The organism is Pseudoxanthomonas sp. CCNWLY206-1 (genome assembly GCF_039710385.1).
GTDB lineage: Bacteria > Pseudomonadota > Gammaproteobacteria > Xanthomonadales > Xanthomonadaceae > Pseudoxanthomonas_A.
Genome location: NZ_JBDKXI010000007.1, coordinates 1 through 115,343, shown reverse-complemented (window position 1 = coordinate 115,343; position 115,343 = coordinate 1). Strand labels below are relative to the sequence as shown.

89 protein-coding genes, 1 other RNA gene, 2 pseudogenes and 1 riboswitch are annotated in these 115,343 nt (G+C 62.2%); of the genes and pseudogenes, 69 read left to right on the top strand and 23 right to left on the bottom strand.

What is annotated here, in order from left to right:
* Positions 1–57 precede the first annotated feature (57 nt).
* Genes AADW18_RS15905 through AADW18_RS15860 form a run of 10 tightly spaced genes read left to right on the top strand, consistent with a single transcriptional unit; the run spans position 58 to position 8,899 of the window.
* Positions 58–483 carry a GspH/FimT family pseudopilin gene (locus AADW18_RS15905; protein ID WP_337344551.1) on the top strand — a complete coding sequence of 142 codons (426 nt, stop codon included), beginning with the start codon at positions 58–60 and terminating at the stop codon, positions 481–483.
* An 8-nt stretch (positions 484–491) separates the two neighbouring features.
* On the top strand, positions 492–920 hold the full coding sequence (locus AADW18_RS15900; protein ID WP_337344377.1) for a prepilin-type N-terminal cleavage/methylation domain-containing protein: 429 nt from the start codon (positions 492–494) through the stop codon (positions 918–920).
* Positions 917–1,564, top strand: coding sequence for a prepilin-type N-terminal cleavage/methylation domain-containing protein (locus AADW18_RS15895; RefSeq protein ID WP_337344376.1), 648 nt, complete (start codon positions 917–919; stop codon positions 1,562–1,564). Before AADW18_RS15900 ends, AADW18_RS15895 begins: the two co-directional genes overlap by 4 nt.
* The gene (locus AADW18_RS15890; protein ID WP_337344375.1) at positions 1,561–2,421 is read left to right on the top strand and encodes a type II secretion system minor pseudopilin GspK; all 861 of its coding nucleotides are present in this window, start codon (positions 1,561–1,563) and stop codon (positions 2,419–2,421) included. The genes AADW18_RS15895 and AADW18_RS15890 overlap by 4 nt, the downstream gene beginning before the upstream one ends.
* On the top strand, positions 2,418–3,569 hold the full coding sequence (locus AADW18_RS15885; RefSeq protein ID WP_337344374.1) for a PilN domain-containing protein: 1,152 nt from the start codon (positions 2,418–2,420) through the stop codon (positions 3,567–3,569). The genes AADW18_RS15890 and AADW18_RS15885 overlap by 4 nt, the downstream gene beginning before the upstream one ends.
* Entirely contained in the window at positions 3,550–4,221 is a 672-nt protein-coding gene (gspM, locus tag AADW18_RS15880; RefSeq protein ID WP_337344373.1) for a type II secretion system protein GspM, read from the top strand. Before AADW18_RS15885 ends, gspM begins: the two co-directional genes overlap by 20 nt.
* Entirely contained in the window at positions 4,211–5,011 is an 801-nt protein-coding gene (locus AADW18_RS15875; RefSeq protein ID WP_337344372.1) for a hypothetical protein, read from the top strand. The genes gspM and AADW18_RS15875 overlap by 11 nt, the downstream gene beginning before the upstream one ends.
* A 9-nt stretch (positions 5,012–5,020) precedes the next feature.
* Positions 5,021–7,219: a type II secretion system secretin GspD gene (gene gspD / locus AADW18_RS15870; protein ID WP_337344371.1), complete on the top strand. Its 2,199-nt coding sequence runs from the start codon at positions 5,021–5,023 to the stop codon at positions 7,217–7,219.
* Positions 7,216–8,064 carry a glycosyltransferase gene (locus tag AADW18_RS15865; RefSeq protein WP_337344370.1) on the top strand — a complete coding sequence of 283 codons (849 nt, stop codon included), beginning with the start codon at positions 7,216–7,218 and terminating at the stop codon, positions 8,062–8,064. Before gspD ends, AADW18_RS15865 begins: the two co-directional genes overlap by 4 nt.
* The gene (locus AADW18_RS15860) at positions 8,048–8,899 is read left to right on the top strand and encodes a glycosyltransferase family 2 protein (protein WP_337344369.1); all 852 of its coding nucleotides are present in this window, start codon (positions 8,048–8,050) and stop codon (positions 8,897–8,899) included. Before AADW18_RS15865 ends, AADW18_RS15860 begins: the two co-directional genes overlap by 17 nt.
* A 752-nt stretch (positions 8,900–9,651) precedes the next feature.
* Here AADW18_RS15860 and ettA read toward each other — a convergent pair.
* Positions 9,652–11,316 carry an energy-dependent translational throttle protein EttA gene (gene ettA, locus AADW18_RS15855; protein WP_337344368.1) on the bottom strand — a complete coding sequence of 555 codons (1,665 nt, stop codon included), beginning with the start codon at positions 11,314–11,316 and terminating at the stop codon, positions 9,652–9,654.
* 276 nt (positions 11,317–11,592) lie between these two features.
* Between ettA and glyA the strand changes: the two genes are divergently transcribed.
* The 10 genes from glyA to thiL all read left to right on the top strand — a co-directional run bounded on the left by glyA (position 11,593) and on the right by thiL (position 20,581).
* Positions 11,593–12,861, top strand: a complete 1,269-nt coding sequence (gene glyA / locus AADW18_RS15850; RefSeq protein WP_337344367.1) for a serine hydroxymethyltransferase — start codon at positions 11,593–11,595, stop codon at positions 12,859–12,861.
* 102 nt (positions 12,862–12,963) lie between these two features.
* Positions 12,964–13,488, top strand: a complete 525-nt coding sequence (gene nrdR, locus AADW18_RS15845) for a transcriptional regulator NrdR (RefSeq protein ID WP_337344366.1) — start codon at positions 12,964–12,966, stop codon at positions 13,486–13,488.
* Between the two features lie 6 nt (positions 13,489–13,494).
* Positions 13,495–13,998, top strand: coding sequence for a GNAT family N-acetyltransferase (locus tag AADW18_RS15840; RefSeq protein WP_337344365.1), 504 nt, complete (start codon positions 13,495–13,497; stop codon positions 13,996–13,998).
* 31 nt (positions 13,999–14,029) lie between these two features.
* Entirely contained in the window at positions 14,030–15,094 is a 1,065-nt protein-coding gene (gene ribD / locus AADW18_RS15835) for a bifunctional diaminohydroxyphosphoribosylaminopyrimidine deaminase/5-amino-6-(5-phosphoribosylamino)uracil reductase RibD (RefSeq protein ID WP_337344550.1), read from the top strand.
* Between the two features lie 17 nt (positions 15,095–15,111).
* Positions 15,112–15,885, top strand: a complete 774-nt coding sequence (locus AADW18_RS15830) for a class I SAM-dependent methyltransferase (protein ID WP_337344364.1) — start codon at positions 15,112–15,114, stop codon at positions 15,883–15,885.
* Between the two features lie 125 nt (positions 15,886–16,010).
* A riboswitch (FMN riboswitch) is annotated at positions 16,011–16,195 on the top strand.
* A gap of 267 nt (positions 16,196–16,462) precedes the next feature.
* Positions 16,463–17,065, top strand: a complete 603-nt coding sequence (locus AADW18_RS15825) for a riboflavin synthase (protein ID WP_337344363.1) — start codon at positions 16,463–16,465, stop codon at positions 17,063–17,065.
* A gap of 64 nt (positions 17,066–17,129) precedes the next feature.
* Entirely contained in the window at positions 17,130–18,227 is a 1,098-nt protein-coding gene (ribB, locus tag AADW18_RS15820) for a 3,4-dihydroxy-2-butanone-4-phosphate synthase (RefSeq protein WP_337344362.1), read from the top strand.
* Positions 18,228–18,482: 255 nt separating this feature from the next.
* Positions 18,483–18,950, top strand: a complete 468-nt coding sequence (gene ribH, locus AADW18_RS15815; protein WP_337344361.1) for a 6,7-dimethyl-8-ribityllumazine synthase — start codon at positions 18,483–18,485, stop codon at positions 18,948–18,950.
* 22 nt (positions 18,951–18,972) lie between these two features.
* The gene (gene nusB, locus AADW18_RS15810; protein WP_337344360.1) at positions 18,973–19,440 is read left to right on the top strand and encodes a transcription antitermination factor NusB; all 468 of its coding nucleotides are present in this window, start codon (positions 18,973–18,975) and stop codon (positions 19,438–19,440) included.
* A gap of 190 nt (positions 19,441–19,630) precedes the next feature.
* Entirely contained in the window at positions 19,631–20,581 is a 951-nt protein-coding gene (gene thiL / locus AADW18_RS15805) for a thiamine-phosphate kinase (protein WP_337344359.1), read from the top strand.
* A 154-nt stretch (positions 20,582–20,735) separates the two neighbouring features.
* Here the strand turns inward: thiL and AADW18_RS15800 are convergent, their stop codons facing one another.
* The 3 genes and pseudogenes from AADW18_RS15800 to AADW18_RS15790 all read right to left on the bottom strand — a co-directional run.
* Positions 20,736–22,118 carry an FAD-linked oxidase C-terminal domain-containing protein gene (locus AADW18_RS15800; RefSeq protein ID WP_337344358.1) on the bottom strand — a complete coding sequence of 461 codons (1,383 nt, stop codon included), beginning with the start codon at positions 22,116–22,118 and terminating at the stop codon, positions 20,736–20,738.
* Positions 22,119–22,311: 193 nt separating this feature from the next.
* Positions 22,312–22,686 (bottom strand): YraN family protein, encoded by a 375-nt coding sequence (locus AADW18_RS15795; protein ID WP_337344357.1) that lies wholly within the window; start codon positions 22,684–22,686, stop codon positions 22,312–22,314.
* Positions 22,676–23,938 (bottom strand): annotated as a pseudogene (locus AADW18_RS15790) (penicillin-binding protein activator); the annotation flags it as partial. The pseudogene AADW18_RS15790 and the gene AADW18_RS15795, both read right to left, overlap by 11 nt.
* A 184-nt stretch (positions 23,939–24,122) precedes the next feature.
* Here AADW18_RS15790 and rsmI point away from each other — a divergent pair.
* The 3 genes from rsmI to rnpB all read left to right on the top strand — a co-directional run bounded on the left by rsmI (position 24,123) and on the right by rnpB (position 26,666).
* The gene (gene rsmI, locus AADW18_RS15785) at positions 24,123–24,953 is read left to right on the top strand and encodes a 16S rRNA (cytidine(1402)-2'-O)-methyltransferase (protein ID WP_337344356.1); all 831 of its coding nucleotides are present in this window, start codon (positions 24,123–24,125) and stop codon (positions 24,951–24,953) included.
* Between the two features lie 42 nt (positions 24,954–24,995).
* Positions 24,996–26,219: a chromate efflux transporter gene (chrA, locus tag AADW18_RS15780; protein WP_337344355.1), complete on the top strand. Its 1,224-nt coding sequence runs from the start codon at positions 24,996–24,998 to the stop codon at positions 26,217–26,219.
* An 87-nt stretch (positions 26,220–26,306) separates the two neighbouring features.
* Positions 26,307–26,666: RNase P RNA component class A (rnpB, locus tag AADW18_RS15775), an RNA gene on the top strand.
* Positions 26,667–26,776: 110 nt separating this feature from the next.
* On the opposite strand, the gene AADW18_RS15770 is transcribed toward rnpB, so the two are convergent.
* Positions 26,777–27,541: an NRDE family protein gene (locus tag AADW18_RS15770; protein WP_337344354.1), complete on the bottom strand. Its 765-nt coding sequence runs from the start codon at positions 27,539–27,541 to the stop codon at positions 26,777–26,779.
* A 318-nt stretch (positions 27,542–27,859) separates the two neighbouring features.
* Here AADW18_RS15770 and mraZ point away from each other — a divergent pair, with 318 nt between their 5' ends.
* The 15 genes and pseudogenes from mraZ (at position 27,860) to lpxC (ending at position 45,308) form a co-directional block, all read left to right on the top strand.
* Positions 27,860–28,306, top strand: a complete 447-nt coding sequence (gene mraZ, locus AADW18_RS15765) for a division/cell wall cluster transcriptional repressor MraZ (protein WP_337344353.1) — start codon at positions 27,860–27,862, stop codon at positions 28,304–28,306.
* A gap of 50 nt (positions 28,307–28,356) precedes the next feature.
* Positions 28,357–29,304: pseudogene (gene rsmH, locus AADW18_RS15760) on the top strand (16S rRNA (cytosine(1402)-N(4))-methyltransferase RsmH); the annotation flags it as partial.
* Between the two features lie 104 nt (positions 29,305–29,408).
* Entirely contained in the window at positions 29,409–29,672 is a 264-nt protein-coding gene (ftsL, locus tag AADW18_RS15755; RefSeq protein WP_337344352.1) for a cell division protein FtsL, read from the top strand.
* Complete coding sequence (locus AADW18_RS15750; protein WP_337344351.1) at positions 29,669–31,555, top strand: penicillin-binding protein 2; 1,887 nt, start codon at positions 29,669–29,671, stop codon at positions 31,553–31,555. Before ftsL ends, AADW18_RS15750 begins: the two co-directional genes overlap by 4 nt.
* Positions 31,552–33,036 (top strand): UDP-N-acetylmuramoyl-L-alanyl-D-glutamate--2,6-diaminopimelate ligase, encoded by a 1,485-nt coding sequence (locus AADW18_RS15745; RefSeq protein WP_337344350.1) that lies wholly within the window; start codon positions 31,552–31,554, stop codon positions 33,034–33,036. Before AADW18_RS15750 ends, AADW18_RS15745 begins: the two co-directional genes overlap by 4 nt.
* Positions 33,033–34,433 (top strand): UDP-N-acetylmuramoyl-tripeptide--D-alanyl-D-alanine ligase, encoded by a 1,401-nt coding sequence (gene murF, locus AADW18_RS15740; protein WP_337344349.1) that lies wholly within the window; start codon positions 33,033–33,035, stop codon positions 34,431–34,433. The genes AADW18_RS15745 and murF overlap by 4 nt, the downstream gene beginning before the upstream one ends.
* The gene (mraY, locus tag AADW18_RS15735; RefSeq protein WP_337344348.1) at positions 34,423–35,508 is read left to right on the top strand and encodes a phospho-N-acetylmuramoyl-pentapeptide-transferase; all 1,086 of its coding nucleotides are present in this window, start codon (positions 34,423–34,425) and stop codon (positions 35,506–35,508) included. The genes murF and mraY overlap by 11 nt, the downstream gene beginning before the upstream one ends.
* Positions 35,508–36,818: a putative lipid II flippase FtsW gene (ftsW, locus tag AADW18_RS15730; protein WP_337344347.1), complete on the top strand. Its 1,311-nt coding sequence runs from the start codon at positions 35,508–35,510 to the stop codon at positions 36,816–36,818. Before mraY ends, ftsW begins: the two co-directional genes overlap by 1 nt.
* The gene (gene murG, locus AADW18_RS15725; protein ID WP_337344346.1) at positions 36,815–37,939 is read left to right on the top strand and encodes an undecaprenyldiphospho-muramoylpentapeptide beta-N-acetylglucosaminyltransferase; all 1,125 of its coding nucleotides are present in this window, start codon (positions 36,815–36,817) and stop codon (positions 37,937–37,939) included. The genes ftsW and murG overlap by 4 nt, the downstream gene beginning before the upstream one ends.
* Before the next feature lie 133 nt (positions 37,940–38,072).
* Positions 38,073–39,521: a UDP-N-acetylmuramate--L-alanine ligase gene (gene murC, locus AADW18_RS15720; RefSeq protein ID WP_337344345.1), complete on the top strand. Its 1,449-nt coding sequence runs from the start codon at positions 38,073–38,075 to the stop codon at positions 39,519–39,521.
* Positions 39,518–40,501 (top strand): D-alanine--D-alanine ligase, encoded by a 984-nt coding sequence (locus AADW18_RS15715; protein ID WP_337344344.1) that lies wholly within the window; start codon positions 39,518–39,520, stop codon positions 40,499–40,501. The genes murC and AADW18_RS15715 overlap by 4 nt, the downstream gene beginning before the upstream one ends.
* Complete coding sequence (locus tag AADW18_RS15710) at positions 40,501–41,349, top strand: cell division protein FtsQ/DivIB (protein WP_337344343.1); 849 nt, start codon at positions 40,501–40,503, stop codon at positions 41,347–41,349. The genes AADW18_RS15715 and AADW18_RS15710 overlap by 1 nt, the downstream gene beginning before the upstream one ends.
* The gene (gene ftsA / locus AADW18_RS15705; RefSeq protein WP_337344342.1) at positions 41,346–42,581 is read left to right on the top strand and encodes a cell division protein FtsA; all 1,236 of its coding nucleotides are present in this window, start codon (positions 41,346–41,348) and stop codon (positions 42,579–42,581) included. The genes AADW18_RS15710 and ftsA overlap by 4 nt, the downstream gene beginning before the upstream one ends.
* A 237-nt stretch (positions 42,582–42,818) precedes the next feature.
* Positions 42,819–44,054 (top strand): cell division protein FtsZ, encoded by a 1,236-nt coding sequence (gene ftsZ, locus AADW18_RS15700; protein ID WP_337344341.1) that lies wholly within the window; start codon positions 42,819–42,821, stop codon positions 44,052–44,054.
* Positions 44,055–44,393: 339 nt separating this feature from the next.
* Positions 44,394–45,308, top strand: a complete 915-nt coding sequence (lpxC, locus tag AADW18_RS15695; RefSeq protein ID WP_337344340.1) for a UDP-3-O-acyl-N-acetylglucosamine deacetylase — start codon at positions 44,394–44,396, stop codon at positions 45,306–45,308.
* Between the two features lie 222 nt (positions 45,309–45,530).
* Here lpxC and AADW18_RS15690 read toward each other — a convergent pair whose 3' ends face one another.
* Entirely contained in the window at positions 45,531–46,004 is a 474-nt protein-coding gene (locus AADW18_RS15690; RefSeq protein WP_337344339.1) for a DUF721 domain-containing protein, read from the bottom strand.
* A gap of 8 nt (positions 46,005–46,012) precedes the next feature.
* Between AADW18_RS15690 and AADW18_RS15685 the strand changes: the two genes are divergently transcribed.
* The 3 genes from AADW18_RS15685 (at position 46,013) to AADW18_RS15675 (ending at position 51,098) form a co-directional block, all read left to right on the top strand.
* Positions 46,013–46,963, top strand: coding sequence for a M23 family metallopeptidase (locus AADW18_RS15685; protein WP_337344338.1), 951 nt, complete (start codon positions 46,013–46,015; stop codon positions 46,961–46,963).
* Between the two features lie 211 nt (positions 46,964–47,174).
* On the top strand, positions 47,175–49,925 hold the full coding sequence (gene secA / locus AADW18_RS15680; protein ID WP_337344337.1) for a preprotein translocase subunit SecA: 2,751 nt from the start codon (positions 47,175–47,177) through the stop codon (positions 49,923–49,925).
* 222 nt (positions 49,926–50,147) lie between these two features.
* A complete protein-coding gene (locus AADW18_RS15675) occupies positions 50,148–51,098 on the top strand; it encodes a Nudix family hydrolase (RefSeq protein ID WP_337344336.1) in 951 nt (316 codons plus the stop codon).
* Positions 51,099–51,356: 258 nt separating this feature from the next.
* On the opposite strand, the gene coaE is transcribed toward AADW18_RS15675, so the two are convergent.
* The 4 genes from coaE to pilB form a co-directional block, all read right to left on the bottom strand.
* Positions 51,357–51,989 carry a dephospho-CoA kinase gene (gene coaE / locus AADW18_RS15670; protein ID WP_337344335.1) on the bottom strand — a complete coding sequence of 211 codons (633 nt, stop codon included), beginning with the start codon at positions 51,987–51,989 and terminating at the stop codon, positions 51,357–51,359.
* A 175-nt stretch (positions 51,990–52,164) separates the two neighbouring features.
* Entirely contained in the window at positions 52,165–53,028 is an 864-nt protein-coding gene (locus AADW18_RS15665) for an A24 family peptidase (protein ID WP_337344334.1), read from the bottom strand.
* Positions 53,029–53,037: 9 nt separating this feature from the next.
* A complete protein-coding gene (locus AADW18_RS15660) occupies positions 53,038–54,294 on the bottom strand; it encodes a type II secretion system F family protein (RefSeq protein ID WP_337344333.1) in 1,257 nt (418 codons plus the stop codon).
* 290 nt (positions 54,295–54,584) lie between these two features.
* Complete coding sequence (gene pilB, locus AADW18_RS15655) at positions 54,585–56,324, bottom strand: type IV-A pilus assembly ATPase PilB (RefSeq protein ID WP_337344332.1); 1,740 nt, start codon at positions 56,322–56,324, stop codon at positions 54,585–54,587.
* 224 nt (positions 56,325–56,548) lie between these two features.
* Here pilB and AADW18_RS15650 point away from each other — a divergent pair, with 224 nt between their 5' ends.
* Genes AADW18_RS15650 through AADW18_RS15640 form a run of 3 tightly spaced genes read left to right on the top strand, consistent with a single transcriptional unit; the run spans position 56,549 to position 59,928 of the window.
* The gene (locus AADW18_RS15650; RefSeq protein ID WP_337344331.1) at positions 56,549–57,400 is read left to right on the top strand and encodes a glycosyltransferase family 2 protein; all 852 of its coding nucleotides are present in this window, start codon (positions 56,549–56,551) and stop codon (positions 57,398–57,400) included.
* Positions 57,397–58,617 (top strand): glycosyltransferase, encoded by a 1,221-nt coding sequence (locus AADW18_RS15645; protein ID WP_337344330.1) that lies wholly within the window; start codon positions 57,397–57,399, stop codon positions 58,615–58,617. Before AADW18_RS15650 ends, AADW18_RS15645 begins: the two co-directional genes overlap by 4 nt.
* 9 nt (positions 58,618–58,626) lie before the next feature.
* Positions 58,627–59,928, top strand: a complete 1,302-nt coding sequence (locus tag AADW18_RS15640) for a lipopolysaccharide biosynthesis protein (protein ID WP_346842732.1) — start codon at positions 58,627–58,629, stop codon at positions 59,926–59,928.
* A 5-nt stretch (positions 59,929–59,933) separates the two neighbouring features.
* Here the strand turns inward: AADW18_RS15640 and AADW18_RS15635 are convergent, their stop codons facing one another.
* Genes AADW18_RS15635 through AADW18_RS15625 form a run of 3 tightly spaced genes read right to left on the bottom strand, consistent with a single transcriptional unit; the run spans position 59,934 to position 62,812 of the window.
* A complete protein-coding gene (locus AADW18_RS15635) occupies positions 59,934–61,049 on the bottom strand; it encodes a glycosyltransferase (protein ID WP_337344328.1) in 1,116 nt (371 codons plus the stop codon).
* A gap of 20 nt (positions 61,050–61,069) precedes the next feature.
* Complete coding sequence (locus AADW18_RS15630; protein WP_337344327.1) at positions 61,070–61,945, bottom strand: FkbM family methyltransferase; 876 nt, start codon at positions 61,943–61,945, stop codon at positions 61,070–61,072.
* Positions 61,946–61,981: 36 nt separating this feature from the next.
* Complete coding sequence (locus AADW18_RS15625; protein ID WP_337344326.1) at positions 61,982–62,812, bottom strand: class I SAM-dependent methyltransferase; 831 nt, start codon at positions 62,810–62,812, stop codon at positions 61,982–61,984.
* A 186-nt stretch (positions 62,813–62,998) separates the two neighbouring features.
* On the opposite strand from AADW18_RS15625, the gene AADW18_RS15620 reads away from it, so the two are divergent.
* Positions 62,999–64,129: a glycosyltransferase family 4 protein gene (locus tag AADW18_RS15620; protein WP_337344325.1), complete on the top strand. Its 1,131-nt coding sequence runs from the start codon at positions 62,999–63,001 to the stop codon at positions 64,127–64,129.
* Between the two features lie 26 nt (positions 64,130–64,155).
* On the opposite strand, the gene AADW18_RS15615 is transcribed toward AADW18_RS15620, so the two are convergent.
* The 4 genes from AADW18_RS15615 to AADW18_RS15600 all read right to left on the bottom strand — a co-directional run bounded on the left by AADW18_RS15615 (position 64,156) and on the right by AADW18_RS15600 (position 70,468).
* On the bottom strand, positions 64,156–66,081 hold the full coding sequence (locus tag AADW18_RS15615) for a hypothetical protein (protein WP_337344324.1): 1,926 nt from the start codon (positions 66,079–66,081) through the stop codon (positions 64,156–64,158).
* 64 nt (positions 66,082–66,145) lie between these two features.
* Positions 66,146–66,559, bottom strand: a complete 414-nt coding sequence (locus AADW18_RS15610) for a pilin (protein WP_337344323.1) — start codon at positions 66,557–66,559, stop codon at positions 66,146–66,148.
* A 658-nt stretch (positions 66,560–67,217) separates the two neighbouring features.
* A complete protein-coding gene (locus AADW18_RS15605) occupies positions 67,218–68,621 on the bottom strand; it encodes a sigma-54 dependent transcriptional regulator (RefSeq protein ID WP_337344322.1) in 1,404 nt (467 codons plus the stop codon).
* A gap of 218 nt (positions 68,622–68,839) precedes the next feature.
* Positions 68,840–70,468, bottom strand: a complete 1,629-nt coding sequence (locus AADW18_RS15600; RefSeq protein WP_337344321.1) for an ATP-binding protein — start codon at positions 70,466–70,468, stop codon at positions 68,840–68,842.
* Positions 70,469–70,666: 198 nt separating this feature from the next.
* Here AADW18_RS15600 and sucC point away from each other — a divergent pair, with 198 nt between their 5' ends.
* The 4 genes from sucC to AADW18_RS15580 all read left to right on the top strand — a co-directional run bounded on the left by sucC (position 70,667) and on the right by AADW18_RS15580 (position 75,673).
* The gene (sucC, locus tag AADW18_RS15595) at positions 70,667–71,830 is read left to right on the top strand and encodes an ADP-forming succinate--CoA ligase subunit beta (protein ID WP_337344320.1); all 1,164 of its coding nucleotides are present in this window, start codon (positions 70,667–70,669) and stop codon (positions 71,828–71,830) included.
* Positions 71,831–71,952: 122 nt separating this feature from the next.
* Positions 71,953–72,825 carry a succinate--CoA ligase subunit alpha gene (gene sucD, locus AADW18_RS15590; RefSeq protein WP_337344319.1) on the top strand — a complete coding sequence of 291 codons (873 nt, stop codon included), beginning with the start codon at positions 71,953–71,955 and terminating at the stop codon, positions 72,823–72,825.
* 96 nt (positions 72,826–72,921) lie between these two features.
* Positions 72,922–73,659, top strand: a complete 738-nt coding sequence (locus AADW18_RS15585; RefSeq protein ID WP_337344318.1) for a hypothetical protein — start codon at positions 72,922–72,924, stop codon at positions 73,657–73,659.
* A gap of 376 nt (positions 73,660–74,035) precedes the next feature.
* On the top strand, positions 74,036–75,673 hold the full coding sequence (locus AADW18_RS15580) for an NAD+ synthase (protein ID WP_337344317.1): 1,638 nt from the start codon (positions 74,036–74,038) through the stop codon (positions 75,671–75,673).
* Positions 75,674–75,783: 110 nt separating this feature from the next.
* On the opposite strand, the gene AADW18_RS15575 is transcribed toward AADW18_RS15580, so the two are convergent.
* A complete protein-coding gene (locus AADW18_RS15575; RefSeq protein WP_337344316.1) occupies positions 75,784–76,662 on the bottom strand; it encodes an outer membrane protein assembly factor BamD in 879 nt (292 codons plus the stop codon).
* 98 nt (positions 76,663–76,760) lie between these two features.
* Between AADW18_RS15575 and rluD the strand changes: the two genes are divergently transcribed.
* Genes rluD through AADW18_RS15555 form a run of 4 tightly spaced genes read left to right on the top strand, consistent with a single transcriptional unit; the run spans position 76,761 to position 79,507 of the window.
* Positions 76,761–77,744 (top strand): 23S rRNA pseudouridine(1911/1915/1917) synthase RluD, encoded by a 984-nt coding sequence (rluD, locus tag AADW18_RS15570; RefSeq protein ID WP_337344315.1) that lies wholly within the window; start codon positions 76,761–76,763, stop codon positions 77,742–77,744.
* Positions 77,741–78,577 carry a peptidoglycan editing factor PgeF gene (gene pgeF / locus AADW18_RS15565; RefSeq protein WP_337344314.1) on the top strand — a complete coding sequence of 279 codons (837 nt, stop codon included), beginning with the start codon at positions 77,741–77,743 and terminating at the stop codon, positions 78,575–78,577. The genes rluD and pgeF overlap by 4 nt, the downstream gene beginning before the upstream one ends.
* Positions 78,562–79,101 (top strand): DUF4166 domain-containing protein, encoded by a 540-nt coding sequence (locus tag AADW18_RS15560; protein WP_337344313.1) that lies wholly within the window; start codon positions 78,562–78,564, stop codon positions 79,099–79,101. Before pgeF ends, AADW18_RS15560 begins: the two co-directional genes overlap by 16 nt.
* Positions 79,091–79,507, top strand: coding sequence for a thiol-disulfide oxidoreductase DCC family protein (locus AADW18_RS15555; RefSeq protein WP_337344312.1), 417 nt, complete (start codon positions 79,091–79,093; stop codon positions 79,505–79,507). The genes AADW18_RS15560 and AADW18_RS15555 overlap by 11 nt, the downstream gene beginning before the upstream one ends.
* Before the next feature lie 105 nt (positions 79,508–79,612).
* Here AADW18_RS15555 and AADW18_RS15550 read toward each other — a convergent pair whose 3' ends face one another.
* Positions 79,613–82,060 carry a TonB-dependent receptor gene (locus tag AADW18_RS15550; protein WP_337344311.1) on the bottom strand — a complete coding sequence of 816 codons (2,448 nt, stop codon included), beginning with the start codon at positions 82,058–82,060 and terminating at the stop codon, positions 79,613–79,615.
* A 456-nt stretch (positions 82,061–82,516) separates the two neighbouring features.
* Here AADW18_RS15550 and AADW18_RS15545 point away from each other — a divergent pair, with 456 nt between their 5' ends.
* The 4 genes from AADW18_RS15545 (at position 82,517) to AADW18_RS15530 (ending at position 90,317) form a co-directional block, all read left to right on the top strand.
* Positions 82,517–82,996 carry a DUF3574 domain-containing protein gene (locus tag AADW18_RS15545; protein ID WP_337344310.1) on the top strand — a complete coding sequence of 160 codons (480 nt, stop codon included), beginning with the start codon at positions 82,517–82,519 and terminating at the stop codon, positions 82,994–82,996.
* Positions 82,997–83,176: 180 nt separating this feature from the next.
* Positions 83,177–84,775, top strand: coding sequence for a hypothetical protein (locus tag AADW18_RS15540; RefSeq protein ID WP_337344309.1), 1,599 nt, complete (start codon positions 83,177–83,179; stop codon positions 84,773–84,775).
* A gap of 365 nt (positions 84,776–85,140) precedes the next feature.
* Positions 85,141–87,726, top strand: a complete 2,586-nt coding sequence (clpB, locus tag AADW18_RS15535; protein ID WP_337344308.1) for an ATP-dependent chaperone ClpB — start codon at positions 85,141–85,143, stop codon at positions 87,724–87,726.
* A 302-nt stretch (positions 87,727–88,028) separates the two neighbouring features.
* Positions 88,029–90,317, top strand: coding sequence for an EAL domain-containing protein (locus AADW18_RS15530; RefSeq protein WP_337344307.1), 2,289 nt, complete (start codon positions 88,029–88,031; stop codon positions 90,315–90,317).
* A 301-nt stretch (positions 90,318–90,618) separates the two neighbouring features.
* Here AADW18_RS15530 and ybaL read toward each other — a convergent pair whose 3' ends face one another.
* Together ybaL and AADW18_RS15520 are read right to left on the bottom strand one after the other, a co-directional pair.
* On the bottom strand, positions 90,619–92,316 hold the full coding sequence (ybaL, locus tag AADW18_RS15525; protein ID WP_337344306.1) for a YbaL family putative K(+) efflux transporter: 1,698 nt from the start codon (positions 92,314–92,316) through the stop codon (positions 90,619–90,621).
* A gap of 207 nt (positions 92,317–92,523) precedes the next feature.
* A complete protein-coding gene (locus tag AADW18_RS15520) occupies positions 92,524–94,914 on the bottom strand; it encodes a TonB-dependent receptor (RefSeq protein WP_337344305.1) in 2,391 nt (796 codons plus the stop codon).
* A 189-nt stretch (positions 94,915–95,103) separates the two neighbouring features.
* Here AADW18_RS15520 and AADW18_RS15515 point away from each other — a divergent pair, with 189 nt between their 5' ends.
* From AADW18_RS15515 to AADW18_RS15490, 6 genes are all read left to right on the top strand, one after another.
* A complete protein-coding gene (locus AADW18_RS15515) occupies positions 95,104–96,957 on the top strand; it encodes an ABC-F family ATP-binding cassette domain-containing protein (protein WP_337344304.1) in 1,854 nt (617 codons plus the stop codon).
* A 523-nt stretch (positions 96,958–97,480) separates the two neighbouring features.
* Positions 97,481–97,903, top strand: coding sequence for a hypothetical protein (locus AADW18_RS15510; protein WP_337344303.1), 423 nt, complete (start codon positions 97,481–97,483; stop codon positions 97,901–97,903).
* Between the two features lie 181 nt (positions 97,904–98,084).
* On the top strand, positions 98,085–98,774 hold the full coding sequence (locus AADW18_RS15505) for a carbonic anhydrase (protein WP_337344302.1): 690 nt from the start codon (positions 98,085–98,087) through the stop codon (positions 98,772–98,774).
* Between the two features lie 14 nt (positions 98,775–98,788).
* Entirely contained in the window at positions 98,789–100,303 is a 1,515-nt protein-coding gene (locus AADW18_RS15500) for a SulP family inorganic anion transporter (protein WP_337344301.1), read from the top strand.
* 2,451 nt (positions 100,304–102,754) lie between these two features.
* Positions 102,755–103,087 carry a zinc ribbon domain-containing protein gene (locus AADW18_RS15495; protein ID WP_337344549.1) on the top strand — a complete coding sequence of 111 codons (333 nt, stop codon included), beginning with the start codon at positions 102,755–102,757 and terminating at the stop codon, positions 103,085–103,087.
* Positions 103,088–103,164: 77 nt separating this feature from the next.
* Positions 103,165–103,788 carry a hypothetical protein gene (locus tag AADW18_RS15490; protein WP_337344548.1) on the top strand — a complete coding sequence of 208 codons (624 nt, stop codon included), beginning with the start codon at positions 103,165–103,167 and terminating at the stop codon, positions 103,786–103,788.
* A gap of 243 nt (positions 103,789–104,031) precedes the next feature.
* Here AADW18_RS15490 and AADW18_RS15485 read toward each other — a convergent pair whose 3' ends face one another.
* Positions 104,032–104,763, bottom strand: coding sequence for a DUF3011 domain-containing protein (locus AADW18_RS15485; protein ID WP_337344300.1), 732 nt, complete (start codon positions 104,761–104,763; stop codon positions 104,032–104,034).
* Positions 104,764–104,929: 166 nt separating this feature from the next.
* On the opposite strand from AADW18_RS15485, the gene aspS reads away from it, so the two are divergent.
* The 3 genes from aspS (at position 104,930) to AADW18_RS15470 (ending at position 107,872) form a co-directional block, all read left to right on the top strand.
* A complete protein-coding gene (gene aspS / locus AADW18_RS15480; RefSeq protein ID WP_337344299.1) occupies positions 104,930–106,678 on the top strand; it encodes an aspartate--tRNA ligase in 1,749 nt (582 codons plus the stop codon).
* Positions 106,679–106,863: 185 nt separating this feature from the next.
* Positions 106,864–107,151, top strand: coding sequence for a DNA primase (locus AADW18_RS15475; RefSeq protein WP_337344298.1), 288 nt, complete (start codon positions 106,864–106,866; stop codon positions 107,149–107,151).
* A gap of 208 nt (positions 107,152–107,359) precedes the next feature.
* A complete protein-coding gene (locus AADW18_RS15470; protein WP_337344297.1) occupies positions 107,360–107,872 on the top strand; it encodes a GNAT family N-acetyltransferase in 513 nt (170 codons plus the stop codon).
* A 672-nt stretch (positions 107,873–108,544) separates the two neighbouring features.
* Here AADW18_RS15470 and AADW18_RS15465 read toward each other — a convergent pair.
* Positions 108,545–109,486, bottom strand: a complete 942-nt coding sequence (locus AADW18_RS15465) for an AraC family transcriptional regulator (protein WP_337344296.1) — start codon at positions 109,484–109,486, stop codon at positions 108,545–108,547.
* A gap of 192 nt (positions 109,487–109,678) precedes the next feature.
* On the opposite strand from AADW18_RS15465, the gene AADW18_RS15460 reads away from it, so the two are divergent.
* From AADW18_RS15460 to AADW18_RS15450, 3 genes are all read left to right on the top strand, one after another.
* Positions 109,679–110,668: an aldo/keto reductase gene (locus AADW18_RS15460; protein ID WP_337344547.1), complete on the top strand. Its 990-nt coding sequence runs from the start codon at positions 109,679–109,681 to the stop codon at positions 110,666–110,668.
* Between the two features lie 142 nt (positions 110,669–110,810).
* Positions 110,811–114,029, top strand: a complete 3,219-nt coding sequence (locus tag AADW18_RS15455; RefSeq protein WP_337344295.1) for an efflux RND transporter permease subunit — start codon at positions 110,811–110,813, stop codon at positions 114,027–114,029.
* Positions 114,026–115,150 carry an efflux RND transporter periplasmic adaptor subunit gene (locus AADW18_RS15450; RefSeq protein ID WP_337344294.1) on the top strand — a complete coding sequence of 375 codons (1,125 nt, stop codon included), beginning with the start codon at positions 114,026–114,028 and terminating at the stop codon, positions 115,148–115,150. Before AADW18_RS15455 ends, AADW18_RS15450 begins: the two co-directional genes overlap by 4 nt.
* Positions 115,151–115,343: the final 193 nt, after the last annotated feature.

Here is a 115,343-nt window from a genome sequence, read left to right as displayed (position 1 = left end):
CGCTCGCCGAGCGCGCGTTTCCTCCCGAGACGCGTGCATGGTGTCTCGCTGCTGGAGATGCTGCTGGTGGTCGCATTGATCGCTATCGCCAGCACCTTGGCGGCGATGGTTTTGACCGGCGGACTGAACGGCATGCGGCTGCGAACGGAAGCGAAGGAAATCGCCGCGGAGCTCCGCTATACCCGCGCGCAGGCGCTCGCCACCGGCCGGCCGCAGCGTTTCACCATCGATCCACAGGCGCGCCGCTGGCAGGCACCGAACGACCACCGCGGCACCATTTCCGAATCGCTGGACATACAGTTCACCGGTGCACGGCAGGCGCAGGCGCGGGCCGGCGAAGGCGGCATTCTTTTCTTCCACGACGGCGGCTCCACCGGCGGCCGCGTACGCCTGAGCGCGAAGACGGCATCGTGGGTGGTGGATGTGGGCTGGTTGACCGGTGAAGTGCGAGTGATGCGAGATTCCGCGGTGGCTGCGCCATGAGCTCCACCATGCACGGTCTTCCCCGCCGGCAGCGCGGTTTCACTTTGATTGAAGTCATCGTGGCGTTCGCGCTGCTGGCTTTGGCGCTGACGCTGCTGTTGGGCACCTTGTCCGGCGCCGCGCGGCAGGTACGCGCGGCGGATGATGTCAGCCGTGCCAGTTTGCACGCGCAGTCGCTGTTCTCGCAGCTGGGTGTCGTCGAAGTCTTGCAGCCGGGTCACAGCGAAGGCGAGTTCGAAGAAGGTCGCTATCGCTGGTCCTTGGATATCGCACCGTACACCGATCCTCTGGCGCCCGGCGCCATCATCGATCCGTCCGCGTCGCGATTGCTGGAATTGCAACTGGTCGTACGCTGGGGTGAGGCCGCCGGTCAGGCGCAGCGCTGGCAGACCCTGCGGCTGGCGCCGCCTGATCCGAATCAATCGGCGCTGCCATGAGCCGGCACGCGCGCGGTTTCACCTTGATCGAAGTCCTGCTGGCCACGGTGTTGCTGGCGGCGGGACTGGCGCTGGCATTCGCCACGCTTCGTGCGTCCACGACGATGGTCGGCCGCGGCGAGGCCATCGCGCAACGCAACGAACGTATGCGGGCGGTAGAAGGGTTCTTGCGCCAGCGGCTGGCCACGGCACAACCCATCGTGTTCGCCACCGATCCCAGTAACTTGCGGCAATCGCGCTTTGTCGGCGCGCCGCAACGCATGCGCTTCGTCTCCGATCTTCCCGACTATCTCGGCCGCGGCGGTCCCTATCTGCACGATCTCTCCGTCGATGCCGATGGCCGGTTGTCGATCGCATTCTCCATCGTGCAACCGGGCAACACGCGCACCTTGGACGAAGTGACGGGCGCGGATCCGGAGCGATTGGCCGATCGTATGAAGGCGGTGCGTTTCCGGTATCGAGGACTGGACCAGGAGAACCGGCTCGGCGAATGGCAGGACAGTTGGAACAATGTCGAGGTATTGCCGCTGCAGGTGGCGGTGGAACTGCAATCCGATGACGGCAGGCATTGGCCGCCCGTCATCGTCACTCTGGCTCGCAGCGAAGGCGGCGCGGGCAGTGGGCTTCCTCCGGAGGCGCTATGAGAGCCGGTTCGCGATCCCATGGCGCGGCGCTGTTGCTGGTGCTTTGGTTGGTGGCCTTGCTGACCGCACTGATCGGTGCATTCGCGCTGACCGCGCGAGTAGAGGCCATGCAGGGCCGCGTCGTCAGCCGTGGCGCGGTGGCGCAGGAAGTGGCGCGCGCCGGCGTCGAATACGCCCTGGTGCGCTTGGCGGACAGCCGCCCAGAAACCCGCTGGTTGCCTGACGGCCGTTCTTATCGCTGGCCGTACGCGGGCAGCACAGTGGAGATAAACATTGTCGACGAGACCGGCAAGGTCGATCTCAACCAGGCGGACCAACCATTGCTTTCGCAGTTGATGCAGGCGGTAGGAGTGCCGCGCGAACAGGCCGAACCGCTGTCGGCGGCGATCGTCGATTGGCGCGATCCCGATCCGTTGACACAGCCTGCAGGAGGCGCGGAAGACCCCGACTATGAGTCGGCGGGGCTGGAATACGGCGCCAAGGACGCCGCTTTCGAAACCGTGGCTGAAGTGGAACAAGTGCTGGGAATGACGCCGGAAATCTATGCGCTGGTGGCGCCCTACCTCACCCTTTATTCGGGCCGTGTAATGCCCGATACCACCTATGCGCCTGCCGCGGTGTTGACCGCGATGGGCCAGGATCCCGCCCAATGGCTGGAGCAGCGGCAGGCGGCCGGCGTCGCCGGACAAAACCAGCTCGTAGGCTCCGGCAGCGGCACGTATAGTATCGAGAGCCGCGCAACGCTGGCGGAAGGACGAGAAGCGGTATTACGGACAGTGGTACGGGCAGGTGGCAATCCCACGTTGGGGTCTGCCTACACGGTACTGCGTTGGGAGGAGGGGGCAGCACCACAATGAGCACTCTGCGCGACAGCATCGATTGGTTCCGTTCCCGCGTGGGACCGGGGCCGCGCAGTTTTCTGGCGTGGTGGTCGGATGCGTTGGCGTCCTGGTTGCCGCTCCGCTGGCGGGTGCTGCTCGGACTCACGCAGGATCGCTTGCTGATCCTGCGGTTGGATAACGAACTCCACTTGCGCTGGCAGGAAGCTCATCAATTGCGCGACGTCGCGCAGATCCCCGCTCCTATAACCAGCGAAGAACTACGGGGCCTGTTGAGCCGCCGTTTGGCGGAATTGCCGCGCTGGTTGCTGTTGCCAGCGGAAAGCGTGTTGCACCGGCGATTGCTGCTGCCCGCCGCGGCTGCCGAACGCCTGCGCGATGTAGTGCGATTCGAACTGGATCGGCAGACGCCGTTCACCGCGGATCAGGTGTGCTTCGACGCGCGCATCCTCGAGCGCCGGGAAGATGGCCAGCTGGAAACGGAACTGGTGGTGGTGCCGCGCGCTCGTTTCGATGTCGCGCTGCAGGCGCTGGAGCCGCTCTCCGCCGATCTGGTGGGTGTCGATGTCGCCGGTTTCGACGGCCAGCCGATGGGTGTCAACCTGCTGCCTGCCGAATCGCGCCACGCCGGCCGTGCCCCGCATCGCGGGTTGCATTGGGTATTGGCATCCGTCGCTGTGGTGGCATTGGTGTTCGCAGGTTGGCTGATGCTGGACAACCGCCGTGCGGCGGCCGAAGCGTTCGAAGCACAGATGGAAAGCCGCTCGGCGGAAGCGCGGCGGGTATCGGCCAAGCGTCAACAGCTGGTCGAGTTGACCCAGGGCGCGATCACCTTGGATCAGGCGCGTGCCAGCCGTCCCACCACGGTGGAAGTGCTGGAGGAGGTCACGCGCCGGTTACCCGACAACACTTATCTGGAGAAGCTCTCCATCGAAGGCCAGCGCCTGCTGCTGATTGGTCTGAGTCCTGAGGCCTCTGGACTGGTCGCTCGCCTGCAAGATTCCGCACTTTGGCGCAATCCGGCGCTTAGCGGCGCCCTGCAACCGGATTCCCGCAGCCGCCTGGACCGATTCACCATGACGGCCGAACTGATCGGCACGACCGCGGCCGCAGCGCCGGCTCCCACCGCGCCTGCAGGAGACGCCAGTGGCGCAGGCGATCGCTAAGCGGGACCGCTGGTTGGCGCTGGGGCTGTTGCTGGCAGTGCTGGCATTGGCCTATCTGGTATTGGTGCATCCCTGGTGGACGGCGCCAATGCTGGAAACCAATGAACGCATCGCCGCATTGCGGGAACGCGATCTGCGCATGCGCACCCAGTTGCGGCAAGCGCCGCAGATCGAGCGCTTGCTGGCCGAAGCAGTGGCGCAACAGGCGCAACGCCCCGGGTTCCTGCCCGAACCCACGGTGGAGCTGGCAACCGCCGGTTTGGTGCAACGATTGGAAGCGGTGGTCAAAGAGGCCAGCCCGGGTAATCGTAGTTGCGCCATCAGCAACCAATCCCCTTTGTCGCTGCCGGGCCGTGATGCGCTTACGCGGGTGACCGTGCAGGTACGCCTGCGCTGCGGCACACCGGAACTGGCCTCGGTGCTGCATCAACTGGAATCCGAAAGCCCACGGCTGTTTGTCGATAACTTCAACGTGCTGGCCCAGCGGTACGCGTACATGGCCGCGGTGGAAGGTGGCGCGGGCGGGCTGGATGTCAGCTTCGATCTGTATGGTTTTCTGAAGCCTACCGGCGTTGCCGCACCTGGCGACGGCGCGGGAGCTTCCACTTCAGGGCCCGCTCTGCCGGCACCGGGAGTTGAACGTGCGCCCTGACGCCTTCGGTCCGCGAACCTGGCTGTTGGCCGCGGTTGCCGGTTGGGCGGTGCTGCTCGCGCTATTGGCGCTGTTTGGTCTGGCCGGCCGTATTACGCCCATGGCTGACGATCCGGCGCTGGTACAGGCGCTGCCCAAGCTACCGGCGCCTGCGCCGGAACGGCTGGGCCCGTTGAACCAATACGCGGATATCGCCGCTCGCCCGCTGTTTTCGGAAAACCGGCAGCCGCAACCGTTCTATATCGGAGGCAAGGAAGAGGCCGTCGCCGCTGCCCCCGCGAGTTTCGATTGGGTGCTGACCAGTGTGCTGATCACGCCGAAGTTGAAGCTGGCCATTCTGCAAACGCCGCAGGGAGGCGAGGGCGTTCGCGTGAAGATAGGCGAAGAACTTACCGGACAATCCGGATGGCGGCTGGCGGAGCTGCAGCCGCGAAGCGCGGTGTTCGAAGGGCCGGGAGGTCGCCGTGCCCTGGAGCTGCGGGTATTCGACGGCAAGGGTGGGGTTCCGCCCACGCAGGTGAGAGCCGCGGCGCCGCCAGCGGCGATACCGCCTGGCGCGGCGCGGGTGACCGGAGGGCCATCGGCACCGGTACCGGTAGCACCCAACGTTCCGGTAACCGCCCAGAACCAGCCGCCATCGGAGGCGGCGGCGCCGGCACCTCCGCAAAGTACAGAAGAACAGATGGAAGCCATCCGCAAACGCATCGAAGCCCGCCGTGCCCAAATGCGCCAGCAGCAAGGCCAACCCACTCCACCGCCGCCGCCGGCAGCGCCGGACACCACCCAGTAGAGAGCAGGCATGAAGTTACGTGTGATTCTGGTTTCCCTTTGCATCGGCTTGCTGGCCGCCTGCGCCAGTGCGCCCACGCCGGACATACGGCGTGGCAGCCAGCAGCCCGGCGGCGAGGCGGTCCAACCAGGCGCGGCGCAGACATCGCCGCTGGCTACGCCCGAAGAACCGCAAAGCGGACCTCAGGCGGTGATACGCCGCGGTAGCGGACAGATGATCAACCGCGGCGCCGCCGCCGCGCCGCTGCCTTCGCTGGCGAACGCGCGAACGGGCACGGCCACCTTCAATTTCGAAGGCGAGTCGCTGCACGCGGTGGTCAAAGCCATCCTGGGCGACATGCTGGGACAGAACTACGTCATCGCCCCGGGCGTGCAAGGCACGGTCACCTACACGACTTCCAAGCCGGTATCGCCCGCCGAAGCGCTGAGCGTGCTGGAGCAAGTGCTGAGCTGGAACAATGCGCGCATGGTGTATAGCGACGGCCGCTACAGCATCGTTCCCAACGAGCAGAACCTGAGCGGCTCGGTGGCTCCCCGCACCGGCGCACCCGCCAATGCGCGCGGCTACGAAGTTCGTGTGGTGCCGCTGCGCTTCATTTCCGCCAGCGAAATGAAAAAGGTGCTGGAGCCGTACGCTCGCACTAACGCCATCGTCAACATCGATCCCGCCCGCAATGTGATCACGCTGGGCGGTACGCGCTCGGAACTGGAAAACTACCTGCGCACGGTCGAGATTTTCGATGTGGACTGGCTGGCTGGCATGTCGGTGGGCGTGTTCCCGCTGCAGAGCAGCCGCGCCACCAAGGTCGTCGCCGATCTGGAAAAGGTCTTTGGCGAGAACAGCAAGACGCCCAGTGCCGGCATGTTCCGTTTCATGCCGTTGGAAGGCGCCAATGCGGTGCTGGTGATTACGCCGCAAGCTGCGTACCTGGACGATATCCAGGAATGGATGGAACGCATCGATGGCTCGGGCGAAGGCGCGCGCCTGTTCTCCTACGAGCTGAAGTACGTCAAGGCCAAGGAGTTGGCGCAGCGGTTGGCGGAAGTATTTGGTGGCGGCAGCGGTAATTCCGGGCGTGACACGGGGGGTCCCGGCAATACGTCGCTGATGCCAGGCACAGACCCGGTGCAGATCAACGATAGCGGCATGGATGGCCGCAACAGCAGCGTCGATTTCGGCAATGCGGGCGGCGGTTCAAGTGGCGGTGGTGGTGGCGGTCTGAGCGGTGGCGGAATGTCGCTGAGTCCACGCGATGGCGGCAGCAGCAGCGTCACTCTGGAAGTCGACGGTGACCGTGTAGGGGTATCGGCGGTCGATGAAACCAACACCCTGCTGGTGCGCTCCACTGCTTCGGCTTGGCGGTCGATCCAGGACGTAGTGGAGAAACTCGATGTGATGCCGATGCAGGTACACATCGAGGCGCAGATCGCGGAGGTGACGTTGACCGGTGCGCTGTCTTATGGCGTCAGCTGGTACATCGAACGAGCGGCGACCGATGCCGGCTTGCCTAGCCTCGATCTGAACGTCAATCCGCTGCTTCCGCGCAAATGGAGCACGCTGGCCGGCAGCATTACGGGTACGGGCGCCTCCTGGACGCTATTCAAGAACGATGCGGCGGCGATAATCAACGCACTGGACGATGTTTCCGACGTGCGCCTGCTGCAGACACCGTCCATATTCGTGCGCAACAACGCCGAAGCCACGTTGAACGTCGGCAGCCGGATTCCGATCAATTCGGTCAACGTCAATCCCGGCAGCAACACGGACACCACCTACAGCCAGGTGCAGTATCTGGATACGGGTGTCATCCTGAAGGTGCGCCCGCGTGTGACCAAGGATGGCATGGTCTTCCTGGATATCGTGCAGGAAGTGAGCTCACCTGGCACGACTCCTGATCGGAACGGCAATGTGACCATCAACACGCGTCGCATGAAGACCGAAGCCGCGGTGCAGGCCGGTGATACCGTGATGCTGGCAGGCCTGATCAACGACAGTGCGAGTCAAGGTTCCAGGGGTATCCCTGGCTTGAGCAGACTGCCAATTATTGGTGGGCTGTTCGGACAAAAGACGACCAGGAACGACCGTAGCGAAGTGATCGTCCTGCTGACGCCGACCATCGTCCGCAACCCGCAGGAAGCACGCAATCTGACCGACGAATACGGCCAGCGCTTCCGTGCCTTGGAACCCTTGCGCGCGCCGAAGAAGTGAGCGAGCGACCAGCCTTCACGCTGCCTGTCGTGCTCTTGCCGGTAGGTGTCGACGATGACGCGCTGGATGCCTGCCTGGGCGCATTGGAAGCCGGGACTCCCGCTGGCACTCGGGTGTGGCTGGCCGATGATGCGCAGGCCGGTCCACGCGGACTGGCCATCATCGAACGTTGGTTGAAACGCACTCACTTGCAAGCCAACTACACTCGCCGGCCACGCATGGCCGGCGAGGTCGCGCATCTGGATGAAATGCTGTCGGCCTGCGCTGATGCCGACGTCGTGGTGCTGGCGCCAGACGCTCAACCATTGCCAGGTTGGTTGCAGCAACTCGGTGCTTGTCTGGCACGCGATGCCGCTATCGCGACTGCCACCCCATGGTGCAACGCGGGTGAATCGGCAGCATGGCCTCGTCTGGGTGAAGTTTCCTCACCTCCCATGGATTTTCAGCGCACCGCGCAAGCCTGCGCCGCCATGCCGCCATTGCACCCGGAACTGCCGGCGGCTGTCGCGCACGCGGTCGCATTGCGCGGCAGTGCACGCCAGAAGGTGGGCGGCCTGGATGCCAGTAGCTACGGCTCCTGGTACGCCGCGCTGATCGATCTTTCGTTGCGTTTGGCAGGACTGGGCTGGCGCAACGTGCTGTGTGAGACGGCGTTTGTCGCACGGGGCGGGGAAGGCCGGCCAGCCGATGGCGACATGGATGCGATCAATGCGCGTTGGCCGGCCTGGCATCCGCGCCTCGCGGGCTTCCTGATGAACGATCCGCTGCGTGAGCCGCGTGAACGTCTGGGTACGCTGTATGCCGAAATAGGATCGCCGGAGCCGCAGCGTGAACTCTTCCACTGACCGCGGGGCGGTGGCGGCCATCGTGGTGACTCACGAAAGCGCGTCCACCATCGATGAATGCCTGATGCGCCTGCGCGTGGCGCATGACGTCGCCGAGATCCGTGTCATCGACAACGCATCCCAGGACGACACGCTGGATATGGTGCAGCGTCACGCGCTGTCCGATTCGCGCGTACGCTTCGTCGCCAATCCCGACAACCCGGGATTTGCGGTGGGCTGCAATCAGGGCGCGAAAGATACCCAATCCCCCTGGCTTGCCTTCATCAATCCTGACCTGCTGGTCGAACCCGATACGCTGTCGCGTTTGCGCGCGCATGCCGAAACGACAGGCGATGCATTGCTGGGTGTTGATCTGGTCGACGAGGCAGGCGTACGTGACGCGGCCGCGCGCCGGCGCGATCCGAACTTCGCGGCGATGCTGACCTCGCCTGCCACGGCGTCGAGACTGGGCGTGCCGGTGGACGACAGCGTGCGCTTGCAGCCGGTCGATGCGGTGTCCGGTGCGCTGATGCTGATGCCGCGCAGCTTGTTCGACCGGCTGCAGGGCCTGGATGAAGGCTACCGCCTGCATGCCGAAGACATGGATCTCTGCCGCCGTGCTCGCCTGGCGGGTGCCGTGGTCGCTGTTGCCAACGATATTCGTGTGATCCACATTCGCGGTGTATCCAGTCGCGCCCGCCCAATATTTGTTGAATGGCACAAGCATCGCGGGCTATGGCGATATTTCGGCAAGTTCGAAGCGCATCAACGTGGTCGGTTCACGCGCGCTGGCGTGTTCGGAGTTATCTGGGCGCATTTTTTTGCGGCTTGCGCTGCGCGGTTGCTTCGCCGCTGACCGATCTGCCGGTTGTGGCGCCGGAAGCCGATCGACCTGTAGCGTGCGCTGTGCGCACGTGCTTCATTTGGTCAGGGCTTCTTGCGCACAGCGCACGCTACGGCGGGGCGTTCTCATATCATGGTCTGGGGATGTTTTGGCTCTCGTCATCTCTCGCCATGACCAGGAGCTTGGGGATTTCGTATCGTTGGTTATCCGGAATAAATGCATCGTCACCCCGGCGTAGGCCGGGGCCCAGCGCCTGCACTCCGGATGGCAAATCCTCCGGGCAACTACGCCGCAGAAGTATGTAGGTCGGCCCAGTGATCAACACGAGCCATGCGGCGAGGCGCGTGGGCGTCAGGCGTAGCGCCGTCCTTTCCAGCCGGCAACGCTTATTCTTCAGGCAGCTGGATTTTCCTGGGCAGAGTTTTCTTTGTGCGGACAGCGCACGCTACATGCCGTGATTGATGTGGCTTTAATAAAGAAAAACGCCGGTGGTGGCCGGCGTTTTTTGTTCTGCTTTGGTTTTTCGTTGAAGCTAAAAGCAACAGCTAACAGCAAAGGCGCTGGATGACCCGCCATGCGGCGGTTGAGAAGCGATTCCCCCCTTCGCGGGGAAGACGTGATGGCAAAGCCGTGCGCTTTGCGCACGCTAGATGTGGTTGGGTGATCGCTGCGAGGCAAGCACAAGCAACGGCGCTGGACCCCGGCTTTCGCCGGGGTGACGATTCGGCAAAGCCGTGACCGCTAAGCGGTCACGGGCCGAAGCGTCACTTGAGCGCCTTGAATCTCAGGCGGTGGGGCTTGGCGCCTTCTTCGCCCAGGCGACGCTTCTTGTCTTCTTCGTACTCGCGGTAGTTGCCCTGGAAGAACTCCACGTGCGAGTCGCCTTCGAAGGCCAGGATGTGGGTGGCGATGCGATCCAGGAACCAGCGGTCATGCGAGATCACGAAGGTATTGCCCGGGAATTCCAGCAGGGCATCTTCCAGCGCTCGCAGCGTTTCGATGTCCAGGTCGTTGGAGGGCTCGTCAAGCAGCAGTACGTTGCCACCCTGCAGCAGTGTCTTGGCCATGTGCAGGCGGCCGCGTTCACCGCCCGACAGCGAGCCCACCATCTTTTGCTGGTCCTGGCCCTTGAAGTTGAAGCGGCCGATATAGGCCCGCGACTGGATTTCCACGCCGTTGATGTTGAGGATGTCCAGGCCGCCGGAGACTTCCTGGAACACGTTGTGGTTGCCTTCCAGCTTCTCGCGGCTCTGGTCCACGTAGGCCAGCTTGACCGTCGGGCCCATGGCGATCTGGCCCGAATCGGGCTTTTCCTGCCCGGTGATCATCTTGAATAGCGTCGACTTGCCCGCGCCGTTGGGGCCGATGATGCCGACGATCGCGCCGGGCGGCACGATGAAACTCAGGTTGTCGATCAGCAGACGATCGCCAAACTTCTTGGAAACGTTCTTGAACTCGATGACGCTGTTGCCCAGGCGCTCGCCAGGCGGAATGAAGATTTCATTGGTTTCGTTGCGGCGCTGGTAGTCGACCGATTGCAGCTCGTCCAGGCGGGCCAGACGGGCCTTGCCCTTGCTGCGGCCGCCCTTGGCATTCTGCCGCGACCATTCCAGTTCCTTCTGGATCGCTTTCTGGCGGGCTTTTTCCTGGTTGTCTTCCTGCTTCAGGCGCTCGTCCTTCTGCACCAGCCAGTCGGTGTAGTTGCCTTTCCACGGAATGCCGCGGCCGCGATCCAGCTCCAGGATCCACTCGGCTGCATTATCCAGGAAGTAGCGGTCGTGGGTGACCGCCACCACGGTGCCGGTGTAGCGGGCGAGGAACTGCTCCAGCCATTCCACCGACTCGGCGTCCAGGTGGTTGGTGGGTTCGTCGAGCAGCAGCATGTCAGGTTTCTGCAGCAGCAGGCGACACAGCGCCACGCGGCGCTTTTCGCCACCGGACAGCTTGCCGACCACTGCGTCCCATGGCGGCAGGCGCAGCGCATCGGCGGCGACTTCCAACTGGTGCTCCAGCGTATGTGCATCGCCGGCGGCCAGGATGGCCTCCAGGCGCTGCTGTTCGGCGGCCAGCTTGTCGAAATCGGCGCCTTCCTCGGCGTAGGCTTCGTAGACGCGGTCCAAGGCGGCCTGCGCCTGCAGGACTTCGCCCACGCCCTCCTCGACCGCTTCACGCACGGTCTTGTTCGGATCCAGTTCGGGCTCCTGCGCCAGGTAGCCGACCTTGATGCCGGCTTGCGGACGGGCTTCGCCTTGGAAGTCCTTATCCACGCCGGCCATGATCCTCAGCACGGTCGACTTGCCGGCGCCATTCAGGCCCAACAGGCCGATCTTGGCGCCCGGGAAGAACGACAGCGAGATGTCTTTGATGATCTGGCGCTTCGGCGGCACGGTCTTGCTGACGCCGTTCATGGTGTAGATGTATTGCGACATTGGCGATGAAACTCCGCAGACGGTCAACGACGGCCTGCCTGAGCAGGGGCCGCGAGAAGGAAAATCGGGATACCGGGGATTATCGCGGATATGGGGGTGGCGTGCCAATTTTCGAGTGGCGGATTCTCACTTCCCCCGTAGTCAGCGCGACGCGGCTCAGGTGGAGGCAAGCTTTGCACGTGCCATCCCAAAACCTTCCCTGGAAGACGGGAAAGCGCCATTCAGCGGGGTCGGAACCGTTACAATCCCAGGCCCGATTCCCGCCTTGGAGTGACGATGTTCCCGCGCGACGCCCGTATCGAAGGTTATGACCCTGAACTGGCTGCGGCCATCGCGTCCGAAGCCCAGCGGCAGGAAGACCATGTCGAGCTGATCGCCAGCGAGAACTACGCCAGTCCACGCGTCCTGGAAGCCCAGGGCAGCGTGCTGACCAACAAGTACGCCGAAGGCTATCCCCACAAGCGCTACTACGGCGGTTGCGAATTCGTCGATGTGGCGGAGCAACTGGCCATCGACCGCGTTAAACAGCTGTTTGCGGCGGACTATGCCAACGTGCAGCCGCACTCCGGTTCGCAAGCCAACCAGGCGGTCTACTTCGCCCTGCTGAACCCGGGCGACACCATCCTGGGCATGTCGCTGGCACACGGCGGTCACCTGACCCATGGCGCCAAGGTGAATGCGTCCGGCAAGCTGTTCAATGCCGTGCAATACGGTGTGAACGACCAGGGCATGATCGACTACGACGAAGTCGAGAAGCTGGCGCTTGAGCACAAGCCGAAAATGGTGGTGGCAGGCTTTTCCGCGTACTCGCAAGTCATCGATTGGTCGCGCTTCCGCGCCATCGCCGACAAGGTGGGCGCATATCTGTTCGTCGATATGGCGCATGTGGCTGGCCTGATTGCCGCTGGCGTGTATCCCACTCCGCTCCCGCACGCTCACGTGGTGACGTCCACCACCCACAAGACGCTGCGCGGTCCGCGCGGCGGCATCATCCTGTCCAGTCGCCAGGGCAGCGGAGATGCCGGTGAAGAGATCGAGAAGAAACTTCAGAGCATCGTTTTCCCGGGAATCCAGGGCGGCCCGCTGATGCACGTGATCGCCGCCAAGGCGGTCGCGTTCAAGGAAGCGCTGGAGCCGGAATTCACCACATACCAGCAACAGGTGGTGAAGAACGCCCAGGCAATGGCCGAGACCATCATCAAGCGCGGTTACAAGATCGTCTCCGGCGGCACTCAGAATCATCTGATGCTGGTCGACATGATTGGCAAGGGCATCACCGGCAAGGCCGCGGAAGCCGCGCTGGGCAAGGCGCATATCACCGTCAACAAGAACGCCGTGCCCAACGACCCGCAAAAACCCTTCGTCACCTCCGGTCTGCGCATCGGCACCCCGGCGGTCACCACCCGCGGATATCTGGAACCCGACTGCGTGGCCTTGGCCAACTGGATCTGCGACGTGCTGGACAATCCGAAGGATGAGAATGTCATCGCGTCGGTGCGTGAGAACGTGACCAAGCAGTGCAGGCAGTTTCCGGTTTATGGCTAAGACGGGAATAGAGAATCGGGAAGCGGGAGTCGCCAAAAACGGCGATTCCATGCGTTTGCTGTTCCCATTCCCCATTTCCCATTCCCCGTTCCCGGCTCTTTGATGCATTGCCCTTTCTGCCAGCACACAGACACCCGCGTCATCGATTCGCGCGTCTCCGAAGACGGCGCGACGATTCGGCGCCGGCGTGAGTGCGAGGCTTGCGGTGAGCGTTTCAGCACGCTGGAAAACATCGAGATCAAGCTGCCGGCGGTGATCAAGAGCGATGGCCGCCGCGACACGTTCGATGCACGCAAGCTGCGCGCCGGTTTCGATCGAGCGTTGCAGAAGCGGCCGGTGTCGGAAGAACAGATCGAATCAGCGGTGCGCGCGGTGGTGCACCAGATACGAATGAGTGGCGAGCGCGAATTGGCTTCGCGGCGTATCGGCGAGTTCGTGATGAATGAACTACGCAAGCTGGATCATGTCGGCTACGTGCGCTTTGCGTCGGTCTACCGCAGTTTTGAAGATGTCGCCGACTTCCGCGAGGAGATCGAAAAGCTCGAGCGCGATCTGCCTACCGCCAGCGGTCAACTGCCGCTGCTGGGCGCCGACATCGTACCCATCGACAAGAACAAGAAACGCTAAGCCGGCGTGGAAATCGCCTATCTTCGCGATCATCTCGTTCTAGCGCCGGCCTTGGCGCAAGCCCATGTCGATGCCTTCGGTGCGCTGCTGCCGGATTGGACGGTCGAGCAGGCGCTGGATGAACTGGAAACGCATGATCGCCGCCGTGCAATTCCCACCACGCTGATCGCAGTGGAGGAAGACGATTGGTTGGGTTCGGTCAGCTTGTTGCAGAACGATCACGACGATATTCGCCAGTATTCACCCTGGCTCGCCAGCCTGTATGTCAAACCGGAAGCTCGCTGTCGCGGCGCGGGTCGCGCACTGGTGACTCGTTGTGTGCAGGAAGCTGCGGCATTGGGGATCGAACGGCTCTATCTGTACTGCACGGATGCGGTCGACTATTACCGTGGCTTGGGTTGGCGGGTGCAAGACCAGCTGCAGCTGGGTCCATTGTTCGTCACCGTCATGGCCATCGACCCGCTGCCGTATCGGCCTCAGGCGGAAAACCAGGATATTCCCCGTGACTGAAACGACGTTCACCGCATTCGATCATCAGTACATGGCGCGCGCGCTGCGCTTGGCGGAGCGAGGTGCCTACACCACCAGGCCCAATCCCATGGTGGGCTGCGTGATCGTTCGCGACGAAGAAGTTGTCGGCGAAGGCTTCCACCAGCGTGCGGGCGAACCGCATGCCGAGGTTTACGCACTGCAGGCCGCCGGTGATCGCGCCAAAGGCGCTACCGCGTACGTGACGCTGGAGCCGTGCGCGCATACCGGTCGCACCGGACCTTGCGCGGATGCATTGATCGCGGCGGGTATATCGCGGGTGGTCGCCGCCATGCGCGATCCCTTCCCGAAGGTGGACGGCGCCGGCTTCGATCGGCTGCGCGCGTCGGGGATCGCCACGGAATCGGGATTGATGGAAACCCAGGCGCGCCAGCTCAATCGTGGCTTTCTGTCGCGCGTGGAGCGCGGCCGCCCCTGGGTGCGGGTGAAGCTGGCGACCAGCCTGGACGGCCGTACCGCCGTGGCCAGTGGCGATTCCAAATGGATCAGCGGCGAGGCGTCGCGCCTCGACGTGCAGCGCTGGCGAGCGCGAGCGGGTGCCATCCTGACCGGCGCGGGCACGGTGCTGGCGGACGATCCGTCGCTGACGGTGCGCCTGGGCGATGACACGCCGTTCGTGCCGCCGACGCGGGTGGTACTGGATCCCGGACTGGCCACGGTGGCACGCGGAAAAGTACGCGAAGGCGACGCGCCCACGCTTTACATCCACACCGCGGATGTCAAACCTCCCCGCACAATGAACGCCGAACGTTTGGTGGCGCCGGCGATCGGCAGTAGCTTCGACCTGAAAGTGGTCTTGGAACTGCTGGCGGCGCGCGGCATCAATGAGGTGCAGGTGGAAGCAGGCGCCACCCTGGCGGGCGCTTTTGTCGCGGCTGGACTTGCCGACGAGCTGCTGCTTTACGTCGCGCCGATCCTGCTGGGCGATCACGCGCGGCCGCTGTTTGGCGGACTGGGAATCGATGCGATGGCCCAGCGATTGCATTTGAAGATTGTCGACTCGCGAGCGATTGGCGAAGATCACCGTCTCTTGCTGCAACCCACCGTGCCAACCTGACGGTCTTCGGAACCCCCATGACCTCCTTCAAAGATCACTTCTCCGGTATCGCCCAGGCCTATGCCGCGTCGCGGCCAACCTATCCTGACGCACTGTACGATGCGATCACGGCGGTCGTGCCTGCCACCGCGGATGTCTGGGAACCCGGCTGTGGAAGTGGTCAGGCTACTCGCGGCCTTAGCCAGCGTTTCGCCCACGTCTACGCCACCGATCCCAGTGCCGCGCAGATCGAGCGCCATTGGGCGGCGCAGGCTAAACCCGGCAACGTCACCTTGGCGGTGGAACTGGCGGAGACCACGGCCCTGCCAGACCGTAGCGTGGGATTGATAGCGGTGGCGCAGGCGCTGCATTGGTTCGAACGCAAGGCATTCTTCGCCAGTTGCGAGCGCGTGCTGCAGCCCGGCGGCGTCCTGGCCGCGTGGACGTATCAGGACATCGTGTTTTCCGATGACATGGCCGAAGCGGCGGAGAACATCCGCGACGATATCGACGACTACTGGCCGCCGGAGCGCAACGACGTGGATCTGGGCTACAGCGATTATCCATGGCCGTTCGAAGCCCTGCCTGCGCCCAATCTATGGCTCACCGCCGATTGGAACCTGCCGCAGCTGTTGGGATATTTCGGCAGCCTTTCCGCCACTGCCTGTTACCGCGCCGCCACGGGACGCGATCCGGTCGAGGCCCACACCGCGGAACTGGCTGAAGCCTGGGGCGACCCCATGACACTACGCACCCTGCGCTGGCCGCTGGTGCTGCATCTGCGCCGCAAGCCGACGCTCCCCGGGACCTGAGAGTCTGGTCCGACCGGGATCGCTGTGCTGGATTTAACTATTTGTTTACTTATCCGGTACTGATTCGAAAGAGCGCTGGAGGCGCGGTGCTAGAATGCGCGCGCCGGTTCGCCGGTAACTACACGTAACGTCTTCAGGGCGGGGTGCGACTCCCCACCGGCGGTAGATCGTCTATGGATATGGCACTCAACAAACTTGAGTGGCGTCGATAACGATGAGCCCGCGAGCGCTTCCGGCATCCGCCGGGAGGTCAGCAGATCCGGTCCGATGCCGGAGCCGACGGTCATAGTCCGGATGAAAGAAGACGGCGGCGCGCGACCGCGCAAGGCTCAAGGCCTTGCGTTTGCCTGCCTGCCTCATGCCTTGGGGCGTTTTTCGCTTTTGCCTTTTTGCGAGAAACGTTTTCCATGTTCAAGTCGAATTCCCTGCATAACTGCGACCGCGCCGCCGTCCTTCGCTCGCGAGAGGCGAGTGCCAAGAGCGTCTTTGTTTCCTCGGGCCTGCATCAGGCAGAACGGGGTGCCCGGATAAAACCCGATGACACCACCCAAGACATGCACGTCGCGGAGGTGCGCTGATGTTCACCGGCATCATCGAAGGTGTAGGTCGCCTGCGTGATTCAGAAACCCGCGGCGGCGATGCGCGATTGATCATCGAGGTGGGCACGCTGCCATTCGCGGACGTGCGCCTGGGCGAGAGCATCGCCGTCAATGGCGTGTGCCTGACAGTGGTGGAGTTCGATGAGGCTTCGTTTCATGCGGACGCTTCCAACGAGACTTTGTCGCTGACCACACTGGGTGCACTTAAGCCAGGCGCGCTGGTCAACCTCGAGCGCGCGATGCTTCCTACCGATCGGCTGGGTGGCCATCTGGTTAGCGGGCACGTCGATGGAATGGGTGCCGTGATCGGCATCCGTGAAGATGCGCGGGCACAGCGCTGGCGCTTTTCCGCTCCGGTGCCATTGCTGCGCTATATCGCCAAGAAGGGCTCCATTTGCGTGGATGGCGTCAGCCTGACGGTCAACGAAGTGGATGCCGAAGGCTTCGACGTCGCGCTGATTCCGCATACGGTCTCGCACACGGCTTTCGCGCAGACAGGCGTGGGCGACTCGGTGAACCTGGAAATCGACCTGGTGGCGCGCTACGTCGAACGGCTTCTGCAAGGTTCACCAACGGCCTGAAATCCTCCGCCGTCACCCGGCGAAGGCTGAGGTGATGTGCAACGCTCTTTTTATTGGAATTCCAATGTCCTTCGCTCCGATTCCCGAACTATTAGAAGAAATCCGCAACGGCCGCATGGTCGTCATCGTCGATGACGAAGACCGCGAGAATGAAGGCGATCTGATCATGGCCGCGGAGCTGGTCAAGCCTTCTGACATCAATTTCATGGTGACCCACGCGCGCGGCTTGGTATGCCTGTCGCTGACGCGCGAACGCTGCCGTCAGCTGGGTCTTCCGCCGATGGTCCAGGACAATACTTCGCAACACCACACCAACTTCACGGTCAGCATCGAAGCCGCCGAAGGCGTCACTACCGGCATTTCGGCCTATGACCGTGCTCACACCATCCGTACCGCGGTGCGACCGGATGCCAAGCCCGAAGACCTTTCCCAGCCCGGCCACATCTTTCCGCTGATGTCGCAGCCTGGCGGCGTGCTGAGCCGCGCCGGCCATACCGAAGCCGCTGCCGACCTGGCGCTCTTGGCCGGCCTGGAACCAGCCGGCGTACTGGTGGAGATCCTCAATCCCGACGGCAGCATGGCGCGCCGAGCGGAATTGGAAGTGTTCGCGCGCGAGCATGGGCTGAAGATCGGCTCCATCGAAGATCTCATCAGTTACCGCCTCAGTACCGAGCACACGGTGGAGCGTGTCGATCAGCGCGACATCGATACCGAGCATGGCCCGTTCCGCCTGTTCACCTACCGCGATCGGGTAACTCACGGGTTGCACTTCGCCCTGCTGCGCGGACAGGTGGATGCGCAAACACCTGCGCTGGTGCGCGTGCACATGCAAAACCCGCTGGCGGACGCATTGCACTGGCGGCGCGCTGATTTCGGTCCGGCCGTGGGCGATGTCCTCAAACGTATTGCCGCCGAAGGGCAGGGCGCGCTTGTCTTGCTGGGTGACTCCACATCGCCCGACGCTCTCCTCGACCGCATCCGCGAATCCCCCGAACCCGCACCTTCCCGCGCTGGTGCACTAGCCGAATGGCGACGCAACGGTGCGGGCAGCCAGATCCTCGCCGACCTCGGCCTGGGCAAGCTGCGGGTCCTGGGCACCCCACGCCGGCAGATCGGCTTGGCGGGTTTCGGGCTGGATGTGGTGGAGTACGTGGCGCCGTAGAGCCGGGGGTGGCAAGTAGTGAGCGACCAGCGGGTACGGTGCGCGGTGAGCAGTGGGCGGTGGGCGGCAGAAGGATGCGCTTTACTTCCCCCTTTGAAAAAGGGGGACTGAGGGGGATTTGCTTTTGCTCTTTAGAAGCAACAGCAAGAGCAAATCCCCCGTAGCCCCCTTTGCAAAAAGGGGCGAACGCGAGCTGCTTTCACCGCTCACCGGCCTCCCTGCTAAACTGCACGACCCCAAGGAATCCCAAGCCTCATGCCCCACTACGAAGGCGATCTGCGTGCCCCTGACGGTGCCCGCTTCGCGATCATCGCCAGCCGCTGGAATGCTCGCATCACCGATGTGCTCGTGGCCGGTGCACGGCAGAGCTTGGCTGGCAATGGCGTGGCCGAAGGCGCTATCGACGTGATCCGGGTTCCGGGCGCCTGGGAAATCCCGGTCGCTGTCGCACGCATCGCCGCAGGCGGTGGCCATGCGGCGATCATCGCGTTGGGTTGCGTGATTCGCGGTGAAACCCGTCATTACGAACACGTCGCCGACCGCTGCGCCGAAGGCCTGATGCGGTTGCAGCTGGATTTCGGAATCCCCGTGCTCAACGGTGTGCTGGCCGTGGATCGCATCGAAGATGCCGAGGCGCGCGCAGGCGGCAGCCATGGCAACAAAGGCGAAGAAGTCGCATTGGCCGCAGTGGAAATGGCGCAACTGCTGGAGCAGTTGCCATGAACAACGCACCGCAGGAGCAATCATGAGCCGGCATCAGCATCCCCCCCGCAAGGACGGTGTGGATCCCGTCACCCGCGCGCGTGCGCGCCGGCGGGCGTTGCAGGCGGTGTATGCCTGGCAGATGTCCGGTGGTGAAGTAGGCCAGGTGATTTCGCAGTTCGCGCACGAACAGGCGCATGAAATCGCCGACTTGGAATACTTCGAAGATCTGGTGCGCGGCGTGGTCAAGCATCGCAGCGAGTTGGATGATGCGTTGCTGCCATTTCTGGATCGCGCGGTGGAAGAAGTCGATCCCATCGAGCGAGCGGTGCTGCGCATTGCCGCTTATGAGCTGCTCCACCGCATCGACGTGCCCTACCGCGTGGTGCTGAACGAAGCCATCGAAACCTCCAAGCGTTTTGGCGCGGAGCATGGCCACACCTACGTCAATGGCGTGCTGGACCATGCCGCCGTGGAATGGCGTCCGGTGGAAGCGGGCAAGAACCGCTGATCCCTGTAGGAGCGCTGTCCCCGGCGCGAGCTCTTCCTGTCAAACGGTAGAAGCAAAGAGCGACCGGAAGCCTGCCCGTTCGCCGTCCGGGCGCGCTGCGGCGCGTTCTTCAACGCGCACACGGTAAGGCTACCGGGGCGCGCTCGCGCCCACCGCTCCTGCTCGCAGGATTGCCGGCTATCCTGTCGCAATGAGCCTTGGCGAATTCGATCTGATTGCCCGTATCCGCGCACGCGTCCTGCAGCGCGGCGATGTCGTATTGGGTATTGGCGATGATGCGGCATTGCTGCAGCCGCCACTGGCGCAGCAACTGGTCGTCACCACCGACACACTCAACAGTGGCGTGCATTTTCCCGTGGGGACTGCGCCCGCTGACATCGGCTGGAAGGCGCTGGCGGTCAATCTGTCCGACTTGGCGGCAATGGGCGCGGCGCCCGCGTGGTGCACGCTGTCGTTATCGCTGCCGGAAGCCGACCCCGCGTGGATCGATGCGTTCATTGACGGGTTCCTCGATCTCGCGCAACAGCATGGTGTCGCCTTGATTGGCGGCGACACTACCCGTGGTCCGCTGTCGATCTCGGTTACCGCCATGGGCTTCGTCGAACCCGGCCGTGCATTGCGCCGCGATGCCGCGCAAGTGGACGATGACGTGTGGGTGACGGGGACGCTGGGCGACGCAGCCGCCGCGTTGGCACAGCCAGAGCGACACCGCGATCCCGCGCTGCGCGCTCGCTTGGACCGTCCGGCGCCACGGGTGAAAGCAGGTCGCGCATTGATCGATATCGCGCATGCGGCGGTGGACGTCTCCGACGGCTTGCTTGCCGATCTGGGTCACATCTGCGAGCGGAGTGGGGTGGGAGCCGAGATCGAACTGGCGCTGTTACCGGCATCGCCTGCTCTGCGGCAGGCATTCGACGCGGCACAACGTAGGTCGTTGCAAGCAGCGGGCGGCGATGATTACGAATTGTGTTTCACCGCATCGTCCTCGCGGCGCGATGAGCTGCTGGGTGCCTGCGAATCCGCCGACGTTGCCGTCACCCGCATCGGCCGTATCCTAAGCGGCCGAGAAGTTGTGGCCGTAGATGCTGATGGACATGTGTGGCAACCGCCACGTCCAGGCTACGATCACTTCTCAAAATAGAGGGTGGGATCTTCCACGTAGGAGCGGCATCCCGCCGCGAGCTTGTCGCTTTTGTCGCGATCTGACAGAAAGAGCTCGCGCCGAGACGGCGCTCCTACGGTCGAAGATCGTTCCTACTCATGCAGCGATTTCGATTTCGCCGTCCGCATCAGGATCAACGCGCGGGAAGCACTTTCCCAGGATTGAGAATGCCGTCAGGATCGAAGGCGGCTTTGATCGCACGCATTACGTCCAGCGTGGGCTCGCCGAAAGCATCGCGCATGAAATCGCGCTTGGTAACGCCGATGCCGTGTTCGCCGGACAGCGTGCCGTCCAAACTCAACGTCAGCGCGAACAGACGCGGAAGCGCGGCCTCGGCGCGCTGGGACTGGCTGTTGTCGGCGGGGTCGAAAAGAATATTGACGTGCAGATTGCCATTGCCGGCATGGCCAAACGCGACGATAGGCAGATTGAACTCCGCCGCCATCGCTTCCACGCCAGCGACGAGTTCGGGAATCCGCGATACCGGCACGACGACGTCTTCGTTGATCTTGCCGGCTGCGATGGTGCGCAGCGCAGGGGACAAGGATTTGCGCGCCGCCCACAGGATCTCGCGCGACGCCTCGTCAGGTGCCACATCCAACGTCTGCAGACCAGGCCCGCGCGCGGCGGCAGCGACCGCTTCCAGTGCGTGCGGCAGTGTTGCCTCGTCGCCATCGACTTCGATCATCAACAGTGCGCCAGCATCGGGAATATCGGCGCCGCCGACCTCGCGCGCCAGGCGGATGCAGGCGCGGTCCATGAATTCCAGCATGGCGGGCGCGACCGGCTGCGTCATCACCCGAGCCACTGCGGCGGCGGCGCTGCCCACATCCCGGTACAGCGCGCGCAGACTGGCGCGCTGCGGCGGCAACGGCAGCAATCTCAGTGTGGCTTCCACGATCAATGCCAGCGTGCCTTCGCTACCCACCAGCAGCCGGGTCAGGTCGTAGCCTGTTGCGTTCTTGGTGGTGAGACCGCCGCTTTGGATCAGTTCGCCGGTACCGCTGACTGCGGTCAATGCGAGCACGTTGTCGCGGGCGGTGCCGTACTTCACCGCGTGCGGTCCGCCGGCATTGCAGGCCAGATTGCCGCCGATGGTGGAAACATCGGCGCTGGCCGGGTCCGGGGCCCAGAACAACCCATGCGGCGCGAGCGCGCGCTGCAGGTCGCCGTTCAAGACACCAGGCTCCACCACGGCATAACGATCGCCCGGCTGGATATGCAGAACGCGGTTCATTCGTTCGAACGACAGCACGACGCCGCCGTGGTAAGGAATTGCCGCGCCGGTGCTGCTGGTGCCCGCACCGCGTGCCACGATGGGCACGTCATGACGGCGGCAGACACGCACCAGTGAGGCGACTTGTTCGCGCGTCTCCGGCAACGCAACTCCAATAGGAAGCGCGTAACGCTTGGAATTGTCTTCGCCGTAGTTGCGGCGAGAGAGATCGTCGGTACGCCAGTGTTCGCCCAGCAAGGCGGACAGTTCAATGTCGAAGGCGGCCGGAATCGTATTCACCCGGGCATTGTAGAGGCGGCGGCGCCACCCCGCGCCCCGATAACCTCTAGTGCGCGGGATCAAGATCGCGCCGCAGCGCGTCCGTATGGCAAATGGTAGGCTTCAATCGCTTTTCGCTTCTGTCGCAACTAGACAAAAAGGCTCGCGCCGAGACGGCGCTCCTACGCCAGAGATCGTTCCTGCGGGCGCGTCGTCAAATATCATCCGCGCGGAAGGCGTCCTTGATCCAGTGCAGGCGCGGCGCGGCGGGATCGCCGTCGGCTTCGACGACATCGAAGCGGCAGGACGCTTGCGCGTATTGCCGATGGCTAGCCAGGAACAGTTGCGCCGCCAGCACCAGCTTGCGGCGTTTGCGGATATCGACCGATGCCGCGCCGCCACCAAAAGCGCGCGAGCGGCGGTAGCGTACTTCCACGAACACCAGCGTGCCCGCGTCGTCCATCACCAGGTCCAGTTCGCCGCCGCGGTAGTTCGCGTTGGCGGCTATTTCACGTAAACCCGCGCGTTTCAGTTCCGTTCGTGCGGCGTCTTCCGCAACGTTGCCGCGGGCGCGGCGATCAACCGCCATCGGCGATCGGCACCGCGCGACCGCCGCTGAAAGTGGACCACGCCGGCGAGCGCAGTACATTGCCGAACCCGTCCAGCTGCAACTTCCCGGTAGCGCCGCGCAGGTCGGTGTTGCCGAGCGCGAGCTTCTCAAGATAGGCCGTCAGCAGCCAGGCGTCATATCCGAAAGCGAACAAGCGCGCCGCCGGACCACGTGCGGTGCTGATACGTTCGCCAACCACGCTGACGGCAGGCAGGCCGGCGGTGCCGCGCGAGCTCCACAAGTCCGTGGGAAACACGACGCCATCCAGCGCCATGTCCTCTTCTGGCTTGCCGGTGCCCGATGAAAGTTGCGACGTGGCCACACGCGTCTTGGCGCCCAGTCCTGCGAACGCCAGCTGCGGCATGATGGCTCGCGCCGGAGCGCCCTTCAGCGCCAGGAACACCGAATCCGTTCCCCGTTGCGCCGCGGCGGTCAGGGCAGCGGATAGATCGCCCGGTGCATCAGCAACGCTCAGTATCTGTACGACCGTACCGCCGCGTTCCCGGAAGCGATCACCGAACGCCTGCGCCGCACGACGACCGTTATCGTCGTTGCCGGCGATCACCAGTACGGTGCGGCGTTCGCGTTCCAGCAGATACTCGGCGGCGATCAGGCCATCGTCTTCCGGCGCCAGCGAAAAGCCGGCATTGCCCGGTGGCGGCGTTTCCGCGGCGCGGTTCAACACCAGCATTGGCACCGACAGGTTAGTTTCCTTGAATATCGCGCCGACTTCGTCGCGGCCTAGCGGACCGACGACGAAGTCGGCACCAGCGGCGACGGCTCGTCCGTACGCAGCAATGGCGCCGCCCGGCGTACCGGCGGTGTCGTAGAAGTCGATTTCCGGACGGCGGCGCGTTTCGCCGTAGTAGCCGGTCAGCAGGCCATCGCGAACCGGAGCGGCAGCCGTGGCCAAGTCGCCGGAGAGCGGGAGCAATACCGCCAATTTCGTTGGCGGTCGGTAGCCATCGCGATCCGCCGGTGGTCGATTACCGGACGCAAAACGCCACTGTTCGCCGCGTTCGAACGGGCGCGGCAGCGGAAGGCCGCGGCGGAGCAGGGCGCGGCCCGCGAAGTCGTACAAGGGATCGCCGGACGGCAATGCGGCGGCGTCGCGCGCCAGCGTCGCGTCGTCCAGCCCTGACAGCAACCGCTCGATTTCGCGCGCATTGTCGATCCGGGCCTGGCCCGTCAATTGGGCGTCCTGGGCGGCCAAGGGTGCCGCCGCCACGAAGGCAGGATTCGACCGCGGCGCCGGTTTGACCGGCCCACTGACTTGGGACGTAGCGCAGCTGGCCATCAGCAATGTGGCCAGCAGCAACGTGAAGATCCTTCCGAATCGCTTATCCATGGGCATACTCAGCGGCGGGACGTGGGAACCGGCTACGATTCTACCCTTGTGGAAGGATGCTCACTAAATGCCAGCTGGAACCCTGTTCATCGTCGCCACCCCTATTGGCAACCTGTCCGATCTGTCGCCCAGGGCGCTCGATACCTTGCGGGGCGTGGCTGCGATCTGCGCCGAGGACACCCGCCGCACCGGCCAGTTGTTGTCGCATTTTGGCATCGACAAGTCGCTGGTGGCTTTGCACGAACACAACGAAGAGGCGTTGGCGCAACGCGTCGTGGCCCGCCTGGCAGCCGGTGAATCGTTGGCCCTGGTCAGCGACGCCGGCACGCCACTGGTCAGTGATCCCGGCTATCGCCTGGTGCGCGCCGCGCGCGCCGCGGGTGTCGCGGTCAGTCCCATTCCGGGCGCCTGCGCCGCTATCGCAGCGCTGAGCGTAGCCGGGCTGCCGAGTGATCGGTTCGTTTTCGAAGGCTTCCTGGCGGCCAAGGCTTCAGCCCGTCGCGAACGCCTGGCGCGATTGGCCGGCGAGACCCGCACCTTGGTGTTCTACGAATCCTCGCACCGCATCGCCGATTCGCTGGCGGACATGCGCGGCGCCTTCGGCGACGAGCGCCCGGTGGTGCTCGCGCGCGAGCTGACCAAACTGTTCGAGACGGTACTGGACGGCACATTGGCCGAGTTGCATGCTCGCGTCGAAGCGGACGACAACCAACGCAAGGGCGAGTTCGTCTTGATCGTGCAAGGCGCGGGCGACGATGCCGACGCACAGCTGGCGGAAGGAAAGCGGGTCTATTCGATGCTCAACGAACACCTGCCGCCGTCCACCGCTGCCAAGCTGGCTGCTGAGATCACCGGGGCGCCGCGCAAGGCGCTGTATGGAATGAAGGAGTCGTCATGAGGACGGTGCTTCTGCCTGCCCTCGTTTCTGTATGAGTTCGCGATGGAAACGGGAACGGAAACGGCAACAGAACAGGCCCGTGGAAATCTCCGGGGCGTATTTCTGGTCTTTCTGCGTCTGGGTCTGACGTCCTTCGGCGGGCCTATCGCTCATCTGGGTTATTTCCGCGACGAATTCGTCGTACGCCGGCGGTGGTTGTCGGAAGGCGAGTACGCCGAACTGATCGCGCTTTGCCAGTTCTTGCCCGGTCCTGCCAGCAGCCAGGTTGGCATGGCGATCGGCATCAAGCGTGCGGGCTTGCGCGGAGCATTGGCGGCATGGTGCGGGTTTACGCTGCCATCGGCGTTGTTGATGATCCTGTTCGCGCTTGGCCTGATGCGTTGGGGGCAGGCACTGCCTGCCGACGCATTGCATGGTATGAAATTGGTCGCCGTTGCTGTGGTGGCGCAAGCGGTGTGGGGAATGGCGCGAATGTTTTGCCGCGATCCGGTTCACCTGACGCTGGCGCTGGCGTCGGCGTTGCTGATGATCGTATGGCCGCAGGCGTTGATGCAGGTCGGGGTGATCCTGCTGGGTGCCAGTGTCGGCCTGCTGTTGCGGCGATCGTCACCCGCGATCGGCGAAACCGGTCTGGCGATTGCGTTACCCAGGAGATATGGCGCGCCGGCACTATCGATCTTCTTTGCTCTTTTACTCTCACTACCGCTGGTTGCAGCATGGTCCGGCGACGAGAGCCTGTTGATTTTCGACGCGTTCTATCGCGCAGGATCGCTGGTGTTCGGTGGTGGGCACGTTGTGCTGCCGTTGCTGCAGGCCGAAGTCGTAGTCCCTGGATGGATGAGCGCGAGTGACTTCCTCGCAGGTTATGGCGCCGCCCAGGCCGTGCCGGGGCCGTTGTTTACCTTCTCCGCATTTCTGGGCGCGGCGATGGACGTGGGACCCGGCGGCTGGCTAGGGGGAATGGGATGCCTTTTCGCTATTTTTCTTCCATCGTTTCTGCTGGTGGTTGGCGTGCTGCCGTTCTGGGTGCAAGTGCGGCGTCATGCACTGATTCAATCGGCACTGGCGGGCGTCAACGGTGCCGTGGTCGGTCTACTGCTGGCTGCCCTCTACGACCCGCTATGGACCAGCAGCGTACGCGACTGGCGCGATGTCGCACTGGTGCTGGCGGCGGTGGCCGCGCTGATGTGGGCCAAACTGCCGCCTTGGTTGGTAGTGCTGGCGCTGGGCTTCGGCGGATTCGCGATGGCGGTTTTTGCAATTTAGAAACCGGCATACGTGTATCCGCTGTACAGGTCACGTTCTCCAAAGCTGCGCGTCGCGCGGCCAACGGCGTGCGACAATGCGCATGGCGGAGCCGGCCAGACAGTCGCGTCATCAACATGCTTGCATGTGGGTGCCGAGGAAAGTCCGGGCTCCACAGGGCACGGTGCCAGGTAACGCCTGGGCGGCGCAAGCCGACGGAAAGTGCAACAGAAAGATACCGCCTAAGACTGCGCAAGCAGGACGGCAAGGGTGAAATGGTGCGGTAAGAGCGCACCGCGAGTCCGGCAACGGACCGGCACGGCAAACCCCACCGGGAGCAAGACCAAATAGGGAGGCAATGCCGCGGCCCGCGGTGTCTCCGGGTAGGTTGCTTGAGCGTAGCGGTGACGCTGCGCCTAGAGGAATGACTGTCCACGACAGAACCCGGCTTATCGGCCGGCTCCGCCACTTTTGCATGTAGGAGCGCCGTCCTCGGCGCGAGCTCTTCGCTTCTCCCGCGATCTGACGGGAAGAGCTCGCGCCGAGGACGGCGCTCCTACATGGCTGTTTCAGCAATTTCAGTTGTTATTGCTCAGCGTCGTTTCGCCGGTGAATTCACCATCGGCGCCAAAACGGCGCTCGCTGATCCAGCCTTGGCCGTCGTAGCCCACAGCAATCAAGGTGCTGGCGCGGGTGCCGTAGACCGCATCACGGATGAAGATGGCCGACAGCATCCGCTCGCGCTCCAGTTCCAGGCCTGTATCCGGAAGCTCGTCATCGGGCGCAGGAGTTTCATCGGTCAGCGCGCGCCAAAGCGGCTCCAGATTGTTTTCCCCTGCCGCTAGCCAATCAGCCAACGTCCCCGCCAGTCGACGGGTCTTGGGCCAGGCTTCGTCCAGGTCGCCGTTGGAAAGGCCATGTACGCCGTCACTAACGCTCATTTGCCGAGGGGTGGGGTAGTTGCTGATGAATTCGCAACGGGCTGCGTCGGACACCAGCAGATTGAAGGGCGCGTAATCCACCGCGCTGCCGAGCAGGCCTTGTCCGTAAGCGGTGGCGTGTCCCGCCGTGGTCAGGAATTCCGTCGTCAGTCGTCCGCGTGAGGGCGCTTGCGGAAGCGCGATGCGGGGGTCCCGCACGTTGGTGACCACGGCCATTCGGCCGCGCCGGTCAAGCCCCGCCCAGGTTCCACCGGATCGCAGATCCCGGCCTGCCAGGACATCGCCGGCCGGTTCCCATGAAGAAAGGGCGGCCGTGGGGCGTTCATGGAATTCATCGCGATTCCCAGCCAACAGCAGTCGCCAGCGGGGATGGACGTTCCAAGCGAGAGCGAGCACGCACATTGGCGGAATCTGAATGACGAGGCGGACTCCTCCCACCTAGTGTCGCAAGTTTTGATGAGATCGCCGTAACGCGCCGATCATGTCGCTGAATCATGCCTCAATCTCAAAATTTGAGACTAAACAGCGACTTGTGGATAAAGCTTGAACAACTCTCTCAAGTTCGCTGCAAGCTATTGATCCTTCTGGTGATTTTTTCGTTCTGTGCCTGTTGACAACCCTGTGCGCGGTGCTAATGTGGGCGCCAGAGGGAAAACCCGGGTTTTTGTGGTTTTTCGTGGTTCAATTACCGCCTTTCCAGCGGATTGCAGGTGCAGGCTCGTGTTTCAAGGTGAGACCGCCATCACAGTCGACGACAAGGGCCGGTTAGCGGTGCCCACCGCTTACCGAGACCTTGTCGCGCGCGAGTGCGGCAATCGGCTGGTCATCACTTACAACCCGTTCGAAGCCGGCAGCCTGTACCTGTATCCGGAAACCGTGTGGCAGCGGGTCAGGGATGACGTCAACAAGCTGCCCAGCACCCAGCGCGCGCATCGCAGCCTGCAGTTGAAGCTGGTTGGCGCGGCCACGCCCGTGGAGCTGGATGGCAACGGCCGCATCAGCATTCCCGCCAGCCACCGCAGCGCGGTAGGCATCGAGAAAAAAGCCGTGCTGCTGGGCATGGGCGACAAGTTCGAACTATGGAGCGAGCAAGCGCATCACGCGCAGATCCGTCAGACCCTCACTGACGATGATCTGAGTGCGCACATGCTCGAGTTGCGGTTGTGAGCAAGGGTGACGGCACGCGGCAGTCCGCGCAGGCCGATCACCTTTCCCCGCTGCATTTGCCGGTGTTGTACGCACAGGTCATGGAAGGGCTGCAGGTCAAGGAGAACGGAACGTATCTGGATGGCACGTTTGGGCGCGGCGGGCATGCGCGCGGCGTGTTGCAACGACTCGGCCCGGGAGGCCGGCTGCTGTTGATGGACAAGGATCCCGAAGCGATCGCACATGCCGAACAGACGTTCGCGGGCGATGCGCGCGTCGCGATCCGGCGCGGCAGCTTCGCCGACATGGCGCAATGGGACCAGACCGCGGAAGGGTTGGACGGCGTGCTGTTGGATCTGGGTGTGTCGTCGCCACAGTTGGACGTGGCCGAGCGCGGTTTCAGTTTCGGCAAAGATGGTCCATTGGACATGCGCATGGATCCGGATTCTGGCGAAAGCGCTGCACAGTGGCTGGCGCGTGCCGATGAGCACGATATCGCCGATGTGCTTTGGACTTATGGCGAAGAGCGCCTGAGCCGGCGCATCGCACGCACCATCGTCGCGCGGCGCGTGGAGCAGCCGTTGACTCGCACCGCGCAGCTGGCAGACCTGATCGCGTCCGTAGTGCCGCGTAGCAAGTCCGCGGGCAAAAAGGAGATCCATCCCGCGACCCGCAGCTTCCAGGCCATCCGTATCCACATCAATCGCGAACTGGCGGATCTGGAAGTCGGATTGGACGCTGCCCTGGCGCAGCTGAAGCCGGGCGGCCGGTTGGCGGTTATCAGCTTCCATTCGCTGGAAGACCGCATCGTCAAGCGTTTCATCCTCCGTCACGCCAAGGCGCCCCCGGCCAATCGCCGCCTGCCCATGGTGGAAGACTTCGTGCCCGTGCTTCGCGCCATTGGCGATGCGCAGCGCGCCGAAGCGGAAGAGCTCGCCGCCAACCCGCGCGCGCGCAGCGCGGTGCTGCGGGTGGCTGAGAAGCTGGGAATGGAGAATGGGGAATGGGGAATCGGTGAAAGCGAAGCCGGTGCGCGCTCAGGGCGCCGTACGCCGGGTGGCGTGCGCTTTTCTCCATTCCCGACTCTCCATTCCCGATTCCCGGCCTCCACCGGAGGCCAAGCATGATCCGCGTTCTGCTAGTCGTGCTGATCCTCGCCAATGTCGGTTCCGCCATTGGGGTGATCTACGCGCGCCACCGGCATCGCGTGCTGTTCGTCGAGCTCTCACGGCTGGAAAAAGCGCGTGACGAACTGAACGTCGAGTTTGGTCGGTTACAGCTGGAACAAGCGACCGTTGCCGAAAGCAACCGGATCGATCAGATCGCACGCGCTCGCCTGGGAATGAAGTTCCCCGAGGCGACCGACGTCGTGGTGGTACGTCCATGAACCGGTCCGGCAAAAGCGCCCCTCCGCCGAAGAGCCGCAACCGCGCTCGCTTCAACCTGCGCGGACGCCTCGCGCTGGTCGTCGGCGTGATGGGCTTGTGCTCGGTCAGCCTGGTGGGCCGGGCCGCGTATGTGCAATTGATCAACAACGATTTCTATCAGCGTCAGGGCGATGCGCGTTTCCTGCGGGAAATACCCATTCCCACCTCGCGCGGCATGATTACCGACCGCAATGGCGAACCGGTAGCGGTGTCTTCTCCGGTGGAGTCGGTGTGGGGCAATCCGCAGGAGCTGCTGAAATATCCGGAGCGCCTGCCCGAGCTGGCGCAGGCTCTTGGCGTGCCGAACGAGCACTTGACCAATCGTCTGGCGCAACGCGCCGACAAGGAATTCCTGTACCTCAAGCGCCGCATCAATCCGGACGAAGCACGACGCATCCTGGACCACAAAGTTCCGGGCGTTTTTTCGCAGCGCGAATTCCGCCGCTTCTATCCGCAAGGCGAAGCGATGGCCCACGTGCTGGGCTTCACCAACATCGACGACGAAGGCCAGGAAGGCCTGGAACTGGCATTCGATGAATGGCTGCGCGGTACGCCGGGCGCGAAAAAGGTTATCCGCGACAACCGCGGCCGGATCGTGGAAAGCGTAGATCTGGTGCGCTCGGCGCAACCCGGCAAGGACCTGACGCTCAGCATCGACCGCCGTATCCAATTCCTGGCCTATCGCGAACTGAAGCATCAGTTGTTGGAGCTCGGTGCCAGCAGCGGTTCCGCGGTAGTGCTGGACGTCGCCACGGGCGAAGTGCTGGCCATGGTCAATCTGCCAACGTACAACCCCAACGCGGTCAATGCCGGCAAGCCGGATACCCATCGGAACCGTGCCGTCACCGATGTGGTGGAACCGGGCTCGACGATGAAGCCGATCACGATCGCTGCCGCGCTTAAGGCCGGCGTGGTGACGCCCAATACTCAGATCGATGTCTCTCCGGGCACCATGGCCCTGGGTCGCTATACGATTCGCGACTTTCGCAACTATGGCGTGCAGACCATCACCGGTTTGATCACCAAGAGTTCGAACATAGGCGCGGCAAAGGTGGTCGCCAAACTGCCCAACGACTATTTCTACGAGACGCTTCGTAGCTTCGGCTATGGACAGAAGCCGGGCAGCGGTTTTCCAGGTGAATCGGCCGGGGTGCTGATGCCGCCTTCCCGTTGGAGCGGCACCACCAAGGCGACCATGTCCTATGGCTACGGTTTGAGTGCCACCCCGTTGCAGATCGCGCAGGCGTATGCGGCGTTGGCGAATGGCGGCAAGCTGATCGCGCCCACTTTCGTCAAAGGCCAGCGCAACGAGCCCCGGCAGGTACTGGAGCCTGCGACGGCGCAGCAAGTGATGAAGATGATGCAGACCGTCACCGAGCCCGGTGGTACGGCAACGCAAGCGGCGATACTGGGCTATCACGTCGCGGGCAAATCCGGTACGGCACGCAAGGCCAGCGGCGGTGGGTATTCACGCCGCTACATATCGTTCTTCGCAGGCGTGGTTCCGGTGGACAATCCCCGCTTTTCGATGGTGGTGGTCGTCAACGACCCCGATCCCGGCCGCGGCTATTACGGTGGTTTCGTATCCGCACCTGTTTTCCACAATGTGATGGAAGGTGCGTTGCGATTGATGGATGTGCCGCCGGACGACATCGACACCTGGCTTGCGGCGCAGGCGGCGGGAAACACGAAGGTTCGTGCGGGTAGCTCCAGGCCACAGGCATCGGTACCGCCGGTCCCGGTTCCGTTGTCCGGCGACGTGGTCAACGAAGTGGTCGACGAAGCTGCGATCTACGACAGCACCATTCCCGCGGCAATGAACCCAGCGGGAGCAACGCGATGAGGCGCATGATGGCGCTCGCCGAATTGCTGCCCGACGTGGACGTGCCGCGCGATATCGTGGTGCGCGGTCTGGTGCAGGACAGTCGTGCGGTGGAGCCGGGCGATGTCTTTGTCGCCATCGCCGGCTTCGGTGCGCATGGCCTCAACTTTGCCGAGCAGGCAAAAGAAAACGGTGCCAGCGCGATTTTGTTCGAGCCGCCCACACCGGCTGACTTGCCCGCGCCGAAAGACGCGATCGCGGTACCAAGCCTGCGCGCTCGCATGGGCGCTCTGGCCGATCGCTTTCATGCTTATCCCTCGCGCGACATGAAGGTGGTTGGCGTCACCGGCACCAATGGCAAGACATCCACCGTGCAGCTGCTTGCTCAGGCGTGGCATATCCGCGGCACGCGCTGCGGAAGCATTGGTACGCTGGGAGCCGGCATGTATGGCGAAGTAACGCCCACCGGCTTCACCACGCCCCTGGTGCTGCAACTGCATGCGCTGCTGGCGCAGATGCGCGACGCGGGTGCCAAGGCGGTCGCGATGGAAGTCAGCTCACACGCGCTGGATCAAGGGCGCGTGGACGGCGTGCACTTCGACGTGGGAGTCTTCACCAACCTCACTCGCGATCATCTGGACTACCACGGCGACATGGTCCGCTACGGCGCGGCCAAGGCGCAATTGTTCGATTGGCCCGAACTGAAAGCGGCGGTGATCAATCTGGACGACGCCTACGGCCGCGAATTGTTCGCCCTGTTGCCTCCTGCATTGCAGCGTATTGGCCTGAGTTCGCGCGGCCAGGCGGGCGCCAACGTACGTGCTGAAAATCTGCGTCTTGACTCGGCGGGTATCTCGTTCGATCTGTCGATAGGCGAAGAATCGCATCCCGTGCAATCGCGCCTGCTGGGCCGTTTCAACGTCGACAATCTGTTGGCGGTGGCCGGTAGCTTGTACGCGTTGGGCGAAACACCAGTGGAAATTGCGCGCACGCTATCGCGCCTGTTGCCGATCCACGGCCGGATGAATCGCCTGGGCGGCGATACCGGCCAAGGCGACAAGAATCGTCCGCTGGTCGTGATCGACTACGCGCATACGCCGGATGCATTGGAACAAGCACTGTCCAGCCTGCGCGATCACGTGCATGGACGATTGATCTGCGTGTTCGGCTGTGGCGGCGAGCGCGATACCGGCAAGCGGCCGCAGATGGCGGCCAGCGCCGAGCGCCTAGCGGACCTGGTGATAGTCACCGACGACAATCCGCGCGGCGAAGACGGCGATCGCATCATCGCCGACATCATGGCCGGCTTCTCACGGCCGGATGACGTGACCGTGCTGCGCGACCGAGGTCGCGCCATCGCTTACGCCATCGACCAGGCGGGTGCCAACGACATCGTGCTGGTCGCCGGCAAGGGACACGAGCCTTATCAGGAAATCAATGGCGTGAAGCATCCGTTCGACGATACCGCCGTGGCACGTGCCGCGCTGGAGGCAGCGCTATGAAGCGTATTCCTCTCTCCTTGCTGGCGCACTGGGCGGGTGGCGAGCTGAGCGGCGACGATGTTGTCATTGGCGCCATCACCCACGACACGCGGGCATTGGAGCCGGGCAGTCTGTATGTGGCGCTGCGTGGTGAACGCTTCGATGGCCACGATTTCGCCTATGACGCCGCGATGCGCGGTGCTGCTGCGCTGTTGACCGAGCACGCCGTGAAGGTCGATCTGCCGCAAGTGGTGGTTGCGGACAGTCAATTGGCGTTGGCGCGTATCGCCACCGGAATTCAGCGAGAACACAGCGAAAAAGTCGTCGCCATTACGGGAAGCAACGGCAAGACCAGCGTCAAGGCGCTGATCGTGACGATTCTGCAGCGTGCCGGCATCGCTTACGCGAACCCCGGCAACCGCAACAACGAAATCGGCTTGCCGCTGGCGGTGATCGACGCACCGGAAGACGCCGACTTCGCTATCTACGAGATGGGCGCCGGCAAGCCGGGCGACATCGCCTATCTGACCGACATCGTCACGCCTGACGTCGCGTTGGTGAACAACGTCGCACCCGCTCATCTGGAGCGCATGGGTTCGCTGGTGGGCGTGGCGGAAACCAAGGGTGCTATCTACGAAGCATTGCCGCCGGACGGCGTGGCGGTCATCAACGCCGATGACGCATTCGCCGAATACTTCGCGCAGATGGCTTCAGGCCGGCGGATCATCCGTTTCGGGCTGGAGGCTTCCGCGGACGTCACCGCACACGACGTGCGCATTGGCGAAGAAGATTCGCGCTTTGTGCTGGTCGCCCCGCAAGGCAAAGTCGACGTTGAGCTGCATTTGCCCGGCCGCCACAACGTGCTGAATGCGCTGGCTGCGGCGTCGCTGGCGCTGGGCTGTGGAATTTCGCTGTCCACCATCGCCGAGGGCCTTGCCGCGGCCAAGCCCGTAGCGGGCCGCCATATCGCATATCGGTTGCGTAACGGTGCGGTGCTGATCGACGACAGCTACAACGCCAACCCTGGTTCGCTGAATGCGGCTATCGATACGCTGGCCGCGGCCACTGCATCGCAGGGCCAAGCGTGGCTGGTGCTGGGCGACATGCGCGAACTCGGTGCCGACGAGATGGCGCTGCATGCCGACGCGGGACGCCGCGCAAGAAGCGCCGGCATCCGCCGGTTGTACACATTTGGACCATTGAGCCAAGCCGCCGCACTGGCGTTCGGTGAAGGCGCGGGTTCTTTCGATACCCATAAAGCATTGGCGGACGCATTGCGTACCGATTTGAATGCGGCCACGGCCGACGCTGGTTCCGGTCCGGTCCGCGTACTGGTCAAGGGTTCGCGCGGCAGCGCCATGGATCGCATTGTCGCCGCACTGTTGTCCCAAGGGGAGGGCAAAACACATGCTGCTTGAACTGGCACGCTGGCTGCAGAGCCTGGAAAATTTCTTTGGCCTGTTCGGCTACTTGACCTTTCGCGGCATTCTCGCGGCGTTGACTGCGTTGTTCCTGTCACTCTGGGTTGGCCCCGCGGTGATCCGGCGCTTGGCGCAGTTCAAGGGCGGCCAGCCGATCCGTCAGGACGGCCCGCAGACGCATTTCACCAAGGCCGGCACGCCAACGATGGGCGGTGCGCTGATCCTGATGACGGTGCTGTTCTCGGTGCTGTTGTGGGGCGATCTGCGCAACCGCTACGTCTGGCTGGTGCTCGCCGTCATGCTGGCGTTCGGCGCCATCGGTTGGTACGACGATTGGATCAAGATCGTCCGACGCGATCCCAATGGGCTGAAGTCGCGTTGGAAATACCTGTTGCAATCGGTATGCGGTTTGGCTGCGGGCCTTTTCCTGTTCTACACCGCGGATGTGCCGGCCGCGACGACATTCTATATACCGTTCTTCAAAGCCATCGCGCTGCCGCTGGTGGGCATAACCTTTGTTGCGATCGCTTACTTCTGGATCGTAGGCTTTTCCAACGCGGTCAATCTGACCGACGGCCTGGATGGCCTGGCGATCATGCCGACGGTGCTGGTGGCGTGCGCGTTGGGCGTATTCGCCTACGCGTCAGGCAATGCCGTGTTCTCCAACTACCTGCAGATTCCGCAGATCCCGGGCGCGGGTGAACTGGTGATCATCTGCGCGGCGATCGCCGGCGCCGGACTTGGGTTCCTGTGGTTCAACACTTACCCGGCCATGGTGTTCATGGGCGACATCGGTGCGCTGGCGCTGGGTGCGGTACTGGGCACCATCGCCGTGATCGTCCGCCAGGAACTGGTGCTGGTGGTCATGGGCGGCGTATTCGTGATCGAAACGCTGTCGGTGATGATCCAGGTGGCGTCATTCAAGCTAACCGGAAAGCGCGTATTCCGGATGGCGCCCATTCACCACCATTTCGAACTCAAGGGTTGGCCAGAACCGCGCGTGATCGTGCGCTTCTGGATCATTTCCGTTGTGCTGGTCCTGGTGGGACTGGCGACGTTGAAGGTGCGCTGATGAACGATACGCTGCGCCAGGCAACCCGATTGGAGGCCATCGGCGGCCGCTACGATCCGTGGCTGCTCGGTGCCGCGTTGGCGCTGGCATCGCTCGGCGTGGTGATGGTCGCTTCCAGTTCCATCGAGCTGAGCGCTTCGCCGTTCTACTACCTCACCCGCCACATCCTCTTCCTCGCCGCAGGCTTGGGCTTGGCGTGGTGGGCGATGCGCACTGAGCTGAAGACCATCGAGCACTACAACCATCTGCTGTTGCTGGGTTGCTTCGTGTTGTTGCTGCTGGTGTTCGTGCCCGGTTTGGGCGTGAGCGTGAAGGGTGCACACCGCTGGATAAACCTGGGCGTTTCCAATTTCCAGGTCGTCGAAGCGGTGAAGGTGTTCTTCATTGTCTGGTTGGCGAGCTATCTGGTGCGCTTCCGCGATGAAGTCAACGCTACCTGGCCAGCAATGCTGAAGCCATTGGGCGTGGCTGTCGGTCTGGTGGCGCTGCTGTTGGCGCAGCCGGACTTCGGTTCTTCCTCGCTGCTGCTGGCCATCACTGCGGGCATGCTGGTGCTGGGCGGCGTGAACATGCCGCGCATGTTCGGGCCAGTGCTGGTCGGGCTCCCCGTGCTGGCAGTGATCGCCATTGCCGAGCCTTACCGCATGCGCCGGCTGACCTCGTTCTCCGATCCATGGGCCGATCCGTTCGGTAGCGGCTATCAGTTGACCAATGCCTTGATGGCGATCGGCCGCGGCGAATGGTTCGGCGTGGGCCTGGGTGGCTCGATCCAGAAACTGAACTATCTGCCGGAAGCGCACACCGACTTCATCCTCGCGGTCATCGGCGAAGAACTGGGCTTCGTGGGTTTGTGCCTGGTGATTGCCCTGTACACGCTGCTGGTCGGTCGCGCCTTCTGGGTCGGCTTGCGCTGCGTGGAGATGCGCCGCCATTTCGCTGGTTATTGCGCTTTCGGCATCGCGCTCTGGATCGGCATGCAAAGCTTCGTTTCGGTAGGCGTGAACCTGGGGCTGCTGCCGACCAAAGGCTTGACGCTGCCGCTGATCTCCTCCGGTGGCTCCAGCGTGCTGATGACCTGCGTTGCGATGGGTTTGCTGCTGCGGGTTTCCTACGAGTTGGAACGTGCCCAGCGCCAGGTCGCTCTACGTGGCGAAGCGATGCAGCCTTCAGCCGAGCCGCACACGGAAGCTGAAACCAGAACGCCGCCGTCAAACGTCGCCACGACAGCGCCTACGGTCGCACCAAACGCGGTGCGCGGCACCAGTCGCTTGCGCCCGCGCGTCGAACCCACATTCGAGAGAATGGCATGAACACCCATGCGCTTTCCTCGCAAACGTCAGGACAGTCCGGAGTGGCCATTCAAGGCGCGCCGGTGATGATCCTGGCCGGTGGCACCGGCGGGCATATTTTTCCCGCCCTGGCGGTTGCCAAGGTGCTGCGGGCGCGCAGCGTGCCGGTGGTGTGGCTGGGCGCGGATGGCGCGATGGAGACGCGCCTGGTACCACAGCACGGCATCGAACTGGACACCATCGCCATTTCGGGATTGCGCGGCAAAGGCAAGCTGGCCTTGCTCGGTGCGCCGATACGCGTCCTGCGGGCGATTCGTGCAGCCGGCTTCGTACTGCGCCGTCGCGCACCACGCGCCGTAGTGAGCTTCGGCGGATTCGCGGCCGGTCCGGGCGGTATTGCAGCGCGCTTGATGCGGACACCCTTGCTGGTGCATGAGCAAAATCGCGCACCTGGTTTCACCAACCGGGTACTGGCGCGATATGCACGCCGATTGATGACGGGCTTTCCGGGCAGCTTCGCGAAACGTGAAGAATACGTGGGTAATCCGGTGCGCGAAGAAATCGCTGCGCTATCGCCGCCAACCCAGCGCCTGGCGAATCGCGAAGGATCGCTGCGTCTGCTGGTGCTGGGCGGCAGCCAGGGCGCGCGCGCGTTGAATCTGGCGGTTCCCAAAGCTATCGCGGCGCAGGAAGGCGGCATGGCGATCGAAGTGCGCCATCAATGTGGCGAGAAGCTGCACGACGAAGCCGTGCGCGCGTACGCGGAAGCAGGCGTGCCCGCCAGCGTCGAGAAGTTCATCGCTGACATGGCCCAGGCCTATGGCTGGGCTGACCTGGTGATCTGCCGCGCAGGTGCTTCGACGCTCGCGGAATTGTGTGCGGCAGGTATCGGCAGCGTGCTGGTGCCGTTCCCGCAGGCGGTCGACGACCACCAGACCCGCAACGCCGAATTCCTGGCCGAGCGCGGCGCCGCCGTGCTGTTGAAGCAGGACGAATCTCTTTCCGCCGCACTCACCCGCCTGTTGCGCGACCTTGCTGCCGATGCCGGCAAGCGCCTCTCGATGGCCGAAGCAGCGCGTGGACTCGCAAGGACCGATGCAGCCGAACGCATCGCCGACATCATTCTGGAAGAAGCGATATGAAGCTGAAAATGGGAAACAGGAAATCGGGAATGGGTAAAGCGAAAGCATGTGCGCGCCAGGCGAGGGCGAAGCATTGCCGCTTTTCCATTCCCCATTCCCCATTCCCCATTCCCGGCTCCGAAGGAGTCGCCGCATGATGGCCGCCGCACGCGAACGCCGCCTGCAACACACGGGCAATCTGGCGCGCGAATTCCGCCGTGTCCATTTCGTGGGCATCGGCGGCTCGGGCATGAGCGGAATCGCGGAAGTGCTGTGCACGCTTGGTTATGAAGTGTCCGGTTCCGACAACGCCGACAACGCTGCTACACGTCGCCTGGCGTCGTTGGGTGCGCGGGTGATGCGTGGCCACAACGCTTCCAATGTGCTGGGTACCGATTGCGTCGTGGTATCCAGCGCCATCAAGCACGACAATCCGGAGCTGATGGAAGCGCGCTCGCAACGCATCCCCATCGTGCCGCGCGCGGCCATGCTTGCCGAACTGATGCGCTTTCGGCGGGGCATTGCGATCGCCGGTACACACGGCAAGACCACCACCACCAGCTTGACGGCCGCCGTGTTGAGCGAAGGTGGAATGGATCCGACGTTCGTGATCGGTGGTCAATTGCTGGCGGCCGGCGCCAACGCGAAGCTCGGCGATGGGCAGTGGCTGGTGGCGGAAGCCGATGAGAGCGATGGCAGCTTCCTGCGGTTGAATCCGCTGATCTCCGTCGTCACCAATATTGATGCCGATCATCTGGAGAACTACGACAACGATTTCGAGCGGGTGAAAGCGGCCTTCGCCGAATTCCTGCAGCGGCTGCCGTTCTACGGATTGGCCGTGCTTTGCATCGATGATCCCGAGGTTGCCGCGCTGGCCGCGGATACCCCGCGCCACGTGATGACCTATGGTTTTGCCGAGAATGCCGACGTGCGTGCCGAAAACGTGGTGCAGGAAGGCGGTTGCATGCGCTTCACGCTGCGCTTGCCGGAAGACGTGAACGTGCCGGTGAAGCTGGCGTTGCCGGGCCGGCATAACGTGCAGAACGCATTGGCCGCCGCGGCAGTGGCCTGGCAGCTGGGTGTGGCGCCGGAAAGCATCGCCGCGGCGCTGGAGAAGTTCGCCGGCATCGGCCGCCGCTTCAACGATCTGGGCGAAATCGCCACGCCAAGCGGCGCGCAGGTTCGCTTGGTCGACGACTATGGTCATCATCCGCGAGAGCTTGCCGCCGTGTTCGCTGCAGCGCGCGGCGGATGGCCGGACAAGCGACTGGTGGTGGCGTTTCAGCCGCATCGCTATAGCCGCACGCGCGATCAGTTCGATGCCTTCGCCGGAGTGCTCTCCGAAGTCGATGTGCTGGTGCTCAGCGAAGTCTATCCCGCTGGCGAAGCGCCGATTGCCGGCGCCGACGCCAAGTCGCTGGCGCGCGCCATCCGTGCGCGCGGGCGCAACGAACCGATCGTGGTCAGCCAGGTCGCGGAACTGGCGGCCGTGTTGCCGGACGTACTGCAGGACGGCGACTTGCTACTGCTGATGGGCGCAGGCGACATCGGTCATATCGCGCAGCAGATCGCCGCGCAAGGATTCGGAGGGCAAGCGGAATGAGTCACTACACCTTCCCGCCATTGCGCGTGACCGATCCCGATGCGTTCGGCCGCGTCGCGGTACTGCTGGGCGGCACGTCCAGCGAGGCCGAAGTCTCGCGCGACTCCGGCCGCAACGTGCTGGAAGCGCTCCGGGCTCGCGGTATCGACGCAACGGCGGTGGATGGAATTCCCGCGCTGGCCGAGGCGCTGGTACAGCGCCGCTTCGACCGTGTGTTCAACATCCTGCACGGCCACAAGGGCGGTGGCGAGGATGGCGTCGTGCAAGGCTTGCTGGAAGCCTTCGGCACGCCATACACCGGCTCAGGTGTGCTGGGTTCGGCACTCAGCATGGATAAGGTGCGCACCAAGCAGGTCTGGCTGTCGCTGGATCTGCCAACACCGCGCTATGTCCGCTTGTTGAGTGGTGGCGCAGATGACATCGGACAAGCGGTGCACGCCGCCGCCAAGCAGCTGGGGTTGCCGGTGATCGTCAAGCCGGCCAACGAAGGCTCCAGCGTGGGCATAACGCGCGTCTTCAAGGACGCCGACCTGGATGCGGCCATCGAGCTGGCGGCGCGCTACGACGGCGAGCTGTTGATGGAACAATTGATCGAAGGTGATGAGCTGACCGTTGCCATTCTGGGTGACGTGGCACTGCCCTCGATTCGCATCGTCCCGAAGGGACAGTGGTACGACTACCACGCCAAGTACGTGGCGGAAGACACGCAATACCTTTGCCCAGGTTTGGAGGGCACGGCGGAGACGGAGATTGGCCGCATCGCACTGGCTGCGTTCCAGGCTGCCGGTTGCAAGGGTTGGGGCCGTGTGGACGTGATGCGCGACCGCAACAGCGGCAAGTTCTACCTGTTGGAAGTGAACACTGCGCCGGGGATGACCAGCCACTCGCTGGTGCCCAAGGCCGCGGCCCAGGCGGGCGTCGGTTTCGAAGAGCTGTGCTGGCGGATCCTTGAAACCACGTTGCCGGAGGTGACGGGCTAATGAATGCCGCGTTCCGCATCGTCGCTTGGCTGCTTGCACTGGCGCTGGTGGCATTGCCGGTGGTCGCCGTGATGAATGGCTGGATCGGCGCCGAACGCTGGCCGCTAGCCAAGCTGCGCGCGCATGGCGAGTTCGAGCGGGTCGATCCGGCGCAGCTGCGCGCGGTGGTGCTGCCTTACGCCAAGCATGGGTTTTTTGCTGTGCGTCTGCAGGATGCGCAGGACGCGGTCGAGAAGCTGCCTTGGGTGGAAAGCGCGGAAGTGCGCAAGCGCTGGCCGGATGTAATGGAAATTCGCGTGGTGGAGCACGAACCGTTCGCGCGCTGGGGTCAGGACCGTTTGCTGTCCGAACACGGCCGTCTGTTTCCCACGCCCAAGGCGCTTTCCGGACTGAAGCTGCCGCAACTGGGTGGACCGGATTCGCAGGTGCAGGAGGTGATCGCGCTGTACAACGAATCGCGCCAACTATTCGCGCCGCTGGGTTTGGAAGTCGAACGCCTGACCATGGATCGCCGCGGAAGCTGGTCGCTGACATTGGGCAACGGAACGGAAGTGGTGATCGGCCGCGCCGATGCACGCCCACGCTTGGGCAGGTTCGCGCGAATGCTTCCGCAACTACTCGCCATGCAGCCACAGGCACTGCGCCGCGCGGACCTGCGTTACACGAATGGATTTGCATTGAGTTGGGACGACAAGCCGGGGAATGGGGAGTCTGGAATCAGCGGATCCAGCGCCCCGGCGCCCGTTCCGATTGCCCGGAGCCCGCAGTGCCGGCGCTGTCCTGTTTCCCGCTTTCAACAGCCGAATGGCTGGTCTTCCCCATTCCCCATTCCCGGATTCGCAACATGAATCGCAAAGGCGACAAATCGCTGATCGTCGGACTCGACATCGGCACCTCGAAAGTGACCGCGCTGGTGGGTGAGTACTCGCCGGGCAATCCTATCGAGGTAATCGGTATCGGCTCGCACGAATCGCGCGGGCTCAAGCGCGGTGTGGTGGTCGATATCGAATCCACCGTGCAGTCGATTCAGCGCGCGGTGGAGGAAGCGGAGCTGATGGCGGGCTGCGAAATCCGCTCGGTCTACGCGTCGATCTCAGGTAACCACGTGCAGTGCAAGAACTCGCCCGGCATCGTGCCGATCCGCGATGGCGAAGTGACCTGGGGCGATCTGGACCGGGTGCTGGAGGCCGCCAAGGCGGTCGCCATTCCGGCCGACCAGAAGATCCTCCACGCGATACCGCGCGAGTATGTGCTGGACGATTCGCAGGAAGGCATCCGCAATCCTGTCGGGATGACCGGCGTGCGCCTGGAAGTGCACGCGCATTTGGTGGTGTGCGCACAATCGGCCGCCGCCAACATCAGCAAATGCGTGCAGCGTTGCGGTTTGCAGATCGATGATCTGATCCTGTCGTCGCTGGCCTCCAGCGTGGCGGTGCTGACCAGCGACGAGCGCGAATTGGGTGTGGTGCTGGTGGATATGGGGGCGGGCACCACCGACCTGGCGGTGTTCGTGCAAGGCGCCATCTGCCATACGGCCTCGCTACCCATCGCGGGCGACCATGTCACCAACGACATCGCGCACATGTTGCGCACGCCGACGCCGGAAGCCGAACAGATCAAAGTCCGTTACGCCTGTGCACTCGCGCAACTGGCGACGGCAGAGGAAAGCATCCAGGTACCCAGCGTCGGTGATCGTCCGCCGCGACGCATGCCGCGTCATTCGTTGGCGCAGGCGGTGCAGGGACGTTACGAAGAAATTTTCGAGATGGTGCAGGCGGAACTGCGTCGTTCGGGCTTCGAGGAACTGGTGCGCGCCGGCATGGTGCTGACGGGCGGCGCCTCGAAGATGGAAGGCGTGGTCGAGTTGGCCGAAGAGATGGTGCAGATGCCGGTGCGCGTGGGTATCCCGCAGCACGTGCATGGCTTGGGCGAAGTAGTAGGCAATCCCGTGCATGCCACTGGCGTGGGCCTGCTGCTGATGGGCAGCCAGATAGAACACCCGCGCCGTCCGTCGCTTCCTACGGGCAAGGCGGGGAGTTGGTTGAAGAAGTTGCAGAACTGGTATCGCGGGGAGTTTTGAAGGATCGCGAGTCGGGAAACAAGAAATAGGAATGGGAATAGCAACAGCAACAGCAACAGCAACAGCAACAGCAAAGAGCGGTGGGAAGGGTGAGAAGACTTTGCAACAAGCAACACGCAACAACGTCGTAAACACAACAACTCAGCCGGAAGCGGACGCGGAACAGAAAAGGAAGATCGCTCTTCCATTTTTCCATTCCTAATTCCCCATTCCCGGCACTTAAAGAGGACTACGGACATGGCACATTTCGAACTGGTTGAAAAAATGGCTCCGAATGCGGTGATCAAGGTGATCGGCGTGGGCGGCGGCGGCGGCAACGCGGTCGCGCACATGGTCAGCAGCAGCGTGGAAGGCGTGGAATTCGTCACCGCCAACACCGACTCGCAAGCCATCAAGAACTGCGGCGCCAAGTTGCAGCTGCAGTTGGGCGGCAACGTCACCAAGGGCTTGGGCGCCGGCGCCAACCCTGAGGTCGGCCGTCAGGCCGCGCTGGAAGATCGCGAACGCATCATCGAAGCGCTGGAAGGCGCCGACATGGTGTTCATCACCGCTGGCATGGGCGGTGGCACCGGCACGGGCGCGGCGCCGGTTGTGGCACAGCTGGCCAAGGAGATGGGCATCCTGACCGTGGCCGTGGTCACCAAGCCTTTCCCGTTTGAAGGCCGCCGCCGCATGCAGGTGGCGCTGAAGGGCATCGAGGAGCTCTCGCAGCATTGCGACTCTCTGATCACCATTCCCAATGAAAAGCTGATCACCGTACTGGGTCGCAACGCCACCATGATCCAGGCCTTCCGTGCTGCGAACGACGTGCTGCTGGGCGCCGTGCAGGGCATCGCCGATCTGATCGTGCGTCCGGGCCTGATCAATGTCGACTTTGCCGACGTGCGCACTGTCATGTCGGAAATGGGCCTGGCGATGATGGGTACCGGCAGTGCGCGTGGCGACGATCGCGCCCAGGCCGCCGCCGAAAGCGCCATCCAGAACCCGCTGCTGGATGACGTCAATCTGTCCGGTGCCAATGGCATCCTGGTCAACATCACCGCCGGTCCGGACTTCACCATGGCCGAGTTCGATGAAGTGGGCCGCACCATCGAAGGCTTCGCTTCCGAGGACGCCACCGTGGTGCTGGGTACCGTGCTGGACCCCGATATGCAGGACGAAGTGCGGGTCACCGTGGTCGCGACCGGTCTCAATCGTGCGGCCGTTCGCCAGCCGCTGCGTGGCGACTTGTCCGGCGGCAGCCATCGCGAACCGGTGCGCGCACCGATCAAGCTGGTCCGTGACGCCACCACCGGCATGCCGATGTACGACGCGATGGCCCACGCCGATCCGGTAGCCGATGCGGTCGGCTCCTTGGGTCTGCGCCGGGGTTCAGCCGCGCCGGCTTCTTCGCCCGCCTCGGCACCCGTAGCAGCCGATCTGCCGAACGACTACCTGGACATCCCGGCGTTCCTGCGTCGCCAGGCCGACTGATGTAGATGCATGACCTCCTCCGTTGGTCGGGGGAGGGTGAGGTGCAGTTCGGAGCCTCGCGGTTCCGGATGCATGAATAATGTGTCGTGTGGTTTTCCCTGAAAACCGCCTCATCCCAGCTTTCCTCTGTGAACCGAGGAAGGCGATGTGCAATATCGCCATGTCCTTCGCTGCCGGACTGTCCGGTCCGGCAGCTTTTTCATGGAGTCGTCGGCGAACTTGTCAGGTTGCCAGGCGATTGTTTCGGTCCTGGGACAGAGCGGTTCTTCCGTTAAGATTCAGCTAATTGCGTGCTATTCTCGCCGCTCGCACTCAGCATCCGTGCCTATTTTTTTGCCCATGGCTCAGCAACGCACTCTCAAGAACGTGATCCGCGCCACCGGCGTGGGCCTGCACAGCGGCGAAAAGGTCTACATGACGCTGCGGCCGGCTGCTCCGGATACGGGCATCGTGTTCCGCCGTGTGGATCTGGATCCCGTGGTGGAGATTCCGGCCAACGCTGAGCTGGTAACCGAAACCACCTTGTGCACCGGCTTGAGCCGTGAAGGCGCCAAGGTGCAAACGGTGGAACATCTGATGTCCGCCATGGCTGGCTTGGGTGTCGACAACGCCTACGTGGAGCTGTCCTCTGCCGAATTGCCGATCATGGACGGCTCCGCTGGCCCGTTTGTATTCCTGCTGCAGTCGGCAGGTGTAGCGGAACAGAATGCGCCCAAGCGTTTCATCCGAATCAAGCGTACCGTGGAAGTTGCCGACGGCGATAAAGTCGCGCGTTTCGAACCTTATAACGGATTCCGCGTCGGCTTCACCGTCAAGTTCGACCATCCGATGATTCCGGCCTCGCAGTCGCGAGCGGAGGTGGAGTTTTCCACCGGCGCTTACATCAAGGAGGTGGCGCGTGCGCGCACCTTCGGTTTCATGCGTGATCTGGAATACATGCGCGAACGCAACCTGGGTTTGGGCGGTTCGATGGACAACGCCATCGTGCTGGACGAGTTCCGCGTACTCAACGACGACGGCCTGCGCTACGCCGACGAGTTCGTCCGTCATAAAATCCTGGACGCCATCGGCGATCTCTATCTCGCCGGCCGTCCCATCCTCGGCGCCTACGAGGGCTACAAGTCGGGCCACGCGCTCAACAACAAGCTGGTGCGTGCCTTGCTGGCCGACACCTCCGCCTGGGAAGAAGTGGTTTTCGGGGCAGCTCACGGCCCTGGCCCGGTGAGCTACGGCAATCCCGTTCCCGCCGTTTGAAGTTGGCCGGCTGGACCGGCATCTGTTCTCCAATTCGCCGACAGGGTTTTCTCTGGCTACCGGTGTCTGCCGAACGGCGATCCGGGGCAGCATCGCGGTTACACCTTTTTAAAACCGTGATGCGAGTCACAGCGCAACCTGTATATTAACTTTTATTTAACTTATGACTAACGACCCGACTGGAGTTGGCCGGTACTATGGCTGCACCTGTGCGTCGGGCAATCAGGGTTTCCGCCCGCCACGCCGGTCTTGAGGAGCGTTACGTGACTCCGCGGAGCCGGAATCTTCCAAGGACGCAAGGACGGCTTTCAGCGCCAGGCGCGAAGCCTCCGAAACAGGTTTGGCCGTGCGTTGCACCGTGTTGGAAGGGTGGAGCGGTGCAGTCGTTGTCTTGGCGGTGACTTCGGTGATCGCCAGTCCGATGGATTGGGCCACGTTGATCAGTTCCGGTGCGGCTAGGCGCAGTTTGGCCCGCCATACCGGGGAATCGACGATAAAAACGAGCCGCTTGCCCGCCACGTTCGCCAGTCGGCAATGCGGGGCCAGGGTTGGCGGAAGACAGGGGCGAAGTTGCTGTTCCAGCGCGTCGAGCCAGAGGGCGCGGCGCACCGGGTCGGTAGCGGCATCGGTCATGGCAGCCTGCAAGGCGGGCTGTGCGATGCCGGAGCGGCGCGGTTTGGACTTCGAATCAGACATCGGTATTTATGACCTTTCAGACCATCGTAAACAATTCACGCAATAGGTTGGCCCATTCGCTGACCAATGCCCATCATCGGACAAGTTACTTTTTCCATTCACGTCCTTTCCTCAGCGCAGGTTTTCTTCTTGCCACCGGCCTTGTAGTCGGTATGGCGGGCCGTAGCGCGATGGGAATGGCGCAGGTGTCCTTGCTGCAGGCCAATGCGGAGCAGCAGCAGGCGGAACTGGATCAAGTGCGTCGTGGTGCCCAGCAAGAGATCAATGCCATGGCGGCGCGGCTGGGCGAGCTGCAGGCGCAAGCCAATCGGCTGAACGCCTTGGGCGAGCGCCTGACCCGGGTCGGCCAGCTGCAGGATGGCGAGTTCGATTTCAACGAACCCGTGGGTGTCGGCGGCAACGATGTCGCTTATGACATGCGGCCGGCCGAACTGAAGGACGGCGTGGATCAGCTGGAACGCCAGTTCGCCGCTTCCGGTCAGCAGCTATCCGTGCTGGAGGCGTTGCTGTTCAACCGTGAGCTGGACAAGAACGCCACGCCTTCGCGCATGCCGATCGCCAACAGCTATATCACTTCTGGCTTCGGCGGCCGTGCCGATCCGTTCGGCGGCGGCGGCCAGTATCACAAGGGCATCGATTTCAAGGCCAACGTCGGCGATCCGGTCCTGGCGGTTGCCGATGGCGTCGTCAGCTTCGCCGGGGTCAAGGGCGGCTACGGCAACGTGGTGGATGTGGATCACGGCAATGGCTACATCACCCGTTATGCGCACAACTCACGATTGATGGTGAAAGCCGGCGATCTGATCCGGGTGGGTACCGTGGTGGCCAAGGCCGGTTCCACTGGCCGTTCCACGGGTGCGCACGTGCACTTCGAAGTCTGGGAAAACGGCCGGGTGGTCAATCCGCGCAAGTTCCTGGGCGACGGCCCAACCCCGGTAGGCAAAGTCCAGCGGGGTTGACGTAGGGCGGGTCTCGACCCGCCGCTTGAGGTAGCGCTTCCCTACTCGGATGGTGTTGGCAGGCGAGTCCCGCCCACTTGATCCCCCGGGGCGCCGCCCCAAGCTACAATACGACGTTGCCAACAGGGCGCATTGCGCCCTGTTTCGTTTTGGGCGCCGTGGTCTTCGCCGCGATTCGCCCTGGGCGCTCCTTTCCCATTCGGTTCCTTACATGATCAACAACTTGCTTACCCGTGTCTTTGGCAGCCGCAACGAACGCCTGCTGAAACAGCTCCAGCGCAGCGTCGGCAAAATCAATGCGCTGGAATCGGAGATGGAAAAGCTCTCCGACGACGCGCTCAAGGCCAAGACTCCCGAGTTCCAGCAACGCATCCGTGACGGCGAATCGCTGGACAAGATTCTGCCGGAAGCCTTTGCGGTATGCCGTGAAGCCTCGCGCCGCGTGCTGGGTATGCGCCACTACGACGTCCAGTTGATCGGCGGCATGGTGCTGCACCTGGGCAAGATCGCCGAGATGCGTACGGGTGAAGGCAAGACCCTGGTCGGTACGCTGCCGGTCTACCTCAATGCGCTGGAAGGCAAGGGCGTGCATGTCGTGACCGTCAACGACTACCTGGCGCGCCGTGACGCTGCCTGGATGGGCAAGTTGTACAGCTGGCTGGGCCTCACGGTAGGCGTGGTTTATCCGGGCATGCCGCATAGCGACAAGCATGCTGCTTACGCCGCCGACATCACCTACGGCACCAACAACGAATTCGGCTTCGACTACCTGCGCGACAACATGGCCATGGCCCAGCAGGACCGCTATCAGCGCGGTCTGCACTACGCCATCGTCGACGAAGTGGACTCCATCCTGATCGACGAGGCGCGCACCCCGCTGATCATCTCCGGCCCAGCCGACGAATCCCCGGAGCTGTACATCCGCGTCAACCGCATCGTGCCCTCGCTGATCAAGCAGGAAGCCGAGGATGGCGAAGGCGACTACTGGGTCGACGAGAAAGGCAAGCAGGTGCACCTGTCCGAAGCGGGCATGGAGCACGCCGAAGAACTGCTGCGCCAAGCCGGCATCCTGAAAGACGAAGAAGACAGCCTGTACGGCGCGACTAATTTGTCGGTCGTGCACCACCTCAATGCCGCCCTGCGCGCGCACGCCATCTATCAGCGGGATGTGGACTACATCGTGCGCGATGGCGAAGTGGTGATCGTTGACGAATTCACCGGTCGCACGCTGGTGGGTCGACGCTGGTCCGATGGCCTGCACCAGGCCGTGGAAGCGAAGGAAGGCGTGCCGGTCCAGCGCGAGAACCAGACGCTGGCCAGCATCACTTTCCAGAACCTGTTCCGCATGTACAAGAAGCTGTCCGGCATGACCGGTACGGCCGACACGGAAGCCTACGAATTCCAGAGCATCTATGGGCTGGAAGTGGTGGTCATTCCCACCCATCGCCCTACCGTGCGCAAAGACTCGTCGGACCAGGTGTTTCTCAACCGCACCGGCAAGTTCAACGCCGTGCTGGCCGACATCGAGGATTGCTACGCGCGCGGCCAGCCGGTGCTGGTGGGCACCACGTCCATCGAGACATCTGAGCTGCTGTCCGAACACCTGCGCAAGGCCGGCGTGCCGCACGAGGTGCTCAACGCCAAGCAGCACGAACGCGAAGCGCAGATCGTCGCACAGGCCGGCCGGCCCAAGGCGGTCACCATCGCCACCAACATGGCAGGTCGCGGCACCGACATCGTGCTGGGCGGTTCGCTGGAAGCCGAACTGGAGCAACTGCCCGAAGAGGCCACCGACGCCGATCGCCTGCGCATCAAGCGCGAATGGCAGAAGCGCCACGATGAAGTAAAAGCCGCCGGCGGCCTGCACATCGTCGGCACCGAGCGCCATGAATCCCGTCGTATCGACAACCAGCTGCGTGGCCGCTCCGGCCGCCAGGGCGACCCGGGTTCGTCCCGCTTCTACCTGTCGCTGGAAGACAACCTCATGCGCATCTTTGCATCCGACTGGGTGCAGAAGGCGATGAAGCTGATCGGCATGAAGGAAGACGACGTCATCGAGGACAAGCTGGTCAGCCGGCAGATCGAGAAGGCGCAGCGCAAGGTGGAAGCGCATAACTTCGATATCCGCAAGAATCTGCTCGACTTCGACGACGTCAACAACGACCAGCGCAAAGTCATCTACGCCCAGCGCGACGAACTGCTGGAAGCCGACTCGGTCAAGGAGAACATCGACGGCATCCGAGGCGATGTGGTCGAGGAGTTGGTGAATCGCTTCGTTCCGCCCAACTCGGTGGACGAGCAATGGGATTTGGCTGGCCTGGAAAACGAACTGCGCGAGGAAATGGGCCTGGAGCTGCCGGTCACGCGCTGGCCTCAGGAAACCGAGGAGCTGGACGCCGAGGCGATCGAACAGCGTGTGCAGGACGCCATGGCGCAGTACTTCAATGCCAAGGAAGAAGTGATCGGCGCGGAGACCATGCGCGCGCTGGAAAAGCACATCATGCTGACCGTGCTGGACAAGAGCTGGAAAGAGCATCTGGCGCGCATGGATTATCTGCGCCAGGGCATCCACCTGCGTGGCTATGCGCAGAAGCAGCCTAAGCAGGAATACAAGAAGGAAGCGTTCGAACTGTTCTCCAGCATGTTGGAGCAGGTGAAGCGCGAAGTGATCACCATCCTGGCGCGCGTGCGTATCCGTAGCGAAGAGGAAGTGGCCGCACTGGAAGCCCAGGAGCGTGCACATGCCGAAGCCCAGGCGAGGCAGCTGCAGTTCCAGCATGAGGACGTTGGCGGTTACGGTGCAGACGAGGAAGCCGCGCGCGAGCAGGCAATGGCGCAGGGCGGTTTTGTGCAGTCCCCACCACAAACCGTCCATCGCGATTCGCCCAAGGTTGGGCGCAACGACCCATGCCCCTGCGGCAGCGGCAAGAAGTACAAGCACTGCCACGGCCAATTGGGCTGAGCGTAGGTTCAGCCGACTGAAAAATATGTAGGAGCGGCGTCCCGCCGCGAGCTCTTCACATCAGATCGCGATAAAAAGCGAAGAGCTCGCGGCGAGACGCCGCTCCTACCGCCGAGACAGCGTCCCTACCGCCGAGACGCCGCTCCTACATGACCCGACTCGATGCCAGATCGCGCGACCAGGTAATTGCGTTACCCACCTGATTCCCGGCAAGCTTCGGCCATGCTGACTCCCGTTCGCTCCATTCATGTCATGGCTGCCGTCATCACCGACGCCCGCGGCCGTATCCTGCTGGCCCGGCGTACCGAGGGCCGCGACCTGGCCGGGTGCTGGGAATTCCCTGGTGGCAAGCGCGAACCCGGCGAGACGCCGGAAGCCGCACTGGCGCGCGAGCTGCAGGAAGAACTGGGCATCGATATCGAAGTCGGCGAGCACGTAATCAGCGTGCCCCAGCAGTATCCGGACAAGCGCCTGCGCCTGGATGTGCGCCGATTGACCCGTTGGAAGGGCACTCCGCGCGGCCATGAAGGCCAAGCGCTCGCCTGGGTCCCGCCCGACAAACTGACCCGTTACACCATGCCGCCAGCAGACCGGCCGGTAGTCGCGGCGCTGCTGCACTCGGACCGCTATCTGGTAACCCCAGAACCGGACAAAGATGATGCAGCGTGGTTGGCGGCGTTGCGCTCCGCACTGGCAGCTGGCATTCGCCGCGTGCAGGTGCGCGCCCGCAGTATCAGCGGCGAACGTTGGCAAGCGTTGGCCAGCGCCGCCGTGCAGGCCTGCCACGAAGCAAAGGCCGAAGTGCTGATCAATGGCGACATCGAGCTGGCGCGGCAGCTAAACACCGGCGTGCAGCTGCGCGCTTCCCAGTTGCGCGACATAACGGAACGGCCGTTGCCAGAAGATGCCCTGGTCGCCGCTTCGTGTCATACCGCCGAAGATCTCCAGGTAGCCGAATCCCTGGGCTGCGATTTCGCCGTACTCGGCAGCCTACGTCCCACCGCCACCCATCCCGATGCCTCGCCCCTGGGCTGGGAAGGATTCGCCCGCCTCCGCGAAAACGTTTCGCTCCCCATCTACGCCATCGGCGGCCTGAGCCCGCAAGACATCCCCGAAGCTCGACAACATGGCGCCCAGGGTATCGCCGCTATTCGCGCGCTCTGGCCGACGTGACCAAAGAACCCCAGAGATACGGTAGGAGCGGCGTCCCGCCGCGAGCTCTTCGTGTCAGATCGCGACAAAGAGAAGAGCTCGCGGCGGGACGCCGCTCCTACCGAAAGCTTTGCTTGTTGTTGCTGTTGTAGGAGCGCCGTCCCCGGCGCGAGCTCTTGCTCCGAACGGTGCATGCGTAGGTCTGAGCATATTCGCCACATGTACCTGGGACTCCACGGCGCGACCTCTTTTGACGGCCGGAAAGTCCGCCCACAGGCGCTATAGGTCTCCGCTCCCAACAGCTTCCACCGCCAGCACCCGATATCGACCATCCAGCTCAGCCACAGTTTCCTGCAAGTGCGCGATATCGCTGTCATTGACCACCACATCGTCAGCCAGCGACAAGCGCTGAGCGCGACTGGCTTGAGCGGCCATCATCTTGTCGGCCAAGGCGGCATCGATACCATCACGCAGCATCAGACGCGCTTTCTGCGTATCTGGCGCGACATCCACCACTAGGATGCGATCCAGCCACGGATAACCCGTTCGCCCACCCGCCTCAGTCAGCAGTGGAATGGTCGCTATGGCGTACGGACCCGGCGCGTCGGAACAGATGGCAAGCAATCGCGCCCGAATCGCGGGGTGCAGGATCGCTTCCAGCGCACGTCGTTCATCGTCGTTCTGGAACACCCGCGCCCGCAAACTAGCGCGGTCCAAACGGCCGTCGGCCTGCAGCACCTCATTGCCGAAGTGCGCCACGACGGCGCCGAAGGCAGGCTGTCCAGGTTCGACGATCTCGCGAGCAATCAAATCGGCATCGGCAACCGCAACGCCTCTCTCGGCGAAGCATTTTTCCAGCGCACTCTTGCCCGAGGCGATGCCGCCGGTCAGTCCAATGAAGTAATCGGCCATAAGAGGATTAGACCCTTTTCGCCACAAGCAGGGAAGCCAGCGCTATCCGCATCCATACGTGTGGGAGCGACGTGAGTCGCGACGCTTTCCAGAGTGTCCATTGTTCCGGTCGCGACTCACGTCGCTCCCACAAGTCGCCTATCCATGCGCCAAGGAGTAGCTCTGGTCTAAAGACCTACTTCAATCCGGCAAACCGCAAATACCCATCAATCAGCGCTTCGCCCCAGAAGAACACAATCCAGCCGGCGACAGCCAAATAAGGGCCAAAAGGAATCGGGGTGGCACGATCACGCCCCTTCATCCCCAGCCAGATGGAGCCGATCACCGCGCCCACTACCGAGGACAACAGGATCGTCGGCAGCACGCCTTTCAAGCCGACCCAGGCGCCAATCGCAGCCAGCAGCTTGAAATCGCCATGGCCCATGCCTTCCTTGCCGGTCACCTGCTTGAACAGCCACCACACCACCCATAGCGAGGTGTAGCCGGCAATCGCGCCCAGCAACGCCGGTTTGGCGGGCATATAAAGATTGTCCACGCTGGCGATCAACCCCAGCCACATCAACGGCAGAGTCAGCTGGTCCGGTAGCAATCGCGTGCGAAAGTCGATTCCAGACAGCGCCACCAGAAAGCAGCTCAGCAGCGCGGCGCCAAAACCCTGCCACCCGAAACCGAAGCGCCAGACCGCCGCGACCGCCAGCAAGCCCGTCAGGAACTCCACCAACGGATACTGAGCAGAAATCGGCGCCTTGCAATGACGACAGCGCCCACGCAGCGCCAGCCAGCTGATCAGAGGAATGTTCTCGAACCACGACAGCGTGTGCTTGCAATGCGGACAGTGTGACCGCTCCACCACAATGCCGGGTGGAGGCGGATCATAGATCTCCGGCAACTCCAGGATCTCTCGCGAATCACGCTTCCAGTGCCACTCCAACCGGCGCGGCAACCGCAGGATCACAACATTGAGAAAACTACCGACAAGCAGGCCAAGGCCGGCTACGACTGGGTAGCCCAGTCCGGGATGCTGATCGAGGAAAGCCATTCGGCAAGCTTACATCGTTGCGGCAAGCTTGAAGATAGGCAGGTACATGCCGACCACCATTGCCCCCACCACGCCGCCGATGAAGATCATGATGAAAGGCTCGATCAGGCTGGAAAGCGTGTCGACGGCGTTGTTGACTTCCTGCTCGTAGTACTCGGCCACCTTGAACAACATGGTGTCCAGTGCGCCGGCTTCTTCACCAATGGCGGTCATCTGGATCACCATATGCGGGAACAGGTTGACCTGCTTCATCGACATGTTCAACGGGTAACCGACCGAGACATCCTCGCGGATGCGCAATACAGCCTTTTCGTACAGGGTGTTGCCAGTGGCGCCAGCAACGGTTTCCAGAGCTTCCACCAACGGAACGCCAGCCTTGAAGGTGACCGCCAGCGTGCGTGCGAAGCGCGCGATGGAGGAGTTGTGCATTATCTGGCCGATCACGGGGACCTTCAGGATCATCCGGTCCAGAAAGTGCTGGAACGCCAACGAACGTTTCTTGGCGAAGATAAAGCCGAAGATCGCGCCCAAGGCGCCGAACAGCAGGATGTACCAGTAAGACACCATGAAGCGCGAAGCGCCGACGATGAGCTTGGTGAAAGCCGGCAGGTCAGCGCCGAATTGCTTGAACACTGCCTCGAACTGCGGCACCACGAAGATCAGCAGTACGGCGCTGACCAGGATAGCGACCGCAATCACCACAGCCGGATAGAACAGCGCCTTCTTGATCTTGCCCTTGAGGGTCTCGATGTTTTCCTTGTAGCTGGCGATGGTGTCCAGCACCGTATCCAGTACACCGGCGCTTTCACCGGCGCGCACCAGGTTGCGGTACAACTCATCGAACTGCACCGGGTGCTTGCCGATAGCCTCGGACAAAGACGAGCCGCCTTCGATATCGCCGCGAATGCTTTCAATCAGCTTCTTCATGCGGACGTTCTTCTGTCCACCCTCGATGATTTCCAGTGCGCCTACAATCGGGACGCCGGACTTCATCATGGTGGCCAGCTGACGGCTGAAAAAGGCGATTTCCTTCGGCGTGACCGGTTTGCCCGCCTGACCGAACAAAGGCTTGGGCTTGGCCTTGACCACATTGGGCGTGATGCCCTGGCGGCGCAGCTCGGCGCGCAGCATGTTGGCGTTCTTGGACTGCTGCTCGCCCTTCATCTTCACGCCGCGTTTGTCCACGCCTTCCCAGACAAACAGGTTCAGCGGGTTCTCGCGAACAGGCGCAACGGACTTTTTGGCGGCGGAACGGGTGACGGCCATACGGTTTTCCCCCGTCCGGCTTCCCCAGCCGGACATCTCTCTTCATGGTAGCCGGTTATCAGCAGAAGGGAACTACCCCTGCTGTGACGCCCCGCAGGGTTTTCGGCTTCAGCTCCTGCTGAAGGCATCGGTATCTACCGGACCTGCCGCGTATTGGTCCATGTAGGAGCGCCGTCCCGGCGCGAGCTGTTCCTTCTATCCCCATCCGGCAGGAAGAGCTCGCGCCGGGACGGCGCTCCTACGCCTGGATACGACTTCTAGCTGACGGGCCGCCTTAGGAAGGCTGGCCCTCAGTCCTTGGTGACGCGATTAATCTCCGCCAGGCTGGTAATCCCGTTGCGGACCTTCAATAGAGCGGATTGACGCAAATCCCGGATTCCAGCCTTGCGCGCAACCTCGGCAATCTGCATGGCATTGCCGCCTTCCAGCACGATGGACTGGATCTCGTCGCTCATCGGCATGACCTGATAAATGCCTGTCCGACCTTTATAGCCCTCGGTGCACTCGTCGCAGCCCACCGGCTCGTAAACCGTAAATCCGGCATCGATTTCCTGCTGACTGAAGCCTTCCGCCAACAGCGCATGCGCCGGGAACTCCACAGCACGTTTGCAGCGGCTGCACAGACGCCTGGCCAGCCGCTGAGCGATGATCAAGGTCACCGAGCTGGTGATGTTGTACGGGGCAATGCCCATATTCATCAGACGGGCAATGGTCTGGGGGGCGTCGTTGGTGTGCAACGTCGACAGCACCATGTGGCCAGTCTGGGCCGCCTTGATACCAATCTCGGCAGTTTCCAGATCGCGGATTTCGCCGACCATGATCACGTCCGGATCCTGGCGCAGGAAGCTGCGCAGCGCGGCAGCGAAGGTCATGCCGCGCTTTACGTTCTGCTGCACCTGATTGACGCCGGGCAGGCGGATTTCCACCGGGTCTTCCACGGTGGAAATATTGCGAACTTCATCGTTAAGGATACCCAGCGCGGTGTACAGCGAGACCGTTTTACCGGAGCCGGTAGGGCCGGTCACCAGCACCATGCCGTAGGGCCGTTGGATGGCCGCTTCGAACAAAGCCTGCTGGTCAGGCTCATAGCCCAGCTTATCTATACCTAGCTTGGCCGCGCTGCCGTCCAGGATACGCAGCACCACTTTTTCCCCGAACAGCGTGGGCAGGGTGCTGACGCGGAAGTCGATCTGTTTGGTCTTGCTGAGATTCAACTTGATGCGGCCGTCCTGCGGCACGCGCTTCTCGGCGATGTCCAGCTGCGACATGACCTTCAGGCGGGCCGCGATGCGCTGGCTTAGTTTGACCGGCGCCTTGGCCACCTGTTTCAAAATGCCATCAATGCGCAGCCGTACACGGTAGTCGGTTTCGTAAGGCTCAAAGTGGATATCCGAGGCGCCGCGCTTTATGGCATCGATCAGCACCTTGTTGACGAACTTGACCACAGGCGTGTCATCGCCCTTGGCGTCCACGCCGCTGTCGCCGCCGGCCATGTCTTCGTCGGTGCCGACCTCCAGGTTGTCGAACCCTTCGTCGTCGTCGCTGCCGAAAGCACCGGATAGATTGCTGGCCGAACTCAACCATTGGTCCAGCGTCCGGCGCAGCGAATCCTCATCCACCAGGATCGGTTCCACCGTCAGATTGGTGTGGAACTTGACCTCATCCAGCGCATGCGTCTTGGTCGGGTCGGACACACCCACGAACAGCTTGTTGCCGCGCTTGAACAGCGGCAGCACCTGATGCTTCTGGACCAACTCTTCACTGACCAGCTTGATGGCGTTATTAGCTGGATCGAATGCGGTCACGTCCAGCACCGGCATTCCGAACTCGATGGCGTTGGCGGCCGCCAACTGCGGTGCGGTGACCAGCTTCTTCTCGGCCACCCATTGCGCCAGCGGCACCTTGGCCTCGGAAGCATTGGCCATGGCGCTACGGGCGCTGGACTCGTCCATCGCACCGTCCAACACCAGGCGACGGGCGATTCCGGTGATTCCAACCAGATTGACGGAGCTGGCGACGACGGCGTTCATAGTGGCGAATTCCTGTGCTGCGCTTACGGGGTGGCACGGGCTACTTGCAAGAACCGGGCCAGTCGAGACTTTACTGCATGGCAGGACAGCGCGACGAGGCGATAGCATCATGCCTTGGGACTGCGTCACATCTTGACGCAACACGGCACCGGTGCCGCATTCTGGCACCGCAGCGCCATCACAGGATGAAGTAAGCTGGAAAGGGGAAATCAGATGGGGTGGTAATGAAAGTCAGCATAGTGCTGCCAGCTAAAAACGAGGCCGGTGGGCTGTCCAAGACGCTTGCGGGGATCAAAGCGCTGTTGCCGGACGTGGAGCTTATCGTTGTGGACGACGGCTCCACCGACGAAACAGCCCGGATTGCGGCAGACCTCGGGGCGAAGGTGCTCGGCTCGCCGTACTCCATGGGCAATGGTGCCGCCATCAAGCGCGGCGCACGTTTCGCCACAGGCGATGTCATTGTGTTCATGGACGCCGATGGGCAGCATGACCCCAAATGCATTCCCAAACTCCTAGAGCGGCTATCGGAGGGATACGACATGGTCGTAGGCGCACGTGATTGGGAGGGGCAGGCAGGGATGAGCCGGGGCATGGCCAATAGCTTCTACAACTGGCTGGCCAGCCGCATAACGGGGGCGCGGGTAAAGGACCTGACGTCAGGATTTCGGGCTGTGCGCGCCGACAAGTTCAGGGAGTTCCTGCATCTGCTGCCGAATGGTTTTTCCTACCCTACCACCATCACGATGGCCTTCTTTCGGAGCGCCTACTCAGTGGCGTATGAGCCGATCCCCGTGGCGCGCCGGATTGGCAAGAGCCATATACGCATATTCCATGATGGTCCGCGTTTCCTACTGATCATCTTCAAGATCGCGACGCTGTATTCGCCGTTGAAGCTCTTCGTGCCCGTGGCCGGAAGCTTCTTTGCGTTAGGCCTGGGCTATTACCTTTACACCTTCGTTACGCAGCACAGGTTCACCAACATGAGCGCGCTGCTATTCAGTGCTTCCGTGATCGTCTTCTTGATCGGATTGATCTCAGAACAGATCACGGCGCTGAACTACCGGCGGGATACTTGAGCCAGCCGGGCGAAAAAGCGATGTCGGCGGACCTGCCCGTTTTGCTTGTGCTGGCATCCACCTATCCAAGATGGTTGGGGGATCATGAGCCGGGTTTTGTGCACGAACTCAGCAAGCGCCTAACTAGGCACTTTACAGTCGTGGCGCTATGCCCGAGTGCGCCGGGCACGGTTTCCGAAGAGGTCATGGATGGCGTGTCGGTTGTCCGTTACCGCTACGCGCCCAGGCGCATGGAGCGGCTGGTTAGCGATGGCGGCATCGTCGAAAACCTGCGCCGGGACCGTTGGAAACTGTTACTGATCCCCGGTTTCGTACTAGGTCAGGCCTGGTGGGCTTGGCGCCTGATGAGGACTCGTAAGATACAATTCGTCCATGCGCATTGGCTGATTCCGCAAGGGTTGATTGCCGCTTTCCTCACCTCCTTACCTGGAACACACATGCCGTACGTCGTGACGTCGCATGGCGCTGACCTTTTCGCGCTGCGGGGACGCATGCTCGATTGGTTGAAGCGGTTCGTAGTCAGGCGCGCCGCTGCGGTCACGGTTGTCAGCGGCGCAATGCGCGACACGCTTCGTAACATCGGCGCTGACACGTCCAAGGTTGCGGTACTCCCGATGGGAGTGGATCTGGCGACCAGATTCACGCCCGACCATGACGTGCCGCGTGCGAGCAACGAGCTGCTGTTCGTTGGTCGCTTGGTGGAGAAGAAAGGCTTGCGCCATTTAATTCAGGCGATGCCAGCGATCCTCCAGCGTAGGCCGGATGTCACGCTTACCATCGTGGGCTTTGGACCTGAAGAGGCGGCATCCCGGGACCTGGCGGAAGCTCTTGGTGTAAGCGCCAACGTCAGCTTTGTCGGTGCGGTCAAGCAGGAGGAACTACCCGCGTTATACCGCCGTGCCGCGGTTTTTGTCGCGCCGTTTGTGCAAGCGGCGTCGGGCGATCAAGAGGGCCTGGGATTGGTGTTGGTGGAAGCGTTGGGCTGTGGTTGCAGAGTAGTGGTTTCCGATCTCCCAGCGACACGCGAAGTGGATGGGAGTGGCAGTCTGATCAGGGTGCCGCCAGGTGACCCACGGCTGTTAGCTGAATCGATTCTCGCTTCGCTGGATCATGAGCACTCGCCGGTGCCGCCCGTCGCCATCAAAACATTCGACTGGTCGAGCCGGGCTGCGGCATACGCAACTTTGCTCAGATCAGCGATGGGAGTGCGCCATTGATGAAGCTGCATGCATTGTGCGGCGGCGAATGATGACGCCATGGCACTCATGAAGTTGCGATTTGGGTGGCTCGCCCGGAACACGATGTATGTGATGGTATGGCACGCCACAAGGATCGCCAGCCAGTTTGCGTGGGTGATCCTTCTTGCACGGACACTCGGCGCGAGCGGCTACGGTGCGTTCTCTGGCTTGGCCGGATTAGCGCTGGCAGTCGGCGGATTCTCTGGAATGGGACTGGGGCTGAAGATGTACCAAGACGTGGCACGTGATGCCACGCGATTCCAGCATCGCTGGAGCCAGGCGTCGAAAGGGCTGGTCTGGAGCGTAATTCCGCTGACATCACTCTATGTGGCCCTTGCTGGTCTGATGTTCAACTCCGTCCATTGGCCGACGTTGATTGCGCTGGGTCTGGCGGAAGTCATGGTTGTGCCACTGACGACCCAGGTCGCTTTCGCGTACGCCGCGCATGGCAAGGTGTTGCATGCGGCAGCTGTTCCTGTCGTTACATCAATTGGCAGATTAACGGCGGTGCTGCAACTGCTGTTGTTCTTTCCCGGGGGTGGTCTGTCCACCTACGTTTGGTTGCATCTGATGATGAGCGTCGTGACAACTGCCGTCATCACGTTGCGTTGCCGTCGCGACCTGAGCATTGTGGCCACGAGCGCCCCCCGCCTGTCCCGGCACGAGGTCGGCATCGGTTTGGAATTTTCCGCGATATGGGCGGGTGGCGTCGCGATGAGTTCGCTCGACAAATCCTTTGCGCTGCGTTGGGGTGGGGCGAGTGTCGCTGGCAATTACTCGGTCGCTCAACGTTTTGCGAGCGTAGCGGCTATTCCTGTGGAGGCGCTGATATCCGCCGCGATGCCGAGACTTTTTCGCGCGGGTGATGGATTCAGCGAACACCCACGCATGATCCCTGCACTGGCAGCGGCATCGGCGGGATACGGCGTCGTTGCCGGTATCGCCGTCTGGTGGGGCGCTGGTGTGGTGCTATGGTTGTTGGGCCCCGATTTCGCCGCGACCGTCGTGGCAGTGCGCATGCTGGCGGCTTATGTGCCGGTGTACTGCCTTAGAGTCCTTGCGGCCCATATCCTATTGGGCTTGGGTGAGACTCGCTGGCGGATATTTGCTGAAGCGATTGCCCTGTGTGTAATGGGGGCACTGATGGCTTGGCGGGTGCCCATCTCCGGCTTGTCGGGCGCAGCTCAGGCACTGATAGCAACGGAACTGTTGCTTGCCGCTCTGCTATGGATGAGGATCGCGATGCGTCGCTCTTCTCATTCCGGGCGTCATGATGAACCCAAAACCTGATGCGCTCAGGTTGGTGTGTCGCGGTAGATGATGCGCTCATAGGCATCGACCGACCGCTCCAATCCGAATTCGCTGGCACGCGCGCGCAAACGCTCAGCGGGGACTCTGCCTTCCTGCGTAAGCGAACGAAGGATGGCTGCAGTCAAAGCATCTGCGTCACCGACGGGGACCAACTGGCCGTATTTTCCATTTTCCAGAATCTCGGCGGGCCCGTCGGGGCAGTCGGTTGCAATGACCTGCGTGCCGCATGCCATAGCCTCTACAAGTACATTGCCGAATCCTTCGAAATCCGAAGGAAGCACCAATACATCGGACGCATGAATTAGAGGAAGCGGATCATGAACAAAACCCACAAGCTTGCACCGGTGTTCCATGTTGCTCTCCTCTACTTTGCGCTGGATGTCTCCATGTAGTGGGCCGGTACCCGCTATGAGCAGCCTGGCGGAGATTTTACCAAGCAATGCCTGGAAACTATCCAGTAGCAAATCCAGGCGCTTCTCCGCCGATATCCTGCCCACAAAGACGATCGTCGGATCGTTGCGGTCCGGCCATGGCCACTGTGCGGCCTCTAGCATGCGATTGGTGAAATCAGCGGTAACGATCGGATTGTGGATTACCGTAATTGCCGATTCGGGAAGCGAAAGCTCGCGGCTCATGTCTCGGGCGACGGCCTGTGAAACCGCAACGATGTGATCCGCCTTGGTTACGAGCAGCCGCATTGCTCTCCGGACAACTTCCAGTTTTGCTCGCTTGAATCCCCGTGCCCCGAGCCGCGGCCCAGATAAGGAGAGATGCTGGGCGACGACCACGCGGGTCGATCTGAAAATTGTCATTGTCAGAAGCAGCATCAGGCATGCGACATCGTTGGATGTCGTAAAGACCACATCGGGTCGGTCTCGATGGAGGGCTCTGACCAATCCGGGAAGAAATGCCGCTCTTCCGGAGCGAGCAATCTCAACGACTTGCAAGGTGTCGGGAAGCTCATGGCGCATATCGACCCGCACCTGCCCGGCCACCAAGCGGATATCACTGCCTCTGGCATGCAGGGTCTTGGCAAGATTGAGCTGCACTCGCTCAAGTCCACCATGTTCCAAACGACTAAGCAGTAGCCAGGTGGTCATGTTCGATGCCGCATGGCGCCCTATTGCTTGTCTGTCGGTGTGCACAAAACGTTCTGGTAGCTTGCCAAGTCGCGAGCGCCCAACGGGCGAAGCCGGCCACTGCGGCCAATGGACTGAAATCTGTAACCAAGCGGCGCCAGATAATCAAGAATATCGGCTTGCTGGTAGCCTGCCGTGGTTGACGATTGCGCTTGAACTTCGATGATGAGCAAGGGCTTGAATCGGCGGAGCGTTTGCACGGCGCCTTTCAAGCAGGGCAATTCCGCACCCTCAATGTCGATTTTGACAATGTCCAGTCTGCTGATGGGATTCAGGGCGAGGAAGGAGTCCAGCGTCGTGATCTGAATGGTCTGCACGGCAACTTCTCCTGCAGAACCACCATAAAGACTTCCCAAGCCGTGATGCTCATCATGGTCCGCGCCTTGTCCGCAAGAAGCATAGATCGGAGCACTGCCAACGGCGTCGGCCAATCCAGTTCTGACGACAGTCACCTGATCCAGCCGGTTGCGGCCGATGTTAGCCACAAGCTTGTCCGCAACTGCATCCATTGGTTCGAAGGAGATTACCTGTCCGGCACCGCCCACGCGCTTTGCCGCCACCAGGGTAATCTCCCCTATATTCGCGCCCACATCGATGAAAACCATTCCCCGGTGCACGATCCTATCGAGTAGGGCAACGATCTCCCGACTGTAATAGCCCATCCAGAAGATGCGCCGCTGCATGTGCTCTGACACATCCAGGTCGAGGTCGAGGTCGCCATCAAAGTCCTTGATGCGGATGACTCCTTGCGCATGCCGGAAGCAACGACGCAACAGGCTTTGCGCAAGAGGAACGCGGCCGCCCAAGGAGAGCAGGTTTCCCATCTTTCTAAGCTCAGTCACCAATTCGGTACTCAAGAATTTCATCCGTCGTGGCAGGAATGGGCGTACAGGCTATGGAAGCCTTGAATCGGAACGTTGCAGTAGATAGATATGGCATGCCGAGCCTAGCAGCCGAGAAAGCTGAGCGCGCGACGTAAGATCAAGTGAGTCGCTGAAGGCATTGGCCATGGTGTAGAAGAGATGATTCGGCTCCACCTTGATGATCTTGAACCCGCGCTGTTCGAATTTCCTGACCCACCAGTATTTTGAAAAGTAGAAGGCCTCCGTCAACGTACTTCCCCGTTCGCCATGGCGCAACGGAAAGAAAGTTCCAAACCAATCTTTCGCCGAGCTAGGCGTGCGAGGCATTCCTTCTCCGGCGTCCCGTCGGTCCTTCTGAATTTCCCCTCGCAAGCGTTGGTAAACGCGTCTGGCCAACCAAATGTAATGGGAGGGAATACTCCATAGTCGGCATGCGCTGCTTGGAAGGATATGGACCGCTACGCCGTCCGCCCTCATCACGCGCAAGGTCTCCCGCAGAAAGTCATCTATTTCCCGAATGTGCTCAAGAACGTTTGAACTGAATACTATGTCTGCAGATCCATCCGACAAGGGGATGGTCCGGCCATCGTATTCCACGACATCATGTACGCGCACGGCGCGATAGTGGCTTTCGGGCAGGTCGATGGCGAAAACTTGATAGCCTTCGGTTTCTATGATGTTGGCCTGTTGTCCCGTGCCTGCGCCTATTTCAAGTACTGTTCGCCGCTTGCCTTCATTCAGGGGGCTTGGAAAGTGACGAAGGGCCAGGCGGAGTTCATGGTTACGGATGGCCTGCAGTGCTCGTAAATGGGCAGAGCTAGGTGCAGAAGGTTCGGCCTGTAAGGAGGGTTCTGGAATCATTTTTCGATTATTTCAGAAAAAGACAGGTCTTTTTTGAGAGGGCCATAAGTTCTGCGGGATTTTCCAATGAGCGAGGGGCACGTCATTCGTTTGACGGAAAATGTCGAGGCGGAATGGGCGATGGCAGGCGCAAGTGAGGCCGCCCGGCCTCCACTATGCTAGTGAGGATGTTCACGAGGGAAAAGCATGCGGATTCTCGTACTGACTAAACGCCAATATACCGGCAAGGATCTGTTGGATGATCGCTATGGGCGGTTATTCGAGATTCCCGCGGGTTTGGCTGCACTTGGGCATGAGGTTCGGGGAGTGGCTCTTAGCTACCGCCGTCGAGACGAAGGGTGGCATGGCGGGAGTTCTGTCCCGGGGATGCGGTGGTGGTCGGAGAACGCGCTGCCATGGGGACTGCTTCGCTATGCCCGCGCGCTGGACGGAGCGACCGAGGGATGGAGGCCGGACATCGTCTGGGCGAGCTCAGACATGCTGCACGCTATTCTGGCGATCCGCTGGTCGCGCGAACGGCAAGTACCTTGCGTACTGGACCTTTACGACAACTACGAAAGCTTCGGGCTATCCAAGTTTCCTGGGCTGGCTCAGCGATTCCGTAGAGCCTGCCGACAGGCAAGCGGAATTACCGCAGTCAGTCGCACCTTGGCTACCTATGTGGAGTCGGAATATGCGCTCAACGGGAAGGTCCAGGTGGTCAGCAACGGCGTCCGCCGCGATTTCTCCGAGGTGCGTGACAAGGCCGAATGCCGCGCGTCGCTGCAGCTTCCTGGTGATGCCAGGTTAATAGGAACCGCCGGTTCGATTACAGCGGATCGCGGCATCGCCGATCTTTTCGAGGCCTTCCTTTCTCTTTGTGTCACCGATGACCGGCTGTGGTTGGTGCATGCCGGACCCGTGGACGATACCCCAGGACGGTATCAGCATCCTCGTATCATAAATCTCGGAGTGCTGCCGTTCGAGCGAATGCCGTGGCTGTTTTCTGCCTTGGATGTTGGCGTGGTCTGCAACCGCGATTCAAGTTTTGGACGGTATTGTTTTCCTTTGAAGCTGCAGGAAATGCTGGCCAGCCGTATACCCGTGGTAGCTGCCGCGGTAGGCGATGTAGCGGATTTGCTGCAGCGACATCAGGATTGTCTTTATACGCCAGGTGATCCTTTGCAGTTGGCGGGCAGGATCACTACCCATCTGGCTCAGAGAAAGATCGGCCATTTGCCGCCCGTATCCACTTGGCAAGATTGCGCCTTGCAGTTGGAAAGCGTTTTGGATAAGGCGCATTCGGTTTCAAGCTCGCCTGAATCTGCCCCAGCGTGACAACGAGCCTCGTTGCCAGGTACGGGCTATTGCGTTTGCTTGCGCTCTAATTCATTTCGATATGAGGCTAGAAGGCTCCTTCCTTTGCGGTCCGTTTCAGGAACACTTTTCTCCAGTTGGGTAAGTAGTTGGCTGGCGGCGGTGTATTCGCCGCGGTTGATTTGCAGTCCCACGATCATCGCCGCTACTGGTGCCTCCGCACGACCTTGTCGCCACGCAATCTGGGCTTGTTCCAAGGCTCGTTCAGAGCGGTGGCCATCTTCCGCCAGGAACAGACGAGCGGCCAGAAACCGAATCCGCCATTTGGATAGAACGCGTTCCTGTACAGGTGAGCGATCCAGCCACGCAACCAAACGAGCCGCCAATTCGCCAGGCGACAAGCCCGCGCATGGCTTGGCAATTACCAGTTGGGAAAGGTTATCGACCGCCTTTAGCAGATCAGGTTCCATGACCTTAGCTGTTGTCATCAGCAGCCGATCTGCATTCTGCGGATCTAATCTGGCGCCCACATAGCAATCTATTGCGGATAAGCCCAGCCTGCCGATTTCTTGGTCCACTGCGCCTTGGCGCGACAGCATGGTCTCGTATTGATTTTTTGCCAACGCGGTAGCCGGTGGTTTCTGCTCCATCGCGAACTGCGCGATTTCCATCCGCAACCAGCGAGAGTCCGGATGGTGAGCTAGCGATGATGCCAGCAATGTTTCCCGATTCTGCCACACCATCGCGCGCGCATGAGTCGCAACTGCCAAGACCAAGCAGAGCATCCCCACGCCGATGTTGAATACAATGCGTGGGGCATCCATCTTTGCTGATAGTTTCTGGCCGACATATACCAGCACGCCTGCAGTAGCCAGAAGTATGCCGATGATGGGCAGATAATTGCGATGCTCGAAGTAGATCAGCAACGGAACAATACTGGACTCCAGTGCATGGCCCACGAGAAAGATGCCGATACCTGCAGTGAATGCCGGGATACTCCGCCGCAATAGGATGGCGGCAGTGATCACTACGGCCCAGCCAAACAGCGACAATGCGGTCGTCACAGGAGCGAACAATCCCGTGGAGAGGACATAGTCGTCGCGAAAGAGGCTTAGCCGTGGACCCCATGGCAGCAAAATGCTGCCGAGGTAGTCAAACAGCACGCGCGATTCCGTCAGCAAACGCTCGGTCAGAGTGAACTCACGGTTCGCATAGCCGCCGAGAATTCGTTCTGGACGGGCCAGCACGGCTACGGCGGCGATTCCCATAGGGACTACGCTGCCCAGCCAGACGAACAACTTGGCGACCAGCGGCCGACGTTGATTTGCAGCCGGCCGGAAATAGACCCACTCCAGCACGCAGCACAGCAAGGGGGCAAGGATGCCGTTTTCTTTCGCCAGAATAGCGGTGAGGGTAAGTAGCGGGAACGCGCCAAACAGCATCAGCCATCCATAGCGTTGACGATCAGCGTTCAGTGCGCTTCGTCCATGCCACCAAGCAAGTAACGCGGCCAGCGTAAAAAGGGTACTTAGCATGGTCATGCGCTGCACGGCATACAACACGGTGCTAGCCAACAGCGGGTGTAGCAACCAGATAGCAGTCAATACCAGTGGAACGATGCCGGCATGAGCACCCATCACCGGATCGCGTCGGGCGATCGCGCGGAATAGCAAAAATACCAGTACGCCATTGAAAAGATGGATCAGCAGGTTGCCCAGCTTGAATCCCCAAGGGGTGTAGCCCCATAGCGCAGTAGTGGCGGCGAAGCTCGCCATTGAAACTGATCGCCCCGCGGGACCGGAATGATTGCCGAGTATGACCGAACGCAAATCTGAGTTGCCCGACTCCCATTCTTGCAAGGGCTGCAGGTTGGATTTGTCATCGAACAAGAACGGCCCGGCCAAGCCTGGCCAGTAAACCAGTGCGGTGAGCGCCAGCAGTAAGGGGAGCAGCAATGCCCGGATTGTTCGCATTCTTCATATCCAAAAAAAAACCCGGCGCGAAGCGCCGGGTTCTGGAAACCACGGAGCTCGACGCTTAGCGGCAAGAAGCCGGGGCGCAGGTGCTGCCCGATGTGCAGGTCCAGGTTACAGCGCTGCCGTTCGTGTCTGGCGTAAGCTCGAACGTTGGGTTGCCGCCCTTGCAGCCCGTATTCTGGGTGGTTACGGTGACGACGCCGTCCGAAATGACGATGTCAGACACATAAGTGGTAGGGCTGCCAAATGAATAACCTGCTTCCGCGTTGTCGCTTGGAAACGACTGGTCCGCACGGCTCAGGGTGGTTTCGGCAACCGCCAGCTTGGCCGGGGCAGCCATGTTCAAGCCTTCCGAAGCACGGGCGCGCGACAGGTAGTCCTGATAGGCCGGAATAGCGATGGCCAGCAGGATGCCCAGGATGGCGATGACGATCATCAATTCGATCAGGGTGAAGCCCTGCATGTTCTTCTTCATAACGATTCCCCTTTCAGGATTTGGTGTGGTGGTTTAGGGACACGTGAGCGTCCATGCCCCTAGGAATGGACCGTGGGCGCCGTGCTTACGCCGCACGTGCCTAGGAACTGGAGCATGTTGCGTGCCAACTGTCAGAGCCCCCTAGTGGTCCCCTGTCCCGATGCTTCGGGGACCCAGACGCTGAAGTCGGCGGCGACTATCGCATCAATTTTCAGCTTTGTGTATCGGCCAAAGTTTGCAATTCCGGGGTGCATCACAGAATTGGAAGCTTGTTGATGGCGACGCCTTAAAGCGATGCAAAGCCGGCTATAGCAAGGCTGACGAGGTGCGTCACATTGTGACCTTGTGGGTCAGTTTGTAGGGGTGAGGCTTACGGATGCTGTCGGGAAAATGGCGGATGGCAGGCGATGGCCGTTTGTAGGAGCGGCGTCCCGCCGCGAGCGTTCCGTTTTTAACCGTTGAAGGACAAAGCAACGGCTTGTGTCCTTGGTTGGTGCTCCTACAGGTGTGGTTGGAACGGCGGTTCAATCTAGGCTGATAAGGATCGGATATGAAGCAAGAGCTCGCGCCGGGACGGCGCTCCTACAGAAATGCGGATTTCTACAGAGTCGCAATCTGACAGGAAGAGCTCGCGGCGAGACGTCGCTCCTACCTACGCCTATTCCATCCCCAATTTCTTCAACTTGTACCGCAACGCACGAAACGTAATGCCCAGCTGCGCGGCGGCCTTGGTCTTGTTCCAGCGATTTTCTTCCAGGGCTTTCTGGATGGCGGCGCGTTCCAGCTGTTCGATGTAGGAGGGCAGGGCTCCGCCGGCGGGGTCGATGTCGATGGCGCCGGGGGCGTCGGGGATCGCTTCGCCGGCGCTGAAGTCGTTGCCGGATTTGCGGGCGCTCGCCGGGACTTGCGGCAGGTACAGGTCATCGACTTCGATGCTGTGGCCTTCGGCCATGGCGAGTGCGCGCTCCAGGATGTTCTCCAACTCGCGCACGTTGCCTGGGAAGGAATAGCGGCCCAGTGCCGCCATGGCGTCCGGTGAAACCGAGGGCGGGTTGCGCCCATGCTGTTCGGCCAGGCGATCCAGGATGGCGGCGGTCAGCTGTGGCAGGTCGCCGGTGCGTTCGCGCAGCGGCGGCACGCGTAGTTCGATGACGTTGATGCGGTAGTACAGGTCGTGGCGGAAGCGTCCATCGCTGGCCAGTTCGCCCAAGTCCTTGTGGGTCGCCGACAGAATGCGCACGTCGACCAATGTCTCGGCGGAAGCGCCAACGGGGCGCACGGACTTTTCCTGGATGGCGCGCAGCAGTTTGACCTGCATTGGCAGCGGCAACTCGGCGACTTCGTCCAGGAACAGGGTGCCGCCATTGGCCGCCTGGAACAGGCCGGGCTTGTCGGCATGCGCGCCCGTGAAGCTGCCTTTTTTATGGCCGAAGAACTCGCTTTCCATGAGCTCCGCGGGGATGGCGCCGCAGTTGACGGGAACGAATGGTCCGGCCGCACGCGCGCCTTGTTCGTGGATGGTGCGGGCAACCAGTTCCTTGCCCACGCCGGATTCGCCCAGGATGTAGACCGGTGCCTGGCTGCGCGACACCTTGGCGATGGTTTCGCGCAGGGTGGTCATGGCGGCCGAACCGCCCAGCAGCCGGCTGGCCTGTTCCGGCGGTGGCGCGGCAGGCGGTGAGCGGTCCGCGTTGCTGAGCTCCAGTGCATGCTTGACCAGGCCGCGCAATACGGTGAGGTCCACCGGCTTGCTGACGAAATCGAATGCGCCGGCCTTCAGCGCTTCCACCGCCAGTTCGATATTGCCGAACGCGGTGATCATGGCGACGGGGGTCTTGGGATACAGGCGGGCGATCTCGCCGACCAGGTCGATGCCGTTGCCGTCCGGCAGGCGCATATCGGTGAAGCAAAGGCCGTAGGTATTGCGGGCGAGCAGTTCGCGGGCTTCGCCGAGGTTGGCGGCGGTATCGATGCGCAGGCCCATGCGGCCCAGCGTCAATACCAGCAGTTCGCGGATATCGCGTTCGTCATCGACAATCAGGGCGCTACGATTTTCGCTCATGAATCCCCCTTCAGCCCCTGTTGCGTGAGTGTAACGGCTCGGTTGGATGGATGGTAGGCACGGTCATCAATGTAGGAGCGCCGTCCCGGCGCGAGTTCTTGCTTCGATCTACGGCTTCGGCTTTTTGTTGTATTGCGCGGGCGGCGGGAAAGAGCTCGCGCCGGGGACGGCGCTCCTACCCGGTAGATGCGAAAGGATGCCGGCCTGCCGCGACACCTTCATGCCGGCAGCAGCGCGTGCGGGCCTGGCAAGGTGATGCGGAAGCAGCTGCCGCCGCCGGGTACGGGGACGAATTCCAGCGTTGCCTGGTTGGCGCGGCACAGTTCGCGGGCGATATACAGGCCCAAACCAGTGCCGTGTTCGGAGGTGGTGAAGAAAGGCCGGAACAGTTGCGCGGCCACTACTTCGGGAATGCCCGGGCCGCGATCCATCACATCGATCATCGGGCGATGGTCGGACTGGAACACGCGGATCCGGATCCGGGCCGGCTCACCCGGCAGGCGGCCATAGTTCAGTGCGTTGTGCACCAGCACGGTCATCACCTGCTGCAGGTGGCGGGTATCCATCAGGGCGGGTACGGACTTCGCGCCGGTGATGACTTCCAGCGTATCGGTTTCGATGGACAGGCTCTGCCGGTATTCCTCGACGAAGCGGCGGGCGAAGGTGCCGAGTTCCACGTGTTCGGGAGTCGCGCGTTCACGCCTTGCCAGCCCCAGCACGCTTTCCACGATACCATTGGTGCGCTGGCACTGCTGATGGATGATCTGCAGCAGCCGGCGATCGCCGTCGACGATGCTGGGTGACTCTTCCAGCAACTGCACCGCGTAGTTGATGGCGGCCAGAGGGTTGCGGATCTCGTGCGCCAGGCTGGCGGAAAACCGGCCCAACGCGGCCAGCGTCAGCGATTCGGCGCGCCGTGAAACCACGGTGGCGTCATCCAGGAAGACCAGCGAAGTGTCGCTGTCGGCCAATAGACGGGCGAAGCGCGGCTGCACCTCGGGCTGGTCGGGCGAAAGCTGCATCGGGGTCTCATCGGTCTGCCAGCCGCTGCGCCAGCGCTGCAGCCGGCGCGCCAGTTCCGGGGCGGCATCGTTCAGCGAAATACCCTGGCCATCGTCCTTGCCATCGCTGCCGTCGGAGCCATCGCCCAGCAGCAGGCTGGCGGCTTCGTTGGCCAGCTTGATCCGGTTATCCGCATCCACCACCAGTACGCCGGTACGCATGCGGCGGATGATCAGTTCGTTGACTTCGAACAGGTTGGCGACTTCCACGCCGCGCTTGTCGGCCAAGGCTTCGCTGGACCGGGCGCGGCGCCCGATCTGGAAAGCCAGATACGCCAACGACAGATAGCCGATGGCGAACATCATGACTTCGGCGATCGGCCGGGAATAACCGGTTTCGGTGAAGGTGCTCCAGAAGAATTCGCCGAACAGCGCCCCCGTGGACAGCGCCGCTACCGCCGTCACCCAGCGCCAGGACGGCATCAGCAATGCAGCGGCCGACACGTTGAACAGCAGCATCATGGCGACGCCGGCGGTGGCCGATGGCAGGGCATGGGTGATCAGCATCGCCGCCGCGACATCGATACAGATGCTGACGAACACCGTGGCGGTCAGCCACCGGACGCTGCGCCCAAAGAAGAACAGCACCAGCGCCAAGACCATGTAGGCGATGGTGACCCAGGTAGCCAGTTCCGGATCACGCGCTGTACCCAGCACGCTGATCAGCGGGCTGAACAGCAAGGCCGCCAGCAGGCCGGCTTCCAGCACACGGAACAAGGCGAAGGAGTAGAGCTCGCGCTTCGGAGCCGACTCGATGTGCGCCATGATCGCTTGTGCGTGTCGCAAGCCCGTACTTCCCCCAGAACGAGGGCGACAGTATAGGCATCCTTTATCGGCCCGAAGGCGCCACGGGCGTCCCGTTTTGCGCCACCCGCCCGGGTCGGCCACAATAGGGGGCTCGCCCGAGCCGCCCGGAGGCGTTTTGCCGGGCCCGGCTGCGGGCGAAGTGCTTGCTTTACTTCTGTTCCCTACCCACGGTGACGCATGAATTTCCACGAATACCAGGCAAAACAACTGTTTGCCGAATATGGCATTGCAGTCCCGGCCGGGCGCGTCGCGCGCACGCCGGAAGAAGCGGTTGAAGCCGCGAAGTCCATCCCGGGCGATCTCTGGGTGGTCAAGGCCCAGATCCATGCGGGCGGCCGCGGTAAAGCCGGCGGCGTCAAGCTGGCCAAGACCCTGGACGAGGTGAAACAGTATGCCGCGGCGATGCTGGGCACCAAGATGGCGACCTATCAGTCCGCCGGCGTGGCCCTGCCCATCGATACCGTGCTGATTTCCGAAGGCACTGACATCGCCAAGGAGCTGTACCTGTCGGTGCTGGTCGACCGCGCCACCCAGGCCGTGACCTTCATTACCTCCAGCGAAGGCGGCGTGGAAATCGAGAAGGTTGCCGCGGAAACCCCTGAACTCATTCACCAGTTGGACGTCAATTTCGTCCAGGGCCTGCAGCCGTACCAGTGTCGCGAGATCGGCTTCAAGTTGGGCCTGAACGCCAAGCAGGTCAACCAGCTGACCAAGATCATGATGGGCCTGTACAAGCTGTTCAACGAAAAAGACCTGGCTCTGGTCGAACTGAATCCGCTGGCCATCCTCACCAACGGCGACCTGGCCGTGCTGGATGGCAAGGTCAATTCCGATGACAACGCCAGCTTCCGCCATCCGGACCTGGTCGCGATGCGCGACAAGGCGCAGGAAGACGAGACCGAAGTGCTGGCTTCCGAGCACGACCTCAACTACGTCACCATGGACGGCAACATCGGCTGCATGGTCAACGGCGCCGGATTGGCTATGGCCACGATGGACGTCATCAAGCTCAATGGCGGCGAGCCGGCCAACTTTCTGGACGTCGGCGGCGGCGCCACCAAGGAGCGCGTGACCACGGCGTTCAAGCTGATCCTGTCCTCGGACAAGGTGAAGGCGATCTTCGTCAACATCTTCGGCGGCATCGTCCGCTGCGACATGATCGCCGAAGGCATCATCGCCGCGGTCAAGGACGTGGGCGTCAAGGTGCCGGTGATCGTGCGCCTGGAAGGCACCAACGTGGAAGCCGGCAAGGCGCTGCTGCGCGATTCCGGCCTGGCCATTACCCCGGCAGACGACATCAACGACGGCGCCAAGAAGGCCGTCGCTGCGGTCGCCGCTTGACCCCTATTGTTGTAAGAGCGACGTGAGTCGCGACGCGGTATTTCCACCCCTGGATCGTTCCGGGGTGAAGAAACTTCCGTTCGCAGCTTACGCAGCTCCTACAAGAGCCTAAGGATTTTCAAATGAGCGTTTTGGTCAACAAGAACACGAAGGTCATCGTCCAGGGCTTCACCGGCCAGCAGGGCACCTTCCACGCCACCCAGATGGTGGAATACGGCACCCAGGTGGTCGGTGGCGTGACCCCGGGCAAGGGCGGCACCACCCATATCGAACTGCCGGTGTTCAACACCGTGCGTGAAGCAGTCCAAGGCACCGGCGCCGATGCTTCGGTCATCTACGTGCCGCCGCCGTTCGCGGCCGATGCCATCCTGGAAGCGGCCGATGCCGGCATCAAGGTGATCGTGACGATTACCGAAGGCATCCCGGTGCTGGACATGCTGCGCGTCAAGAACACGCTGAAGGGTTACCCGGGCGTGACCCTGATCGGTCCCAACTGCCCCGGCATCATCACTCCGGGCGAGTGCAAGATCGGCATCATGCCGGGCCACATCCACAAGCCGGGCAAGATCGGCATCGTGTCGCGCTCGGGCACGCTGACCTATGAAGCGGTGCACCAGACCACGGCCGTCGGCCTGGGCCAGAGCACCTGCATCGGCATCGGCGGCGATCCGATCAACGGCCTGAACTTCGTCGACTGCTTGAAGCTGTTCAACGAAGATCCGCAGACCGAAGGCATCATCATGGTCGGCGAGATCGGTGGTTCGGCTGAAGAAGAAGGCGCCGAGTACATCGCCAAGCACGTCAAGAAGCCGGTAGTCGGCTTCATCGCTGGCGCTTCGGCTCCGGCCGGCAAGCGCATGGGCCACGCCGGCGCCATCGCGTCTGGCGGCAAGGGCACGGCGGAAGGCAAGTTCGCCGCCATGGAAGCTGCCGGTATCACCACTGTCCGTTCGCCGGGCGACCTGGGTGCGGCGATCGCCAAGCGCTTGGGCTGATCGCTCGCCAGTAACAGCGGATTCCGGCCGTGCGCCGGGATCCGCTTTTTTTTTGTCAGAGCCATTTTTTTATCAGTGCCATCAAGGAATGAATGCATGAAGACTCGCTATAAAACACGTCGTATGTCCGCTTCCATCCTGCTGCTGTGTGGTCTGGCAGCCGGTTTCCCCACTGTTGCGGCGCCCACGGCGTTGTCGCCGGAGCAAGTGGCTGAGCTATACATTGGAATGTTCGTCAACCGCGATATGGACCAGGCCGCCGAGCTGGTGGAGTACCTCAGGCCCGACTTTGGCGGTAATGCGGCATACGACCTGCAGGAGTACCGCAAGGAGGTCGCCGCCTTGGCAGGGCAGCACAAGGAGCGCGCCAGCGCCATGGCGGCGGAGCTGCCGGCGGAGCAGCGTGCCAAAATGGAAAAAGGGTTTCTGGATTACATGCTGACCGTCGACTACGTGATTTCCCAGGCGAAATGCAAAGCGACCGATCACACGATCGAACCCAACGACGTCACTCGTGAGCTGGGTGAAGGCAACAAGGACGACGTCATCGCCACCGTGGCCTACGCCTGTGAAATACCGGCAGTGGATGACGCGATCATCGCAAAGCTGCAGGCTGCGCAAACCGCAGAAGATGCGGCGCAGTTCGAACGCGCCGCGGCGGATTTCAGGAAGGCGATGCAGTCATCGAGCCGACGCACGAGCGTGACGGGAGAAGCATCTCTCTATCGCCATGGCCTGGCAGGTGTCTGGACCAACGCCAATCCTTCGGTTTGGCTGGATCCTATCGTCGAGGGTGTGCCCTCTTTCCAGCCTGACACCGGATCGGATTGGTAGGAATGCGGACGTAGGGTGGGTACCACTGCGGTCCGTTCGTCCGCGATCAAGTAAACAGAAGGCCGCCGAAAGGCGGCCTTCTGTTTACTTGATCGTGTAAATTCGAGCCAAAAAACGACGGTTTGAGAATTACCTGGGACGACGATCCGTCATGACCAGCTGTTGAATAGCGCCTCAGGCGCAGATCGGACCCTGTGCCGTGCGCGGTAGATGGCTTACCAAATCGCGGATATGTGCTGGCACCGGTTCTGGGATAATGATGTCCTTGCGAATCTGAAGGGTGTCCGTGCGGTGATTGCACGACAGCTTTCGGAAGTTTGCCCCCATCCCAACCTTCCCCCGCACGCGGGGGAAGGGGCAGAATCAGAAGGCTGACATGTCCCGTACCCTCCGCATCGCCCTGGCCCAATTCGATTTCCCCGTCGGCGCGGTGGCGCAGAACGTCGAGCGCATCGAGGCGATGATCGCGGAGGCGCGCGACGAATACGGCGCGGACCTGGTGCTGTTTCCCGAGCTGGCGATCAGCGGATATCCGCCGGAAGACCTGCTGCTGCGCCCGCGCTTCTTGTCCGATTGCGAGAACGCACTGCGCCACTTGGCGGCGACTACCCACGGCATTGTCGCGGTGGTCGGCTGGCCGCAATCAGTCGGCAGCGTGGTCTACAACGCTGCCAGCGTGCTGCGCGACGGCGCCATCGAAACCACCTACCGCAAGCGCGAATTGCCGAACTACGCGGTGTTCGACGAGCGCCGCTATTTCGATGTGGACCCCGACGGCGGCGCCTGTGTGTTTGAGGTGAGGGGCGTGCAGGTTGGCTTGGTGATCTGCGAAGACCTGTGGTTTCCCGAACCCTTGGCGGAAACGGCCGCCGCTGGTGCCGAGCTCGTGGTGGTGCCCAACGCATCGCCTTTCGAGCGCGACAAGCACGCGCAACGCGACGCCCTGCTGACCATGCGGATCAAGGAAACCGGCGTGGGACTGGTGTATCTGAACGTCGTGGGCGGACAGGATGCTTTGGTGTTCGACGGCGCCTCGGTTGTTGCCGATGGCGATGCCGTGGTGCATCCAGCGGCTGCGGCGTTTACCGATCAATGGCTGGTCGTCGATTTCGATGCTTCCACGCGCCGTTTCAACGCGGTGCAGTGGATGGACGATGGCGACGAGAGCCGCGATGCGCTCGCTTGGCGCGCCATTGTGCGCGGCGTGCGCGACTACTGCGGGAAGAATGGTTTCAAGAAGACTTGGCTGGGTTTGTCTGGCGGCATCGACTCGGCCGTGGTGCTGGCGATCGCCGTCGACGCTCTGGGCGCCGAAAACGTCACTGCGGTGCGGCTGCCGTCGCGCTACACCGCCGGCCTGTCCAATGACCTGGCCGCCGAACAATGCGCGACGATGGATGTGAAGCTGGAGACGATTTCCATCGAAGCGCCTTTCAAAGGTTTCATGGAAGCGCTGTCGCCCATCTTTGCCGGTTTGGATGTCGACGCCACCGAAGAGAACCTGCAGTCGCGCAGCCGCGGCGCCATCATGATGGCGCTCAGCAACAAACTGGGTGGGCTGCTGCTGACCACGGGCAACAAGAGCGAATACGCCGTGGGCTACGCCACTATCTACGGCGATATGTGCGGCGGCTACGCGCCGATCAAGGACCTGTACAAGACCGAGGTGTTCGCGCTGGCGCGTTGGCGCAACACGGTGGGTGGAACGCCCGTGATTCCGGAGGCCGTCATTACCCGGCCACCGTCAGCCGAACTGCGCGAGAACCAGACCGATCAGGATTCGCTGCCGCCGTACGACGTGCTGGATGCAATCCTGTTTCGTTATGTCGACCAGGAACAATCACGCGACGAGATCGTCGCTGCCGGCTTCGATGCGGAGACGGTAGACAGAATGCTGCTGCTGGTGCGCATCAACGAATGGAAGCGTCATCAGTCCGCACCCGGCCCCAAGGTTTCCCGGCGTGCCTTCGGCCGCGAACGACGCTATCCGATCACCAACAAATATCCGGCCTGAGTCGATTCAGCCCCTTCCCCGCAGGCGGGGGAAGGGGCGGACCGCAAAATCTCGTTGCTCAAAGAAAAAGGGCCTAGCGGCCCTTTTTCTCACCTCATCACATCGCGGCTTCAGTCGCGCTTGCGGTCGGTGGTATTGATGGATTTTTCGCCAGCGAACGGATTCAACTTGCGGATCATCCACGGATAGTCCGGCCACTTTCCGGCCAGCCAGGGATGTTGCGGGTCGTTGAGTTCCAGCACGCGCTTGGCATCGTTGGCCAGGGCTTTGTTGCCCAGATGGGTGTAGGCCTCGGCCAGCACTGCGACAGCATCGTTCTGGTGGGTGCTCTGCGGATAGGTTTCCAGCAGGTAACGGGCGCGGCTGGCGGCGGACACCCAGGCCTGGCGGCGCAGGTAGTAGACGGCCGAGTCCAGCTCGTGCTGGGCGAACTGGTCGCGCAGCGCCATCATGCGTTTGCGCGCATCGGCGGCATATCGGCTGTTGGGGTAGCGCTCGGCGACGATATTCAGGTCGCTATAGCCCTGCATCGGCGTGGACAGGTCGCGCCGGCTGGCGTCCAGGCTCCAGACCTTTTGCAGGAACACCGTGTCGCGGCCGGAATTGGCCAGGCCGCGCAGGTAGTACATGTAGGGGATGTTGCGCTGGGTCGGATAGGTGCGGATAAAGCGGTCGATCGTCGATACCGCGTCATCCATCTTGCCGGCCTTGTACTGGGCGTAGGCGGTTTCCATCAGCGCCTGCTCGGTATACGGACCGTAGGGGTACTGGGCGATCAGCTGGCGGAAAGTGGTCTCCGCGCGGTCCCAGTTACCCTTGGTCATGGCGCCATGCGCTTTTTCGTAGAGGGCTTCGACCGGCTGGCCTTCCGCATTGTCCTTGTCGCGCTTGAATATCTTGCCGCAGCCGGTTCCGGTAATGGCGATCGCCAGGATCAGGACGATGAGTCGGGCAGAGGCGGTAAAACGGGTTGGGACGCGCTGGGTCATGAGCTGGCGGCAAGCCGCGGCAGGGAAACAGGGTGTCGATGATAGCCTAGGCGCCGCCCAAGCCATGAACAATCGGCCAACGTGCCGTCCTTCCCCGCATGACAGATACCCCCAACGCAAGTTCTTCGACCCCCTCGCGCACCGCCACGGTGCCGGACAATGCGTCCGGCCGCCGCTTCGATGCGGTGCTGGCGGAGCTTTTCCCTGAATTCTCCCGCTCCCGGTTGGCCGAATGGATCAAGTCCGGCGACGCGCGGCTGGATGGCCAGGCGGTCAGACCACGCGACCCTGTGCACGGCGGACAGATCGCCAGCCTGGAGGTGGTGCTGGAAACCCAGACCCACGCCCTTGCCGAAGACATCCCGTTGGAGGTGCTCTACGAAGACGCCGACGTCTTCGTGCTGAACAAGCCCGCCGGATTGGTGGTGCACCCCGGTGCCGGCAATCCGACCGGCACGCTGGTCAACGCGCTACTACATCGCGACTCTTCGCTGGAGACATTGCCGCGCGCCGGCATCGTGCATCGCCTGGACAAGGACACTTCCGGGGTGATGGTGGTAGCGCGCAACCTGCAGGCGCATACCGCGCTGGTGGCGCAGCTGTCGTCGCGTGAGGTGCACCGGCAATATCTGGCGATCGTTGTCGGCGCCATGGTGAGTGGCGGCACCGCCAACATGGCGATCGATCGGCATCCGCGCGATCGCCTGAAGATGGGTGTGCGTGAGGACGGCCGCGAAGCCGTCACTCATTACCGGCTTCGCGAGCGTTTCCGCGCACACACGGCGCTGGAGTGCCGTCTGGAAACCGGTCGCACCCACCAGATCCGCGTGCATATGGCGCACATCAAGTACCCCATCGTCGGCGACCCGCTGTATGGCGGTCCGCTGAAATTGCCCAAGGGCGCCAGTGAAGAACTGGTCGCGGCCTTGCGCGGATTCAAGCGGCAGGCGTTGCATGCCGAGACACTGGAATTCAAGCATCCCCGCACCGGCGAACCGGTCCGGGTATCCGCGCCCGTGCCGACCGACATGCTGGAACTGATGGCCGCCCTGCGCGCGGACACCGAGGCGCATCGCGGATGAATGCGGCACTGCGCGCGGATTGGCCGGCGCCGCCGGGAATCAGTGCGTTCACCACGCTGCGGCATGGCGCGGGGGTATCGCAGCCGCCATTCGATCACTTCAACTTGGGTGCTCGCTGCGGAGACGATCCGCTAGCGGTGGCTGAGAATCGCGCGGAGCTGGTCGAACGCTTTGCGCTTCCTTCGACTCCTTGCTGGTTGCAACAGGTGCATGGTGTTGATGTGATCAGGCTTTCCGCCCCTCCCCCTGCGAAGGCAGGGGGAGGTTGGGAGGGAGGGGCTTCAGAATCTCGCGAATCCAACAGCACCCCTCCCCAACCCTCCCCTGCCTTCGCAGGGGAGGGGGCAGAGCCCGTCGCCGATGCTTCCGTAACCTCCGCACCGGGCACCGTCCTGGCGATTGTTACCGCGGATTGCTTGCCCGTTGTATTCGCCGCCGACGACGGGAGTGCGGTCGGTGCGGCGCATGCGGGTTGGCGTGGATTGGTGGGCGGTGTGTTGGAAAACACGGTGGCTGCGATGGATGTTGCGCCGGAGCGCCTCATCGCCTGGATGGGTCCCGCGGCCGGACCGCAAGCCTATGAGATCGGGCAGGAAGTGTTCGATGCTTTCGTTTCGCGCGATGCTCGCGCAGCCTCCGCTTTCGCTGCCACCCGCCCGGGGCATTGGAAAGTGGATCTGTATGCGCTGGCGCGCCAGCGTCTGGCCGATGCCGGCGTCAGCCGGATTTTTGGCGGCGATCTTTGCACCATTTCCGACTCGCAACGCTTCTATTCGCACCGGCGCGACGCGCGCACGGGCCGCATGGCGACCTTGGTGTGGATGCAGCGGTAAACCAGTCGTTGTTCCAGCGCGTGCTGGGCGATGACTTCCACACACTGCCGCTGGTGGTGCAGGCGCTGCATCTACGGACCGGCATGCAGCGCTATCGTGGGCAAGTCGAAGTGCGTCGCGATCGTAATCCAATTGCGCGATTGCTCGCCTGGGCGACAAGACTCCCGCCCGCGGGCCGAGGCATGATCGAAGTCGACATAGATGCCAACCCCCGTGGCGAGTTCTGGATCCGGAAGATCGGCGCCGCTGCGATGCCGTCGCGGCTGTGGATACAGGACGGGTTGCTATGCGAACAACTGGGCTTGGCGCGTTTTGGTTTCCGATTGACGGTGGAAGAGGGCGCCATTGTTTGGCGAGTCGCGCGCGTGCATACCCTTGGCGTGCCGTTGCCGCCGCATTGGTTTCGAACCGTGCAAGCGCGGGAATCGGCCAATGATGAGGGCCGCTACTGTTTCGACGTGTCGGCTTCGATGCCGATTGCCGGTTTGCTGGTGCACTACCGGGGATGGCTGGATGTCGCTTGACCCGTCGTTATCACCGGGACCTGTCATCGTTTTCGATGGCATCTGCGTGCTGTGCAATGGTTGGGTGCGTTTTCTATTGCGGCATGATCGTAAAGGTCGGTACCGGTTTGCCGCGATGCAATCGAAGGGCGGCCGCGCGCTGTTATCGGAAAATGGGCTGGATGCCGACGATCCTGCGTCGTTCCTCTTGGTAGAAGACGGCCGCGCCTGGACAGACAGCGATGCGATACGGCGGGTGCTGATCGGCCTGGGCGGCATCTGGCAGGCAGCGGTGCTGATCTCGTTGGTGCCGCGGGCTGTTCGGAATCCGATCTATCGCACCATTGCCCGCAACCGCTATCGCTGGTTCGGCACCACCGTTTGCCATGTGCCTAGCGAAGCGCAAAGAGCGAGATTTATAGATTGACCTCATATGGTAGGAGCGCCGTCCCGGCGCGAGCTGTTCGCTTCTATCGCGATCTGACAGAAAGAGCTCGCGCCGGGACGGCGCTCCTACATGGGTACGCCATCTTCAGAACGTATAACGGACCCTGGTGTAGTAGTACGCGCCGTTGCTGCCGATGGGCGACAACACGTCGTAGGGCAGGTTACCGAAGTAGTAAATATCCTCGTTGGAAGGGTCCGGATATTCGTCCGTCAGGTTCAAGCCACCAATCGCCAGACTCAGTTGTGGCGTGAAACGGTATTCCACTTCCGCATCCAACTGCCATTCGGCGCCGTAGCGCTGTTCTGGCTCGAAACCACCGCCGAAGTTGAACACGCGCTTGGCGCTGCCGTGCCGGCTGACGCGGCCCAGCAGCGACCAGGCGTCGTTGCCCCAGTTGGCGCTGAATACCCCGCGCGTGCGGGGTGCGGCGTCGGTCAGCGTATTGCTTTCTTCAACGCCGAATAGCACATAGCTTGGATCGATGGCCAGCAATGCATCAGGCGTAGCGGCGATCCGTTTGATCTCGGTCTTGGCGTAGCTATAGGTGCCGCTCAACAGCAGGTCGCCATCCCCCAGTTTTTGTCGCCAATTAGCCACCAGCTCCGCGCCTTCGGTACGAGTGTCGGCGGCATTGATGAAGAAGTTGGCGCTCTGCACGCCAGGCACGCCGAAGTTGTCCTGCACGAACTCGGTCAGCGCGTCACCGGTGATGCGTTCGGTCAATGCAACGCGGTCATCGATATCGATACGGAACACGTCCAGCGACAGGTCAAGGTGTTCGCCGATCTGGCTGGTGAAGCCCACGCTGAAGTTCACCGACTTCTCAGGCTGCAGATCCTGTGCACCGAGCGCGCGGGCAATAGGATTGTTGACCGACAGCAACCGGCCCTGCAGAAGCTGGCCCGACGCGTCATAGCCGGTGGAGGTGGACTCGAAACCAATCTGGCTCAACGACGGTGCGCGGAAGTTGTTCGATACCGAACCGCGCAGCGCGAATGCCGGGACGAATTCATAGCGTGCCGCCAGCTTGCCGGTCAGCTCGCCGCCAAAGTCGTCGTAGTGTTCGTAACGTGCGGCGATGTCGGTGAAGAACTTTTCGCCGAACTGGCTGCTGAGACTTGTATAGATGCTGGATACATCGCGGCTCAGGTCGGTGGTGTCCTGCGGAGTCAGGCCGCCGCCCGCCTGCGAGCCGGTGGGACGATCGGTGAATGGTCCCGCCGCATAGGACGCTGGATCGCCGGCGCCCGTTTCGAAATCCTCGCGACGGAATTCCACGCCAGTCGCAAAGGTGTGCGTGTTTTCGCCCTGGCCGAATACGCGGCTCAGATCGAAATTGAACAGCGCTTGTTGGAACTCGTAATCGCCGGTCTTGAAGCGGGTGGGACTTCCCGGACCCAGCGAGGCATTGAGTGAATTGCGCAGGCGGTAGGTGAATTCGTTGCGGCCGTAGTTAAGGCTGCTGTCGTAATCCCAGTCGCCCCATTGCCCGCGCACACCGGCCACGCCGGCGATATCCAGGTTCTCGCCCTCGGAGATGGGACGATAGCCGTTGGGATAGACCTCTTTCCAGTTGGCCACGCCGTCCGGGTAGCGGAAGTAGTTAGCGCCTTCGGTGTCGCTCTGGTGGTAGGTGCCGAAGGCGTAGAACTCGGCATTTTCGCCCAGCGGAACCTCGCTGTTGAGCCATGCATTGATGGCTTTGGATGAGCCGTCGCCCAGCACATAGTTGCGCCGGCCGGCCAGCGCGAGATTATCGGGTGTCTGTTCCTCGAAGAATGGGATCTGGTCGAACCCGGAACGGTTGGTGGCTTCGCGGTTCTTGTATTCGAAGCCCACGCGGAAGAATCCGCCGCTGTCGCCTACCCGGCTGCCGACCTGGCCGCTCACGAACGCCGCTTGACCATCGGTCAGCGTTTGATTGATCGGTTCCACGTCGGTGTGATGCGCACCGTAGCTGGCTTCCCAAGCGCCGCCTTCCGGAGCGTCGTTGAGGATGACGTTGATCACGCCGGCCACGGCATCGGAACCGTACTGTGCGCCGGCGCCGTCGCGCAGCACTTCGATGCGCTTGATCGCGCTGACCGGGATGGCGTTGAAATCGACCGGCGTATTGCCCTTGCCGATCTTGCTATCCGTGTTGACCAATGCGCTGATGTGGCGCCGCTTGCCGTTGACCAGCACCAGCACCTGATTGGGGCTGAGCCCGCGCAATTGTGCGGCACGCACATGGTCGGCGCCGCCGGAGTTGGACTGGCGGGGGAAGTTGAACGAAGGCAGCAGCGCCTGCAACGCGCTACCCAGTTCTCCGTTCAGTACGCCGGCCTTGCGGATGTCCTCGGCCGTCAGCACATCGATGGGCGAAGTGGATTCCAACACCGTGCGATCGCGCGCGCGCGTGCCGGTGACGATGACCTTGTCCAACTCGACGGTGTCGCCGGGGGCGGCAGGAGAGGTGCTTTGCGCGAAGGCCGGGCCGGTGAGCGCCAAGGCGATGGCAACACCGAGCGGCGCCATGGAAGAATGGGACATGCGGACTCCTGTGGGGGAAGCGATAAGCAGTTTGAGTAAAGGCGGCCGCTTTTGGCGGCGAGGCGATACGGGGCTGGCGCCAGTATCAGCCAGGTGCAACCCTCACGTTGAACGCGCGAGCAGGTTGCGTGGCGGTGATCGGCAATGAGGGCATCGGGAAGAAATTTTTCTTGTTCGCGCATCCGGATGACCATCCATCCATCCGGATAAAGCAATACAGTACACAGGAGGCTGTATTCATACTATGGCGGCTGTCTATGTGGACATGCCGATTGGTTATTTCGGGCAAGGCGTTGCTGCGTCGACAGTGACCCGCTTTCAATTGATTCGGAAAAAATCCATCCTGGAAAAGACCGAATCAATTTCCCCCACCCTTGCCCTCCCCCGCAACGCGAGGGAGGGAAAAATGAAGGCCCTCAACAAGTTGAGAGCCGCTTCCACAAGAGGAGTCGTTCCATGCCATTGTGTGCTGTTTTGTTGGCTTTGTTGCTGGGCGTTGGCGGTTGTGCGAGCCAGCTGCCGGTCGCTGGCGGCTCCAATGCAACTACTCCCGGTGGCGCAACAACCGCAACGATGCAAGGCGATGCGGCGCGTCCGGCGCAGGTGCAGGGCTGGGTACGCAGCGAGCTGTACTTCGGTGTGGGCACCGAGGGCGACGAAAAGAACGCCATCACCGAGGCGCAATGGCGTGCGTTCTTGGACAAGGAAGTAACGCCGCGTTTCCCCGACGGGCTGACGGTATTCGACGCCTACGGACAGTGGTTGTTTCGCGGCGCGAAGGGCCCGGAGCGGTTGAACTCCAAAGTGCTCGTGATCCTGCATGAAAATACGCCGCAGAGGCGCGCCGATATCGAGGCCATTCGATTGGCCTGGAAGCAAGCCACCAAACACCAGTCGGTATTGTGGTCGCAGCAAGCCGCAGAGGTGTCGTTCTAACCCGTCGGCAGGGCGGGTCTCGACCCGCCATCGCCATATCCAAGCACCGACGGCAACCAACGAAACCACTTCCCAGCAACGCACAAATCCGGACGTTTTCGCGCCGCCACCAAAATGCCAACGGTGGGCCAGAGCCCACCCTGTGACACCATTACCTAGTCCCTGACTTCCAAGGCCGTCATGACCCCCTCCCCAACCCGCCCCCGCTGGTTCGTCGCCGGTGACCTCAACGGCTTTTTCGGTCTGGTGGTGGATAACCTGTCCATCCTGGGCTTCATCTCCGCGGCGCTGATCGGCATCTTCCAGTTCCCCGCCGAAGTCGTGTTCACCCGCATGTTTCCCGGCACTGCGCTGGGCGTGCTGGTCGGAAATCTGATCTACACCTGGATGGCGCGCCGGCTTGCACTGAAGACCGGTCGCGACGATGTCACCGCGATGCCGCTGGGCCTGGATGCGCCCACCAGTATCGGCATGGCGCTGCTGGTGCTGGGTCCGTCTTTCGTCGCCTTCAAACAACAGGGAATGGACGCGCAAGCGGCCGCGAACGCCACGTGGCAACTGGGCATGGCTTCACTGGTGGTGATGGGCTTGTTGAAATTGGTGTTGTCATTCTTCGGCGACGCCATCACCCGCGCGGTACCGCGCGCTGCATTGCTGGGTTCGATCGGCGGCGCGGCGTTGACCTTGCTGGGATTCCTGCCACTTATCGAAACGTTGCGCTCTCCGGTGGTCGGATTCGTCACCTTCGGTTTGCTGCTGTATGTGCTGGTTGCGAAAGGCAAGCTGCCGGTGAAAATTCCCGGCGTGCTGTTGGCCTTCATCGTCGGTACCGCCTTGTATTACGGGCTGGGCCTGGCCGGAATGGGGACGCCAGGCTTTGCGCTGCCTAAAGCGGTACCGCTGACCTTCACCTTGCCGCTGCCGACGTTGGGCTTCCTGGAAGGCCTCCGGTATACCGTGCCGTATCTGCCGCTGTTGCTGCCGTTCGGCCTGCTGATGGTGGTGGGCGGTATCAACGTCAGCGAGAGCGCGCGCGCGGCCGGTGACGATTACCGCACCCGCGACGTGCTACTGGCCGAAGCCGTTTCCACGCTGGTCGCTGGATTCTGCGGCGGCGTCGCGCAAACCACGCCCTACATCGGCCAGCCCGCCTACAAGCACATGGGCGCGCGCATGGGCTACACGCTGCTGACCGGGCTGTTTATCGGCCTGGGCGGCGTCCTGGGCTATGTCTCTGGCCTGGTGCAGTGGCTGCCGATCGCGGTGCTGGCACCCATCATCGTTTACGTGGGCATGGACATTACCTTGCAGGCTTTCCACGACAGCCCGCGCAAGCACGCACCAGCGGTGGCGCTGGCGTTCCTGCCGTCGATCGCCTACTTGCTGGTCATCAAGGTGGGTAATCCGGCCTGGATCGCACCCGATCGTTTCGCTGCGCTGTACAACGGCATTGAAGGACATGGCCTGCCGGACCTGGCCGCCATCGTCACGCTGGGCAATGGTTTCATCATTACCGCGATGATCTGGTCGACCGCACTGGTCGCGATGATCGACCAACGCTTCCGCCGTGCCGCCTGCGTTCTGCTGGTGGGCGCGGTGTTGACGCTGTTCGGCTTGATCCATTCGGTCGACCCGCGCGGCAGCATCTACCTGCCCTGGACGGTGGAGGGTCTGCCGAAGATCATCCTTTGGCAGTTCTTTGGCGCCTATGTGGCGCTGGCCGTGTTGCTGGGGTTGATGTCGTTGCAGAAGAATGTGGAACCCGAAATGGGTCAATAAGGACGGCTGTTGCCTGATTAGCGTCAAATCTCAGCTGCGTATCTAGTTGCGAGATTTGGCGCTATCACGCAGGGCCGGGGCGCGAAGCGAGGTGGCGCGCAGCGACGGATGAGGGCATGGAGTGCCCGCTTGTAACGAATCCGCTGGCGAGTCACTGCCATTCCCTCATCCGGCCTCCGGGCAGCTTCTCCCAGAGGGAGAAGGAAGCTAAGACTCGGCGCTAATCAGGTTTTCCAAGGGAGAGGCTGGAATAAGGCTCATTCAAGGGCTAATGGTTTTCCACGGTGGGCTTGAATCGCTTGTCTTTAACCGCATCTGGATAGCATTGCCGGGACACACGCGGCCTTACTTTCTGAGGAATCCCCATGCGGATGGACAAGCTCACCTCGCGTTTCCAGCAGGCGCTGGCCGACGCGCAATCGCTGGCCGTGGGCCGCGACCACAATATGATCGAACCGATCCACGTGCTGACCGCATTGCTGGACCAGAGCGGCGGCAGCACCCGCCCGCTATTGGCCCAAGCGGGCGCCAACATCCCATTGCTGCGTGAGCGGCTGGGTGAAGCGCTGGAGAAGCTGCCCAAGGTGTCCGGGCAGGCCGGCAACCTGTCGATCGGCAATGACCTGGCGCGATTGCTCAACGTCACCGACAAACTGGCGCAGGACAACGGCGACCAATACATCGCCAGCGAGTGGTTCCTGGTGGCTGCGATGGACGACATGAGCGCCGCGGGGCTGGAGCTGAAAGCCAGCGGCGTCGACAAGCAGAAGCTCCGCGCCGCCATCGACAAGCTGCGCGGGGGCGAGAAAGTGCAATCCGAGAACGCGGAAGAACAGCGCCAGGCGTTGGAGAAATACACCATCGACCTGACCGAGCGCGCGGAATCCGGCAAGCTCGATCCGGTGATCGGCCGCGATGAAGAGATCCGCCGCACCATCCAGGTTCTGCAACGCCGCACCAAGAACAATCCGGTGCTGATCGGCGAGCCCGGCGTGGGCAAGACCGCCATCGTCGAAGGACTGGCTCAGCGCATCGTCAATGGCGAAGTGCCGGAAGGCCTGCGCGGCAAGCGCGTGCTGTCGCTGGACATGGGTGCGCTGATCGCGGGCGCCAAGTTCCGAGGCGAGTTCGAAGAGCGATTGAAGGCCGTGCTCAGCGATCTTTCCAAGAACGAAGGCCAGATCATTCTCTTCATCGATGAGCTGCACACCATGGTCGGCGCCGGCAAGGCGGAAGGCTCCATGGATGCCGGCAATATGCTGAAGCCCGCACTGGCGCGTGGCGAGCTGCATTGCATCGGCGCCACCACGCTGGACGAATATCGCAAGTACGTCGAGAAGGACGCCGCGCTGGAGCGTCGCTTCCAGAAGGTGTTCGTTGGCGAACCCAGTGTCGAGGACACCATCGCCATCTTGCGCGGGTTGAAGGAAAAGTACGCCGTGCATCATGGCGTGGAAATCACCGACCCGGCCATCGTCGTCGCGGCGACGCTGTCGCACCGCTACATTGCCGATCGCCAGCTGCCGGACAAGGCCATCGATTTGATGGACGAAGCTGCCAGCCGTATCCGCATGGAGATCGATTCCAAGCCGGAAGAAATGGATCGCATGGAGCGCCGGCTGATCCAGCTGAAGATCCAGCGCGAGGCGCTGAAAAAGGAAAAGGACGCGCAATCCAGGCAGCGCCTGGCCGATCTCGAAACCGAGATCGAATCCTTGCAGCGCGGGTTCAACGACCTGGAGGAAATCTGGAAGGCCGAGAAAGCGATGCTGACCGGTGCCACCAAGCTCAAGGAGCAGATCGAACGCGCCAAGCTGGAACTGGAAGCCGCGCAGCGCAAGCAGGATTACGGACGCATGAGCGAAATCCAGTACGGCGAGTTGCCGTCGCTGGAAAAGCAGCTGGCGGCCGCGCAGGAAGCCGAGCAGAAAGGCTTCCGGCTGCTGCAGGACAAAGTGACCGATGAAGAGATCGCTGAAGTTGTGTCGCGCTGGACCGGCATCCCGGTCAGCAAGATGCTGGAAGGCGAGCGCGAAAAGCTGCTGAAGATGGAAGATTCGCTACGCGGCCGCGTGATAGGACAGGAAGAAGCCATCAAGGTCGTGTCCGATGCGGTGCGCCGTTCGCGCGCCGGCCTGTCGGATCCCGAACGGCCCAGCGGGTCGTTCCTGTTCCTCGGCCCCACCGGTGTGGGCAAGACCGAACTGTGCAAGGCGCTGGCCGAGTTCCTGTTCGACAGCAGCGATGCCATGGTCCGCATCGACATGAGCGAGTTCATGGAGAAGCATGCGGTCAGCCGCTTGGTCGGCGCACCTCCGGGCTACGTGGGCTATGAGGAAGGTGGCTATCTGACAGAAGCGGTGCGGCGCCGGCCCTACAGCGTCATCCTGCTGGACGAAGTGGAGAAAGCGCATCCGGATGTATTCAACATCCTGCTGCAGGTGCTCGACGACGGGCGCCTGACCGATGGCCAGGGGCGCACGGTGGATTTCCGCAATACCGTCATCGTGATGACCTCCAATCTGGGTTCCAGCCTGATCCAGGAGCTCTCGGGCGACACGCCGGAAAGCTACACGCAGATGAAAGCCGCGGTGATGGGCGTCGTGCAGGCGCATTTCCGTCCGGAGTTCATCAACCGGCTGGACGACATCGTGGTCTTCCATCCGCTGGACAAGGCGCAGATCCGCGAAATCGCCCGCATCCAGACGCGCTACCTGGCCAAGCGACTGGCGGAACGGCAGATCGCGTTTGAATTGAGCGAATCGGCGCTGACGCTGCTGGGCAACGTGGGCTTCGATCCGGTTTACGGTGCGCGGCCGTTGAAGCGCGCCATCCAGACGCAGCTGGAAAATCCGTTGGCCCAGAAGATCCTTTCGGGGGAATTCGGCGGGGGCGACACCGTTGTCGTCGAAGCGGCGGGCGGGCAGTTGTCGTTCGTCAAACGGACCTGACGATTCTCGTAGCGGGGAGCTGCGCCCCGGGATAGCGCTTGTCGTAGAGCGGAGCTTGCTCCGCTGCTTTTGCTTCCGGGTTCAAGAGCAGCGGAGCAAGCTCCGCTCTACTAAAAGCGTCTATAGGCGGCTATTCGCTATCACTGGCCGTTGCGACGGCCTCATTGCCACTGAGCCATTGCTATGGCGGGGCGCAGCTCCGCTCTACGAAAAATGCGGTCGATGCCGGCGCAGTTCTTGCCAAGTCCATCTTTCATGTCAGGATAGTGGCGTGCTGGGGGAGCACGAACCCTGTCTGAGGCATGCAGATCGACCGATTCCTGCCGGAAGAAATGATCCATAGCCGAGCCGGCAAGATTGTGCTGCTGGGTTTGTTATGCCTGTTGCTGCAGCAAATCCCCATTCCTTATCGCATTGATTTCTTCGGCAACCAGGACGATGCCTCGCTAATCCATCTGCAGGCCGGTGTGTTGCTGGCCATTGCCATGCTGGATCGCGACCGGTGGGTGTTGGCAGGCACTTACTTCATCACTTTCCTGGGCTGGACGGTCCGTCAGTCCGTTGATGTCGGCGGCCCCAGCATCACATTGCTGTGGGGATTGGTGGTATCCACGTTCGGCTATGTATGGACGGTCGCCTGCGCACGTTGGGCGGGCTGGCCGAGGCCGGCCGAAACCCGGCGGGTCCGACAAGCCGATCTGGTCAGTTTCGCCGGCGCGGGTCTTTTGTTGTATCCGGCGGGAATGGCGTTGCTGGGGGCCAGTATCGTTCTGCTGTCGACTCCCCAGGTGGCGCTGAGCGATGTCTTCCAGACGTTCTTCGCAAAACTATTCGGCGTCGCGGTAGTGACAATGCCGCTGGTCGTCGTCTGGTGCGAACGCGGCCGCCAGCCGTCGCGGTTGCCCAAACGGGGATGGTGGTGGCCACTGCTGTTGTGCGGTGTGCTGGCGGCCAGCCTTTGGACCACCGTGCACGTGCAGGAGGCGTTCACCGACGCGCACGCACCGCGTATCGTGCTGATGGACTACCGTTTCGCATTGTTCATCGTGCTGGCCTGGTGCGTGCTGCGCCTGCCATCGCATTGGTCGATGCCGGCGCTGTCCGGCGCTCTGTTGCTGTTGGTCTATGCGGTGGCCGGCACCGCCGAGTACGGCAACAGCGCGATCGGCTTCTTCAACCTGCTGCACATCGCCTTGGAAGTGAACATCCTGCTGATGGCGATGCTGTATCTGTGGCTGATCAATCGTGATCGGCGGGAATTGGCGGAGCGCCTGTTGGACGAAACCCGGCGCGACACCGTCACCGGCCTGCCGAATCTGAAGGCGTTGCGGCTGCGGATGGCGCAACAAGCGCCGCACCGGGCTGAACTGGGCTACCTGCTGCTGGATCAGACCGATTCGCTGGTGGCCGGTTTCGGCCTGGATACGCAAGCTGCCGCGATGAACGCGGTCGCGCGCCGGCTGAGCGATATGGTGGACTCCTATTACGTCGGTACCGGTCAATTCGCGCTGTTGCCTCGGACAGCCGCGGACGACGATCTTTGGGAAATGCTGATGGCGCGCGTGGAGCACGCCGAGATCGACGCGGGTGGGCAGCCGGTGCGCCTGCTTCCGTATTTGGGCATCGCAGCTTTCTCCAACGGCCGCCCTGAGATGTTTGATGCGGCGCTGCAGACTGCGTCCCATCTGGCCTTCAATGCGCGCCAGCATGGCGAAGTCCGCCCGCGCTACAGCGAAGTCGGCGATTCTCTGGTTCGCCATTCTCAGCGCCAGCAGCTACAAAACGCAGCGGAAGCGTTGGCCTGCCTGCGCAACGAACGCGTCGTGCTGTACTTCCAACCGATCCTGCCATTGCCAGCCAAAGGTGCGATCGACGCGCCGACATCGATCATCTATGGCGAAGTGCTGTGCCGGCTGCGTAGCGAAAGCGGTGAACTGATACCGCCGGCGCGCTTCATGGGGCCGATCGAAGCGGCCGGCCGTGGCGCCGAGCTCGATCTGGCGGTACTGCGCGCGTTGTTCCGCCAACTGCGCAAGTACCCCGAGTCGCTGCCATATTGCCACCACATTGCGGTCAACCTGACGGGTCAAAGCCTGGCTTCCACGAGCTTCCAGGTGGAGTTGCGCACTTTGCTGGCCGACGCGCCGCTACCCGCGTCCTCGCTGTGCTTCGAAGTCACCGAAACCGCGGCGATCTCCAGCACCGCTGCGGCCAGCCAGTTATTGGACGATTTGCGCGCCAAGGGTTGCCGGATCGCGATCGACGATTTCGGCACCGGCATGCAGAGCTTTTCGCGCTTGAAGGAATTGCCGGTGGACATCATCAAGATCGATGGTTCCTTCATCCGCAACGTGGCCGCGCGCGGCAACGACTTCGCATTGGTGCAGGCATCGGTGGCCATCGCCAAAGCGTTCGGCGCGGAAACCGTGGCGGAGTTCGTCGAGAACGAGGCGATTGCCGATTGCCTGCGCGAGCTGGACGTGCAGCGCGTGCAGGGCTATCTGTACGGCGCACCACGTCCTTTGTCCGATGTGTTGACCGAAGCGGTGCCGGTGCTGTCGAAAGTTTCGGCGGCTGGCTATCGGCACTGATTGCAGCCACGGCGTGAACAGAAACTCATAAGGTGCCGTCTTGACGTAGGAGCGGCGTCCCGCCTGTAGGAGCGCCGTCGTGGGCGGTAGGAGCGGCGTCTCGCCGCGAGCTCTTCGCTTCCATTGCGATCTGACAGAAAGAGCTCGCGGCGGGACGCCGCTCCGCGCCCCGGTAGCCTTTCGGCGTGCGCGATCACGAGGGCGCCGCAGCGCGTTGGGATGGTGAATAGAGAGGCTTCTATCGCGATCTGCCAGAAAGAGCTCGCGGCGGGACGCCGCTCCTACAAAAAGCGGAAAGGTGCTAAACCCGCTTGGCGCGATACGGCGGCGTAGCCAACACCATCTCGCCCAGCGAAAACGCCAGCTCGCGCTCGGCCAGGACGGCACCATCGGCGCCATGTGCCAGCAGATGTTTCACCTCGGCATCGCTGTGCGCACGCGCCAGCAAGGTCAGTTCCGGATTGAGCGCGCGCAGTTTGGCCAGCGCTTCGCCGGCTTCAAGTGGCTGCGGGATCGCCAGCACCACGATCTTGGCTTTTTCCGGTCGCGCCTCGGCTAGCACCCTGTCGGAGGTAGCAGTACCGCGAATGGCGGGAATACCGGCCGCATGCGCGCGTGCGACGTGATCGCCGTTGTCGTCGATGACAATCAAGGGCACACCGCGTTCGCTCAGCACGCGCGCCAGTTCGCTTCCCACGCGGCCATAGCCAATGATGATGGCGTGGTCGCTGACATCCAGCGAAGGGCCTGGAGGCGGCTCCGATTCCTCCACCGCCGCGGCTTTCTTGGCCTGCCGTGCCTGCCAGCGGTCCAGCCACGAGAACAAGAAAGGGTTGGCGACGATCGATAGCAACGCGCCAGCGAGGATGAGATCGCGACCTTCCGGTGGCAGTATTTCCAGACTTACGCCCAGTCCGGCCAGGATGAAGGAGAACTCGCCGATCTGCGCCAGGCTTACCGAGATGGTCAGCGCAGTGCTGGTGGGATGCTTGAAAAGTCGCACGATGGCGAACGCCGCCAACGATTTGCCAACCACGATGATGAGGAAGGTCGCCACCACCTGCCAGGGCTGGTCCAGCAGAATCGATGGGTCGAAAAGCATGCCGACCGAGACGAAGAACAACACCGCGAACGCATCGCGTAGTGGCAACGAGTCGTTGGCGGCTTTCTGGCTGAGTTCGGATTCATTGAGCAGCATGCCGGCGAAGAACGCACCCAGTGCGAATGAAACACCGAACAACATGGCCGAGCCGAACGCCACGCCCAACGCGATCGCCAGGATCGACAACGTGAACAATTCGCGCGAGCCGGTGGCGGCGATGCGCTCCAAGGTCCATGGAATAACGCGGCGGCCAACCACCAGCATCATGGCCACGAACAAACCCAGTTTCAGCAACGTCCAGCCGATGGCCATCGCGATGGCCATGCCGTTGCCGGTCGCCGCGGCGTCCGCGTCCGCACCAGGCTTGCCGTTTACGACCTCCGCCAGCGCCGGCAGCAGCACCAGCGCCAGTACCATGGCCACGTCCTCGACGATCAGCCAACCCACCGCGATGCGCCCGCGCTTGGTGTCCAGTAGGCGGCGGTCTTCCATCGCCCGCAACAACACCACCGTGCTGGCTACGGACAACGCCAGGCCGAATACGAAGCCATTCAACGGCGACCATCCCATGCCCCACGCCATGCCCCAGCCCAGCAACGTGGCGACCGCGATCTGCACCAACGCGCCGGGAATCGCGATGGCTTTGACTTCCAGCAGGTCTTCCAGCGAAAAGTGCAGGCCCACGCCGAACATCAACAGCATCACGCCAAGTTCGGATAACTGATTGGCCAGATCCTGGTCGGCCACGAAGCCCGGCGTGAAGGGACCTACAAAGATGCCGGCGAGCAGATAACCGACCAATGGCGACAGGCGCAGTTTATGGGCCAGCGCACCCAGCACGAAGGCGAGGGCAAGGCCAACCGCGATGATGTTGATCAGGTCGGTGTCATGGTGCATCTAAATAGAATGATCCTCTCAGTGGCAAAAGAGTGTCGCTGATGAGGCTATCGAGGGCAAATGGAAGATGAGCGACGTATTCATCCGCCAGGTGCGCATATCCAAATCCTGCACCGCATAAAATGGGCGTTACAGCCGTTGAGATACTCTCACCCATAAAAAACGCCCCGCGGAAGCGGGGCGTTTACAGTAACTAACCCGCTTTGTTCACCATTTGTATCCAGCGTTGGCATACACATAGGCGCCATTGAAACCGAACGGCGACGAGCCGCTATAAGGCAGATAGGTGCGTGTACCTTGGCCAGCGATGGTGTCGTCGGGATATTCGTCCAGGACGTTGTCTCCACCCAAGGTGAAGCTCCAGTTGCCGAGCTTGTAAGTCGCGGCCAGATCAAGCGTCCATTTCGCGCTGTAGGTTTGATCGGCTGCTGCCGTGGTGCCGAACGTAGTGAACTCGCCCCAGCGCGTCGTTGTTGCGGTAAAGGCCCAGTCGCCGGGTGTCCAAGTGCTGCTGAGGAAGAACTTGTCGCGCGGCGAACCCTCGGTGATGCGACCGATCTCGGCCCGGCCGATGCGCACCGCGGCGGGATCGATGGCCTCCAACGCGGGTGGATTCTCGGCAACCTTCTCGATCTCGGTCTTGTTGTAGTTGTAACCTGCTGTGAGATCGACGTTGCTGCTGGCCAGCCCTAATCGGTACGTGCCCACCACATCGATGCCCGTGGTCTTGGTATCGATGGCATTGGTGAAGTAGCGGCCGCCGCCGATACCCGCATAGCCATTAGCCTGGAGATAGTTGCGCACTGCCGTTGACGTCAGATTTTCCGAGAGCACGATGCGGTCATCAATGTCGATGCGGTAGGCATCCACCGTGATGTAAAGACCATCGGCCGGCTGCAGTACAAGCCCCAGGCCATAGTTGGTCGATTCCTCGGCCTTCAACGGCTCGGCACCTAATGCGACTGCTGCCGGATTGTCGGTGCGGAAAGTGCCGATTTCAAAAGGAACCGCCACTATCGTTCCATTCGGCTGGGTAACGTTGATGAAGTTGGTGGCGACCGATTGGAAGTACTGCTGTTGCAGTGATGGTGCACGGAAGCCGGTGGATGCTGTGGCACGCAACGCGACTTTCTCGGTGAACGCATAGCGTGCGGACAGCTTGCCTGTGGTTGTGCTGCCAAAATCGCTGTAGTTTTCATAGCGGCCCGCCAGGCCAGCCGACAGTTTGTCGGTCAGATCGGCCTCCAGATCGACGTAAGCCGAATAGCTGTTGCGGTCGAAATGCCCGGCATCGGATGGTTTGAATCCAGCGAATACCTGCGCGCCGGGCAGCATTGTGCCGTCGGCCGAAGGGACGCCGCCATTGACGTAAGAGGCTGGTTCGCCGGGAGATTCATTGAATTTCTCGCCACGCCATTCGCCACCGAAGGCCAGCGTGACGGGGTAGGCCAGACCCCAATCCAGCGTCTTGCTGAAATCCGCGTTGAGCACGTTCTGGGTCACTTCCAATGTGCCGGCGTAAAACTGCGTTGGGCTATCCAGTCCCATGCTGTTGTTGAGACTGTTCTTCACCTCGAAACGCAGATTGTTCTGACCGTAGTTGTAGCTGATGTCTATATTCAGACCACCTTCGGTGCTGCCTTTGAAACCGCCGACCCACGACACGTCCTTGCTGACGTTGTAGATCTGAGGCAGAAAGCCATCGGGATAGATCTGGGGGCGATTACGGTTGTCGCCCGACCAACGAAAATAGCCATTGGACAGCACTTCGCGTTTGCTGGCCATGCCGTAGGAATAGAAGGTCAGGTAGTCGGTGGGACTGTACTCGCCGTTGTAGGACACCGCGCCCTGATCGATGTCTGGATCGCCATAGCGCTGTTGCACCACGCCCTGATACGGCTTGGCGCGATCGGTCTGGTCCTGATGACCAGCTTGTGCCGCCAAATGGATGGCACCCTTCTCGCCCAGGCTGAAGCCGGCATCGCCGGACAGCTGATACTGTTCGCCATCGCCTGCGCTGTATTGACCATAGCGTGCGGCGACACTGCCGCCATCGCCGCTACCTTTCAGCACAACGTTGATGACACCCGCGATGGCGTCGGAGCCGTATTGCGCAGAAGCGCCGTCACGCAGTACTTCAATGCGTTCGACAGCAGCGATGGGAATGGTGTTCAGATCCGCCGGCGAAGAGCCGCGGCCCTGACTGCCATTCAAGTTGATCAGTGCGGTGGTGTGATAGCGCTTGCCGTTGACCAGCACGAGTACCTGGTCCGGGGAGAGGCCGCGCAGCTGCGCGGGACGCACGGCATCGGTGCCGTCGGTGATAGCAGGACGCGGAAAGTTCAACGAAGGCACCATGCGCGACAATGCGGTCGCCAATTCAGTAGTGCCTGTGGCTTCCAGTGCTTCCGGGGTGATGATGTCTATCGGCGAGGCGGATTCCGCCACCGTCCGATCGGCGACGCGCGTACCGGTCACGATCAGTGTGTCCAGTGTGCGGGTGTCTGCAGGGGTTTCTTGTTGGTCTTGCGCAAGAGCGGGGGAAGCGGCCAGTGCCAAAGCAACAGCGATGGCGAGTGGAGAAGGCTTACGGGTCATAGCTACTCCTGGAAAGGTCGGGGTTCGATACGTGCCCATCCGTTTCATTTGAAAGGACTTTTTTGCGATGCACCAAAGGTGATTACAGCGCCATGACAAAGATGTCAACAATTTATTAACAAATCTGGGACGGCCATGTACCGATAAACTAGCGCCCCCACGCACCCGCTGATCGCAATAGGTTCCCGCTTGATTTCCCTCCGTAATTTCGCCCTCCGCCGGGGCGAACGCCTGCTTCTTTCCAATGTGGATCTGACCCTGCACGCCGGCTACCGGGTGGGCGTGGTCGGCCGCAACGGCACCGGCAAGTCCAGCCTGTTCGCTGCCATCCGGGGTGAGCTCGAGGCCGACAAAGGCGACGTGGAGCTGTCCGGCAGGCTGCGTATCGCCAGCGTGGCGCAGGAATCCCCTTCGTTGCCCGATTCGGCTTTGGATTTCGTGCTGGGTGGCGACGTGGACGTGGCCGCCGCGCTGAAGGCGGAAGCCGACGCGCTGGCGGCGGAAGACTGGGAGGCCGTGGCGAACGCCCATCACCGGCTGGAAGAGGTCAACGGTTACGACGCCACCGCGCGTGCTGGCAAGCTGCTGCACGGTTTGGGCTTCCCCGCCGAGACGCACACCCGCGCGGTGTCGGCGTTCTCCGGCGGTTGGCGCGTGCGCTTGAATCTGGCGCGTGCGCTGATGATGCCCAGCGACCTGCTACTGCTGGACGAACCCACCAACCACTTGGACCTGGATGCGGTGCTGTGGCTGGAACAGTGGCTGCTGAAATATCCGGGCACGCTGCTGCTGATTTCGCACGACCGTGAGTTCCTGGACAACGTCGCCACCCATACGCTGCACCTGCACGGCGGCGGCGCCAAGCTGTACACCGGCGGCTACACCGATTTCGAGCGCCAGCGTGCCGAACAACTACGCCAGCAGCAGATCGCGCACGAGAAGGAACAGACCGAACGCGCGCATCTGCAAAGCTTCATCGACCGTTTCAAGGCCAAGGCCAGCAAGGCCAAACAGGCCCAGAGCCGCATGAAGCGCCTTGCCAAGCTGGCGGGTACCGAAGCGGTGCGCGCGGAGCGGGAATTCCGCGTCGAGTTCGCGCAACCCAACCGTCTGCCGCACTCACTGATTCGCATCAATCATGGCGAAGCGGGATACGGCGATACCGTCATTCTTCGCAACGTCGGTTTCGGACTGGAAGCCGGCGATCGCATCGGCCTGCTGGGACCGAACGGCGCCGGCAAGACCACGCTGGTGAAGACGCTGGTGGGTGACTTGCCGTTGATCGCCGGCGAGCGCAGCGCGCATCCGGATCTGCGCATTGGCTACTTCGCCCAGCACACGGTCGAATCGCTGCACGAAGGGCAATCGCCTATCGATCATTTCCGCGATCTTTCGCCGGATTCACCTACCCAGGCCTTCCGCGATTTCCTGGGTAAATGGAATTTCCCAGGCGACCGTGCGTTCGAAGTCGTCGATGGGTTTTCCGGTGGCGAACGTGCACGCTTGGCGCTCGCTCTGATCGCCTGGCAGCAACCCAACGTCCTGTTGCTGGATGAACCGACCAACCACTTGGACCTGGAAATGCGTGAGGCGCTGGCCGAAGCGCTCAGCGATTTCGACGGCGCCATCGTCATGGTTTCGCACGACCGTCACCTGATCGGCTTGGTCTGCGACACCTTCTGGCGCGTCGCCGACGGCGTGGTGGAACCCTTCGACGGCGACCTGGACGAATACGCCGCCTGGCTGCGCACCCGTCCTTCCGCACAGGGCACCAAGCAGAAATTGGCCGAAGCCGTCCCCACACCGCCACCGCACGTCAAGCCGCTAGACCCAGCCAAGAAGATCAATCCGGTCAAGCTGGCGCAAGCCGAAGCACGCGTCGCGGAACTGGAAGGCCGCTTGGCCGCGCTCGATGCAGAGCTGGCTCGACCGGACTTGTACGCCGATCCATCGCGTGGCGCGGAGCTGAGCAGCGCGCGCAGTGCAATGCAGGCACAACTGGAGCAGGCCGAGCAGGCCTGGATGGCGCTGTATCAAGCATGAGCGAGCAGCATTAAACGATAGCCCTGCCGTGGCAAAGGCAAGATCCAACGACGATGTTTCATCGCGGCGGCGGGTGTTGCCCCGAATGAAAAACCCCTTGGATGAGGAGCGCCGCATTGCACTGGAGCCATGGCTAGTAGGTGTTGAGCCGGAGCGGATCATCCCGTTGCGTGACGGAAAAAGCCTCTGCACGGGGCAGAGAACCGGGCAGCCGATAGCTGAAAACCAGGGCTAAGGTGAAACCTTCCACGCTTCGCAAGCAGCCTTTGAACCTGGTACGAAACGCTCTTGCGCAGAAGTACCGGCGCGCGCATAGAAGGATATGCGCACCGCCTCTCTTCGAAGCGCTGTGCCATGGACGTGGGGCAGGCGATGCTCGTGTGCTTGAACTCCGTTCATTGCCAAATGGGCGTCCGCCTTTTGTGAGAGTGGCTACCTGCAGGTGGCATTTTGAAACTTGTTGTATTTACCAATGCTGCGCCGCCACATAACGTGGCAAGCCCCCCAACATTGTCAACGCAACATGCCTGCGGAAGTGCCGCTCCAGTTCGCGTCAAAGCATTTGTCGTCCACCTCGGCGAAGATCGGTTTAACTCCGGTCGGGCGCAGTCGTTTGCGTGTGCGGCAGGCATGGCACCGCAAGCGTTTTTTATGGCGGATAGCTTGCCTGATGGGAGTGTTGGCGTGGAACACGGCGATGGTTGCTGGAGAACGTATCGGTCCGCTTACAGCAACGGATGCGTTTGTTGCGGACGATCTCGACAAATCCCATAGTCACTGCCAGAGAGACCGCGATACCGAACGGACAGACCTGTCGGACGACACCTTCGGTCACGTGAGGGACGAAATGCCGTGGATAACGGTGCGTTCGGCGGCATCCACCAGCCTCCCTGTCTGGTGGTACTACATCCTGCAGCCATTGGAGCTTCCCCCTCCCATCGCTTGAGTCTTGCGCCGCACGCGATAAACCGAAGCCTGCGGACCGCAGGCTGCCGGCGCTTGTTCCGGCCTGAACTTACCGGTGTGGTTGCGTGCGCCGGATGTGGCTCCTTCTAACTAATCATTTCGGCTGCGGATGCGCCAAGTCGATGGCAGCGCGCGCCTTTCATAACTGAGGTATTTCCACTATGCATCGTTTGATCGAAGGATTTGAACGGTTTCGCGATCACGTATTTCCGCAGCGACGAGAGCTGTTTCGCCAGCTGGCGGAACAACAAAATCCACATACATTGTTCATAACCTGCGCTGATTCCCGGATCATGCCGGAAATGATCTTCTCGACTCAACCGGGCGATCTATTTGTCTATCGCAATATCGGCAATATCGTGCCGCCGTATGCCCAGCATGTCAGCGGTGTCGTCGCCGCGATCGAATACGCGGTGAAGGTGGTCAAGGTTCAGCACATCGTGATTTGCGGCCACTCCGACTGCGGGGCGATGAAAGCTTTGCAGAACCCCGAGCTGATGGGAGATATGCAGTCGGTGTCCGACTGGCTCAAGCATGCCGATGTTGCCCGAGTGGTGGCCGCGGAGAATGCTTCGACCTTGGACGAGGCGGCCAAGCTGCGCTGTCTGACCGAGGAAAACGTCATCTGCCAGCTGGAGCATCTGCGTACCTTGCCAGCGGTCGCGGCCGCGGTAGCCAAGGGCCGCTTGCGCATCCACGGGTGGGTCTATGACATCGCCCATGCCGGTCTACGGGTGTTCGATGCCAGTGCAGGGCGCTTTGTGGAGGTCGAATCGGGCAAACAGATGACCCTGGCAGATGCTACGCCGCTGGCGCGTTTCGCTGTGCATCAAGAAGAGGCGACAGCGTGAGCAGGAGCAGCGCGGTGACGGAATATTTTTCGCAACGTTTGTTTGGGCGCGATCTGCTGGCATCGGTAGTGGTGTTTCTAGTGGCATTGCCGTTGTGCATGGGCATCGCCATCGCTTCCGGGGTGCCGCCTGCTACCGGTTTGGTGACTGGCATCATCGGTGGCGTCGTGGTCGGCTTTCTGGCCGGCTCACCGTTACAGATCAGTGGCCCGGCAGCGGGTCTGGCAGTTCTGGTGTTTGAGTTGGTCCGTCAGCAGGGGATCGCGGCGCTCGGGCCGGTTGTGTTGCTCGCCGGCCTGCTGCAACTGATCGCCGGTGTCTGTCGGATGGGCGTTTGGTTCCGGATGGTGTCGCCGGCGGTGGTGGCGGGCATGCTGTCGGGCATTGGCGTTTTGATCGTGGCTTCTCAGCTGCATGTGCTGATGGACGCGGTACCCAAGGTGCATGGCCTGGACAATTTCGTTGCCCTGCCCGGCGCGCTGACAAGGGCGCTTGGTCAGACGCAGGGTAGCCACGCGCTACTGCTGGGGTTGGCGACGATGCTGGTCATGCTGGCCTGGGACAAACTCAAGCCCGCACCATTGCGTTTCGTGCCCGGCGCCCTATTGGCGGTGGTAGGCGGCACGGCGGCAGCACAATGGCTGGGCCTGACGATCAATCGGGTGGATGTACCGTCCAACTTGATGGACGCGGTGCGGCTGACCGATGTGGTTGCGATGTTCACTCAGTTCGATATTTCGTTGCTGTTGATGGCAGTTACCTTCGCCTTTATCGCCAGCGCCGAAACCTTGTTGTCGGCAGCGGCGGTGGACCGCATGCACCAAGGTGCGCGTACTCGCTATGACCGCGAACTTTCGGCACAAGGAGTGGGCAACGTGTTGTGTGGTCTGCTTGGCGCGCTGCCGATGACCGGGGTGATTGTGCGCAGCGCGGCCAATGTGCAGGCCGGCGCCGCCACTCGGATATCGGCGGTTTGGCACGGGGTCTGGCTGCTGGTGTTTGCGTTGCTGCTGCCTTGGCTGTTGCGGATGGCGCCAGTGACCTGCCTGGCGGGGATTCTGGTCTATACAGGGCTGAAGATGGTCAACTTCAAGCAAGTCAAAGAGCTGGCGAAATTCGGCCATGGCACGGCGGCGATCTATCTGGCCACCGCCGCGGCGATCGTGGCATCTGATCTGTTGGTGGGCGTAATGGTTGGGTTCGGCCTGTCGCTACTGCGACTAGCGTTGAATGCCTCCTCATTGCGGGTTGGGCTTCGCGACCATGAGCAGGAGTCCAACGCCGTGTGGCTGGACCTGGAAGGCGCGGCGACTTTCCTGAAGGTACCCAAGGTAGCCCGGACGCTGGACGATGTGCCGCCGAACACTCGACTTCACGTGAGTTTGGCCGGCCTGCGCCACGTCGATCACGCAATACTGGAACTGCTGCGCGATTGGGAGCTCAACGCGGCTTCGCGTGGCTGCGAGATGGTGATCGATTGGCGGGAGCTGGATCTGCGGGTTGAGGGAACGCGTCCGAAAACCGCGTAGTTACGACACAGCGCGAGCGCGCAAGGATGCGCGCTCGGGCGTAGCGTCAGGGCTTGCCCCGGCTGCCATGGATCTCCATGGCTTACGACGCTTGATGACACCTGTGCGCGTGTGCGTGAGCACGTCGATTTGCCGGGACGCTCAAATGAACGCGCGAACAGACAGGAGGGTGTCGACGGCGCCGCCGGGGACGTGTAAATTCCGGTCGCGGGCGGGCTCCTGGTTTTCTGGGGAAAACGAAACAGCGGATGCCACTCGCCGAGTCGTTCTTGGGGGAACACGATGAGATTTGCCAAGGCAGGGATGGCCCTTGCGGCCGTATTTTCTGTGGCCGCGTTCGCGGCGACGGTGATGCTGAGTAGTGGCGGATACTCCCCGCATGCGCGCATATCTGTGGCATCGCAGCCGATGGTAGTGGCGGCTGCTCCGATCAGGGTCAATGGTTCGCAGCCGTTGATCCCGCCGCGGCCACTACAACTATCCGGAGAAGTCGTGGGGCTGGTCCCGCAGTCGACGGGACTGACGGTAACGGTACATATCGGCGATCAATCCTATCCGGCCACGACACAAGACAATGCCTATACGGTGAATGTCGGGGTGCCGTCTCCCGAGGCAATGGTTATCGTCGAGGCGCGCGCCGTCGGCGTTCACTATCGGTCGGTGGCAGGCAGTGTTGGGCGGCTCAGGCTCCTGGCTGGTAGCGATGCGCATGCGGTGCTATCCGAACATTCTTCGCTACGAGTTTCGCCATACAGCACGGCGTTGGCATGGATGGTGCGGTTCGTTTTAGGCGGGCGAGATGCGACCACTGACATCGAGTTCGGTGAAGCCACCCGGTCAGCGGTCAATTCCGAGTTGGAGCTGGCTGCGTACGCGCTGTCGGCGGTAGTCACGAACGAGGAGACACTGCCCGCACTGTTCGAAAACGGCTATCAGCTGTTGCAGGACAAAGATGCATTCCGGCAATTCATCGCCCAGTACGGATTCACCGAAAGGGCCAAGGGATACTTGTTCCGGCAAGCCGATCATTCGGCACTGACCACGCTAGGGCAGGTGCCAGACAGAATGGTGATGCTCGATGGCGTTCCCTATGGCGAGATCGCCACGCAGGCGAATGACATTCTGCTGTTGAGCAAGCAAGCAGATGGTAGCTACGATCTTTACGAAAACGAGCCGTTCGTCAATCCAAATTACTCGGCGCGCCTGATCGGTGGCGATTTGATTTTGTATCCCACTAGCGGTGTCCAGCGTTATTACGAGAAGCCATACAGTGGCGAGATAGTGTTCGAAGAGGTAGAAGAGCAAGTGTTGCGGCGGTTGACTGCCGGTGGTGCCGTGGACGTTTGGGCGGTGCAAACCAGGTCGTACCGGCATGACACAGTGGGATCCCCATTGCATATCGACTACCGCGTGTTCTCGGCGGCTAGTCTGGACGCGTGGGCGAGGCCAGACGGCTGGCCAGCAATGTCGGCCGGCGCTCGCCCGCTGCCTTGGTTCTGCGAAACGCGCACACCCATTTCTGGAATTGCACAGCTGGGTGATTGCGGCTACGTTCAACACCAATTCCGAAGCTACCCTGCGGGCACTGGACAGACAGTAAGACACGGCTGGAATGTCGATCCGGTTAGCTTGCTTCCTCAGCCATCGACCGGCAGCCGGCCATTTAGTTGGTCGATAGATGCGCTGGGCGTGTTGCGAGTAACTTCCACTGAAGCAGATACCCGATTCTGGCGCACGCAGGGCAGATATCAGTCCGTAGGAAGCACGTTCTATTTGACGCGCTCGTTAACCGGCGCGACCGCTGGCCAGGTCAAAGTGGGGGTGAGCATGACGAGCGCCAACGTCATTACGACGCTTTCTCCTGATGAAGTGCTTGGCGAGTGGACCCAGGAACAAGCCGTTATCTCCAGGCCTCGATATACCGTCACTCCATCGCCCTTCCATGTGAAACGCGACGCGGGCGGTACCAGCACTCTCAGGTTCACGGCGGATGGCGAACTTCGTGATGTGGCGATGTTCTGGGAAGTGCACGACGGCGCCGTTTACGATGTTCGCGCCATAGGTAGATTCACGAACGCACCCAACCAATATTTCCGTACGTGCGATCAGGCAATGGAGGCGGGAGCGACGATATGTGCGGTCCAAATATATTATTTCCGCCCAATTCTGATGACGTTGGACCGCTACTATGGAGTTTGGGAGTTCTATCAGGCCCCCATCATGATCAGCAGTTCTGGGCAGACCCGGGGGCCTCTGGAGCGGGTGAGTTCCGTTCCGGGCTATTTCGCCTGTACCGGCGGCGCCTGCGTACCGCGCTTCACTTATGCGGCCACTTTTGTGGCTGGAGTAAGCCCGGCTTTCACAAATATGGCCCCTCTTCCCGCGCAACGGATTGAAAACCGCCGGATTGCCCCCACAATAAGGGCCGGTAAAGCACGTATTCCTCGCCTTATGCCTATCTACGCCTTCGAATGCACCCAGTGCGGACACAGTTTTGACCGCTTGCAGAAGCTGTCCGACCCGGATCCGGATACCTGTCCCGAATGCAGCATGATCTCGGTCAAGCGGCAGGTGACGGCACCGTCGTTCCGGCTGGCCGGCAGCGGCTGGTACGAGACCGATTTCAAGAAAGACGGCGACAAGAAGCGCAATCTCGCCGACAGCGGCGATGGTGCGGCCAAATCCGGCGGCGACAGCAAGCCGGCCGAGACGGCACCCGCGGCCAAGGCAGAAACCAAGACCGAAGCGAAACCTGCGGCGGCACCGTCTACGTCCGCGGTCTGAAGCCTGCCCCCGCCGCTTGAAGCAAGCGGCGGCTTGATGCTGGTCTGCCGTCGCGGGTAGGGTGGCGCATGAATATCCTGAAACCCACCCTGATTGCCACGGCGGCATTGCTGATCGTCAGCTGCGCTTCGTCCTCCTACGCTCCGCTTTCGCAAAATGCCGCAACCGAACCAGTGGATGGGTTCCTGGCGGCTATCGCCCGTCACTGCGGCCAAGCGTTCGCCGGGCGGGTCGTTGCCAATGAGCCCAAGCCGTCCACGCCGGATGCGTTCGAAGGCAAGCCATTGATCATGCACGTGCGCGGCTGCGATGAGCCACGGAAGCAGTTGCGCATTCCTTTCCATGTCGGCGATGACCGTTCACGCACCTGGGTGCTGACCCGGACGCCGCAGGGACTGCAGCTCAAGCACGATCACCGGCATGAAGACGGCAGCCCGGATGCCACCACGATGTATGGCGGCAACACCGTTGACGCCGAAACCGCCACCAGGCAGGCCTTCCCGGTGGACGTCGAATCCATCGCGATGTTCCAGCGCGAAGGTCTGACGGCGTCGGTGACCAATACCTGGGCGATGGAAATCGTGCCGGGGCAGCGCTTTGTGTATGAACTCAGTCGGCCGAATGGACGGCTGTTTCGGGTGGAATTTGATTTGACCCAACCGGTGCCCGCGCCTCCGGCACCTTGGGGTGCCGAGGGCTAGTTCTATGAGTGCAGGTGCAGGTGCTTGGAGCTGGGAGTGAAAGCGTTCAGGTGCTAGCTGTTTCCAGTATCAGCAATCATCGTCATGACCAGCCATTCGGCTGTTGAAGAGCGCCTCCGGCGCAGGCCGGGACCCAGCGACTTTACTGCCATCTAGAACGTAAGGCACTGGGTCCCGGCCTGCGCCGGGATGACGGATTTGTTGCGACCTGATACGAAGGACTCCTAGGTCGTGACTAGCGGCTCAGCGAACACCAAAGCGCGCGCGGCAACCTTTGTTCACCCAGATTTGCTGGCCCTGATAGCCCCAGTTAACGTTCTCGCGACACGCAGTCTTGGAGATGTTCTGGATGACGACCGGCCGGCCTTGACGGCTGTCCCAGGCGCAGGTGCGGTGGCGATTGTCTTCGCTGACGCAAGTGACGCTGTAGCCGTTTCCGCCGCCTGGATTCCAGCCGCCGCCGCCGGTGATTTCCTCGAATTCGCCGCGACAGCCATTGCGGACCCAGATGGTGCCGGGTTCCTGGCGCCAGGAATTGCCTTCGATGCACTTGCCTTTCGACAGATTGCGCACCAGGCGTGCGCGGTTGCGGAAGCCGGTTGGGCAGCCGCGTTCGCGCATGTTGATGCTTTCGCAGCGGATCACGCGGCCGGTGCCCGGATAACCGTTGCCCGGATTCGGATTCCAGCCGCCGGAACCACCGCCTAGCGAGGTGGCGATGTCCTGCTTGATGCGGCTGAAGGTCCAGTTGGATCGGTTGACCTGGTCCAGGTAGAAGCGCAGCTGATCGTCGGGGATACGGCGTCCGCGAGATTGTTCGGAATACTCCTGGCCGATCACCCGGCTTTGATCGGAGACCGACAAGGTGCGCAGGTCTTCCGGTGCGTAGGCCCGGGTCTGGACCTGGGCGGACACGCTGCCGGCCATGAAGGCCAGCAACAGCGCAAAAGCGAACTGCATCAACGGCTTATTCATGGTGGTCTCCCTTTGGGAGGCGATAGCTTAATCCCAACGGCGCGCTCCGGCGCAAGCACAGGTGGCGAAACTGATTCGGGCCACACCGGGTTAAACTACGCGGCTTGACCAGCCGACAGCTGTTATAAACCTTCCGGCGCGGCCGGACGATATTTGCGGAGCCCCCATGCGTACCCATTTCTGCGGCCTCATCGATGAGGCCATGATCGGCCAGACCGTCACTCTTTGCGGCTGGACCGATGTCGCCCGCAACCTTGGCGGCGTCTGCTTCATCGATTTGCGTGATCACGAAGGCATCGTGCAGGTGACGGTGGAGCCCGACAGCGTGGACGTCTTCGCCGTGGCGGCCAGCCTGGGCTACGAGGACGTACTGCGCGTGGAAGGCGTGGTGCGTGCACGCCACAGCGTCAACGACAAGATCAAGACCGGCAAGGTCGAGATTGTCGCCACCAGGATCGAAGTGCTGAACAAAGCCGAGCCGTTGCCGTTCCATGCGCACGAGAACGCCGGTGAAGACATTCGCCTGAAGTACCGCTACCTGGACCTGCGCACGCCGGAAATGCAACGCAAGCAGCGCACCCGCATCAAGCTGGTACAGGCGCTGCGCCGTTGGCTGGACGCGCGTGGTTTCCAGGACATCGAAACACCCATCCTCACCAAGGCCACTCCAGAAGGCGCGCGCGACTTCCTGGTGCCGGCGCGCATGCATCCGGGCGAGTTCTACGCGTTGCCGCAGTCGCCGCAGCTGTTCAAACAGATCCTGATGGTGGCCGGTTTCGACCGCTACTACCAAATTGCGCGCTGCTTCCGCGACGAGGCGCTGCGCGCCGATCGCCAGCTCGAATTCACCCAGCTGGACATGGAGTTCGCGTTCGTACGTGAGCGCGATGTACAGGACACCGTGGAAGGCATGATCCGCGACATCTTCAAGGAAGTGATGGACGTCGATCTGGCTGATCCGTTCCCGCGCATGACTTATGAAGAAGCCATGCGCCGCTACGGTTCGGACAAGCCCGATCTGCGCATTGATCTGGAATTGGTGGACGTGGCGGAGCTGGTCAGGGCATCCGAGTTCAAGGTGTTCGCCGACGCTGCCGCCAATCCGGATGGCCGCGTGGCCGCGTTGCGCGCACCGGGCGGTGCCGCGTTCTCGCGCAAGCAGATCGATGACTACGCCGCGCATGCGGCCAAGTACGGTGCGAAGGGGCTGGCTTATATCAAGCTGGGCGAGAACGGCGAAGTGACCTCGCCGATCGCCAAGTTCTTCGCCGAAGACGCCTTCGCGGCGCTGGTGAAAGCGGTGGGCCTGCAGAACGGCGACATCGCCTTTTTTGGCGCGGGGGATTACAAGGCCGTCAGCGACTTCATGGGCGCCCTGCGCTTGAAAGTCGGCAAGGACACGCATCGTGTCGCCGAAGACTGGCGCCCACTATGGGTCACCGACTTCCCGATGTTCGAGTGGGATGAAGAGGCAAAGCGTTACGTGGCGCTGCATCACCCGTTCACCGCCCCGGCGGTCGACGATATCGCTGATCTGCGCGCCAACGCCAAGACCGCGGTATCGCGCGGCTATGACATGGTGATGAACGGAAACGAGATCGGCGGTGGTTCCATCCGTATTCACCGCCCCGAAATGCAGAGTGCGGTATTTGAGCTACTGGGAATCGGTGCGGAAGAAGCAGAGGCCAAGTTCGGCTTCCTGCTGGACGCGCTGAAGTACGGCGCGCCGCCGCATGGTGGCATCGCATTTGGTATCGATCGCATTGCCGCGCTGATGGCGGGCACCGAATCGATCCGCGACGTGATTCCGTTCCCGAAGACCACCACGGCGCAATGTCTGATGACCGGCGCCCCATCGCCGATCCCGGAAGCGCAGCTGGCGGAAGTGCATATCCAGGTACGCCCCAAAAAATAACGTCGCCGAAGCCTCTGCGGACAAAGATGCACACGCTAGCACCGAAACGACTCCCGCATGGCACGTTCGCCCTTCCTCCGCCTACGCGGGGGAAGGGAACGGGATGGGGGGCAAGGCGCAGGCGATACTTTTCCAATTTCGCTCTTCCGCGCGTGGAAGAGCATTGATCGAGAGAGACGACTGACATGACAGAGCACGCATTCGCGCTGGAGTGGGAAAAACTGGGCAATGAGGGTACGGAAGCAGGCTTGTTGACCGAACGCGCCCGCGTATTTGGCGGCTGGCTGGTACGCGTGGGCCACGCCGGCGCCGCGATGGCGTTGACGTTTGTTCCCGATGGTGAGGGCCGTTGGGACGGCGAGGACTTCGGCGAAGACGATTACGAGTACGAAGAGGACGAAGAGGAAGGCGACGAGGAAGAGGAAGAAGACGAGGAAGAAGACGAAGATCTCGACGAAGAAGACGAGAAGTAACCGTCACTCGGTTGGGAAATCCGACCGGCGGAAGATCCGACTTCTGATACCGACCACGTCGAGCCTGAGCCACTTGCTCATCTCATAACAAAGGCCAATGGCGAGTTATTGCCATTCCCTCATCCGCCCCCGTATCAAGTACGGGACGGGCTCTGCGGGCACCTTCTCCCGGAGGGAGAAGGGAGCCGGGATTCGATCCGAGCACACCATGCCTACCATCCGTCGTGCCACTGTTGAAGATGCCCCCGTCCTGTCGGACTTGGCTGCTCGCACATTCACCGAAACCTTCGGTCATCTGTATCCGCCGGAAGACCTTGAGGCCTTCCTCGCCGACGCCTACGAAGTCGGCAAGCAACGCACCATCCTCGCGCACCCCGATTACGCCGTATGGCTGCTGGAAAACAACGGCGTCGCCATCGGCCACGCCGCTGCCGGTCCGTGCGGGCTGCCGCACCCGGACGTGCAGCCCGGCGACGGCGAACTCAAACGCCTGTACATATTGAAGTCGCTGCAGAACGGCGGCTGGGGCGGGCACTTGTTCCGCACCACACTGGACTGGCTGGAACGCGATGGACCGCGCACGCTATGGATCGGCGTCTGGTCGGAGAATCATGGCGCGCAGCGCTTTTACGAGCGGCATGGATTCCAGCGTGTTGGTGAGTACAAGTTTGCAGTCGGTAAGACCTTGGATGATGAGTTCATCTTGAGACGTACGCCTTAAGTATTAGCGCTTTTTTGTTCTTGGCGCTAGCGCGGATGATTCATCGGAGCGGATGATCTACGCGCTTGCCGCGGGCGTCACTTGTTCTTTGCTCGTGCAAAGAAAAGTAACCAAAAGAAACACGCCCCAGGCGGCGCGCCCTTCGGGTCCGCAATCGGGCCGGGAATTTTCGGAAGGCACATCCATGTACCTGCCGAAAACGACGCACATCCTGTGCGCCGCCCCTGCGGGGTTTAACCCGTCCCGCTTGCCGCGCCTAAACGGGGCCCCGAAGATCAAAAGCCACAGCCACAGCCACAGCCACAGCAACTGCACGAGCAAAGGCAAAAATGCAGATGTCTTGCCTTTCGCTCTTGCTCTCGCTGTTGCCCTTGCCTTTCGGGGTCCCCTTTAAGGCGCGGTGGCGCCGGTGGGTACAACCCCTTGGGGCGCCGCGCACGACGCGCGGCGTTTTCGGCAGGTACATGGATGTGCCTTCCGAAAATTCCCATCGGCGACACGCACCCGAAGGGCGCGCTGCCAGGGGTGGCCTTCTTTTGGTTACTTTTCTTGGCCACGCAAGAAGCGCTTTTCAACAGCCGAATGGCTGGTCAAAGTGACGCCCGCGGCAGCGCGGAAACCATCAGTTCCAGTGAGCTAACCGCGTCAGCGTCAAAAACTAGAAAGCCAGCATCACCGCGCCGCCAGACGCACCTGGCTGATCTCCGACCGCGGCGGCGCACCGAACAGACGCTTGTATTCACGGCTGAACTGCGAAGGGCTTTCGTAGCCGACCCGGTGCGCGGCGGTGGCGGCCTCCAAGCCCTCGGCCAGCATCAGGCGACGGGCCTCATGCAAGCGCAGTTGCTTCTGGTACTGCAACGGCGACAGCGTGGTAGCCGCCTTGAAGTTGTGGTGCAGCGAGGAGACGCTCATATGGACTGAGCGCGCCAACGTTTCGATCCGCAACGGCTCCAGATAGCGTTGCCGCAGCAGTTCCACCGCCTTGGCGATACGCTGCGGCCCGCTATCGCGCACCGCCAGGTCACGCAGGTGGTGACCCAGATCACCCAGTAGCACCCGGTAGAAAATCTCCCGCATGGCCATGGAGCCGAGGATGCGCAGGTCCGCTGGATCGTCGAGCAATCGCATCAGGCGCAGCACCGCGTCCAACAGCGGCGGGGTGACGCGTGCGGCGAAGGCAGCGCAGGTCGAACCCGCGCCATCGCCGCTGCCATGGGCGGCGGCTTCGGTGTCCATGATCAGGTCGGCGATCTGCTCGGGGTCGATATCCAGCCGAAGGCACAGATAAGGCTTTTCCGGCGTCGCTTCGATCACCTGGCCCAACATAGGCACCGTCATCGATACCACCAGATAATTCAGTGGATCGTAATGATAGGTCTGGTCGCCCAGCATCGCGATCTTGCGCCCCTGCACCACGATGCAAAGTCGCGGCTCATACACGGTGGGCGAGCAAGGCGTCAGCGTACTGATGCGCACTAGCTGCAGCTGTGGCAAAGCCGTGTTGTGGATTCCGTCGCAAGGGGCCAATCGGGCAATCCTGTCGGCCAGTTCCGTTTGCGGCGCGTGAAGCGCTTGTTGCGCAATTACTTCAGAAGGGCTCAGATGATTCATGGCATTCGCGCGTTGGGGGCGGTTGCGTCGATTATCGGCATGATGGCGGGTGTGTGGCGTACCCGAGACGAGGATTTGCAGGATCAGGCAAGTCTGCGGCAGCAATGAGCTAACGCCCGCCGTGGCATTGAATCTAACGTATCCGTACTCCTTCCCCCATCTACGGAGTTCATGATGTCTGCCGTATCCCCGATCCCACGCCGTCAGCTCGGCGCTTCCGGCCTGTCCGTATCCGCTATCGGCCTTGGCTGCATGGGCATGTCCGAATTCTATGGTCCCTCCGACGAGGCCGAATCACTGGCGGTACTGAACCGCGCACTCGATATCGGAGTGAATTTTCTCGATACCGCCGACATGTACGGTAGTGGCGAGAACGAGCGCCTGCTGTCGAAAGTATTGAGCACACGCCGCGATGAAGTGGTGCTGGCGACCAAGTTCGGCTTCATGCGCGACCCGGCCAATCCGAATGCGCGGCCGATCAACGGCCGGCCGGAGTACGTGAAGCAAGCCGCCGACGCCAGTTTGAAGCGACTGGGCGTGGATCACATCGATCTTTACTACCAGCACCGCGTCGATCCCAATGTGCCGATCGAAGATACCGTCGGCGCGATGGCCGAACTGGTGCACGCCGGAAAGGTGCGCCATCTTGGTTTGTCGGAAGCGTCGGCAGCCACGTTGAAGCGCGCCTACGTGGTGCACCCGATCACCGCGCTGCAAAGCGAATATTCGTTGTGGTCGCGCGATATCGAAGACGAAATCCTGCCGGCCTGCCGCGAGCTGGGCATCGGTGTGGTGGCCTATAGCCCGCTGGGGCGAGGCTTCCTGACCGGTGCGATCCAGTCAACCAACGACCTCGACGCCAGCGACTTCCGCCGCCAGAACCCGCGGTTCCAACCCGGCAATTTCGAACGCAACGCCAACCTGGTTGAAGCGATTCGGATGATCGCCGAGGCACGCGGCTGCACGCCGGCGCAATTGGCCCTGGCTTGGTTGCTGGATCGGGCACCGGACGTGGTGCCGATCCCGGGCACCCGGCGCGTCGCTCGGCTGGAAGAAAACGTTGCCGCTACCGCGATTCAACTGCGCGAGGACGAGCGCAACCAGATCGAAGAGATCCTGCAAACACAGCAGGTCGTGGGTGAGCGCTATGCGGAAGTCGGCCGGGCGCTGCTGAACGGATAGCGGATCGACAACCCGCACCTGCTCGCCTGTTAGTTTCGCGTCACGGGACGCGGGTGCCGGCAGAGTTATATTGCAGTGCAGCATTGGCGTGCCACGGAGCACGCCGTGCTGCTGTCTTCGTGCGAAGTGAGGAAATCCTGGCATGTGGATCGTCCAATACGCGTTGAATCGCCGCTACACCATCGGGGTGCTGGCCATCCTCATCCTGTTGTTCGGCACCCTGGCGGCGCGCCGCATGCCCACCGACATCCTGCCCGAGGTCGGCATTCCCTCGATCAACCTCATCTGGACCTACAACGGCCTGCCTGCCGCGGAAATGGCGGCCAAGATCACGTCGTTCTCGGAAGCGGCGATCATGAACACCGTCGATGACCTCAAGGAGGTCAGTTCGGTATCGCTCAACGGCATGTCGATCGTGCGCATCGACTTCCAGCCCAATGTCAGTCTGGAGCGAGCGCTGGGCCAGATTACCGCGGTCTCGCAAACGATCTTGAGGCGCATGCCGCCCGGCACCTCGCCACCCCTGGTGATTCGCAACAACGTCTCCAGCACGCCGGTAATGCAGTTGGTGCTGTCCTCCGATTCGCTGACCGAAGCGCAGCTCTACGACTACGCGCGCCTGCAACTGCGCTCGCAGATACAGACCATTCCCGGCATCCGCATGACGCTGCCGTATGGCGGCGCCGCGCGGCAGATCATGGTCGATCTGGATCCAAGGGCATTGCAGACCTATGGACTGATCCCATCGGACGTGACCTCCGCGCTGGAACGCGGCAGTCCGACGCTGCCTTCGGGCAACATTCGCGAAGGCGCACGCGAGATGCAGATTTCGCTGGAGACCAGTCCGGAAACGGCGGCCGGCTTCCTGGACCTGCCCATCGCCAGTCGCGGGGGCAACGTCATCTATGTTCGCGACGTAGCGTCGGTGCGCGACGGCGGCGCGCTGCAAACCAATGTCGCACGCTTGGATGGCGCCACCGCCGTATCGGTGGCGCTGATCAAGCTGGGCGGCGCATCCACGGTGGAAATCGTGCGCGGCGTGCGAGAAAGGCTGCCGGAGATCATCGCTTCCGCACCGCCGGGCATGCGCATCGAACCCATCTTCGACCAGTCCGTATTCGTCGACAACGCCATCGCCTCGATCCGCCACGAAGCACTGCTGGTGGGGTTGCTGGTGGCTTTCGTGGTGCTGGTGTTCATCGGTTCCTGGCGTTCCAGCCTGATCGTACTGTCGGCAATTCCGCTGGCGCTGCTGGCTTCGGTCGCCATGCTCAACCTGCTGGGTTACACCTTCAACGTGATGACGCTGGGTGGATTGGCGTTGGCGATCGGCATCCTGGTGGACAACGCGGTGGTGGATGTGGAGAACACCAACCGCAATATCGCGCTGGGCAAGGACGTACGCACAGCCATCCTGGATAGCGCGAAGGAAGTGGTGTTCCCGGAACTGGTCTCAACGATCTGCATCTGTATCGTGCTGACGCCCATCCTGCTGATGACCGGACTTTCGGCATGGGTGTTCACGCCGTTGGCGCTCGCGGTGATCTTCGCCATGGCCGCGTCGTTCCTGCTGTCGCGCACGTTGATTCCGGTGTTGTGCTCGCTGTTGCTGCCGGCCGATGTGGAAAGCCGCCGCAACCCGCGCTGGGCCGCGGAGCGCTACTTGCTGGCAGTCAATCATCGGGTCGAACACACCCTGGACCGCCTGCGCGAGCGCCATCATGCGTTGCTGGAGAGGCTGGGCCACCATGGCGGCGTGTTGACCTTGGCGGCCTGCGTGGTGATTGGGGTGGGCGCGCTATCTGCGGTATCGCTGGGGCGTGAGTATTTTCCGCAGGTTGACGCGGGGCAGATACGCCTTCAGGTCCGTCTACCAACGGGTACGCGCTTGGAGCAAACAGCGGCGCGGCTGACGGATATACAGCGCGAGATCCGCAGCATCATTCCGCCGGCCGAACTGCAAACCGTCTACGAACAGATCGGTACGCCGGACGCGGTCAACCTGGCGTTGGTGGATAGTGCGGTGGTGGGATCGTTCGAAGCCGAGTTGATGCTGCAGCTGCGCAGCCCGCATGCGCCAAGCGCCGATTACCTGGCGCAGATACGCCAGCGGATTGCGGAGAAATTCCCGGAAGTCAAAATCTTCGAGCGGCCACCCGATGCGACCAGCCGGACGTTGGCGGGGTCCGCCGTGGGTGCGTTCGAAGTGCAGGTGATCGGTCGCGACGTGGCCGGTAACCTGGCCGCGGCGCGACAGATCGAATCGCGGCTGCGCGAAGTTCCCGGCGCGGTCGACGTGACCTTGCGCCAAGTGCTGGATCTGCCGGAATACCGCATCGCGATCGATCGTAGCCGCGCGGCGCAGCTAGGCGTCAGTGCGCAGGACGCGAGCAGAGCGGTGCTGGCGGTGCTGGGATCGGCTGGCACGATCACGCCGGTGTATTGGGTCGACACCGCCAGCGCCACGTCCTATACCGTGCAAGTGCAGGCGCCGCCTGCTCAGTTGAGTGACATCGAGACGCTGCTCAACACACCGCTACGCGTGGATGCCGATGGTCGCACCGTCTTGTTACGCAACGTCGCAACAGCGACTGCACGCAGCGTGCCGGCCAGCATTGGCCGCAACACTTTGGCGCCGACGATCAGCGTGGTGGCCAATGTGCAGGGCCGTGACCTGGGTGCGGTATACGATCGTCTGACCGACATCACGACAGAACTGCAATCCACCTTGAAACCAGGCAACCGCATCGCAATCGCCGGCCAGGCAGGCGAGATGCAGAGCGCTTACAGCGAACTGGCGGGCGGGCTGTTGATGGCGGCGGTGCTGGTTTTCCTGGTGCTGGTGGTGAATTTCCAATCATGGATCCTGCCGCTGGCCGCAATGTGCGGCTTGCCATTGGCGATATCCGGCGCGGCGGTGGCGCTGTTCGTCACTGGCACACCGCTGAGCGTGCCTGCGTTGATGGGCGTGATGATGGTGATTGGCGTGTCCACCGCCAACAGCGTGCTGGTCACCAGTTTCGTGCGCGACTTGATCGCCGCCGGCCACGATCCGGAAGTGGCTGCGTACGAAGCCGCGGCCGTGCGCCTGCGCCCGGTGCTGATGACGGCCAGTGCCATGGTGCTGGGCATCGTGCCGATGGCGCTGGGTTGGGGCGAAGGCGGCGAACAGAACGCGCCGTTGGGCCGCGCGGTGATCGGTGGCCTGCTGTTCGGCACCCCAGCCACCTTGGTACTGGTGCCTTCGTTGCTCGCGGTGCTGGGCCGCCGCCGCAACCGTGCCGCATCGGCTTCAGCTACGTCAGCGGCCATCACGTCCCGCAATCCAGATACCGCACCCGGCACAGGAACCATTCGATGAAAAGTACGATACGCAGAAGAAATATCTTATGCGCCTTGTTCGCGGTTGCCGCCAGCATTTCGCTTGCGGGATGCAACCGCGGCGCCGCTCAGCAATCGAGCGAGACGGCGCCACCGGAAGTACTGACGGCGCAGGCCAAGCCTGCTGGCGACTCCTACGAGCTGCGATTGCCCGCGCGCACCGTGGCCGGCGAGACCGCGCGTTTGTTTCCACGCGCCACCGGCTTCGTCAGCGAGCGCCGCGTGGACTTGGGCGATCGCGTCACCGCGGGCCAGGTGCTGGCGGTGATCTCCGCACCGGAGATCGACCAGGCGGTGCGTGAAACCCAGGCGGATGTCCTGCAGGCACGGGCCGATCTGGAACTGGCGCGAACCAACTACGAACGTGCGGAAAGGCTGGTGCAATCGCAAGTGATCTCGCGCGAACTCTATAGCGACCGGCTTGCGGCACGCGATGCAAGCCGCGCCGCGTTGGCCTCAGCCGAAGCGCGTTGGGCCAGCGCGCGCGAACGGCAAGGTTTCCAAGTGATGCGTGCGCCGTTCGCGGGCGTGATCTCCGAGCGCAACGTCGAGCGTGGCGACCGGGTGGTCGGCGATTCCGCCGCAGCAACCGCGCCGCTGTTCGAAATCAACGCGCTGGATCCGTTGCGGATCGTGGTGGACGTGCCGCAAAGCGTGGCGTTGCAGGTGCGCCCAGGTTTGCAGGCCGATGTGGATTTCGTGGAGATGCCGGGCGAGCGCTTCAAAGCCGAAGTGGTGCGCTCGGCGCAAAGCATTTCCGACGCGGTAGGCGGCATGCGGGTGGAACTTCGTCTACCCAATCCGGAGGGCCGGATTCCTGCCGGCATGGTGGGGCAGGTTCGCCTGAGCGTGCCGCGCACCGCGCCTGCCGTGGTGCTGCCGATCAGCGCCGTGCTGCAAGGTGCCGACGGTGCCAGGGTCGCGTTGCTCAAGGACTCGGTGGTGAACTATCGGCCGGTCCGATTGGGACGCAATCTCGGCAACGAAGTGGAAATCGTGGAAGGACTGGCGGCGGGCGAAACGGTGGTGTTGTCGCCGAATGCTTTGTTGGTGGCGGGAAGTAGGGTGAGGGTCAAGGCTAGCGTTGCTGCTAAGTCTTGAAAAAAAGAGAGCTCCCTGTTGAAAAAGGGGGCGGGCGTCCGCGTAGCGGACGACGGGGGATTTGCTTTTGCTGTTGCTGTTGCTTTTTAAGAGCAACAGCAAATCCCCCTCAGTCCCTGAGGTATCCCCACGTTTTTCATACTGAGATCAACCGCTTATTGGCGATCTGACTGGAAAGTAGTGCGCGCATGAC

Coding starts and splice junctions, on each gene's coding strand:
- AADW18_RS15885 (WP_337344374.1), top strand. CDS start 2,418: ATGAGCACTCTGCGCGACAGCATCGATTGGTTCCGTTCCCGCGTGGGA.
- ftsZ (WP_337344341.1), top strand. CDS start 42,819: ATGGCACATTTCGAACTGGTTGAAAAAATGGCTCCGAATGCGGTGATC.
- ettA (WP_337344368.1), bottom strand. CDS start 11,316: ATGTCGCAATACATCTACACCATGAACGGCGTCAGCAAGACCGTGCCG.
- AADW18_RS15905 (WP_337344551.1), top strand. CDS start 58: ATGCTGCTGGTGGTCGCATTGATCGCTATCGCCAGCACCTTGGCGGCG.
- nusB (WP_337344360.1), top strand. CDS start 18,973: ATGAGCCGGCATCAGCATCCCCCCCGCAAGGACGGTGTGGATCCCGTC.
- murG (WP_337344346.1), top strand. CDS start 36,815: ATGAACACCCATGCGCTTTCCTCGCAAACGTCAGGACAGTCCGGAGTG.
- AADW18_RS15635 (WP_337344328.1), bottom strand. CDS start 61,049: ATGACCACCTGGCTACTGCTTAGTCGTTTGGAACATGGTGGACTTGAG.
- AADW18_RS15545 (WP_337344310.1), top strand. CDS start 82,517: ATGCCATTGTGTGCTGTTTTGTTGGCTTTGTTGCTGGGCGTTGGCGGT.
- murF (WP_337344349.1), top strand. CDS start 33,033: ATGAAGCGTATTCCTCTCTCCTTGCTGGCGCACTGGGCGGGTGGCGAG.
- ribB (WP_337344362.1), top strand. CDS start 17,130: ATGTCCTTCGCTCCGATTCCCGAACTATTAGAAGAAATCCGCAACGGC.
- sucD (WP_337344319.1), top strand. CDS start 71,953: ATGAGCGTTTTGGTCAACAAGAACACGAAGGTCATCGTCCAGGGCTTC.
- AADW18_RS15610 (WP_337344323.1), bottom strand. CDS start 66,559: ATGAAGAAGAACATGCAGGGCTTCACCCTGATCGAATTGATGATCGTC.
- AADW18_RS15485 (WP_337344300.1), bottom strand. CDS start 104,763: ATGAATAAGCCGTTGATGCAGTTCGCTTTTGCGCTGTTGCTGGCCTTC.
- AADW18_RS15770 (WP_337344354.1), bottom strand. CDS start 27,541: ATGTGCGTGCTCGCTCTCGCTTGGAACGTCCATCCCCGCTGGCGACTG.
- AADW18_RS15685 (WP_337344338.1), top strand. CDS start 46,013: ATGACCTTTCAGACCATCGTAAACAATTCACGCAATAGGTTGGCCCAT.
- ftsW (WP_337344347.1), top strand. CDS start 35,508: ATGAACGATACGCTGCGCCAGGCAACCCGATTGGAGGCCATCGGCGGC.
- AADW18_RS15585 (WP_337344318.1), top strand. CDS start 72,922: ATGAAGACTCGCTATAAAACACGTCGTATGTCCGCTTCCATCCTGCTG.
- AADW18_RS15520 (WP_337344305.1), bottom strand. CDS start 94,914: ATGACCCGTAAGCCTTCTCCACTCGCCATCGCTGTTGCTTTGGCACTG.
- thiL (WP_337344359.1), top strand. CDS start 19,631: ATGAGCCTTGGCGAATTCGATCTGATTGCCCGTATCCGCGCACGCGTC.
- ftsL (WP_337344352.1), top strand. CDS start 29,409: ATGATCCGCGTTCTGCTAGTCGTGCTGATCCTCGCCAATGTCGGTTCC.
- AADW18_RS15715 (WP_337344344.1), top strand. CDS start 39,518: ATGAGTCACTACACCTTCCCGCCATTGCGCGTGACCGATCCCGATGCG.
- AADW18_RS15450 (WP_337344294.1), top strand. CDS start 114,026: ATGAAAAGTACGATACGCAGAAGAAATATCTTATGCGCCTTGTTCGCG.
- AADW18_RS15710 (WP_337344343.1), top strand. CDS start 40,501: ATGAATGCCGCGTTCCGCATCGTCGCTTGGCTGCTTGCACTGGCGCTG.
- AADW18_RS15580 (WP_337344317.1), top strand. CDS start 74,036: ATGTCCCGTACCCTCCGCATCGCCCTGGCCCAATTCGATTTCCCCGTC.
- AADW18_RS15510 (WP_337344303.1), top strand. CDS start 97,481: ATGCCTGCGGAAGTGCCGCTCCAGTTCGCGTCAAAGCATTTGTCGTCC.
- chrA (WP_337344355.1), top strand. CDS start 24,996: ATGGAAACGGGAACGGAAACGGCAACAGAACAGGCCCGTGGAAATCTC.
- ribD (WP_337344550.1), top strand. CDS start 14,030: ATGGCGCGCGCGCTGCGCTTGGCGGAGCGAGGTGCCTACACCACCAGG.
- ftsA (WP_337344342.1), top strand. CDS start 41,346: ATGAATCGCAAAGGCGACAAATCGCTGATCGTCGGACTCGACATCGGC.
- ybaL (WP_337344306.1), bottom strand. CDS start 92,316: ATGCACCATGACACCGACCTGATCAACATCATCGCGGTTGGCCTTGCC.
- AADW18_RS15890 (WP_337344375.1), top strand. CDS start 1,561: ATGAGAGCCGGTTCGCGATCCCATGGCGCGGCGCTGTTGCTGGTGCTT.
- AADW18_RS15615 (WP_337344324.1), bottom strand. CDS start 66,081: ATGCGAACAATCCGGGCATTGCTGCTCCCCTTACTGCTGGCGCTCACC.
- pgeF (WP_337344314.1), top strand. CDS start 77,741: ATGAATGCGGCACTGCGCGCGGATTGGCCGGCGCCGCCGGGAATCAGT.
- AADW18_RS15620 (WP_337344325.1), top strand. CDS start 62,999: ATGCGGATTCTCGTACTGACTAAACGCCAATATACCGGCAAGGATCTG.
- AADW18_RS15830 (WP_337344364.1), top strand. CDS start 15,112: ATGACCTCCTTCAAAGATCACTTCTCCGGTATCGCCCAGGCCTATGCC.
- AADW18_RS15470 (WP_337344297.1), top strand. CDS start 107,360: ATGCCTACCATCCGTCGTGCCACTGTTGAAGATGCCCCCGTCCTGTCG.
- nrdR (WP_337344366.1), top strand. CDS start 12,964: ATGCATTGCCCTTTCTGCCAGCACACAGACACCCGCGTCATCGATTCG.
- pilB (WP_337344332.1), bottom strand. CDS start 56,324: ATGAACGCCGTCGTCGCCAGCTCCGTCAATCTGGTTGGAATCACCGGA.
- AADW18_RS15745 (WP_337344350.1), top strand. CDS start 31,552: ATGAGGCGCATGATGGCGCTCGCCGAATTGCTGCCCGACGTGGACGTG.
- AADW18_RS15795 (WP_337344357.1), bottom strand. CDS start 22,686: ATGGCGGTTGATCGCCGCGCCCGCGGCAACGTTGCGGAAGACGCCGCA.
- secA (WP_337344337.1), top strand. CDS start 47,175: ATGATCAACAACTTGCTTACCCGTGTCTTTGGCAGCCGCAACGAACGC.
- rsmI (WP_337344356.1), top strand. CDS start 24,123: ATGCCAGCTGGAACCCTGTTCATCGTCGCCACCCCTATTGGCAACCTG.
- AADW18_RS15825 (WP_337344363.1), top strand. CDS start 16,463: ATGTTCACCGGCATCATCGAAGGTGTAGGTCGCCTGCGTGATTCAGAA.
- murC (WP_337344345.1), top strand. CDS start 38,073: ATGATGGCCGCCGCACGCGAACGCCGCCTGCAACACACGGGCAATCTG.
- AADW18_RS15900 (WP_337344377.1), top strand. CDS start 492: ATGCACGGTCTTCCCCGCCGGCAGCGCGGTTTCACTTTGATTGAAGTC.
- AADW18_RS15575 (WP_337344316.1), bottom strand. CDS start 76,662: ATGACCCAGCGCGTCCCAACCCGTTTTACCGCCTCTGCCCGACTCATC.
- AADW18_RS15660 (WP_337344333.1), bottom strand. CDS start 54,294: ATGGCCGTCACCCGTTCCGCCGCCAAAAAGTCCGTTGCGCCTGTTCGC.
- AADW18_RS15550 (WP_337344311.1), bottom strand. CDS start 82,060: ATGTCCCATTCTTCCATGGCGCCGCTCGGTGTTGCCATCGCCTTGGCG.
- clpB (WP_337344308.1), top strand. CDS start 85,141: ATGCGGATGGACAAGCTCACCTCGCGTTTCCAGCAGGCGCTGGCCGAC.
- AADW18_RS15455 (WP_337344295.1), top strand. CDS start 110,811: ATGTGGATCGTCCAATACGCGTTGAATCGCCGCTACACCATCGGGGTG.
- AADW18_RS15530 (WP_337344307.1), top strand. CDS start 88,029: ATGCAGATCGACCGATTCCTGCCGGAAGAAATGATCCATAGCCGAGCC.
- AADW18_RS15675 (WP_337344336.1), top strand. CDS start 50,148: ATGCTGACTCCCGTTCGCTCCATTCATGTCATGGCTGCCGTCATCACC.
- glyA (WP_337344367.1), top strand. CDS start 11,593: ATGTTCCCGCGCGACGCCCGTATCGAAGGTTATGACCCTGAACTGGCT.
- AADW18_RS15495 (WP_337344549.1), top strand. CDS start 102,755: ATGCCTATCTACGCCTTCGAATGCACCCAGTGCGGACACAGTTTTGAC.
- sucC (WP_337344320.1), top strand. CDS start 70,667: ATGAATTTCCACGAATACCAGGCAAAACAACTGTTTGCCGAATATGGC.
- AADW18_RS15665 (WP_337344334.1), bottom strand. CDS start 53,028: ATGGCTTTCCTCGATCAGCATCCCGGACTGGGCTACCCAGTCGTAGCC.
- lpxC (WP_337344340.1), top strand. CDS start 44,394: ATGGCTCAGCAACGCACTCTCAAGAACGTGATCCGCGCCACCGGCGTG.
- coaE (WP_337344335.1), bottom strand. CDS start 51,989: ATGGCCGATTACTTCATTGGACTGACCGGCGGCATCGCCTCGGGCAAG.
- mraY (WP_337344348.1), top strand. CDS start 34,423: ATGCTGCTTGAACTGGCACGCTGGCTGCAGAGCCTGGAAAATTTCTTT.
- gspD (WP_337344371.1), top strand. CDS start 5,021: ATGAAGTTACGTGTGATTCTGGTTTCCCTTTGCATCGGCTTGCTGGCC.
- AADW18_RS15465 (WP_337344296.1), bottom strand. CDS start 109,486: ATGAATCATCTGAGCCCTTCTGAAGTAATTGCGCAACAAGCGCTTCAC.
- rluD (WP_337344315.1), top strand. CDS start 76,761: ATGACAGATACCCCCAACGCAAGTTCTTCGACCCCCTCGCGCACCGCC.
- ribH (WP_337344361.1), top strand. CDS start 18,483: ATGCCCCACTACGAAGGCGATCTGCGTGCCCCTGACGGTGCCCGCTTC.
- AADW18_RS15605 (WP_337344322.1), bottom strand. CDS start 68,621: ATGAGCGAAAATCGTAGCGCCCTGATTGTCGATGACGAACGCGATATC.
- AADW18_RS15640 (WP_346842732.1), top strand. CDS start 58,627: ATGCATTGTGCGGCGGCGAATGATGACGCCATGGCACTCATGAAGTTG.
- AADW18_RS15650 (WP_337344331.1), top strand. CDS start 56,549: ATGAAAGTCAGCATAGTGCTGCCAGCTAAAAACGAGGCCGGTGGGCTG.
- AADW18_RS15475 (WP_337344298.1), top strand. CDS start 106,864: ATGACAGAGCACGCATTCGCGCTGGAGTGGGAAAAACTGGGCAATGAG.
- AADW18_RS15505 (WP_337344302.1), top strand. CDS start 98,085: ATGCATCGTTTGATCGAAGGATTTGAACGGTTTCGCGATCACGTATTT.
- AADW18_RS15895 (WP_337344376.1), top strand. CDS start 917: ATGAGCCGGCACGCGCGCGGTTTCACCTTGATCGAAGTCCTGCTGGCC.
- AADW18_RS15750 (WP_337344351.1), top strand. CDS start 29,669: ATGAACCGGTCCGGCAAAAGCGCCCCTCCGCCGAAGAGCCGCAACCGC.
- AADW18_RS15690 (WP_337344339.1), bottom strand. CDS start 46,004: ATGTCTGATTCGAAGTCCAAACCGCGCCGCTCCGGCATCGCACAGCCC.
- AADW18_RS15555 (WP_337344312.1), top strand. CDS start 79,091: ATGTCGCTTGACCCGTCGTTATCACCGGGACCTGTCATCGTTTTCGAT.
- aspS (WP_337344299.1), top strand. CDS start 104,930: ATGCGTACCCATTTCTGCGGCCTCATCGATGAGGCCATGATCGGCCAG.
- AADW18_RS15625 (WP_337344326.1), bottom strand. CDS start 62,812: ATGATTCCAGAACCCTCCTTACAGGCCGAACCTTCTGCACCTAGCTCT.
- AADW18_RS15540 (WP_337344309.1), top strand. CDS start 83,177: ATGACCCCCTCCCCAACCCGCCCCCGCTGGTTCGTCGCCGGTGACCTC.